Raw genomic sequence first — 115343 nt, forward strand, 5'->3', positions numbered from 1 at the left:
AAGGAAGTAATTTTTTTAGCTAAGAGAAACCCCTCAACATGCCAGGATCAACTCTCTCTAAAAAGCTTAAAATGGATAGGAATGAAAACCTATCAGGGACTTCCCTCTTTCGGTGAGGGAATGCCCCTAGCTCGAAAAAATCGGCTTTTTTCCATGCTATACTGAGAAAAAATCAGAGAGGATGAAGCAAAATGTCTGGACCGTCGTTACGTCAACTGCATGCCCATCATGCAATCCATGAAGGTGCTTTATCGGGGGCAATCGCTAAAACAGAAGAAATGGAAGATCTATTGAGAGCAAAAGAATTCGAAGTGGCCCGACAAGCGGCAGATCATTTAGTGGAATACTGGGAAACCCGCATTATCAGCCATGCTGATGCAGAAGAGGAAGGGTTTTACCAAGAGATGCTCGAAAAGGACCCCGGGCTTGAGGAAGTGGTCGAAAAATTAAGCCGTGACCACGATTTGCTGCGCATCATCGCGAAGGATATAAAGGAGATGCTCACAGAGAAAGGCTTAACTTATGAAGTCATGCAACAATTCCATGCGCTTCTGGTAGTAAACGCCATACATAGCCGTGACGAAGAGCGTCTATTGCTCGAGGAACCGAGCCAATGACACAGAGCCCAAGCGAAACAAGGAATATAATCGGCCGAAATGACCCTTGCCCTTGCGAAAGCGGAAAGAAATACAAAAAATGCTGCGGTCAAGATGAGTCCGGAAAATATTTCGTGTTGGAGCAGAATCAAATCCTGCAGTCGATCCTGCGGGAGTTTTTCGAGAACCATCCCCGCCCTTCCCAACAGAAAGGCTTACTGGACTGGAAAAACAAAACCGAAGATCTCCTCGTCCCGCTATACGGGGAAGAGAAGTCGGGAAGCATAATCGGAGATGTATATTTCTTTTCGGAACAGGTCGCGATATGGAATGACTTTATTCAGCAGCATATGAAAAAAGAACAGCGTCCAACCATCCGAAAAGTTCTCGCCGATTGGCTGGATCCTGCTTTTATAGTCGGGGAAGTTCTTTCTATCACAGAGTACCGCGCACAGATGAAAGATGTTTTGACCGGTAGACAATACGAAATAGATGTTAATGAATCCTTTCCGGTTGAATCCGGAAACTTTGCGATCGGCTTCTTTTTGCCAGACAATCGTGTAGCTTCCCATTTTCTGATGGTGCTCAATAGTGTAACGATTTCAGCAGAAGTCAAACCAGAGACTGTTGAAAAATTAAAGCAGATGCAGCGTTCTTCTGAAGCGGAGACAGCAGAGAATTTCTATCGCCAAAATATGATTGCCATTTACCAAATGTTCAGTAGCGGGCTTCTCGCCAATCAGGAATTCGATACTGAAGTCATAGAGACCGTGAAGAAACTAGAGCTATTCCTGATTGAAGAAGATGAAAAAAGCGAAGTGCTGATGGAAACATTCTTCCACTATTTGGCCAAACTCCCTCAAGTGCCTCCCTATGCGCTTGCAGGTGCAGTGCATTTCGGAGTCAAGCAGCAATTGTTGAAACTTTCTTGGCCACTTGAAAAAATAGCGGATTCATTCGATGCAATTCAAGGTGAAATCGATACCTTTGCAGAAGAGTTACAGCTTTTCTATAAAACTGCGGATGGACATGAAGAAAAAGAGGCAGCGTATGCGTTTGAAGTCGGCACCAATCCAAAGGCCACCGAAGCTCAAAACTGGCAAATCTTCATGCATTTGAAAAACGACAGCATTGCTAGCGAAGCTGCATTAAAGCGCAAGATGGAATTCTATCGGACACAAGCTTATGAACCGAAGTCTGCGGCTGAACAAGCGCAACTTCTTGCTTACGAGCTTTATGCAGAAAATAACTTTAAGTTGCCCATCGAAAAAATAAAACAAATCCAACAGCTTGACCCCCGTTTGGCGGATGGTTTGCTGCTTGCAGCAGAAGCACAAAACGATCCTGTGGCGAAAGAGAGATTATTAAAAGAAGCTGTCGAGAATGGGCAATCAGCATACGAACCTGAAATGGAAATCTCATGGTTATACATTCCTAACCGGCCGTTTTTGCGGGCAGTCTTTTCGCGGGGTGTCTATTACTTCGAACAACAGAAGCTGGAAAAGGCCTTTACGGAATTCGAGAAATTACTGCATTTGAATTCAGGGGACCATCAAGGTGCTCGTTATTTGGCTATTGCCTCCTTGATCGGGTTAAACAGGTTTGAACAAGCAGAAAGCTTGATCAAGCATTATGAAAAAGATTACTCCGATAATGCTTTTTATGCTTGGTTCAAGTGGTCCATACAGCGCCGCAAAAATTTGCACGCCCCATCCACGCAAGAGCTGTATATGAAAGCTTTGGACCAAAATCCTTACGTAAAAAAATATATCGACAAACGCCCTGCCGCGGAAGCTTATCCGAAAAAAATGGCCATAACGCCCCGCTCACCCGAAGAAGCGCGCTTGATATGGACATTTTTAGCCCCGACATTGTGAGGGGTTAAAAAGCCCAAATGGAAAGACCCGGATCTCTCGAGAGATCCGGGTCTTTCCATTTGGGACTTAACTATTGATGGAATTGCTTTGCCGATCGTCTTTGGCTGTTTCAAAATTACCTTCCCCGACGCGACGGCGTATCTCTTCTTCCGACAGCTTTTCTCCCACAGCACCTGTTGGAAGATCGTTGGCACCTTCATCCACTTCCACCCGTTCGACCCTGGCAAAACCTGCATTTGTCCGGCGTCCGATTTCTTCGCGTTCACTCCGGCTCGTGTATCTTTCTTCTGGTTTGTTGTCAATTCCCATTTCAAGCCCTCCTACAACTGTTTTATAAAGAATTCCCTTTCCATCGATTTTGAAACTAATCCACCATTCGGTCGCTTCCGAAGAAGTTGCGGAACATCTGGATGGTGGTATCCCGATTCATGGATGAAATTGAGGTCGTCAATGGAATGCCTTTAGGGCAAGATTCCACACAGTTTTGTGCCATGCCGCATTCCTGTATCCCTCCAGGGCCCATCAGCAGGTTCAGTCTTTCATCTCTATTCATGGCCCCAGTCGGATGGGCATTCATTAATCGCACCTGGGAAATCGGGGCTGCCCCGATATAGTCAGTTTTGTCGTTGACGTTCGGGCATACTTCCAAACAAACACCGCAGGTCATGCATTTGGATAATTCGTATGCCCATTGCCGTTTCCTTTCGGGCATGCGGGGCCCTTCCCCTAAATCATGGGTCCCATCGATAGGAATCCAGGCTTTTAGTTTCTTTAAGGTATCGAACATGGAACTGCGGTCGATAACCAGATCCCGGACGACAGGAAAGCTCTTCATCGGCTGTAGGCGAATGGGTTGCTCCAGTTGATCGACCAGGGCTGTGCAAGCTTGACGCGCCTTTCCGTTGATGACCATGGAACAAGCGCCGCATACTTCTTCTAGGCAATTCATATCCCATGAAACCGGGGTGGTTCTTTCTCCATCTATATTGATCGGGTTACGCCGGACTTCCATTAATGCAGAAATTACGTTCATGTTCATGCGGTAAGGTAATTCAAATTTTTCCCAATAAGAATCTTCCTCTGGTCGATCTCGCCGCTCAATTTCAAAAACAACGGTTTTTGCAGGTTCCCCCATTACATCCATCCTTTCTTGACCATTCATGTTTTGACCGAAATTGCGTGTTATAATACTATCATTAATTATCAGAAATTTCAATTTAATTAACTGTTTACTGGTTGTCTACTTTCATATCGCTTTTCCAGGAATTGCCGCTTCCTGCCGCTTTTCCGGCCAATTCACCAGGAAGATGCCTGTAAAGATCAATGCACCGCCAATGATGAGCGATACCCCGACCTGCTCCCCTAAGATCAGCCAGCCCGAGATGACACCGAAAAATGGCGCCAGGAATAAAAACGCGCTCACTTTCCCGGGATTGCCGTTTTGCAGCAGGAAAAACCAAATCGCAAACTGAATGATCGATGCCGGAATCGCCAGCCAGAAAATGATGAACAGCGATTCGGGATTGATGGCCAGCCGCTGGGTTTCCAACAAGCTGCTCGCCATCAGCAAAATCAAGCCGCCAAACAGCATTTGATACGCCGTCAGCACCCACGTATCGAGCCGGATGCCCCAATGCTTGATCAATAAGGTACCAATTGCCCAGGACACGGCGCTGCCGAAGCCGAACAACGTGCCGACTTCCAAGTTCACTTGGCTGCCCATCGTGATGAAGACACCGAAAAACCCGAGCAGCACCCCTCCCCATTGAACGATGCGGTAGCGAATGCCGAGTGCAACTGTGCCGAAAATCACCACCAATAAAGGATTGGTGAACGTCAAAATGGCGGATTCCCCGGCTGTGATCGTCCGAAGGCTCAGGAAAATGCAGCCCATGACGCCAGCGGTCTGGAAAAAGCCGATGATGAGAATATGAAGCCATTCGGAACGCTGCCGTGGGTGCTTGCGCCGGAACAGCTTGACGAATATGGCCATCAAGATGCCCGCAATCGTGAAACGGATCCCGACCAACAGCAGCGGCGAGACGTGTTCGAGGCCGATTTTGCCGACCGCAAATGAAGAACCCATCAAACTGGTGGTGACGATGACGAGAAACGCGAAAAGGAATTTATGGTTCACAGTGCATCAGCTCCTAGCTGCATGAAAGAACTCATCCAAAAATATTCTAAAAGTTTTGTCTATTGTTCTATCGTATCGCAATTCCGCTCCGTTTTCCTTAACTTCTTTGAAATTGGCCACATTTCATGCATTGCTGGAGGTTAATTTCCCTGCAAAAAAACCGGAAGCATCTTTTCGAATGCCGCTCCGGTTTTTTGCATTGCAAATTCTATTAGTCATCGATCACAAGGAAGTTCCAGCGATGCCCGTCCACATCCGAAAACCCTGCTCCGTACATGCCGTTTCGCTCACCCGGTGGCGCAAAGATGGTGCCGCCTGCCTGTTCGATACGGAAAATGAAGTTATCCACTTCTTCAGCGGTTTTTGCCGATAGCGAAAACAATACCTCAGAGCCGATCGATGTATCGGCGATAGCTTGCTGCGTAAAGGCTTTAAAGCTTTCTTCCGGAAACAGCATCACATACAGATGTTGGCCTTCCAAATAAAACGCTGCTTGCTGGCCATTGCTGGAATCCGCTTTTGGCGTCAAAAATCCAGCTTGTTCATAAAAAGCTGTGGCCGCCTGCAAATCCTTCACCGGCAAATTGATCCACATTCTGCTATCCATTAAGCTTCACCTCGTTTCCATCCCTAAGACGAATGCGGAGAGGATTGTTGAAAATCCTATATGGCCTTTTTCCTTCCTGCCCCCCTTCTGATTGCTCAGCTTCCGTGATTGTTATGTTCCTATTCCCGGCGTGCTTGTTTGCAAACTTCTCATACAGGCCGCTAAACACGTGAATATTCCTCTTCCGCAAGCAAGAGCCGCTCCGTTGACTTTCCTTAAATGCTGCTTTAATGTAATATTTTATTCCCTACTATATCACTCAGAAAAGGATGTTTTACATGACGACTAGCACACGGGTCCAACCCGTCAATGAAGTAAACGATCCCGTCTACCGGGACACGATCGCCTTGAACGCACCGCAGAAATCCTTGATTGTCGGTGGCATCTCGGTGGCGGCATTGTTGACCGTCTATCTATTGGCTACGCAGCATATCGCACAAACCGTGCTACTTGGCATCGGGCTGTTACTGGGCTATACCTTATTCCATGCACGGTTCGGCTTTACGTCCGCGTTCCGCCGCTTCATGTCGGTCGGAAACGGACAGGCGATGCGCTCGCATATGCTCATGTTGGCGGTGGCCGTGACCTTGTTCGCGCCGATTCTGGCGTATGGCTATTCGTTCTTTGGCACCGAAGTGTCAGGCTATGTTTCCCCGGTCGGCGTGAGCCTGGTCGTCGGGGCGTTCATCTTCGGCATCGGCATGCAGCTCGGCGGCGGCTGCGCTTCCGGTACGCTGTATGCAATCGGCGGGGGGCGTTCGGTCATGTTCATCACGCTATTGTTCTTCATTATCGGAACGACGATCGGCGCATATCATCTGCCGTTTTGGACAGAAGATTTGCCGGCTTTTGAACCGGTGTCACTGGCAACGTCTACAGGGCTTGGCTACGGCGGCGCATGGCTCGTGTCAATTGCGTTGTTTGGGCTCGTTGCCTGGATTACCTTGATCATCGAGAAAAAGAAACGCGCACCGAAAATGGCGCCGCTTCCGACCACGACGGGATGGCAACGCATTTTCCGCGGGTCATGGCCGTTGTTTGCCGCAGCGATCGCACTTGCTGTGTTGAACGCGTTAACCTTGCTGACACGTGGAACGCCTTGGGGCATCACCTCCGCATTCGCGTTATGGGGCTCGAAAATCGCTGAATTCTTCGGCGTGGACGTCGCGAGCTGGGGCTACTGGGAAGGGGCAAACGCAGCGATGCTCGAATCGTCGATTTTCGCTGATTCCACCACGGTGTTGAACTTCGGGGTCATCCTGGGCGCCTTTCTCGCTTCAGCAGCGGGCGGTTTGTTCAAGTTCACCAAAATCACGATGGGGAATTTCTGGGCATCCATTGTCGGCGGCTTGCTGATGGGCTACGGGGCCCGCCTTGCGTTCGGCTGCAACATCGGGGCCTATTTCGGCGGCATCGCTTCATTTAGCTTGCACGGTTACATCTGGGGCATTCTGGCACTCGCCGGTACGTTCTTCGCTCTGTACTTGCGGCCTTTGTTCGGCCTGTCTGTCCCGAAATCCAACGATTCGGTGTGCTGATCATAATAAACCATGCAAAAGGTGCACCCATTTGGATGCACCTTTTTTGTTTGGCCGCTGACCGGCTAAATTCCGATCGGTACTGCCTGCTTGACGAAGCGGTGGCCCGGATGTGCCGGGTTCAGCCGGTCCCCTTTTTGGAACAAGTTGTCACGCAATGTCGCCCCTTTGTATTCGGCCTGCACAAGCCCCCGCTCCTGCAGAATCGGCACCACCAATTCGATGAAGTCGCGGAAGGTGCCCGGGGTGACGGCATAGGCGATATTGAAGCCATCCACGCCAGCTTCCGATACCCAGCGTTCGAGCTCATCTGCCACTTGTTCAGGGGACCCGACCGTTACCGGTCCAAGGCCACCGACGCCGACAAAATCCCGGATGTCCTGGACGGTCGGCTGTTTGCCGGGAATGATTTTCGTGAAATTCTCTAACGCCGACTGGATGGCGTCATTTTCGATATACTCGAGCTTTTGGTCCGGGGCGTAGCTCGATAAATCGATGCCTGTCCAGCCGCCAAACAAGGCCAGGGCGCCTTCATGGCTGATGTGCTTTTTGTATTCTTCGTATTTCGCCTGGGCTTGTTCCGCCGTGGGCGCGACGATCGGCGTGATCAAGGTCAAAACGAGTACATCCTCGGGCGCCCGGCCTGCATTGATTGCCGAATGGCGGATGTTGTCGACCGAGCGTTTGGCGATTTCAATAGTGGGTGCGCCGATAAAGACGCATTCGGCATGCTTCCCGGCAAAGGCAGCTCCTTTTTTCGAAGCGCCGGCCTGGAACAAGACGGGCGTGCGCTGCGGCGACGGTTCGGATAAATGTGCGCCCGGCACTTGGAAGTATGTCCCCTTGTGCTCGATGTCGTGAACTTTAGCGGGATCTGCGTAAATGCCCGTTTCTTTATCCACGATGACCGCATCGTCTTCCCAACTGCCTTCCCAGAGCTTATAGCACACGTCCGCATATTCATCGGCGATGTCATAGCGTACGTCGTGCTTCACTTGTTCGGCGCCGATATTCTCCGCGGCGCTTTTCAGGTAGGAGGTGACGATGTTCCAGCCGACACGCCCGTCCGTCAAGTGATCGAGCGTCGACATGCGCCGGGCGAACGTGTAAGGATGTTCATGCGTCGTCGAGGCGGTGACCCCGAAGCCGAGATGCTTGGTGACGGCGGACATCAATGGCACGACAAGAGCCGGGTCATTGACGGGGGACTGGGCGCCTTGGCGCACGGCTGCATCCCTCGAGCCCTGGTAGACATCATACGTGCCGAGTACATCGGCGAGAAACAAGGCATCGAATTTGCCTCGTTCCAATAATTGTGCGAGTTCAATCCAGTACCGGCTCCCTTTGTATTCGTGCGAGCGGTCTTCCGGGTGTGTCCAAAGCCCGGGCGACTGGTGCCCTGCGCAGTTCATGTCAAAAGCATTCAAAACGATCCGTTTGTTCGTCATCGTCATTCCTCCTTTTTGTGGGTTACAGCAGGACTTTCCGTGAAGCGATGGCCGCAGTCAGTTCCGACAGCTGCCGATCGAGCCGGGCAGAGAGTTCTTCGTCTGTGATCGGGGCATGGGGCTGTGTTTTATCGATTTTGTCGTCGATGATATAAACGCCTTGCAAGGTTTGCCCTTTCAAGGCCGCGAGCAGCGGCTTGAAGGAATATTCAAGGGCGAGCAAATGATTGGCGCTGCCGCCGGTCATCAGCGGCAGCACCGGCTTGTCACGGAAGGCATCGCTCGGCAGCAAGTCCAGCAAGGCTTTCAACACCCCGCTGTAGGCTGCTTTGTATACCGGCGAAGCGATGATGATGCCATCCGCTTCTTGGATTTGGCGCTGGATGTGCTGGATTTCCGTACTGTTGAAATTGGCACCCGCCAAGTCCGCAGCCGGCACGTCCTGGACGGATACGTAGGCGGTGTCATGGGACAGGCGATTTCCGGCGGCGCGCAAGACGAGGTCTGACCTTGAATGGGCCGAAGGGCTTCCAGATATCAATAGGATGTTGCTCATGTTCATCTCTCCTTATAGAGGCTTGAATGATGGTTCCGGTGAATGGTTCTTTAGTAAATCCATTTTTTTACTTGGGAATGGCCGTAGACAAAGCCGAGTCGCTGGCGTTTATGACGGGTTCTTCATCGGCATTCCATGTTTTCAGCTGGCGCCGCAAAATTTTGCCGCTGATTTTCGTTTTCGGCAACTCGGCAAGCACTTCAATCTCACGGGGGGCTGCATGGGCCGATAGCTGCGAACGGACAAACAGCCGGATCTCTTGAAGCAGCTCAGGGGTATTCTGATATCCGGGCTTTAGCACGATGAACGCCTTGACGATCTCACCGCGCAGCGGATCCGGTTTGCCGACGACACCTGCTTCTGCGACCGCCCCGTGTTCCAATAGTTTGCTTTCCACTTCAAACGGCCCGATGCGTTCGCCGGAGGAATTGATCATGTCGTCGCTGCGCCCCTGGAAAAAGACGTAACCATCGGCGTCCTGATAGGCGAGATCTCCCGACAGATACCAGCCGTCGAACTGGAAATAGGACCGGTATTTCTCTTCGTTTTGCCACACTTCGCGCATCAGTCCTGGCCACGGGGCGCGGATCGCCAAATGGCCGATGTCGCCTGGCGCCTGTTCGATTCCGTCATCATCGAGAATGCGGATGTCGATGCCCGGGAATGGCCGGCCCATCGACCCCGGCTTAATCGGTTCGGACGGCAAATTGACGATGAGCTGTGCGCCTGTTTCCGTCATCCACCACGTGTCGTGGATGCGCAGGCCGAGCTGTTCGACGCCCCAATAGATCACTTCTGGATTCAATGGCTCCCCGACACTGAGCACATGGCGCAGCGTACTGAGGTCGTATCGTCCCACCAGTTCATCCCCTGCCGCTTTTAACATGCGAAATGCGGTCGGGGCGCTGTACCATACCGTGACACCCGCTTTTTCTATCGCTGCATACCAGGAGTCGGCGTCAAAGCGCCCGCCGTTCACGACGATGGTCGCGCGGTTCAGCCATGGCGCGAAAATGGCGTAGACGGTACCCGTCACCCAGCCTGGATGCGCCGTGCACCAATAGATGTCGTCGTCCTTGATGTCCAAGACCCAATGGCCGGTTTGATACTGATGGATCATCGCCCGGTGTGCATGGACGATTCCTTTTGGCTTGCCGGTGGACCCGCTCGTGTAATGGATATTGAGCGGGGCGTCCAAGTCCACCCATTCGGTCGGCGACCCGGAAACGAAGGTATCCGCCAAGATATCGGTCCAGGAAATTTCATTGTCCCGGCATGATTCCGGCCCGGCTGTCACGAATACTTTCTCGAGAGACGGCAAGTCTTTGCGCGGAACACGCGCAGCAAGGTCTGGATCGGTGATGAGAAAGCGTCCCTTGCAATCATCGATACGGTCACGCACCGCTTCTTCCATGAATGCTTCAAAGAGCGGCCCGGCGACAGCCCCGATTTTCACTGTTGCGAGCATCGCAATATAGCAATCGGCGTTTTTCGGCAGGAAGATGAAAACGATATCGCCCCGCTTGACTCCTTCATTGCGGAAGGCGGTTGCCCAGCGATCGGTCTCCTGTTTCAGCTCGGCGAATGTCCACACCCGCTGATGCGCGCCCTCAATGTAATGCAGTGCCGGCTTGTGTCCATAGCCATCCTCTACGTGCCGGTCGATGCATTCATGGGCCATGTTGACGCGCTGGGTCTTGCTCCAGCTGAATTGCCGTTCGGCTTGTTCCCATGAAAACGTGCGGCATGCCTCTTCGTAGTCTGTTAAGTTCGGTGTATTGCCGGCATCCAATGCCGGCGCCAATACAGTTTGTCTCATCAGTGCCCCTCCTTTTATGACCCATACAAAAATCCCCCACTTCCAAGAAGAGGGGGATGTCCTCTTCTCATCTTCCAGCCACTATAGGCTGCAGGAAGTAGCACCTGTGCAAGTAATACTTGCCGGTTGCCGGGTTTCATCGGGCCTGGTCCCTCCACCACTCTTGATAAGAAGTGCTGCTATGTAATTGTTGAGCTTCGCGCGAATCATGCAGTCAATAAAAAAACAGACCTTCCAAGAAGGTCTGTTAGCCCTCTCTTATCTGCCAAACGGAAAATCCGTTTGTTGGAAGTAGCACCTTGGCAAGTTGCCTTGCCGGTTGCCGGGCTTCATCGGGCCAATTCCCTCCGCCTCTCTGGATAAGATATGAACGTGTCGTTGACGAATGTTTCAAATTCGCTATGTCGACCATATTAAATCAAGATTTTCGGTCTGTCAACGCCATTTTTCCAAAAAACTTGAAAAATTCCGATTTTTCTTATAGGGATTAAAAAATGGCCGTCCCCTTACCGCTTATCGCCCTGCCTCCTGCTTCTTCGTTCTTGCGCACCCTTCAGCTTGTTCAAGATATTTCCCCGAAATTATTCCAAACTTTTTCTTCATTATTGCTATAATGGAAAGACATCCTTACAGAAAAGAGTGCTGTTATGCAGGAAGTCACAGTTTGTTCCATCGCATCGGGCGCAGCCGCTCCAGCCGCCCAAGCAATGCATCGCCATTCGCTGGCCACCGAGATCTGGTGGGTGAGCGAAGGCTTATTGGACATCGAAGCGGGAACGCAGCGCATTGCGCTCCAGCCCGGCGAGTTGCTGTTATTGCCTACAGGCGTCTGGCATCGGCTATGTTCCGAGCCTTCTGTCCCGTGCAGCTGGCATCGAGCGGTCGTGGCGGTGCCAGACGTTGGTTGCGGGGAAGTTTTCCGGCTGCAACCGAAAAATCCACGCTATATCAGCTCGCTTTTCATGGAACTGGAGCGGCTGTATCCGGAAGATCCAGGGAAATCCGCTTTGATCGCCTCACTCTTGCTGAAAGAAGCCGATCAAGTGATGAGACATGTACCGGAAGCGCTCTTTATGGCGCCCCTGCAGCATGAGCTTGAAGAAACTTGCCATTTGCCGTTTTCATTGGAAGCTGCCGCTCAGTTCGCGGGCATGAGCAAATACCATTTCAGCCGGAAGTTCAAGGAAGCCTGCGGGCTATCGCCGCTTCAATTCGTTATCCATTGCCGGGTGGCGCGGGCGGAGAAACTGTTGAAAGAAACAAGCCAGCCGCTTTCTTCGATTGCCTCTGCTTGCGGCTACCATAGCGCGACCCAGTTCCACGCAGTGTTTACCCGGATTATCGGTGAAACGCCGATGCGCTACCGCAAGGCCCATCAAGCGCACTTTGGAAACGGAGGGGTTACCATTGAATGACTGGACAACCGCTCTCGAATTCCTCATTTTATTGCTCGTGAATATCGCCATCGGGGCCGTCGGGTTCGTGCCGAGTGTATTCCTCACGCCCGTCAATCTCGACCGCTTCGGTCTGGCGGGGGGAAGCGTCTTGACGTTTTCCGGAGAGATTTTTGGGGCATTGGCCGGATTTTGGCTTTACCGCTTCGGGGCTAATCGGATTCCCCTCAAGTTCCGGGAGCATCGCCTGTTCCGCTATTTTAGCTCCTTGACCAGCCGCAATGTCTTTTGGTCCGTGCTGCTCTGCCGGCTTTTGCCATTCATGCCTTCAGGTCTTATAACAGCCGCGGCAGCCATCACGAAAATTCGGGCGGGTTGGTTCTTTACAGCCAGCACATTCGGGAAATTGCCCGCAGTGGCTATTGAAATTGCTTTGGTCTTCGGCTTGACGCTATGGCTTTCGCGTCCGGCGCTGTACGGCTTATTGCTTGCGACGATTGCCGTATTCGCTATTTCGGCTTATTGGCGGAAACGGCGGCCGTTGGCTTTCCGGAAAACATAAAAAGGGCCTCTCCCGGGAGAGGCCCTTTTCTTCGTTAATTGACTTTTTTGCCACCGCCCCAATACATTTCACGCAATTGGAACTTCTGCAATTTACCGGTCGCCGTCTTCGGCAAGGCTTCCACGAAGTCGACCGATTTCGGTACTTTGAAGCGCGACATGTTCTCACGCGTATAATCAAGGATTTCCTGTTCGGTCACTTCTGCGCCTTTGTGCAAGACGATGATTGCTTTTGGCACTTCGCCCCATTTCTCGTCCGGAACCGCGATGACCGCAACTTCCGCGATCGCCGGGTGTTTATAGAGCACGCCTTCGATCTCGGTCGAGGAAATGTTCTCGCCGCCGGAGATGATCATGTCCTTGATGCGGTCCTGGATTTCGATAAAGCCGTCCGGATGCGTCACCGCAAGGTCGCCTGTATAGAACCAGCCGTCGCGGATCGCTTCTGCGGTTTTTTCCGGGTCTTTGTAATAACCGGCCATGACGACGTTCCCGCGGGTGATAATTTCCCCCAGTTCCTTGCCGTTCCAGGCAACTTCTCTTCCATCGTCCTGGTTGACGACTTTCGTTTCGCCGTTGAAGGCCAGTTCGATGCCTTGGCGTGCCTTGATGCTCGCTTGGGCATCGGAATCAAGATCGTTGAATTCGTTTTTCCATTCGCAGTACAGGATGAACGGAGACGTCTCGGTCAAGCCGTAGACGTGCATCATATTCAAGCCCAAAATTTCCTGGGCTTTGGCGATGAGTGCCGCAGCAGGCGGTGCGCCGGCTGTGCCCATTCGGATTTCCGTTTTCAAGTCGATCTCCTTCGCTTTCGGCTCGTTGACGAGCATATTGACGACCGTCGGCGCGCCGCATAGCGAGGTGATGCCATGGTTTTCGAACAAATCGAGGATGAGCGGCGGATCGACCTTGCGCAAGCACACGTGCGTCGCGCCAGCCGCTGTGATCGCCCACACCCCGCCCCAGCCGTTCGTATGGAACATCGGCAAGGTATGCAAATAGACATCATCGAACTTGATCTCCAAATGATGCAGGAAGTTGGCGCCGTTCAGGTAATTCGTCCGGTGCGTCTGCATGACGCCTTTCGGATTGGAGGTCGTGCCGCTTGTGTAATTAAGCGACAGCATCTGGTTTTCATCCAGTTCGACAGCAGGCAATTGCTCCCCTTCTGAAACACTGCCGATGAATTCCTCGTAATCGACGCCTTTAAGGTTCGTCTCATGGCCTTCTGCCGGCACGATGATGTATTTTTCGATCGGCAAGTCATCTTGGATATCCTCGATGATCTTGGCATACTCTGCATCGACAATCAGCATCTTCGCATCGCTATGTTTGATGATATAACCCAAGTCTTTGGCGGACAGCCGGTAATTGAGCGGTACGATGACCGCGCCGAGCGGCGTGATGCCGTAAAAGGCTTCAAGCATATAATGTGTATTCGGCAGCATCACTGCGACATGGTCTTTTTCGTTGATGCCTGCATTATGTAAGGCGATCCCCAACTGGTCGGAGCGGCGTGCAAACTCCTTGTACGTGAAACGCTTGTCCCCGTCGATGACGGCCACTTTCTCCGGGTAATACTTTACCGCGCGTCGTTTCCAGTCCAGCGGTGTCAATGGTACGATCATTTCAAAAACCCCTCTCGTGTCTCTTGTGTTCAGCTGTTATATATCAAGTATAGAAAGGCGAATACGGGCTGTCAACGGAAGTTTCGGAATTGGCGGAAAAATGAAACAATGGAGTTTTTGTGTTATAGCACAATTCATCCCGGCCAAGCCACGAACTGCTTCTTTTATTTTCGCTAAATGATGCGACTTGGAATGAAGGCATTGAAGTGGCCAATTAGTCCCTGGACACCGCGTATTCGCTTTTTAGAATCGCCAAATAATCGACATCTTCGAAGGCTCCATCCATGAAAAATTCCTGTTTGAAACGGCCTTCGAATACCATGCCCGCCTTCTCCAGCACACGCCGGGATGCGGGGTTGCGTACGAGGCAGCGGCCGAACAACCGATTCAAGCCGTGTTCGGCGAAAGCTATGTCGATCACTTTGCGGCACGCTTCCGTGGCATAGCCCTGTCCCCATTCTCCGGGATCGATGAAATAGCCGATCTCGCCTGAACGGTGGGCCTTTGATAGGCTCACCAATCCGCAATTGCCGATATAGCGAGCAGGCTGTTCCTTCGTGAAGACGGCATATTCGAAAGCATGCCCGACCTCAAAGCTTTTCTGTACATAATCCAGCCAGCCCTCGAGTTGTTTTCTCGGATACGGGTGCGGAATCATTAGCATCGTGTCTGCAATTTCCTGTTTTCGGACCACTTCATAAACCCCGTCTGCCATATTCATTCGGTATGGCTTCAACCATAGCCGTTCAGTTTCCGCTATTGTGGGCATTCATGGGTCACCTCCTGTTTGATGTCAAGAATATCCCGACCAGACACGTAAAAAGATTTGGCTATAGCGCTGGCCGGTTATTCTAAATGGCGTCCGGCCGCCGGAAAGCATGCGATTATTCATTTATTCACCTAACCATTCCACTGAAAAAAATAAATGAATAGGCGTGTTTAGAAAAAAGGCGTCGAATGAATGAATCATTCGACGCCTTTTAAGGTTATTCGGTCGCGGGCATTAGGTAAGCTGCCGTGACGGCGCCGTCTGTCGCTTCGTCCACGATAAACGAACCGTTGGAATAGCGGTCAACCGCTTTCAGGCGGCCTGGCGCAATCGGGATGCGCAGGCCTTTCGCCGTTTCGAGCAGGATCTCCTCTTTGCCGGTCGTGCCGATGACGGCCACGACGCGGTGGGGATTGGATTTCAATTCCCGCAGCATGATGACGCCGCGTTTGGCACGGCTGCCGCTTTCGAATTCCGTCAGTTTCATCTTTTTGGCAGCCCCGCGCTGCGTCGCGAGCACGAGATCTGGCTGCTGGTTCGGGTCGATCATGACCGCAGACACCGCTTCGTCGCCTTCTTTTAAGTTCAAGCCTTTGACGCCCGCAGTGCGAAGCCCTGTCACCGGCACTTCGTCGAGCGGGAAGCGAACGCCATATGCCATTTTCGTGGCCAGGAACAATTCGGTTTCACCCGTCGCGAGCCCCGCGAAGATCATGTTATCGCCTTTTTTCAGGTTCATCGTCTTGATGGCGCGTGAATAGCGCTGCACCTGGTAGTCTTTCAGCGCGGATCGCTTCACTTGGCCGAATTTCGATACAGTGACGATCGACGCTTCTTGTTCGAAATCTTCGAATGGGAACACCGCAAGCACCGATTCGTTGGAATCGAGCGTGACGATGCTCGACAAATGCTGGCCGAGGTCTTTCCATTTGATGTCCGGCAGTTCATTGACGGGCTGGAACACGAAATTCCCGCCGGTCGTGAAGATCAACACGGTATGCTGCGTATTGAGTGTGCCTTCGAACAACAGGTGGTCGCTGTCTTTCATGGCAAAATCCTTGCCGTTCGAAGCCGCATGGGAGCGGGTGCTCGTCCGTTTGACATAGCCTTCTTTGGTGACGGTGACAATCACTTCTTCACTTGGGATCATGATTTCACGCGTAATGGTCAGCTCTTCGATCTTTTCTTCGATTTCAGAACGCCGTGGTTCCGCGAATTTCTTGCGGATCGCCTGCAATTCCTTCTTGATGACGTTTTTCAATTTCGTCGCGCTCGTCAAGATGCCGGTCAGCTCGGCAATTAATTTGCGCAAGCTTTCCTCTTCTTTCTTGAGTTCGGTGATATCGGTATTCGTCAGCCGGTAGAGCTGTAAGGAGACAATCGCTTCTGCCTGCGCTTCCGAAAACTCGAATTTCGCGATCAAATTGTTTTTCGCGTCGCGTTTGTCTTTTGAAGCGCGGATGGTCTTGATCACTTTATCGAGAATTGACAGGGCTTTAATCAAGCCTTCGACGATGTGCATGCGGTCGCTTGCTTTTTGCAAGTCGAATTCCGAGCGTTTCGTCACGACTTCTTTTTGGTGCTCAATATAGGCATCAAGCATCGTCGGCAAGGTCATCATCGTCGGGCGGCGGTGATGGATTGCCACCATATTGAAGTTATAGCTGATTTGCAGGTCGGTATTTTTATACAAATAGTTCAAGATGCCGGCCGCCTGCACTTCTTTTTTCAACTCGATGACAATGCGGAGGCCCGTGCGGTCGGATTCATCGCGCACTTCAGAAATGCCGTCGAGTTTGCGGTCGAAGCGGTGATCATCGATTTTCTTGATGAGGCTCGCTTTGTTCACTTCGAACGGGATTTCCGTAATGACGATCTGTTCCTTGCCGCCTTTTAACGGTTCAATGGCCGCTTTCGAACGGATGACGATTTTACCGCGTCCCGTTTCGTACGCCTTTTTGATGCCTTCGACACCTTGGATGATGCCGCCGGTCGGGAAATCGGGTCCTTTAATGACGGTCATCAATTCATCGATTGTCGCATCTGGCTTGTCGATGCGCATGAGGACCGCATCGAGTGCTTCATGCAGCGCATGCGGCGGGATGTCGGTCGCATACCCAGCGGAAATCCCCGTCGATCCGTTGACGAGCAGGTTCGGGAAACGCGCCGGGAGGACGGTGGGTTCGACGTCTACGTCGTCGAAATTCGGAATGAATTCAACGGTGCGTTTTTCGATGTCTCTTAACAGTTCACCGGAAATCGCGGATAGCCGGGCTTCCGTATAACGCATCGCGGCCGGGGAATCCCCGTCCATCGAGCCGTTATTGCCGTGCATTTCCACGAGCATGTGGCGGATTTTCCAGTCCTGGCTGAGCCGCACCATCGCTTCGTAAACGGAGCTATCGCCGTGCGGGTGATAGTTCCCGATCACGTTCCCGACCGTTTTGGCGGATTTCCGGAACGCTTTGTCGTTAGTATTGCCTTCGTGGTGCATGGCATAAAGAATGCGGCGCTGTACCGGCTTGAGCCCATCGCGGGCATCCGGCAGCGCACGGTCCTGGATGATGTATTTACTGTAGCGGCCAAACCGATCGCCGATGACTTCTTCTAAGGGCAGATCTTGGAAACGTTCGGTTTGTGTCATACGAGTTCCTCCTCAGCGTGAATCAAATCATTTTCTAGAATGTTGCTGTCGTCTTCAAGTCCGAAGTCGACATTGCTTTCGATCCATTTGCGGCGCGGTTCGACTTTGTCGCCCATCAATGTCGTGATGCGGCGTTCGGCGCGCGCCCCGTCTTCGATCGTGACGCGGATCAAGGTGCGCGATTCCGGGTTCATCGTCGTTTCCCACAATTGGTCGGCGTTCATTTCCCCGAGGCCTTTATAGCGCTGGAGCATGTAGCCTTTGCCGATTTTCTTGATCGACTCGTCGAGATCCGCTTCGGTCCAGGCGTAATCGACGACTTCCTTTTTGCCGACGCCTTTGGACACTTTATAGAGCGGAGGCAAGGCGATGAACACTTTGCCCGCTTCGATGAGCGGCTTCATGTAACGGTAGAAGAACGTCAACAGCAGCACTTGGATATGCGCACCGTCAGTATCGGCATCGGTCATGATGATGACTTTGTTGTAGGCGATGTCGTCCACGGAGAAGTCGGAAGATACGCCGCCGCCGATCGCATGGATGATGGTGGCGATTTCTTCATTTTTCATTATTTCTTCCAGTTTCGCTTTTTCGGTATTGACGACTTTCCCGCGCAGCGGCAAGATCGCCTGGAATGTCCGGTCGCGGCCTTGTTTAGCCGAACCGCCGGCCGAGTCGCCCTCGACTAGGTACAATTCGTTCTTTTTGGCGTTGCGCGACTGCGCTGGCGTCAATTTTCCGGACAATAAGGTATCGGATTTCTTGCGTTTCTTGCCATTTCGGGCATCTTCCCGCGCTTTTCGTGCGGCGAGACGCGCCTGAGACGCCCGTATTGCTTTGCGGACGAGTGATGCACTGTGTTCTGCGTTCTCCTCGAGGAAGTACATCAATTGCTGGGAAATGACCGCATCAACGGCACCGCGGGCTTCGCTTGTGCCGAGTTTGCTTTTCGTCTGGCCTTCAAATTGCAGCAAAGCTTCCGGGATGCGTACCGAGACGATGGCCGCCAAGCCTTCGCGGATGTCGGAGCCCTCTAGGTTTTTGTCTTTATCTTTCAATAAATTGATTTTGCGTGCGTAATCGTTGAATACGCGGGTCATGGCCGCTTTCGCGCCGGTTTCGTGCGTCCCGCCGTCGCGTGTGCGGACGTTGTTGACGAACGACAGGATCGTTTCGGAATAGCCGTCGTTGAACTGGAACGCGAATTCGACTTCGAGGCTGTCACTCTGCCCTTCCATATACGCCACTTTGTGGAGCACGTCTTTTTCTTCGTTCAAGTATTCGACGAAGGCTTTGATACCGGTTTCATAAAAGAAGCTCTCACCGGTTTGGCTGCGCTCATCGATCAACTCGATGTTCATGCCTTTCATGAGGAACGCGGATTCACGCAAGCGTTCGCTCAGCGTGTCGTAATTGTATTTGGATACGCTGAAGATGCTTTCATCGGGCAGGAAGTGAATCAAGGTGCCTGATTCTTTCGTTTTGCCGATCTCTTCCAAAGTCGTGACGGGTTTGCCGCCATTTTCAAAACGCTGGCGGTATTTGCGCCCGTCGCGGTGTATCGTCACTTCCAAAAAACTCGACAAGGCATTGACGACAGATGCGCCGACGCCGTGAAGCCCGCCGCTCGTCTTGTAGCCGCCCTGGCCGAATTTCCCGCCGGCGTGGAGCACTGTCAAAATGACTTCCGGTGTCGGTTTGCCGCTTCTGTGCATTCCGGTCGGCATGCCGCGGCCATAATCGCGCACGCTGATGCTGTTGTCTTCGTGAATGGTCACCGTTATGCGGTCGCCATATCCGGCAAGCGCTTCATCGACGGAATTATCGACGATCTCATAGACCAAGTGGTGAAGCCCGCGGGCATCGGTCGAACCGATATACATCCCTGGGCGTTTGCGTACCGCATCCAGCCCTTCTAGAACTTGGATCGCTTCTTCGTTATATGCATTGCTGTTCGTTTTAGCCATCTATTTCCCTCCAACAAACATTTGTTCGTATACTCTCTTCTTTTAATCGTATGCCATTCCGGGCGTTCCTGTCAATGTTCATAGAAAAAGAGCGCTAGGCGCCCTTCGTGAAAGCTGCTATTTCAGGATGGCATGTTCGACTTTGATGCAACGGTCCATGATGACCGTGTACCCGGCGCCGTGGAGGCGGTTAAACACCACTTCATCCACGACGTTTAGCTGCGTCCAGAACACCGGGGCATCGATCTTCAGGAAATCTTCCGCAATGCTCGGTAAAAATTCGCTGCGGCGGAACACATTGACGATGTCGACCGGCTCCGGAATATCCGTGAGCGTCGCGTAGCTTTTCTCCCCCAGCACTTCATCCGCCATCGGATTGACCGGGATGATGCGGTAGCCTGCGTCTTTCATGGCTTTGGATACCATATAGGAAGTTCTCATCGGATTCGGGCTCAGGCCAACTACGGCAATGGTCTTGGCATTGTCGAGCACTTCTTTGATTTCTTTGCGGTCTGGGTTTTTCAACAAAATCACCTGTCCTTTTAGTCTATCATACATGAAACCGGGGTGTTTGTTGAATAATCCGCCATCTATTGTTTCTGTGTCTTCGGTCATGGTAAACTGTAGAAAAGAAAACAGTGTACGTCAAAGGAGTCAATCATGGACATTTTGCTTCCGGTAATTATCGCTTATTTACTCGGATCCATCCCTTCAGCATTATGGATCGGAAAACTTTTCTACAATACCGACATCCGGACTAAGGGCAGCGGCAATTTAGGGGCGACCAACACATTCCGCGTGCTGGGCCCGAAAGCCGGATTTATCGTCACCGTCCTGGATATTCTAAAAGGCACGGCTGCGACACTGCTGCCGCTTGTCATGGCCACCGATGTCCACCCGCTTATCCTGGGTGTTATTGCGGTCATTGGCCATATGTTTCCGGTGTTTGCCCGTTTTAAAGGCGGCAAGGCCGTTGCTACTTCCGGCGGGATCCTGCTTGGCTATCAGTGGCCGTTGTTTTTACTCGCCGTAGCCGTTTTATTGATTGCGTTGAAGATCACGAAAATGGTCTCGTTGTCTTCCATCATTTTAGCGGTCGTGTCGGTCATCTATACGGTCATTTACACCATCAATACCGGCGATTACTTGTTTTTTGCCGTGATCTTAACACTCGCCACGTTCATCATTTACCGGCATCGCGCGAACATTGCGCGCATCCGCGCAGGCACCGAACCGAAGATCAAGTGGTAGAACCTGAAAGGACGTGTTGGCATGGAAATCCATTTGAGCAAAGATGCAAGAGATTGGTTCCATAACGAAATGGAAGTCGAGGCCGGCGAAGCGGTACGGTTTTTCGTCCGCTACGGAGGAGACGGGCTGCAGCCAGGCTTCTCTCTCGGCGTCACGAAAGACAGCCCGTATGAAGCGGTGGTCCGGCTGGAAGAGGATGAAGTGCTGTATTTCATAGAAGAAGCCGATCATTGGTATTTCGATGAACACGACCTGCATGTCACCGTGGATGACACTTTGGGGGAATTGAGTTATTCATATGAATCAAAAGAAGCATGACGCAACTCGGCGTCATGCTTCTTTTTTTATTCATTCGGATTTCCGTTGTTTTTGACTAACCTATTCAATTGATCGAGGCGGCCTTCCGCTTCAAGGATTTCCGCTTGCCTGTTCCCGAATAAATCGAAATGCGGGTAATCATTCCGCAGATCGAGCCACTCGCGCTGCAGGCCGTAGCGGCTCCCCCAGTCGACCAATTTGTCGATATCCGAGCAGCCTACCTTCGTCACCGTCGAACAGCCGGGAAAACGGTGGTCCACCCAGTAATGGGTCAAAAAAGAGATATGGCCGGCTTGTACATCCTGTTTCCAGCGTTCCAATTCAGGTCGTCGGATTCCGAACGCCATGTTCTCCCCCCCTCACCACTTCCTTGTATTTTGCATCCCATTCAGGTGCCACTTTCGCTAGCGGGACCGGACGGAAATTGTCTTTTTTCACCACGACATGCTCAGAGGTCGCTTTCGCGGCCAGCGTCCCGTCCTCGTGTAGCACCTCATAGCCGTATGTGGTCCTCAAGCGGCCGTGTGATTCCACCCAGGTCTTGACGCGCGCTTTTTGCCCGTAGCGCAGCGCCGCTTTGTATTGGATAGAGATATCGGTCACCGGGGACAAGAACCCTTGCGATTCCATCCCCGCGTACGTAAAGCCGAGATCCTCGATCAATTGGGTGCGCCCGAGCTCAAGCCAGACCAAATAATTCGCGTGATAGACGACACCCATCTGGTCCGTTTCCGCGTAGCGGATTTCAATTTCCTTTTCGCTTATGTACATTTCCTTCACCTCTCCTCTAGTATACAGGACATGTCTCGGGATCAAAAAGCACAAGCCTCTGGAATGCCTTGGTTTCAAAAGCTTTTTGTCCGCTTGCTGTTGCAGGTTCACGCACAAGTCTCCTTGTTCACTAGCTGCACTTGCTGGCTTTTCCCGAACGGCTCTCGGCATCATCGATAGCTAAATCTTAAATTTTTTCCTCAAAACAAAAAGGCCGCCCAGAGGCAGCCTTTTTGTTTTTTATGCTTCTAGCAATTTGTTGCGGAGCACCATTTGCAGGATGCCGCCGTGACGGAAGTAGTCGACTTCCACTTCTGAATCGAAGCGTGCGAGGACTTGGAATTCCGTTACTTTGCCATCTTCAGCAGTTGCTGTGACAGTCAGTACGTCGCGCGGTTTCACGTCGTCAGACAAGTTGACGCTGATTGTTTCGTGGCCTGTAAGACCAAGTGATTCAGCGTTTTCGCCGTTAACGAATTGAAGCGGCAAGACGCCCATCATGACAAGGTTTGAACGGTGAATACGCTCATAGCTTTCCGCGATGACTGTTTTGACGCCAAGAAGGAATGTTCCTTTGGCAGCCCAGTCACGGGAAGAGCCCATGCCGTAGTCTTTACCGGCTAGAACCACGAGGCCAGTGCCTTGCTCTTGGTACTTCATGCATGCATCGTAGATTGGCATAACTTCGCCAGTCGGCCAGAATGTCGTGAAGCCGCCAGTTGTGCCTGGTGCGACTTGGTTACGGATACGGATGTTCGCAAACGTACCACGCATCATGACTTCGTGGTTTCCGCGGCGGGAACCGTAGGAGTTGAAGTTGCGCGGCTCAACGCCGTGTTCACGCAAGTACAATCCAGCAGGTGTGTCTTTTCCGATCGCGCCAGCCGGTGAAATGTGGTCAGTCGTGATCGAATCAGCAAATTTCGCCATGACGCGTAGGCCTGAAAGCGGCTGGATCGGTGCCGGTTCTTTTGAAAGGCCAGTGAAGAATGGCGGGTTTTGGATATAAGTCGAAGATTCGTCAAATGCGTACAATGAATCGTCGTTTGTTTCGATTGCGTTCCAAGCATCGTTTTCTGTGAAGACGTGCTCGTATTCTTTACGGAACAATTCAGGCGTTACTGTGTTGTGTACGACATCTTTTACTTCTTCAGTAGAAGGCCAGATATCTTTGAAGAACACATCGTTGCCGTCTTTGTCCTGGCCGATCGGGTCTGTTGCGAAGTCGATATCCACTGTTCCTGCAAGTGCATAAGCTACAACGAGCATCGGGGATGCCAAGTAGTTTGCTTTTACCAATGGGTGGATACGCCCTTCAAAGTTACGGTTACCGGACAATACTGAAGAAACGAGCAAGTCGTTTTCAACGATCGCTTCTTCGATTTCCGGAAGAAGCGGGCCGGAGTTACCGATACATGTTGTACAGCCATAACCGACCAAGTTGAAGCCGATTTGGTTCATGTAGTCAAGAAGGCCGGAATCGTTCAAATAGCCAGTAACGACTTTTGAACCTGGAGCCAATGACGTTTTCACGTATGGCGGAGGCGTCAAGCCTAATTCAACAGCTTTTTTCGCAACTAGGCCAGCCCCGAGCATAACGTACGGGTTTGACGTGTTTGTGCAAGATGTAATGGCAGCAATCGCCAAAGCGCCTGTTTTCATTTCAGCAGTCTTGCCGTCATTGAATTTAACAGTTGCTGTTTTGTTGATTTCATTCTCATCCAACGCGAAACCGTGTGGTCCTTCAGCAGCCGTGATTGCAGTGTTGAACTCTTTCTTCATTTGAGAAAGCGGAATCAAATCCTGCGGGCGTTTAGGGCCGGATAGGTTCGGTTCGATTGTCGACAAGTCGATTTCCACAAGGTCTGTATAGATTGGATCTTCGTTGTCGACAGTGAAGAACATGTCATTCGCTTTCAAGTATTCTTTTGTGATCGCGATTTGCTCTTCAGTACGCGCTGTTAGACGCATGTAAGTAAGTGCTTCTTCGTCTACCGGGAAGAAACCGCAAGTTGCGCCGTATTCAGGTGCCATGTTGGCAATTGTCGCGCGGTCAGCAAGCGGCAATGTTGTAACGCCAGGCCCGAAGAACTCGACGAATTTGCCGACTACGCCTTTTTTACGCAATGTTTCAGTGACTTTAAGCGCCAAATCCGTCGCAGTTGCGCCGTTTGGCAGTTCGCCAGTCATTTTCACGCCGATAACTTCAGGAATCGGGAAGTATGAAGGTTGGCCGAGCATGCCCGCTTCCGCTTCGATACCGCCGACGCCCCAACCAAGAACGCCGATCCCGTTGATCATGGTCGTGTGGGAGTCTGTACCGACGAGCGTATCCGGGAAGGCTTCGAATGTGCCATCTTCGTTTGGTACAGCGTGGACAACATTCGCCAAGTACTCAAGGTTTACTTGGTGGACGATACCAGTAGCTGGTGGAACCGCACGGTAGTTGTCGTAAGCTTTTTGAGCCCAGTTCAAGAACTGGTAACGCTCTGCGTTGCGTTCAAACTCAAGCTCCATGTTCGCGCGCAGTGCATCTTCAGTGCCGTAACGGTCAACTTGCACCGAGTGGTCAATGACCAAGTCAACCGGGATTTCCGGGTTGATCTTGTCCGGGTCGCCGCCCATTTCAGCCATTGCTGAACGAAGTGCTGCCAAGTCAACGACAACCGGTACGCCGGTGAAATCTTGAAGGATGACACGTGAAGGTTTGAATGGAACTTCCGCTTCTTTGTTCGCGTCTTTGCCCCATTTTGCTAGTTCTTCTACATGTTCGTCTTTGATGACATATCCGTCGTGCTGGCGCAATACGGATTCCAATAGTACTTTTACAGAGTACGGAAGGCGAGATACTTTCGCGATCCCCGCTTCTTCGAGTGCTGCGAGACGATAATAGTTATACGTCTTGCCGTTTAGCTCGAACGATGTGCGGCTGTTGTGCAAACTGCTCTTTGCCATAATCGTGTTCCTCCTTTAAATCTTCTGAAAAGGCGTGTTACCGCGTCTTTTCTCCTCTTCCATCATACCGAAACAAAGTGCATAAGTAAATTACATTAAAATTATACTTTGTGATAAGTTTTCCGAATGACTATTTCTTATTCTCATCGATTTTTCTTAAGGTCTGTTCCAACTGCGACAAATGCCGTTTCTCGTGGTAACCGACAAATGGAAACCATTGCACAAGCGGCACATCGCCAAACACAGGGTGCGGCATCGAATTATTCTTCAGGATTTCCGCATCCGCCGAAGCGAAAACTTCATATAACCGGTTCCTGGATGAATTCAATTTCTTTTTCATTTCATCTAGCGTGAAATAATGTTCTTCCGGCACGGTGTGCTTCGGTGCATCCACTTTGACTTTGCGGCTGACCGATAATTGAATCGGTTTCTTCCAGGCTTTTTTCTGTTCATTTTTTTTCGCTGCTCTTGCGACGCCTTCTGCAATCGTCGTTTCGATTTTCTGGAGATGGTCCAGGATCTGCATGGCGGACCACTCGCTCTCAGACGGTTTTTGATTAAGGTCTTCATCGCTGAATGGTTCGACTTTTTTCAAGATGGTATGGCGGATTCTTGCGTTTTCTTCATTTTGCAAATACAGCACCCCATTTCTTTTCCCATTATCTTTCTTTATACCCTTTTTGTCGATAATCATTCGTTTTTTCGCCTTAGATGCCCCTCTTTGTTTGCGGGGTTTTTATTTTTTCATTTTTCCTTATGTAGTTCATTACTTATGAATGAATAAAACAGCTTTTTTCAGTCATTTCCACCCGGAACAAGGGAAAGCACGTTCTATTTCGACCCAAAACTGGTATAATGAATAAAACCTAGTAGAGAGGTGAATGCCCATGCCATACGGTTACGAAAAATACAGACTGGATAACGGCATCAGCCCGAACACGGTTATCCATGAAGTCCAATTGATCCGCGCCCTTTTTGCCTTTTTGCGGAAAACCTATAAAAAATCGGTCGAGCCCCATGAGATCCGCCCTTCCGATATCCAGAAATTCCTGTTGGAGCAAAAAGAAGCCGGCATCAAAGACAGCACCTTGAACCGCAAATTGATTTATATCCGCCGCTGGTTCGATTATATGTGGCAGATCGGCAAGATCCCGAATGATTTCATGCCGAAATTCAAATTGAACCATAAGCTTGATTTAAAACCGCACGATATCGAAGTCAATTACGAACATCTATTGGAAAAGAAACCGGATGTGCTGAAGTCCGCCAAGCTGCCGCTAAACGCCAAGCTGCTGTATGTCTTTTATCTAAGGGGCTTGCGCCTCCGTGATATGGTAAGGATCGATATCGATAACTTCCTGGATGACGCAGACGGCCTCCACCTGGATGTCGAAAAAAAAGACGGTTACCATTGTACGCTGCATTTCGATAAAGACGAAGAGGCCGTGATGGAACAAGGAATTGAACGCGCGAAAACACGCGGCACTTCCTACTTGCTGTCGTCGAAAGTGAAAGACCAATTCACTAGCTTTCAAATGGGGTCCCTGTCCGACTATACCGAGGCGCTTGCCGATTTCGTCGGCGCCCCGATGCGGTCGGGGGATATCCGATTTGCGTACGTCCATTACCTGTATGCGGTCGAACACAAGAATTTGGAGGAGATCCAGGAAATCCTTGGCGTCTCGCTCGAATCTGCTTCCCGCATGCTGAAAGACTCCCTTGTGCGCATGAAACGGCAAGCCCATCCGCCAAAGGCATGAAAAAGACACCCATTTCGCCAATGCAAATGGGTGTCTTTTTTGGGCTGTTCATTCAGGTCTTCCGGCTTCCTTCTGTCCCTCAGGCCAAAAAGCCGAAATCAAGCGCGAAGCTGAAGATGATGAGTGTGTGGATGACTGTAAACCATACTCCCTGTTTGTTGAGTTTTTCCAAATTTTCATATTGCATGGACACACCCCTTTTCTGTTTTGTCCATTATAATTAATTTTCAGAATATTTGCAATACATTCAACTTATATTATCCGCTCGTTTCTTGTTCGTTAACAGCCTGTATGTAAACGGGTATACTATAGAAAATGGGAGGCGATTGAAATGAAGAAAGCATTGCTTGTAGTGGATTACACGGTGGATTTTGTCGCGGAAGATGGCGCATTGACGTGCGGCGCACCCGGGCAGGAAATCGAGGAAACGGTTTGCTTCATTACGGAACAATTCATTGAAAACGGCGATTTTGTGGTCATGCCTGTCGATTTACACGAAGAAGATGACCCCTACCATCCCGAAACCAAGCTGTTCCCGCCCCATAACATCAAGGGGACGGATGGACGGAAATTATACGGACGGCTGCAGGACGTCTATGACCGCCATCAGGAAGACATCGTCTGGATGGACAAGACCCGCTATAGTGCGTTCGCCGGGACGCGCCTTGAGCTGCTGCTGCGCGAACGGGACATCGAGGAAGTCCATATTATCGGTGTCTGCACGGATATCTGTGTACTGCACACCGCCATCGATGCATACAATAAAGGATTCGGGATCGTCGTCCACGAACAAGCCGTGGCAAGCTTTGACGCCGCAGGCCACCGCTATGCCCTGCGGCACTTTGAGACCATTTTAGGCGCCCAAATTCGATAAATTTTACTGTTCCATGTTTTAAAAGTCCTGAATGTGGTTATACCTAAAGTGTAGCACTTATAACAATAAAACATTTAGAAGGAGCTGGAAAAAACATGGGAATCATTTTATATCTAATCATGGGTGGTATTATCGGTTGGCTAGCCGGCCTGATCCTCGGAAAAGACATTCCGGGCGGCATCATCGGTAACATCATCGCAGGTATCATCGGTGCATGGCTAGGCGGCCTGCTCCTTGGAGACTTGGGGCCTGTCATCTGGGACGTAGCAATCATCCCGGCATTGATCGGTGCATTGATCTTCGTCTTTGTCCTAAGTTTGATCCTTGGATCAATGAACAAAGGTCGCAAACGCGCATAACGAAAAAAGAGTGGACTCCGGTCCGCTCTTTTTTTTATGAATTATTATATTGTTCTTCAAAACGCCCGTAATAATGAAGGATGTCTTCCACGTATTCATCGCTATGGTTGTAGCGGTAAATCGCCCGCTCCAAATCCCCTTCTGCCGCACCGTTTTGCGCCAGATAATTGGCGGCGCTGTGGAGGGCATCTTCCAGGTCATACGGGTCGGCTACGCCGTCGCCGTCGGCATCTACCCCGTATCCCCCGTATTTCGCGATGACTTCCGGGTCGATCTTGTCCGCTTCCGGTATTTCGCCTTGCCCCTGTCCAGAACAGGTCGGGTGGCTCCAGCCCACGAACGTGCAGGGCATGAACTGCATATGCCCTTCTGCCCCGACCGGCGACAACAACGGATCCATCGTCGAGAATTTCGTTTCAATTCGGTGGTGTGCGGCCAATAATGTCCAAGGAATTCCGTAACGGTCTGCCGCTTCCTGGTAGAGCGTAATATTATCTTCCGGAAACGGCACTTCAAATACGCGGTCCTGCCCTTTTTGCACCGTTTCCTTCACTGTATCGCCGTAATAGGAATACGCCACCACCGCGACAAGCGTGAAAGCTACGATCGCCGCAGGAAATAGCATCAATAAAAAGAGGAACCTCAAAAGAAGCGAAGGTTTTTTTCGTTTTTTCTGTTTCATATGTTCACACCTATAGTTTCATTTGCCTCAGTTTACCATAGCCCGCAGGTCTTTGCCCATTTGCTGAAAGTTTTTAGAGGCCGGTGCAGGAGAAATTTTAGTTGAAGAGAATATGTATAATAACAACTGCAGAAAGGAGGAACAGCCTATGTGGGAAGACTTCAAGAAATTCGCCTTGAAAGGCAATGTGCTGGACTTGGCGATTGCGGTAGTCATCGGTGCGGCGTTCGGGAAGATTGTCACTTCGCTTGTCGAAGACATCATCATGCCGGCCGTGGGGATTCTGCTTGGCGGATTCAGTGTCGAGGATTGGACTTATACTTTTAATGGGGCAGAACTCCGCTATGGCGCATTCACGCAATCAGTCATCGACTTTTTCATCATTGCGTTCTCCATTTTCCTGGTGATCCGCTTGTTCACGCGCATGAAGCGCAAAAAAGATGTGCCGGCTGAGGAAGAACCGGAAGTGCTCGACAAGAAAGAAGAACTATTGATCGAAATCCGCGACCTTCTGTCAAAAGAAAAAGCCGGCCAATGACCGGTTCTCCCCTGAGCTGCCGAAGCGATTCGGCAGCTTTTCATTTTGTTCATTCTGGCTTCACTGCGCCAATTCCTGCATGTCTTCGATGATTTCCGCTGTCGGCACATTCTCAAAGCCGTCATAATTGCCGACGACTTCCCCTTGCTGATCGACCAGGTAAAAAGAAGTGCCATGGATGACCTGGTCGCTGTTCGGGTCGTTCTTGACCAGGGATTTGAAATTCTCCGTGGCAAACTCCGCAATCTCATCCTGTGAATAACCGGTCAGCAAATGCCATTTGCTTTCATCCGGAATCGGGTAATGCGACAAGTATTCCTGCATTTTTTCCGGCGTGTCCTCTTTCGGGTCTACGCTGAAAGCGATAATCTTGTAATCACTCAAGCCCTTTGCTTCCATTTCCTTCTGCAAATCGGCCATATTGAACGTCATCGGCGGGCACACCGTCTCACAATTCGTGAAGACAAATGTCGCCAGCCAAGGCGTCCCTTCCAATTGCTGCTTGCTAACCTGTTCGCCGCGGTGGTCGGTGTAATTGAACTCCTCGACCGTTTCCGCGCCGCATGCTGCGAGAAACAGCATCAGCGCCGACAGCAGCGCCGCCCATTTCCACTTCATATCATTGCCCCCACTCTCGTAACTGCCTATATCATAGCCGAACAAGGGCCTGAAAACAATCGGGGTGTGCGCTCCAGAAATCACAACTTTGTGAATTACGGCGTCTTCATCGTGATGAGCGCATCGTGGATCGCGACAAGCTTGCCTTCCACCCGGTGCATCAGGTAAAACGAAACGAATATCGGAAATCCGAGTTCCTGTATCCATTGCATCCACTCCTGCATCCAAGCGCCTCCTTTCTTTTTTTAAAAAAGCCCTCCCGCAGATGCGGGAAGGCCGTCTTGCTTATACGTCGTATTCGACGACAGTGCGCTCGACGACGCGTGCGCCTTTGGCGAGCGCAAACGGCGATCCGCCGACTTCAAAAATGTTCTGGTCGACGATGGTCTGCATGCCGGCGATGATTTCCTGTGCCGTCAAATCTTCACGCGGTTCATCGACCGTCAAGGTGACCGCTTTGTTTGCGGCCGTTTCAAAAATCAATTCCAGTGTTTTCGCCATGTGTTCTTCTCCCCCTCATTATTGATAGATGCTTGAACCGGAAATCTTCTCCAGTTCCATAAGCGGTTTCGTGCCGAATGTTTCCAACACTTGCGCCGCCTGGAAGATCCCATCGGCAGTAGCCGCTTCCGCCACGTTCTGATACGCCTTCACTTTACGCTTCAAACGCCCTTGTTCATCGAGCCCGTTATCGAACGTCAAGCGCATGCTTGCGTTCTTGAAATCGCTGAATGCCATATTGCTCACCCCCTTTCATTCGCTATATAGACATAAACACGAAAAAAGGATACATTTCAGGTGAATTTTTTTTCGCGGGCTTCTATAATGGTAGAGAGAATGATTGAGGTGAGACGAAGTGGAATTAGAAGGCTGGTTTTTATGGTTCATTTTATTCTGGGTCGTGGTATTGGTCGGGCTGTTCGCGATCGGCGGCTATTTCATGTTCCGGAAATTCCTGAAATCGATGCCGAAAGAAGACGGCTTGTCGGATCTGAACTGGGAAGAATACTATGTAGAGAAAACGATCCACCTTTGGGGAGCCGAGGAAAAAGAGCTCTTGAACGAATTGGTACAGCCGGTGCCGGACCTTTTCCGCCCGGTGGCGAAACAGAAAATCGCGGGGCGCATCGGCGAGATCCTGCTGGAGGAAAAAGCCAAGAAAATGGAATTGCAGCACATCATCCGCGGCTATATCCAAGCGACGCCGAAGCGTGACCACAAATTCTTGCGCAAAAAAATGGCCGAACTCGAAATCGATGTCACGCCATATGAGCAATATTTCGAATAATAACTATAAAAAAGCTGTCCCCTTATTCGGGGACAGCTTTTTTTCAAAGTATTTATGAATTCCGTGATTTGCTGTGAATAAAAGGAGATCACTTATTCTTTATTTAAAGCTCAATATTCTCTCCAAGTATTTGGAGAAGCGTTCGCTCGTAAACCCTTTTGCTCAATAATGCTGCGCATTATTTCCTCAAAGATAAGGTCTCCCGTAGGTCGACCTTATCTTTCCAGTGGAGCAGCGTAAGCGACGAGACGACCGGGACCCCGCAAGAAATGAATGAGCTAAGCTTAGCTGAGCGCATTCATTTGCGACGCATCTGCCCCGCAGATGTGGGAGCAAATTTTTTCTGCGATGCTTGAGCGAAGCGAAAGTTGAGCATGCGGGTTTTCTACGATGCTCGAACGTAGTGAGAGTTGAGCACAAGGGTTTCAAGGCGGCTGAGGAGGCTTGGGCGCGAGCCCACGGAGTCGTGCGATAAGCTTCGGAAAATACGAGTTCTTACCTTCCTCGACAAGCTAAAAAACGCTGCTCCCTATTCGGGAACAGCGTTTTTTTGCCCTGCAATCAATTGGTATTTGCGCAGCATCGCGAGACGCCATGGCACGATCATGCCAAAAGCGAGCAGCCAGAACATGCCGCCGAGCTCCCCGACATCAATCGACGAGCTCAGGATGACTTTCGCCAGCAAGCGCAGGAGCAATAACCCAAGCAATATGAAGACGAACGCTTTTGAACGCTTCAAATAGATTTCCCCATCACGCACTTCGAATTTCGATGTGCGGATCAAGATGATCGAAACCAAAGCCCCGACGAGCAGCGCTTCGGCAATTTGCAGCGGTGCCACCCGGAAAAACGGGAAAATGAACATCAAGGCACCCGTCGACATGAACAACGGCGGCAAGATGATCTTTTTGACCGACGCCGGCTTTTTCGCCGATTTCGACCGGACGATAATCGCCAGTGTGCCCATGATAAGCGCGCCGATGGTCGTTACGGCGAGAAAGACAGCGGGCGGGATACTATTGAATAATTCATCCATCCAATTCTGCCTCCAGTTCGCCGAGCCGGCTTTCCAACTCCTCCATGCGCACGAAACGGGCGAAGCGCAGCTGTTCTTTCCCTTGCTTGAAAAGAATGACCACAGGCGCCGTGAACAGCATCAACTGCCCGGCGATTTCCGGAACACGCGCCGCGTTCACCAGGTAGAACGGGATGGATGCATTCGGCTCCAAACCTTCGACTTGCGGCTTCAGCCCCTCGCATACCGAACAATGGTCGGTTTTGACGAACAGCAGAAACGATTCGCGGTTTTCTATTTTCTGTTTGAATTGATCCATTGAAGAAATGGTTTCCATCTCGTCACCTACTTTTTAGAATCCTTGGAAATCCCCGAAAATCGGGCTCAACATGCGGATAATGTATGTCATGCCATCAAAGAACAGCAAGACCCCTACCGCGATCATGACAAATCCGCCGACTTTCATGATCGTGCTGTGATGCTTGCGCAGCCAGCCGAGGCGGGTAACGAAAAACGACAAAACGAAAAATGGAATCGCAAAGCCGAGGACGTAGGCAAGCATATACCAAATGCCCGATCCCGGGTTGGTCGCAGCGAGCGCATAAATCGCCGCTGTGATCGGCCCGGTGCAAGGCGTCCAGCCAGCCGCAAACGCAAGGCCGATAACGAAAGTCCCCAAAAATCCGGAAGGGCGGTTCTTGAACGAGAACTTGCGGTCTTGCATCAAGAACTTCGGCGTGAAAACACCGATGATCATTAAACCGAAGATGACGATGAACAAGGCGCCCACTTGGCGGATCAATTCGTCGTAGCGCACGAACCATTCGTAAAAGAATGATGTGCTAAAGCCCAATGCGATAAAAATGGTGGAAAAGCCCAATAGGAAAAATAAGGTGTGGAACATTCCACGGCGCTGCATCACTTTCCGGTCATTTTTGATCTCATCCATGGTCATCCCCGTAATATAAGATAAAAAGGCAGGATACAAAGGCAATGTACATGGCGAGATGAAACTCAAGAATCCGGCACCGAAAGCCAAAAGTAAATTAATATCGGTTGCCATTCGAACACGCTCCTCTCTCTCACGAATTCTATCTTATCAGAGATGATGCGCAAAAACCGCCAAATTGCCTGTGAAATCTTTATGGACATTTCTTGTCCCCGCCTAATCCCCTACATAAAAAAAAGCCGGCTCTCTTTAGGGGGAAGAGAGCCGGGCGCAAGTGCCTGCCTGTTGTACCGAACAAGGCAAGCGCGCATATAAGTGGACTAAAGATCACCCGATGAGTTTCTTGGCTAGTCCCAATTGATGATGAACTTGGTCAAATCCCGTACCGCCGAGTGAATTGCGGCGTTTGACGGCCGTCTGCGGCAACAAGGTTTCATAAATATCGTCTTCAATGAGCGCACTTGCAGCCTGGAGGTCCTCAAGCGGCAGATCTTTCAAATAATAGCCGCGCTGGATGCATGTGAAGACCAGTTTGCCGGTGACATCATGCGCTTCGCGGAACGGCATGCCCTTCGCCGCCAAATAATCCGCTAGTTCTGTCGCATTCGAGAAGTCGGAGTTGACCGCTTTTTCCATGGATGCGGTGTTGACATTCATCGTCCGGATCATCCCTTCAAAAATCGGCAGCGAGCCCATCAAGGTATGGACTGTATCGAACATGCCTTCCTTATCTTCCTGCATATCCTTATTATAGGCGAGCGGCAGGCCTTTCAAGGTCGTCAGCAAACCGAACAGGTTGCCATAGACGCGACCGGTCTTGCCGCGCACAAGTTCCGCCATATCCGGATTCTTCTTTTGCGGCATGATGCTCGAACCGGTCGAGAAGGTATCATCGAGTTCGATAAAGCGGAACTCCTCGCTCGACCAGAGAATGATCTCCTCTGCAAAGCGCGATAAATGCATCATGAGCATCGAGGAGTTGCTGAGGAACTCCAGGATAAAGTCGCGGTCGCTGACGGCATCCAAACTGTTCTGGTAGACGCCTGAGAAGCCGAGCAGTTCCGCGGACAGTTCGCGGTCGATCGGAAAACTCGTCCCGGACATCGCCCCCGCTCCCAAAGGCGAGACATCGATGCGCTTCAGGGATTCCTGCATGCGCTCTTTGTCGCGCTGCAGCATCCAGAAATAGGTCATCAAATGATGGCCGAAGGAAATCGGCTGCGCCCGCTGCAGATGCGTATAGCCTGGGACGACCGTCTCGACATGCGCTTCCGCCTGTTCGACGATCGCCGACTGGAAGGCTTCGATCAATTCGACGATTTCCGTCACGCGATTCTTCAGATAGAGATGCATATCCGTCGCGACCTGGTCGTTGCGGCTTCTGCCGGTATGGAGTTTTCCGCCGACAGGGCCGATTTCATCGATCAGGAGCTTTTCCAGGTTCAAGTGGATGTCTTCGTTCGATACGCTGAATTCCAGTTCACCGTTCTCTGCCTTTCCTTTTAGGGTCTGGAGGCCCGAGAGAATCAGATCAGCATCTTGTTGCGGCAAGATCTCGCAGGAAGACAGCATTTTGACGTGCGCCATGCTGCCTTGAAGATCTTCTAACACCAATTTCTGGTCAAAGGAAATGGAAGCTCCGAACTCGTCGACCCACTGTTCAGCTGTCTTTTGGAAACGACCGCCCCACAGTTTGGTCATAGCTGTACCTCCTCTTTGACTTGAGCCGTTACGGCAACTTCTTTCTTGTTGATTTTAGAGTTGACCACTGTCGGCAAGCCCCATAGCTCGATAAAGCCGACCGCAGATTCATGGTTGAATGTATCGTCTGTTGAATATGTCGCCAGTTCTTCGCTGTATAGCGAGTTCGGGGACTTACGCCCTTCCGTGATGGCATGTCCTTTGAACAGTTTCACACGAACCGTGCCGTTGACGAATTCCTGTGTTTCTTTCAGGAAAGCTTCAAGTGCCACACGCAGCGGAGAGAACCAAAGCCCTTCATAGATCAATTCCGTCATTTTTTTCTCGATGACCGGCTTGAAATGGGCCATTTCTTTCACCAAAGTGATATCTTCAAGCTCTTTATGCGCAGCGATCAACGTCATCGCTGCCGGAGCTTCATAGATTTCACGGGATTTGATGCCGACCAGTCTGTTTTCCACATGGTCGATTCTGCCGACGCCGTGTTTGCCTGCAATGTGGTTCAATTCAAAAATCAGGTCCGTCAGTTTATAGTCGACACCGTTCAATTTTGTCGGAACGCCTTTGACGAATTCGATTTCCACGATATCCGGCGTATCCGGCGTGTCTTCCAGCGCATTGGTAATGTCATATGCATCGGCTGGCGGCGTCGCCCAAGGGTCTTCAAGGATGCCGCATTCGTTGGCACGGCCCCACAGGTTCATGTCGATCGAGAATGGCGAATCCAAGTTGACCGGAACCGGCACGTCATGCTGTTTGGCATAAGCGATTTCCTCATCACGCGACCAGCCCCACTGGCGGACAGGCGCTAAGACTTCAAGGTCGGGATTCAACGATTTGATGGAAACTTCAAAACGAACCTGGTCATTGCCTTTGCCTGTGCAGCCGTGTGCAACGGCCGTAGCGCCGCTTTGCACTGCGATCTCTACGAGTTTCTTCGAAATCAATGGACGCGATAGAGCAGACACGAGCGGGTATTTGCCTTCGTATAAAGTATGGGCTTGCAATGAAATGAGTGCATAATCTTCGGCAAATTCGTCTCTGGCGTCAATCATGTAGCTTTCGACCGCTCCGACTTGCAACGCTTTTTGCTTGATGAAATCCAAATCTTTGCCTTCTCCGATATCGAGGCAAACTGCGACGACGTCATAGCCTTGTGATTTAAGCCATGGAATGGCTACCGATGTATCTAGTCCACCTGAGTATGCGAGTACGATTTTCTTGTTCATATAATATGACCTCCTGTATTTTTATACGTTATATGCGATGAATATACACATAATAACACGGCATTTTTCATAACGCAAGAGAAGACGCGCATAAACTTTCATGTTTTTTAGGAAATATGCAAGAAACCGTGTTTCTTCTATAAGAGTGCACAAATGATGCACACGCAAAAACCCGGAAGGCTTATTGCCTTCCGGGTTTCGTCATATCGGGATCCGCCATCCGCTTACTCCTCGGTGTCTTCGGCTTCCCCGGTTTCTTCTTCGTTCTCGTCATTGCCCATTGTATATTCCAATGTATCCATATCGATGCGTACTTCCGTCAATTCGCCGGTTTCCATATTATTGAAGAGAAATCCGATTTCGTCCCCTCGCACGATCGGTTGCCCCAATATGATAAGTTTGGACAATTGTTCCCCATTGATGAAGGCCTGTAAAGCTTCCGATTGACGCTTGGACTCCTCGTCTTCCAAGATGGTGATCTTGTCCGCTTCGCCTTGCATCGGGTAGGACTCCTCTAGCGGGCCTGTATAATCCGTCGAGACTTTCATGCCGGTGCGCAAGTCGCTGATGACCGCTTCTGTCGTTTCCCCGCCTTCCGCAAACTGGACTTCGACGTCTTCCGGTACTGAAAAATAAATGCTGTTGATGAGGATGCGTCCGTCCCCGATTTGCGTAATAAACCCTTCTTCTGTCATGCCTTCTTGTTCAACTGCAATTTCCGGTTCTTCTTCAGTTGCTGAAGGTTCCGCCGGTGCGGCATCATCGGAGCAACCCGCCAAAAGCAGGAACCCAGCAAGAAATAAACTAGCTTTTTTCACTTTATCCCAATCCTTTACGCTTAGATTCTTGTTGCAACTCTTAATTTTCAGTTTACCTGCTGAAGCATTCGCATGCAACTCTGTGCATCAAGCCTGGCGGTAAACGAAAATGCCTTCCTCGTTCAAGCGCTCTTCGATCAAGCCGTCTTCGAGCAGGTAATCGACCTGGCCGATTGTCTCTGACAGCGTCAGGCCAAGTTCCTTTTCGTATGCATGCGGGAACAGCTGCTGCGTCAATTCGTAAACCGATTGTTCGTGTGAACGGTCGAGCATGTCCAGCACTTTCATCGCCCGCAAGTGCTGCTTTTCAAGCCGTGTGGAAACGAGTTCGTGGACATTGCGCACCTCTTTTCCGTGGCCGCTGTAGATGATGTCAATCGGCATTTTCAATAGCCGGCTGAGGGAGGCGTTGTATTGCAACAAGGATTTCGGGCGCCCTTCTTCCGGGTTATACGGCGGTTCGATAAGCGGATTCGATGACACTTTCGCGATGACGTGATCGCCGCCGATCATCATGCGCTCTTCCGGATTCCAGAACGATAGATGGCTCTGGGCATGTCCCAGTGTTTCCATCACATGCCAGTCCGGGTGCCCCGGAAGCGTGTCCCCTTCATTGATCGCCATATCGAGCGGGCGGTTGCCCATCAAATTGAGCGGCCGCTTCATCTTTTTCATCCAGAACATCAAATCGCCCGGCACTCCTTCTTCTTTCAGGCACTCCTGATAGAATGCGTCGTGATAATCGAAGAAAGCTTCGTCCCGGCGCAGCCATAAATCATTATATGGATGGCCGTACAGTTTTGCGGCATCGAAGCCGTCGACCCATCCTGCGTGATCCGGGTGGTGGTGCGTCAAGACCACTTGCTCGATGTCTTCTGGAGCGACATTCGCCGCTTTCAATCCGGCCTTGAGCGCTTCCCAAGCTTCCGGCGTTTTCGGCCCGGCATCAATCAACGTCAACGCGTCGCCTTTCAATAAATAAGAATTGACATCTCCGACCGCAAATGGCGTCGGGATGGTGATTTTGATCGGTTCCATCATTCCCACTCCCTTAAACTGAATGTCTATTCACTTATCATACCTTGAATGGCAGGCGCCGTCACGCAGACGGAGCAATTTGACAAATAAAATTTCATTCCTTATAATTTAATAACATATGTAAGCGTAGATGAAGATCAGTACGGAAGGTGATGGGTACTAGAGAGTGCCGCCAACGCTGAAACGCCGCACCCCCGCTCCCTTCCTGAACCTGCTTCTGAGCTGCCGTGCAAACACGGCCGTCTGTCCGCGATAAGGATATCGAGTTGTGCAATCGTGCAAACTTAGGTGGTACCGCGGAAACAAGCGTTTTCGTCCTTGGAATAACAGGGATGATTGCGCTTTTTATTTTGAGAAAAGGAAGTGGAATGTATGAAAATTGTATGCGTAGGGGCCGGATCGATGGCCGAATCCATGATCCACGGCTGGATCAATAAGCGAATCATGAAACCGGAAGAAATCTCTGTCATGAACCGGTCAGACCAGGACCGTTTGGAATTTTTGCATGATGAATACGGCGTCAATATCGTCTGTGACGATCAGACCGAGCTGGGAGATGCTGATTTCATCCTGCTCGCGATGAAACCGAAAGATGTCGAAGTGGCATTGAAAGGCATCCGCGAAAAATTGACGGGCGACACCGTCATCGTTTCGGTCGCGGCCGGCGTTTCGATTGACACCATCCAGAAACATGTCGGCGATTTCGCCGTGGCACGCGCGATGCCGAATACATCGGCACAGATCGGCAAGTCCGCAACAGGCGTGGCCTGGAGCAAATTCGTCACAAAAGAGCAGCAGCACTTGCTGAGAAAGCTCTTGTCGTCGATCGGCGGCGTGACGGTCGTGGAAGAAGACCAATTGCATGCGGTGACCGGCATTGCCGGAAGCGGCCCGGCGTATCTCTATTATTTCGCTGAATCCATGGTGCAGGCAGGAATCGACAATGGCTTGTCTTCTGCGGATGCGAAGAAGCTTGTGCGCCAAACATTCGATGGCGCAGCGGAAATGCTCCAGCAGGAGGATTTCGGCGAACTTCGTAAACGCGTCACGAGCCCGAACGGCACGACCGCTGCCGGACTCCAGGCCCTCTACGATAACGACTTCAAGCGTATCGTCGGCGATTGCGTCACATCCGCCGCCAACCGTTCCCGTGAGCTCGGCAAAGAATTCGAATAAGAAATCGATCAACAGCCCGTGGAAGCGACGACTCTCACGGGCTGTTTCCATTTTCACGGATGTTTTATACGCTAGAGAAGCATGCTAGGCAATGCTTTCGAATCGAAGCCATAGGGAATTTCCGGTATACTAATTCCTTGGATAGATACTGAAGGAGGAATTTCACGTGGCAAAACTTTTCGAAGAATTCGAGCTCAAGGGCGTCCATTTCAAAAACCGCATCGTCATGGCCCCGATGTGCATGTACCAAAGCGATAAAGAAGACGGGCACATCACCGATTGGCACCGCGTCCATTATCCGACGCGCGCGGTCGGCGGTGTCGGATTGATCATCACTGAGGCCACCGCCGTACAGCCGATCGGGCGCATTTCTTCCCGCGACCTTGGCATTTGGGATGATGCCCATATTGAAGGACAAGCAGAAATCGTCCGCTTGATGAAAGCGAACGGAGCGAAAACCGGCATCCAATTGGCGCATGCCGGCAGAAAAGCGACTGTCGACGGCGACATCCAGGCACCGAGTGCGATCGCTTTCAATGAAAAATACAAAACACCGAAAGCGATGACAATAGAAGAAATCGACGCTACCGTCCAAGCTTTCCGGGACGGCGCTGTACGGGCCAAGAAAGCCGGCTTCGATGTCATTGAGATCCACGCAGCCCATGGTTATTTGATCAACCAGTTCCTATCTCCTTTGACCAACCAACGGACCGATGAATATGGCGGCAGCAGCGGAAACCGCTACCGGCTGCTGCGCCGCATATTGGACGAGGTGAATTCGGTTTGGGACGGGCCCTTGTTCGTGCGCATTTCGGCAGAAGATTATACTGAAGGCGGCATGACGCCTGAACAATACGTCGAGATGACCAAATGGATGAAACAGCAGAACGTCGATTTGATCGATGTCAGTTCAGGGGCTGTCGTGCCGGCACAAATTCCGGTGTTCCCTGGCTATCAAGTGAATTTTGCGGAAACGATCAAAAAAGAGACACCGATCGCAACCGGCGCAGTCGGCTTGATCACCGAGCCGCGCCATGCGGAAGAAATTCTCCAGAACGGCCGCGCGGATTTCATCTTCCTGGCACGCGAATTGCTGCGCAACCCGTATTGGGCCTACAACGCCGCACGTGAGCTCGGAGCCGATATCGAAGCTCCTGTGCCTTATGAGCGGGGTTGGATATGAGACAGTTGCAAAATAGCTGTAATTTAGTATACTGAAAGTAACGAAAAAAACCGGATGCTGTGTGCATCCGGCCAGCTGCATGCCGCCTTTCGAGGGCGGTCGGCTGGACACTATAGGTTTATGAAATAACCGTCAGCCCACGCCAATGGGACGGTTATTTTTTTTTCGGAATGACCAGGATCAAGGATAGGACAAGCGTCAATGCGCTGATCGTCAACCCGACACTCGTGAACACAAGCGAAAATGCTTCTGCCATGGTCATGCTACCACCCCCTTTCCATAGGGAATGGCCAAACCGCCCTCATGCAGCTGTACCTTTATTTTACCACAAACAGAACACTTGTTCTATTGATAACTGTAAAAATAATCAGTAAAAATAACCCAATTTCTCGAGACGCATGGAAGGATCACCCCATTGCGGATAGGGTGTGCCTTTTGAACTGGTGGAATTATAAAGCCCTTTGCCATTCGAATTGGCAAAGGGCTTTGTGATTGAATTGGCGTTATTCTTTCAGAAACCAAACCTCTTTCATATCCACGAACAAATCGATCGGTTCTCCGACGGCAGTTTTTTCAGCTTGTGCAATCGTCAGCACACATTCCAACAACTGCTTTCGAACTTTTACTATCAGGCTGTATATGCCGCGCCCATACTTCATTTCCTGGACGACGCCCCTCACCCGGGCGTGGCCCGATTGACCGTTTTCCGACGCTTTGATCGCTTCTGGCCTGATGACCATGAAATAATCGCCGTCTGAAAGCGGCAGATGTACAGCGGCTTCCATTATTTTATCGGAAGAGGCGAAATGGCCGTTCTCGATCACACCGCCCAAGATATTTCGCAAGCCAAGGAACGACGCGACTGTTGTTGTTTCAGGGCGTTCGTATAATTCCCGCGCACTGCCGACTTGTTGCAATTTGCCTTCGCCCATGACCGCGATCCGGTCGGATAACGCGAATGCTTCATCGCGGTCATGCGTCACGAACAAAACGGTGACGCGAAATTCTTTTTGGATGCGGCTCAGCAGCTCGCGCATTTCTTGCCTAAGTCCTGGATCGAGCGCGCTGAACGGTTCATCCATCAACAAGACGCGGGGATTAGCCACCAACGCCCTGGCGAGTGCCACACGCTGCTGCTGCCCTCCGCTCAGTTCGTCGGGAAAGCGGCTGCCGAATCCACTGAGACCGACATGTTCGAGCATTTCACGCGCGGCTTTCAAGCGCTGCTGTTTGCCGACTTTCTGCATTTTCAAGCCGAACGCGACATTGTCTTCGATGGTTTTATGCGGAAACAGCAACGATTGCTGAAACACCATGGCGAATCGTCTCGATTCAGGGGGCACGTTCGTCAAGTTTTCATCCCCCACCCAAAGCTCTCCGCCATCCGCTTCCAATAAGCCCGCGACCAGTTTCAGCAAAGTCGTCTTGCCGCAGCCGGAAGGGCCAAGAAGCGAAAAGAACTCGCCTTCACGAATGGCCAGCCGGACCGGGTGAAGCATGAATGGATTTTCTTCTCTTGCCTGTGCGGATATGTAGCGCTTTTGTATATCGATGATGCGCAAATCGCTCACGGTTTCACTCCTTTCGCCTGCTCTTTCGTAGCTTTATTCCTCTGGTAATAGCGTCTTAACGCTGCATCCATGACGATCAAGGTCAAAATAGCGATCGCTGCATAAAGTAACGAATAAGCCGACGCTACGCCAGGATCTCCCCCACTGATGAACGGAAACAGCAAAATGGGCAGAGTGACCACTTGGCCGGCACCGATGATGAAGGTGATCAAGTATTGGCTCAGGGAAATCAAGACGCTCAAACTCGCGCCAGCCACTATGCCGGGGGCGAGATGCGGCAGCACAACATGAAAGAATCGCGGCATCGCGCCTGCCCCCAACATGCGCGCTTGGTCTTCCCAATCAGTTGATAAGGTTTGATAGCTGATCATGAGCGCCCGGAACATATACGGCAAGGTCGGCGCGATATGCGCCAACACAACTCCCAAAACGGTTTCCGTCAAGCCAAGCCGCAAAAAAGTTAAGTGGATTCCCATGACCGAGATAAACGGCGGAATGATGATCGGCGAAAAAATGATCGCTTCAAACAACCATTTGCCGCGGACCGGATAACGCATCAAGGCGTTGGCGGCCGGGATCGCAAGTGCGATATTGATGGCCGTTACGATCAGCGCAATCGATAAGCTGATGCCGACCGCTTGCCATGTGCGCCCGTCATTCACGACATACTCCCATGCACGAAGGCTCCAGGCTTGCGGAACCACATCCGGCCAGCGCCAGCCGAATGACAGGCTTGTGAAAATCAAGGGCACAAACGGAACGATGACAAAAATGAATACTCCAATGAATAAAAACAAGGACAGGAACCTCGGATGTTTTTTCATTATCCCCATCCCTTCAGCACATTCCAGCGCTTACTGAAGTAATACGTAACAAGGCCCAGCAAAATCGTCATCGCCGCGAGGATCATATTGATAGCGAGCGCTTCGGGACGGTCGGCAAGCGTACCGCTCGTATAAAGCTGATACGAATAAACCGGCAGCACACTCGGATAAGTGACGCCGAGCAGATACGGCACTTCAAAAGCGGAAAACGTAAAGACAAAGACGATGAATGTCGCAACCGTCCATGCCGGCATCATGACAGGCATTACCACTTCACGGATGAATGGCCAGTTGCCCGCTCCAAAAACACGTGACACTTCGCGCCAGGATCCGTGGATGCGTGACAGCACCGGATACAGCATGAGCGAAACAAAAGGCGCTTCTTTCCACGCATAAGTAAAAATGATCCCCCAGCCGAATGGGTCGTTGACGAGCACCGGAAAATCCGCGATGTCGTCGATCCAGCCAATTGCTGCGAGAATTCTCGACACAAAACCGCTTTGCATAAACAGCAGCACGATGATATAACCGGCGACCAGGTGCGGTATGGTCAAGGGCAATTGGAACAGGCGATGCCAGGCTTTCGGTGACTTGGTTCTCATGGCATCATTCAGGAAAAACAATGCTATTGCAACGAGCGCACCGATGAGAGCAGACAGGAGCGAAGACAGTGCCGCGACCCGCAGCGTGAGCCTCAAGGATTCCCAAAAAGCGCCGGAACTTAAAAGCCTTTCGTAGGCTGCCAAGTTCAAATCGGTCTGCCCAATCGCAGGGAAATAGCCGAAGCTTTTCAGCAAGCCATCAAAAATCCCCCCGAAAAACAGGAGGATGATTGCACCGGTAGCCGGCAGCAGCAAAAGATACGGCTTACTCTTTCGCCACATGTTCCGTCCACCCTTTTTCAATGATGTCGATATAATCGGAAGACAATTCAGGCAAGCGGTTTTGTTCCAATTCTTCTATTGAAAGAGTCGCTTCCCCAAGATCTACTTCATTCATCGCTTGTTGATCTTCAGGCGATAACTTCTCAAAATCGAGCGCCGTCATATCACCCCAGTTCTCAGGGGATAATTTGGCGGTTTGGGCGGCTGGGGACATCAGTTCATTGATCGCGACAAGCGCTCCCGCTTTATCCGAGGCATTGAACGGAATCGACAGGAAATGCGTATTCGCAAGTGTCCCTTCGTCCAATAGATAGGTGCGGGTCGACTCCGGGAACCGTCCTTTCAAAACTTCACTCGCAGCGAGTGCCGGGTCGTAGCTCATGGTCATGCCGATTTCACCGCTCGCAAACAATTGGTCTTGTTTGGCCAGGCTTTCGGGGTAGGTTTCGCCTTCGCGCCATAGATAGGGTTCGATGCTATTCAAGTATTGCCACATCGGCTCAAGGCGTTGTTCCAAATCTTCTATCTCTGCAGCAGGCTGCGCATATTGCTCATGGCCGCCGGTTGTTTCATACAACACGTGGCGGACAAAAGCGCTGCCTGTAAAATCAGGCGGTGCAGGGTATGTGAACTGGCCTGGATGTTCCTGTACCCAGCCGGCGAGTTCAGCTATCGATCTCGGCGGAGTTTCGTGCCGGTCTTCGTCATGCACAAAGACGAATTGCGCCTTGCCCCACGGTGCTTCCAAGCCTTCTACCGGTTCTCCGAAATCCTCGGAAATTTCCGGTGCTTCCGCATCGACGTAGTCATTGAAATTCGGCAATTGGCCGGTGAAATCGCCCCACAGCAAGCCATTGTCTTTTGCGGCTTTGAAATTTTCGCCATTGATCCAGACGATGTCCATGCTGCCATTGGTTTTGCCGGCCGTTTTTTCGTCGAGCAATTGGTTGATGATGTCTTGTGCGTCATTCATCGGCACTCTGGTCAACTCGATGCCATGCTGCTCTTTCATGCGCGGGGCGACCCATTCATCCAAATAATTATTGATGTTGTCGTTTCCGCCCCACATGTACAGATTGACTTCCTGGCCTTGTGCCGCTTCTTGAATAAGGTCCCAGTCATCTGTCAACAAGCTGTCTGTATTTGGAGCCTCGCTCGCGCCTTCAGATGAACAGGCCGATAAAGCGAGCGCCACAATGCTAAATGCCGTTATTGGATATATTTTCATTGGTCCCACGTCCTAATTTCTTTTATGCTGCATCTTTTTTGTCATTCAAGCATCCATGAAATGTCTCGTTTATTCCGATCCATTCAGTTTGTCGCCGTTTTGTGATTCCAGCGCTTGCGGATTACGATCGGAACGACCGTCAAGATGACGAACACAACGACCGCCGCTGCAATAATCTTCGGGTTTTTGCTTAGAAAACTGCTGCCGAGAAAATTATAGGCAAATGTTCCTGGAATAATGCCGATCAATGTTGCGAAGGCAAATGAGGTGAACCGCACTTTGGCGATCGCCGCCATATAGCTGATCAAGTCAAAGTTGATGACCGGGATTAACCGAAACAGCAGGACATACAGAAATCCGTTGTGTTCCATTTGCGCCTGGAATTTCGCGGCATTTCCTGTCCACTCTTTTGTCACGATGCTCTTTCCCACTGACTTGGCCACAAGAAAAGACAACATCGCCCCTAACGTTGCGCCCATGATGGTGTATAGCGTACCCATCCAGGCACCAAAAGCCAGGCCGCCGGCAATCGATAACACCGAGGCTGGGAAAAATAGGAGCGGCCGGATGGTGTAGACGATTATATACATGACCGGCGCCCACAGCCCGAACGATACAATCCAGCTGCGCAGATCTTCCGCCTCCACCTCAAAGACCGAGCGGCTGAGCCAAATGACTATGCCTATCGCTACAGCCAAAAGCAGCCATTTGATGACGCGCTTTTTATTCATGAATTACGCGTGTGGGTCGAGATACTGGAATAGCGTTTTTTCATTTCATCGTAACGTTTGCGGTTGACCCCTGCATCGGAATATCCAACGCGTGACGCCGAGCGGAATTCGATTAGCTGGGCTGCATCATTAAAGTAGAACTCGATGTCATCCTTGAATTTCATCCGTTTGCTCGTCGCGATAGCATGGATGTAATTGTCGTTCACTTGCGCGATGCGGACGCCTTCGTAGCCTTTTAGCATGCCGATCACGTTCGTTTTCGCCTGCTCTTTGCTGCCGTTGTATGGCCACGCTGGAACGAATTTATCGCGGTCAGTCGTCTGGGAGGAAACGGCATTCGGAGTCGAGGGCATTTCCTTGAGGCGGCCATTTTTTACGCCAAGTTTTGGCTTGGCGTTATTTTGGATGGCCATATTGGCTATTCCAATCCCAGCCACCGCTGCCGCTCCATACAAGCCGATTTTTCCGACAGGCAACTCGCCGTCTTTTGCTTTATTAAAAGTTTTCACCACTGGTTGATTCAGCAAATTATCGACATAGACTTTCTTGCCGATTTTCACTAGCACTTCGCTATACGTTGGATACGGGTGAATGACACTGGACAATTTCCCCATATTGATGCCGAGTGTTTTCAGTGTCTGAATTTGGCTGATGATTTCGCCAGCTCTGTCGCCGAGAATGCTCGCCCCAAGGATATAGCCTTTTTTATCGAGTACGATCTTCACTTTGCCGATCGAGCCTTGTTTCGTATTGGCACGGTCGATATCCGCATAATCGTGTTCGTAAACACGGATCGAGTCGCCGTATTGTTCGCGTGCCTGCGCTTCAGACAAACCAGAATGGCCGAGTTCCGGGTCGGTGTATGTACACCAGGTCACATGGTCGTAATTCATTTTGCGGTTGATCGGCAAAATGGCATTTTGTGTCGCGGTGATGCCTTGTGCGTTCGCCATATGCGATAGTTGATAAGGCCCGACGACATCTCCGATGGCATAGATGCCTTTGGCAGTCGTTTCCATATGTTCATCCACATGGATGCGTTTCTTATCGTACTCGACACCGGCCGTTTCCAGGTTATAGCCCGAGACGTTCGCTTGTCGGCCGAGTGCAACGAGAAGCCCTTCATTTGAAATGGCCATTTGTTTGCCGTCTTTCTCGACTGTCAATTCAATTTGACTGCCTTGTTGAGCAGCTTTTACCGCTACTGCGCCCACATGGATTGTCACGCCTTCCTTGATAAGGCGCTGCTGGACCATTAACGCGAGTTCCTCGTCGTCGTTTGACAGGATGCGCTCCGATTTTTCAACCAGCGTCACATTAACGCCGAGACGGTTGAGCGCTTGGCTCATCTCGACACCGATTGGGCCAGCGCCTAAAATGGTCATCGTTTTCGGGAAGGATTCCAGTTTGAAGATCGTTTCATTCGTCAGGTAATCGACTTCGCTCAAGCCATCAATCGGAGGCACCATCGGAGTGGAGCCCGTCGAGAGGATGATCTTTTTCGCTTCAATCGTTTCCCCTTCCACGTCCAATGTATTCGGCCCCGTGAACGTGGCGTAGGCATTGAGAAAGTCGATGCCGGATTTTTTCAATACTTCCGGCGATTCACCGGCGTATACTTTTTGAATGACCTTTTGGATGTCTTTCAATACTTCCGAAGTATCGATTTTTAGCTCAGGTGAATACTTTTTGGCGTGATGGACTTCTTTCGCGATATTGATAAGCGATTTGCTCGGAATGCAGCCGGACCATGTACATTCCCCGCCTGGCAGATTCTTGTCGATGAGAACGGTCTTTTTTGAAAATCCAGCTGCTGTGAAGGCGGCTGTCAGGCCTGCTGCTCCTGCCCCGATAATTGCAATATCATATTTTTTGGCCATTTCTACCAAATCCTTTCTTAGTCGTGAATTAAATACATCTTAACAAAGACTTCTATACACTTACCCTTATTTGCCCTTGAATAGTCTGCTTATAAAAAATCCTCTCAGTTTAAAGAGTTCCGTCGGGGGTATAAACGATGATATGCTCTATACTTAGAATATCTTTTACATGAAAAGGTGAATCATATGCTTGATACATATGCTAGAAAACATGTACAACCAGCAGTCGATAAAACTGCCGATTATCTATTGAAAAAAGGCTGGACGGCTGACGGTGTGACCAAGACGGCATTTGCCATCGGCTTGTCGTCAGGTGTCTTCATCTACCTGGATCAGCCTGCCTTGGCGCTTATCGCGCTTTGGCTATCCGGTTTTTTGGATGTGGTCGACGGGACAATGGCGAGAAAAACAAAACCGTCACCATGGGGAACGCTCCTCGACATCAGTTTTGACCGGCTGGTGGAAATCAGCGTCATCTTAGGCCTTGCTTTCCGTTTTCCGGATTCGATGTGGGCTTTATTGTTACTGAGCGCATCGATTATCGTCGCCATGACCGTCTTCTTGACCGTCGGGGCACTGTCCGAAAAGCAAGGCATGAAATCATTCTATTATCAAGCCGGTCTTGCAGAACGGACAGAAGGGTTTATCTTATTTAGTTTGATGATCCTCTTGACAGATTATTTGACGGCGACCACCCTATTGTTTATCGCCGTCCAGATTTTCACCATTTTTCAGCGCATGGCCGAAGCCAAACGGATTTTGTCGTAAGGAGTGTTGAACATGAAAATTATCGTCTTGGCCGGCGGCGGCCACGCCCATTTACATTGCCTTGCCCAATTCGCAAAAAAGCCGCGGGAAGATGTGCAATTGGTGCTCATCTCGCCTGCTCCCTATCAATACTATTCAGGGATGTTCTCAGGCTTCACTGAAGGGGTTTACGGTTTGGATGACATTCGCATTGACTTGAATCAACTTGCCAAAAAAATCGGCGTAGCTTTTTATCAAGACACCATCTGTTCCATCGATCCAAAATCCCGCACACTAACAGGTCAGCAAGGCGTGACTTATTCTTATGATGCAGTGTCTTTCGACATCGGGTCACAGGCCGATATCCCCGAAGCGCTAAAAAAATACATCTCGCCAATCAAGCCCAACTACCATTTCCCGGAACAATTGCTGAAGTTCCGGGAATCCGCCAATCCGGTCATTGTGGGAGGCGGCGCATCGGGCGTGGAGTTGGCCTTTTCTACTCACGCCTGGCGCATGCCGCGCCAATTTTCTGCTGCTTTATTGTTCAGTTCCGGCGCGTTGCTGTCGGCTCACGGAGCGGCCGCTTCCAAAAAAGTGGAGGCAATCGCCCGTAAAAAAGCGCTGCCTTTTTTTACGGATATAACAATAGAACAGATTGATGAAATGTCCGTTACCGCGAGCAATGGCGACTCCTACCCCCAATCAGGCGTCCTTTGGCTGACTGGCCCGAAAAGCTCGGCGCTATTCGAGCACTCTGGTATGCCAGTAGACCGCGCCGGGTTTCTCGCTGTCAAAGAGACGCTGCAATCGACACGTTACCCGGAAGTTTTCGGAGCAGGCGACTGCGTCTCGATCGACCGCTATCCAGATCTTGCGAAAAACGGCGTCTATGCAGTCCGCCAAGGCCCTGTGCTATGGGACAACCTATTGCATTTTCTCGATGGAGAGCAATTGGCTTCCTTCATTCCGCAAAAACGTTATGTTGCGATTCTCTCCACAGGCGGCGGTGAAGCTTTATTGACTTACGGCAAATGGAGCATGCATGGCAAATCGGCCTGGAAACTCAAGCAATTGATTGATAGGAAATTCATGAAGCAATACCAGGATCTCTATCGATGAACGATGATTATTTTTCTATTCATATAGCGAAGCCTTTTCAAAAAGCATTGTGGCTTGAGCTTATTCTGCAATCAAATCTTGAAATTTTTTCCCATTCTCGCTATAATTCTTTATACAGTAGTTAAATCACATCCCGCGGCCATCCTGCGGGCCTCCATGACAGCTAGCTGAATGGAAGTTAAAAATGCAGCACAGGCTGCCATATTGGAATTGCGCAGAGTATATACCTGACAATAGAGCTGGGAATAACGCCAAAGAGAATGAATCATTCTTTTTGGCGTCTTTTTTTATGTTATAAGCAGCAAGCAAATGGATAGACGTTTAAATGCAATTCAACGACTGCCTCCACTAATCCCTCTTGCCCTTACAAGCCGAAAGCTCCCAGGGATTCGAAAAGCGCTTCCCAAAGGCCTTCTAAATGACTAGAAAAACACAGAGAAAGTATAACGAACTAGCCGGCAGCGATACGCCGGAAAGGAGCCAGTAATTATGCATGATGCAAGACCTGTTCAATCAGAAGTTTCGGGGTATATTTCAAATCTGCTGCGCCAACATTTTGGCAAAGGCCCGGCTTCTGTTTACGTCACAATGAAAAGGCCTTATATTACGATTCATTTCCGTGGATTTGTCAGCCCCATGGAAAAAATCCTGCTCGATCAAGAAGAAGGCAAACGAGTATTGGAAACACGCAATTTCATGTTCAATGCCTTGAAACCAGAAATTTTAAATGAGCTCTGGGCCATTACCCAGCTGGAATTCACCGAACTATACGCTGACTGGAACTTGACCTTAAAAAGCGGCATGTTCATTGGCGTAATGGGTGAAGAAGACATTAAAGATCCACTAGAATGGCCGGAAGAGGCAGACCGCGACATTTTCCATAAACAAGTGGAACGGGTCAACGAAGAAGCTGCGCGCATCCCGGATACGATTGAAACCATGTGGATGAGCAATCGAACTTTGCTGTTAAAGCGCAGCGGCGTTTTGGTGGGCATCGAAAAAGCATTAATTGAGGAAGGGTTTATTGAAATACTGAAATTGACGAAACGCCCTTTGGAACAAAAACTTCTGAAAGCCGCTCCGTTGAACCATTCCTTGCAGAGGGAGATTGATGAAATTTTCATGGATTGGAACTTTAGCCAAGACGTCGGATATATTGCGTTCATCCTTTCCGCTGAACCCCGGCTCTAAAAAACAGCGCCGTCACCCACCTTTATTCAATGAAGGCTCCAGCAAGCGAATTCCCTATCCACACAAGTAAAAGTATCGATAGACCTGAAGCTCCTTGCCACAGCGATTGGCCACTCTCCTAAGTTTTGTGTTAAAGATTGCCTAAAACGGGTATGGCTTACTACACAAACTAAAAAGGAGGAAGTTTATATGAATCCGATTATCTGGCTTTACATAGCACTTGGAATCATTGTCCTTGGCCTGATTGTCGCCGTCGTCGGTGTCGTCATGCTGCTATCCGGCATCAAGGAGCCGATGAAAGAAATGAAAGGGTCGGCAGACAACTTGAAAGACCGCATGGACAAACTGATGCTTGAGACGACTCATTTGCAGCACACGACAAATGAATTGAAAGAAGACATCCAGCAAAAATCCGAGAAAGTGGCCGTCTTGGTCGACGGGGCAAAAGGAACGATCAATTCATTCGTCGACATGAATTCGGTGGTCCGCAGCATTACGTCTGGCATTTCCAAAAAAGTCGAAGACGATCCCGCCAACCGTTTTCAAGTCAACCAGTACAGCAATAATGCAGCAGGCTTAATGAGATATCTGGACAAGAAAAAAAGCCAGGATCAAGCTTATAATCCAGAATCCACCGTCCGAAAAGAACAAATCAAAACGTATTAATTGTTTTGCAAACAGCTCACCCCCTTCCCGTCTCGATTACGGAAAGGGGGTTTTTAATGCTTTACGGATAAATGGGTATGTATTTATCAATACTTAATTTGACAACATAAATTAATAAAAAGATAATAAGAATATATTACCATTTAAATTGTACATATTTGCCACCACTCTATTGGCGGCATTGATGGATTTTTCACATTGACCTGGAGGTGCTTCTATTCACATGATCATGAAAACGAACAAATTATTCATTCTCTCCGCAACGCTTCTCTGGTTGGCTGGCTGCTCTGCAGCAGATGACAATGCACAGCAAAAAGAAGAAACGGCCGCCGACTCCCCTTCTGCTACGGAAGAATCGGCTGTAGAAATCAATGAAGTCGATACATCTTCGCTTCAATTTTCAACGGTTGAAGAGCGATTGCAGCTGGATTTGGCAAATGCGCCGTATAGCGGTGAACAGTATGAGAAAGACGCCGTGTTGGAACAAATGGCAGATCAGACTGAAAAGCAATCGGCAGAAGCTGTTTATTTGGAAATGCTGGCACTGGCCGGCGAAGATTACCGGGAATTTGAGGAATTTATCTCCAATGTCGATACGTCTTTTGAATCGGCAAGCGCACAGCCGGGCGAAGTGAATGGACAAGGATCGCCTGAACAACAAGTTAATATCGCTGTTCTTTTTGACTCCAGCGGCAGCATGGCAGCTGATGTCGGCGGCATCCCTAAAATTCAATCCGCAAAAGAGGCAGTCGATTCTTTCGTTAGTGGACTGCCTAACTCGGCAAACGTCTCCCTCACGGTATATGGCCATAAAGGGACAGATAAAGCCGCAGATAAAGAACAGTCCTGCGAAGCGATTGAAGAAGTGTACGAATTGGGCGAATTCGATGAAGAGCAGTTCACCGCTGCGCTCGATTCGTTCTCACCTGCGGGTTGGACTCCCCTTGCCTCTGCCTTGGCATCCGCACAGAATCATTTCGATGACCAAAGCGGGGAGTCTGAAAACCTGATCTATGTGGTGAGCGATGGCATGGAGACGTGCAATGGCAACCCGGTGAAACAGGCGGAGCAATTGAACCAGTCCGGCGCAAAAGCGATAGTCAACATCATCGGTTTCGACGTAGAAAATGATGGGCAGAAACAATTGAAAGATGTAGCTGATGCTGGCGACGGCACTTATTCTACCGTGCGCAATGACCAGGAGCTAAAAGCATTTTTTGAGAAGGAAACGACGAGAATCATTAACGAATGGTACCAATGGGAATCCGAGAATCTAAATAAAGTGTACAAGTCCGAAACCGAACGGATCAACGAATTATACGACCAGGAGACCGAATTCATCAATGCGACATATGACGAAGAAACCCGATTCAAGGAACTGAGTTATGAATTAGAAGAAGCTGCCGAAATCGACGGGGCGGCAGTCCGCAAGCTGATTAGCGCGACCGCGATCGATATGAGGCAATTTGCGCGAGAAACTTCCAATGATTTGCGCAAAGAACTTCGCAGCGGCGGCAACGATCATAGAGAAGAAACGCGCGATAAAGCGAAAGAGGAACGTGAAGAGTTGCGGGAAAACGGAGACTGAAACGCTGCGGATTTTCGACTGCGAACCTGTTGGCTTCTTTGACATTTTCGTTGCTTAGGAAGTATAAAAAAGACAGCCAAGGGGCTGTCTTTTTTTCGTGCGGGATTATAATCGGTAAAAAAAGAACTTGCGGGACATTATCAACCCGCTTGCGAATAGCAATAAAGCCACGTACGCTGGCAAGATATGGATAAAGCTCGTATAGCCGATGACGTAATGAATGATGATGGCTGCACCGAACGCCGGCAGGCCGCCAAACAGAAACGTGTACCAGACCCACCGCTGCCCTTCCTGGAATCCCCAAAGCGCGAGCATCAACACGAGCAATCCGACACTGATCAAGGCACTGCCAAGCCCCGCACGGTCATGTGCAATTACAGGGATGAGCCGTTCGTTTATGGAAGCAATTTGTTCAGGGCTCATGCAGATATAGGCGATGTCGGTTTGGACGAATACGCCGTTCACGCCGATCGTCGAAATGACAAGCCCGGCTGCTGCGAGCGCAAATCCGAGTGAGACAAACGCCAGCTGTCCCCACAAGCTTTGTTTCCAGGCTTGGTGGTTCGTGCGGTTGCGCGAAGACGAATGTCCGCTATGATTTTTCGATGCCTGGTAGCCTTTCCAAAAAAACGGCAATAGAATGAGCCAAAGAATGCCGTGGAGCCAATCGAAATAACCGAATCCGATGAACAGTAAAATGCCGAGGAATCCCAATACGCCTGCAAAGTGTATGGCGCGTTTCGCCCATTGCAGGCCGTGACGGACCCCGTGCCTCGCCAATTGCATATAGAGAATGCCGCCCGACACCATGGTCCCGGCAACGGTCATTCGGTCATGCTGCATGAAACGGTAAATATTCGGATTGATCGCCATGAGTTCTTCTCGCGATAAGTTCAAAAATGCCTCGTCATAAGGCATGAGGACGAGGGTCATGCTGACAAGCATGGCCGCGGCCCCGCCAAGGAACATGAACAATCCGAATAGCCAATGCCAAATCCAGCCATCGTACACTGGAGGCGAAGCTGTTCGTTGGTCGAGCAAGCCTTCATTGATGCGTTTCGGCAATCCGGGTCCGGTCCTGACATACCCGCTAGAGAGCATCATTAAATCCACTCCAGCCCCGTATAAAGCCAGCGCATCTTTCGGCTCAACGATACCGCCCGAGACGATGACCGGCACTTTGCTGTGCTGTCGGATGGCGGATACTTGTTCAGCCAGCAGTCCAGCTTGTTCGATCGGATATTCAATGCCTTCGCCCGTGTCTATTCCCAGTTCATCGATGACGATTCCATCTATGTATGACTCAGTAACCGCCAACTCCAAAATAGCCGCATCGATTCTACGCACGGAATAAGCGCATAATATCGGCTTGCCGTTAATCGCTTCTTTTAAAGACTTCCGCTGTTCCTCGCTGAACGGCTCTTCAATGATAAACGCTTCTCCATACGCGGACAGCTTGTTCAATAAAGAACACGTTTGTTCCAAAGAACCGCTTTTTTCTATCCGGATGAAAATCGGCTTACTGAACGGTTTCAGCTTCTCGAGCTTATCGATCGTTCGCTTGAGGCCCGGTGATTCTAGATGGTATGGAAAAACCAAATGATCTTTTGAGTCGCTGAATGATGGCGAACCCGCTTCCACTGGTTCCCACGACACCGGACCGACCTCGATAAAGCCCATTCCCAAATGGCTGAATGCCTTGGTTCCGGAAAGCAAAGGGTCGATTTTTCCGCTTAAGCCGACGGGGTTGGCGATCTTTAACCCAAAAATCTCCGTTTCCAGCTGCTTGGCTGGAGCCGTGTGCCCCAAATATTCAATCAACTTGCTGCCGCCAGGAATTGAGGCAATTCTGTGCATGCCCTTATGGATAAATTCTCTCCCGGCTTTTGCCGGCAAGCGGGAAAGTGCCGGTTCAAACATCGTATGATAAGTCCAATCCGGCAAGAAAATCACGTCCTAAATCAAAGTATGCTGTTATTCTATCGCATTTCACAAGGCGAAAGCGCAAATTTCATGAAAAAACCGTTTAGATCCACACATCATTTTCTGCCGTCTATCCACTTTGAATATCGCCTGTATTGACGACGCCTTTAGGTTCAACTAGCAAGATGCTCGCATGCGACTCGGCAAATGGCTTGTGCTCCGTATTTTTTTGAATGACAAACATTTCGCCTTCTAACACAATCTGCATGGACCGTTTTAAATCCCGGACCGGTTAATGCGCTTCGTAAAGGCCCTTAATCATTGATTTGCCTCCTGTCTCTTTATTATCGTTTCTATCTTTCTCAAGCTTTGTCCAATGTGCAATTGCCCATGGAGGCTTTGCACAGACGAGCGAAGTCGTTTTGTAAATATTGATCTTTATTCAATAGTTGAACCCATTTTTTTGTTCGCCACCGCTTCTTTTAATACTAACAACGCTATTTCATGGTCATTCATCACATATGGAACTTCTTCCGGCTCTACCCAAATGCGCGCGGTGGTCTCGTGTTGACGCAAAAACGGAAAACATTTCGTAATATCCACTCGGTAGAAAAGTTGATATCCGATTTTTGGGTATTTACCATTTTCCATAAATCTCTCGTTTTCCGAATGGTCCACTTTAATTGCACCGATATAAGCGAGATCTCCCTCTATGTATGCTTCTTCGTATATTTCCCGGCGCAATGCCTGTTCAGGAACTTCCCCTTTTTCTATGTGGCCGCCGGGAACATTAAACCCTCGCCCATTTACTTGAACAAGCACAAGTTTTCCATCGAAAAAGCAGTAGCCGTGAACACTTGTCACGAGGTCGCTTGCTTTGAGCTGTTCATAGGGCTGCCAGGTCAGGCTTATAATCTGTCCGTCCCAATCTACAAAAGTTTGATTTTCCATGCGGCACCTCTATTTCCTTTTGATTGCATTATCGGAAGGTGAGTTTATTCTTGCATATTAAGACAAGCTATTCTGCAACACAAGTTCACTACTGCAGCATCTCTTTCAATATCCGCAAATTGGCTTCATAGAACGTAAAATTCTTCTTTAGGCCCCGCCTTTGGCTCCAGCCGATGCTGTTAAAAGCATCAATGAAACGATAAAAAGGCAAGACGGCTCGCAAATCGATCATCGGCCGGATGCTATTATAGCCCTCCTCATAAGAGTCGAGCAAGACAGGGTCTGCTTTTAAAAAATCACGGTGAATTTTAGTGAAATCAATTTCTGTCGACCCGAAGCGCACACTTTCAAAATCGATCATGCCGGAAACCTGGCCTTCATCTACAATGATATTAGCTGGGCGGAAATCCATATGGACGAAACTCGGCCCGTCCGGTTCTGGAAGCTCGCCTTTCATCTCCTCAAACTTGCGCAAGCTGGCCATATACAAATCTTCATCCAATACTTCTTTTACATCTTCCGCAAAGCTATAAAACTGTTTCGCGATAAATTCATGCCAATTGGGGAATTCGTTTTGTATAGCGCCGAGTGCTGTCTTGTTAGAAGGTGTGATTTGATGCATAGATGCTTGCATGGCGCCGATTTGATACGCAATTTCCGGAGAAGCTGTTGCGGACAAAGGCTTCCCTTTTAGTTCGGACAGCAGAAAAGCCCGCGGACATTTATCGTCACCCGCCCAATGATCGAGCAGCTGTGGAATCGGGACATGCCCAGCGAGGATTTTATAAGCAGACAGCTCGCGCTCGTATTTTACGCGGGTATACGGGATTTTCACGAAGACGGATTCGCCATTTTGCAGGGTGCATTTGTAAACCATTGAACTGAAAGAATCTTCGACTTCGTTAATGGAAATTGCTTGCAGCTTGAATTGTTTTAACACCTGATTCAGCATAGGCCGCTCACCTCAGTTCTTAGTCATGTCTTGACTTCCTTTTGTCCAGATAGCTAACAGAATGGATAGCGATTTCTAAAAACATTAAGTATTTATTGACCATTTTGCCGACAGCTTGTGGGCCGAATAATAAAACGAGTTTCATACTGACTCTTAATGTGTATGCCAGCAATCTATCCAGCCCAGCATTGACCTGCACTTATAAATATTAGTTTATCAAAAGCTCTTTAACATTCATGTTGTTTTCAGAACCTTCCCGCAAAAGCTCCCTCGCCCATATAACAAATTAATCGGCAAATCAGAAAAACCCGAAGCCATTAGCTTCGGGTTTTGTCGTTATTTCATATGCTTGCGCTGGAAATCGGAAATGCTTTCGTATTCCTCTTTCAGTAAACGCGACAAACGGATATAGATCGGAAGCAGTTCACGGTAAATATTGCTCGCTTCCGTTTCTGGATGATGCGTATGGGTGCTGCCGATCATGTCAGAGACAATGCTGAAATCCTCAATCTCGCCCGTGGCATACATGCCGAGGACCACGGCGCCGAGACAGGAACTTTCAAAGCTTTCCGGGATGATGACCGGCTTGTCGAAGACGTCTGCTAATAGCTGGCGCCACAACTCTGAGCGGGCAAAACCGCCGGACGCTTGGATGCGTGCCGGCTCTCCCGTCAATTCCTCAACGGCCAATAGCACAGTATACAGATTGAAAACGATGCCTTCTAAAACGGCACGGATCATATGCTGCTTCTGGTGATGGATGCTGAGGCCAAAGAATGAACCTCTCGCGTTGGCATCCCAGAGCGGTGCCCGTTCCCCTGTCAAATAAGGATGGAACAGCAGCCCGTCAGCTCCCGGTTTTACGGTTGCTGCGATTTTCGTCAACACGTCGTACGTATCGATCCCGAGGCGTTTCGCCGTTTCCACTTCAGATGATGCGAATTCATCGCGCAGCCAGCGCAAAATGATGCCGCCGTTATTGACCGGCCCGCCAATGACCCAATGATTTTCCGTCAATACATAACAGAAGGTCCGCTCTTTTGGGTCGGTTTTCGGCACCGGCGATACCGTGCGGATGGCACCGCTCGTCCCGATGGTCACGGCAATGACGCCGGGATCGATGGCATCGACGCCGAGATTGGCCAATACGCCGTCGCTTGCCCCGATGATAAACGGAACGTCTTCCCGGATGCCCATGAACGCAGCGAATTCCGGGGCGACTCCTGTAAACTGCTCGGTCGTCGGCACAAGGCGCGGCAATTTCTCTTTCGTTACACAAGACACATCCAGTGCGCCTTGGTCCCAGTCGAGCTGTTCTAAATTAAACAAGCCGGTAGCGGAGGCGATGGAATGGTCTTCGACATATTCCCCAAAGAACTTATGGAAAATATAGCTCTTGATGCTGATGAACTTCGCGGTAGCTTGGCAGATTTCCGGTTTTTCATCCTGCAGCCACAACAGTTTCGACAGTGGCGACATCGCATGTATCGGCGTGCCGGTGCGCAAATAGATGTCATGGCCGTTCAAGTTTTCTTTGATGTGCTTCGCATGCTTCGAGCTTCTTGTATCTGCCCAAGTGATGCTATTGGTCAACAGCTCCCCTTCGGCGTCCACCGCAATCAGGCTGTGCATCGCCGAGCTGAACGACAAGAGCTTTAATGACTCTTTGCTGATGTCGCTTTTTCTCAAAGTTTCTCTGACTGCTGTCAGGACAGCGCGGAAAATTTCTTCCGGGTCCTGTTCGGCGGTCAATTGGTTCGGCGTATGCAAGGGATAGAAAACAGTATGGCTGTCTTTGGTTAGCCCCGCTTTATTGAATAGGACAGCTTTTGTGGAAGTGGTCCCTATATCGACCCCTAAATAATAGGATTGTGCAGCCATGTTCTTCTTCCTTCCTTATAACAGAAAAAGAAAAAGGAGAATCCCTTTTTCTTTTTCTGTACTCATGTGATAAAGAAACTTAAAACCAATACTACCACGAATCCGGTGAGGCCGATGATGGTTTCCATCACGGTCCAGGATTTCAAGGTGTCTTTGACGCTCATCCCGAAATAACGGTTAACAAGCCAGAAGCCGGAATCGTTTACGTGGGACAAAACCGTAGCGCCTGCAGCGATGGAAATAACAATCAAGCCAAGTGCTGGTCCAGTTGTTCCGGTAATTTCCAGAAGCGGTGCGATCAATCCTGCAGCCGTTACCATAGAAACGGTAGCGGAGCCTTGTGCCACACGGACCGCAGAAGCGATCATGAACGCCAAAACAATCGGCGGAAGCGCAGAATCGCCCATCATTTGGCCAAGCACATCACCTACACCTGAATCGATGAGCACTTGTTTGAACACGCCGCCAGCCCCTGTAACGAGGATGATGATCCCTGCAGGTTCAAGTGCTTTTGTTGCAATGTCTTGAACTTCTTGGCGTGAATAGCCGCGGCGTGTGCCGAGGAAGAAAAACGTCAGAATCGTAGCGATCGTCAAGGCGACGAATGGATGGCCAAGGAAAGTCAAGATCTCACGGATCTGGTTCCCTTCATCCAACACGACGGCTGACAAGGTGTTGAAGAGAATCAACACAAGCGGAATCAAGATCAAGGAAATGATCATGCCGAAGCTCGGCAATTCTTTATCGTATTCCTGTTCTTTGATATCCATGTAATCCGGAATCGTCAAGTGAATGCGCTTCCCTATGTAGCGTCCAAAAACAGGCCCCGCGAGAATCATGGAAGGAATCCCTGCGAGCACCCCGAACAGGATAACCCAGCCAAGTTCCGCCCCGACCAGTTCCGCAACCGCAATCGGCCCCGGAGTCGGCGGGATGAAGCTATGTGTAACAGCGAGGCCCGCCAATAGCGGAATCCCGTAATGCAAAAGCGATTTGCCGGTCTTTTTCGCCAAGCTGTAGACGATCGGCACCAAAATGATGAAACCGACATCGAAGAATACGGGAATGGCAACGATGAAACCTGTAACGCCAAGAGCCCATGGTGCTTTATCTTCCCCGAATTTGGCGATCATCGTTGCCGCTAAGCGCTCAGCGCCGCCGGAAACTTCAAGCATTTTCCCGAACATGGCACCTAGGCCGACGACGACTGCAACAAAGCCGAGTGTCCCGCCCATGCCGTTTTGAATCGATTGAATAACATCCCCAAGCGGCATGCCTGCCGCGATGCCGAGCAGTAAACTTACCAATAATAATGCGACGAATGCGTGCAATTTCGTGCGCATGACCAAAAATAGCAAAACGAAAATGCTTGCGACCGCGATCATGATCAATGTTGAACCAGCCATTTGATTTCCCCCTATCCGATAAACGATGGTTTATTTCTTGACGACTGCGTGCCCGCCGAATTCATTGCGAAGCGCTGCGACGACTTTTCCTGTAAACGTGTCGTCTTCGAGCGAACGGTAGCGCATCATCAGTGACATCGTGATGACCGGTGCCGGCACATTCAAATCAAGTGCCGTTTCCACTGTCCATTTCCCTTCTCCTGAAGAGTTCATGACCCCTTTGATGCCATCGAGTTTTTCGTCTTTCGAGAAAGCGTTTTGCGTCAAGCCCATCAAATAAGAGCTGATGATCGAGCCGTTGTTCCAGACGCCGGCCACTTTTTCATAGTCATAATCGAAATCACTTTTGTGGAGGATATCAAATCCTTCAGCAATCGATTGCATCATGCCGTACTCGATGCCGTTGTGGATCATTTTCATGAAATGCCCGCTGCCTGATTTGCCTGCATAGAGATAGCCGCCTTCGACTGAGATGTCGCGGAACAGCGGTTCGATGTCGTTGAACTTTTCTTCGTCCCCACCGATCATCGCGCAAATCCCGTGGCGCGCGCCTTCCGTTCCACCGCTTGTGCCACAGTCGAAGAAATAAATTCCGCTCGCTTTCAATTCCTCAGCGCGGCGCTCCGATTCCTTGTAGTTCGAGTTGCCTCCGTCAATAATGGCATCGCCTTTGTCCAAAAGCGGCACCAATTGAGCGATGACCGATTCCGTAATTTCTCCGGCCGGCACCATCAACCACATCGTGCGTGGCGCCTGAAGGTTCTGCACTAATTCCTCGAGCGACCCCGCAACTTTGAAACCGCTTACTTCCAAGGCATTTGCATCATGCCCTACCACTGTGTGGCCATGATCTGTTAAATTGAGTGCCAAGTTCTTCCCCATCTTGCCCAATCCGATGATTCCGATTTCCATCATATAACCTCCTGTAGAATAAAAGAATATTTTTCCTTAATGAACTCAGTATATCAAAAATTTTTCCATACACAAGCATGTTATGATAGAAATATAAAAAAACTTCAAGCAACAGAAAGAGGCGTGGCAGAATGAAACAACAACAATTCGCATTGGCAGCCATACGTGGCAATTACCGGAATTTCAGTGAAAAGGAAAAGAAAATCGCCGATTACATCTTGAATGACCCCCGCAACATCATCCATTTGACGATCAACCAAATTGCCGATGAGCTCGGGCTGGCAGAATCGACCGTCTTCCGCTTCTGCCAGCGCCTCGGCTTCAAAGGCTTCCAGGCGTTCAAAATCGCACTGGCCGCCGAAGTCGTGGCGCCACTAAAGGATATCCACGAACAGATCGAAGAAGGCGATGAAGTCAAAACGGTGGCTGAAAAAGTATTCCGTTCCAATATCAAGACGCTAGAAGATACTTTGCAGATCGTCGATGAAGAGGCCCTGAAACAAGCAGTCGCCGCAGTGCTATCCGCCCGCAAGATCGAATTTTTCGGTAACGGCGGGTCTGCGATGATTGCCATGGACGGCTATCATAAATTCGTCCGCCTCGGCCTTCACGTGGCGATGAACATGGATGCGCATCTGCAGCTCATGTCCGCATCGCAGCTCACCAAAGGCGATGTGGCCATTGTCATCTCCCACTCCGGCAGCACGCGCGACGTCCTCGAAGTGCTTCACGTCTTGAAGGAAAAAGAAGTGACGATCGTCTGTGTAACCAATTTCGCTAAATCACCTTTATCCAAAGAGGCGGATATTGTCCTGTACACGTTGTCGGAAGAAACGGATTTCCGCTCGGAAGCCCTCGCTTCCCGCATCGCGCAACTCAGCTTGATCGATGCGCTCTACACGAACGTCATGATCGCACGCGGAGACGAAGGCAAGACGGCACTCCGCCATATGCGTGAAGCCATGTCACAGAAACGCTTGTAGGCATTGGAATCCAGGCAAACAAAAAAGCTGGAACCGTTTCGGGTTCCAGCTTTTCTAGCAATCAAATCAAAGATATCCGTCTCTTCAGCTTTTCGGCTCACTTAGTTTTCTTCACGCGTTGTTTTCTTGAACAGCCAGCGAAATACCGCATACTGAGCCGCAAATAAAAAGAAGGCAGTCAAACATAGATTGATGTAATACCAGATGCCTTCCCCGAAAAAATCCAAGGGCGAAACGGTAGAAGGCCGCTGCGACAGGTAAAGATAATTCGAGCCTGTCTGTGGATTGACCCAAAACCCGATGAGTGCAGCATAGGCGAGCAGAAGGCCGTAAACCGAAAACACCGAGCGCCATGTGAGTGCGTTTGGCTTAGCCAAAGCCAAAAACAAACACGCCCAGGCAATCGCCGTATGATGGACGAAGAATTTCCAGAATCGGTAATGCTGGTAATCATACGGCATATCCGGCGTCACCAGTGCCAAAGCCGCGGGCACGATGCCGATGAAAAAAGATAGGCGGATCCAAAATGGGTGCAAAGTGACTAAGCCGATCATGGCGGTGATAGAAGCGACGCCGCATAGATGGAGCGGCATATAACGGTTGAAGCTCCAATACTCGTGGCTAATGGCCCAATATTGATAGGACACTTCAGAGATGAGCAGCACAAGAAAAAGCAGCCAGCGTAATTGCTGGAACAAGGCATTTTTAGCGGCTAAATTATCTCTCAAAAGGATCAGGCAAAGGAACCCTGTCAAAGCGATTGCCAGTACCACTAGATGGCTTACGGAAAAAAGCTCGAACGGATAATCGGATCTTGCACCAAACCACGTATCCATCGCTGCCCCTCCTTCTGTATCCAGTTCGAAAACCACTTCAATATGCGCTTAAAACCTTATTCCCCTGTCCCTTTCTTCAACACTTTATAAATGTCCTTCTTGTATTGCAGAAACTCTTCTGTCAAAGTGATGTCTTCTGCTCTCGGCCTCGCGAAACCCACTTTAAACTCAGCGAGGACACGCGCAGGTTTTTTTGATAACACCAGAATTCGGTCTGCGAGAAACAAAGCTTCTTCTATATTATGCGTGACGAAAAGAATCGAGCGTTTATTATGCTGCCAAATATCAAGCAGCCATTTCTGCATTTCCGAACGGGTGAATTCATCCAGCGCTGAAAACGGCTCGTCCAGCAAAATGAGCGGCTGTGGGCTCAATAGGCTGCGGATAAAGGCGGCGCGCTGCTTCATGCCGCCGGACAATTGGTGCGGATACGATTGCTCATAACCTGCCAGGCCTGCTTTTTCCATCATTTGAATGGCTGCTTGCTGGTCTTTGTGACCGGCGATCTCAGCCCCTAACAAAACATTGTCCAGCACGGTGCGCCACGGAAGCAGCGACGGGCTTTGCGGCATATAGCTGACGGAGCCTTTTTGGCCGTTGATGTTCTCGCCGCCCAATAGAATACTTCCTGCATCCGGCTCATAAAGCCCGCCAATTAAATGAAATAACGTGCTTTTACCGCTGCCGGAAGGGCCGAGCACGGCGACAAATTCATCGTCTCTTATATTCAATGATAACTCTTTCAGCACTTCGGTCCCATCAAAGCTTTTCGTCAATTGCTCAATCGCCAATTCAGCCATTCAAATTCCCTCCCCCGCTCGTTTTCCAGCGGATGATCCGCTTTTCGAGTAACACAATCGCCGCGAAAAACAGCATGCTCAAACTCATGATCAACAAGATCGCGACAAATACTTGCGTCGTCTGGAACGACGACGAGGCGAGCGTCATATAGACGCCAATGCCCTCCTGCGCACCGAGCCATTCGGAAATGACGGCACCCATGACGCTATAGGTCGCCGCAATTTTCAAGCCCGAGAAGATCGACGGCATCGCATGCGGCCATTCGAGCTTCCAAAAAATCTCGTGTCTGTCGGCTCCGGCCATTTTCATGTAATGAAGCAATTCGCCGCTCGTCTGCCTGAACCCGTCGAGTGCCGCGATGGTGATCGGGAAAAAGCACACGAGAATGATGATGATCAGTTTCGGCAGCAAGCCGAAGCCGAACCAAATGACCAATAGCGGTGCCAACACGATGATCGGGATGTTTTGCGATAATATCAGCAAAGGGTAAAAGGTCTCCCGCAGCTTCGGCACGAGATGGAGCATCATCGCGCCGCCAAGGCCGACCGACGATCCGATGAGAAAGCCGAGGATCGACAGATGGATCGTCGCAAACAAATGCCCGCTGTAGTTTGGCCAACTGTTTACCGCTTCCAGCCCGATTTGATAAGGGTTCGGCAATAACCACTCCGGCACTTCAAAAAGCGGCACCAGCACTTGCCAGATGATCAATAAAAGGATGAGGACCACAATCGGTCTCCATCCTTTTCGCACTAGCATCACGGCCGGTATTTCTCCGTCAAGTTGTCCATCGACGCCCCGCTCGGCTGATACAGCACTTTGATTTGCGAGATGACGTTCGGGCTGCCGCTCCCGATCATCTCCTCGTTCATTTCCTCGACAATCGAAAACAACTGAGCCAGATCCCCTTCCATCGTCGTCTCCAATGGATTGACTTGGTATTTGACGCCTGACTTTTCAATGACGGCAATCGCTTTGTCGACATATGGAATGACATCTTCCCCATTTTTCGTTTTCGGGATGATTTGAATACTTAGTAATGCATTGCCCATCAGTTTTCCACCTCCGGTAAAAATTCATTGGTGTATGCTTGCTCGACGTCCAGTTCCTCATCCAGCAACCCGTTGTCGAACATCCAGGCAGCGTAGTCCGCCCACACTTGCTCTTGCTGTTCGCCGAATCTTGCGGCATCGTCCTGATATTTCGGCGACAGCCATTCCTGGCTCGCTTTCACCAGTTCCGGCTCTAAATCCGGTACCGACTCGATCAAGATGTCCGCTGCTTGTTGCGGCTCATCGATGGCGAATTCATAGCCTGCCGACACAGCTTTAGTGAATGCCCGAACGGTTTTTGGATCTTCTGCGATCATGTTTTCGTTTGTCATCAGGATCGGGGTATAATAATCCAGTTTGTCCGAGTACTCCGTCAAATACTGCATATTCAATTCGTCGCCGCGCAGTTCGGCTTCAATGCCCGTCCAGCCATAATAGATCCACGCAAAATCGATGTCGCGTTCGACCGCCGTGAAAAAGTCGCTGTTGCCGATATTGACGATGTCGACGTTTTCCACATCAGCCGCTTCCTGTTCCATGATGGACCCAAGCACCGCTTTTTCGACTGGCGCTCCCCAGCCGCCGTAAGTCTTCCCTTCGTAATCACTCGGCGATTCGATGCCTTTTTCCTTCGGTGATGCGAACCCGGAAGTATTGTGCTGGATGAGCGCGGCGATCGAAACAATAGGGATGCCCTGCACTCTCGCTTCCGTCAGGCTTTCCTGTGCCCCGATGCCGAATTCCGCCTGGTTGGAAGCAACCAATTGATTGGCGCCCGCTTCACCCGGCAAGATAATCTCGACATCGAGCCCCTGCTCTTCAAAATAGCCCTTTTCCTGTGCCACATACAATCCGGTGTGGTTGGTGTTCGGCGTCCAGTCCAAGACCATCGTTACTTGTTGTAATCCCTGTTGTTCATTCGCCACATCGCTTCCCGGATTTTCCGCTTCTTCTGTGCATGCCGCCATCAGCACTACCGGTGCGATGGCAATCGTCCATTTTTTCATATTGTTTCCCCCTCTGAATGAATCCATAAAAGATGATTTCAGGAGCTGATTCAGGGGACATATCCAATTGCGGATACAAAAAAACGCCCAAGGTTATAGAAACCTTGGGCGCATATCATCGCAGAATAGACCGATTTGAATATGTTCCCTCCGCTGGTATTAGCCAGTTCAGGTTCCAAGGGTCAATATCTCACGGATATTCTCTCAATCGGCAACACCGATTCCCCCACATGTGTTTTATGAAATTAGCATTTGTCTTTCAAGGTCTATCTTGTCACAGTTCACCGAGATGTTCAAGCGCTGTCCGTTATTTTCGCCGTCCCGCACACCGTTTCGCGGAGATTCAATACATTTAAACAGTTTCACTATTAATCCTATACACAGCTTCAAGCAAGGGTATTGTGCATCATTCCGCTGCCTTTATCTTTTCAATCTGCACAAACATCAAAAAAAGCAGGCATTTATCGATTTCCATAAATGCCTGCTTCTTTAAAATCGCTAAGCGCCTTAGATTCATGATATCGACATAAGATTGGCCGCTTTTGGGGAATAATACTAATTCAGCGTCATCTTCATCAGTATCATTTTCCTCATTGCACCCAACTGCTTCAATTTATTCTGCTGCAGTAATCTTATAGATCATACCGCCATCGGTGCTTGCGATAAGCGCGCCATCCTCAGTGACAAGAATGTCACGGAAACGTTGGGATTCTTCAGTCAATAGGCGCTCTTCTCCAACAATGATGTCATCTTCAATAACGACACGCACAATATAATTCGGTGCTAAACCACCGATGAACAGGTTGTTCTCCCATTCAGGAATTGCATCGTTATCATAGAATGACATGCCACTCGGCGCACTTGTTGGGTCCCAATAATATCTTGGTTCTACAAAGCCTTGCGCATCATGTTCTGAGATACCCTCATTGATCAATTCACCAGTATACTCGATACCATAAGAAACAATCGGCCATCCATAGTTATTGGCTGGTTCAATGATATTCAGTTCATCCCCAGCTTGCGGGCCGAATTCCACAATCCATAAGTCTCCGGTTTCAGGGTTGTAGTCTATCCCTTGAATGTTACGGTGACCATAGCTGTAAATCCCGTCCAGTGCGTCTTCATCTTCGATAAATGGATTAGAATCCACTGGTTCTCCGTCCTGTGTAATGTGGATGACTTTACCTAAATAAGCATCCAAGTCTTGTGCACGTTCGCGAATCGGATCATCTGAACGCTCACCTGTCGTTAGGAATAGGTTGCCATCTTCATCAAAGATGATCCGCCCGCCATAGTGCAAGTCACCATCATATGCTGGCGTTGCTTGGAAGATGACTTCAAAATTTTCAAGCGAAGCTTCATCTTCTGATAAAGCACCTTTACCGACAGCCGTTACCGTACCGCCTTCAACATCTTGGGAAAACGTCAGAAATACCATTCTTGATTCGTCAAAATCAGGTGCAACGGTTACATCGAGCAAGCCACCCTGGCCTTCGTTATTTACTTCTGGTGTCCCTTCGATCGGTTCTGAGACAGAGTACTCGTTAAGGTCCACAATAAGGAGTTCTGCTGAATCTCTTTGCGTCACAAGTAAGCGGTTCGCATCAAATTCTTCCATGCCCCAAGACACGCCAAGACCGTCAACCACAACTTCCTCATCAAGTTCCGTTTCAGTCTCTACTGCAGGTGCTCTTGTTTGTTCCGGAAATGCTGGTTCAAACTCAGTGACTTTTGGTTCGGTTTCTGCACTTTCATTAGCGCTTTCATCAGCGCCTTCTTCAGCACTTTCTTCTGTTGTAGCATCCGAGTCAGTGCTTTCTTCTGTTGCAGCGTCCGAGTCATCAGTTGGTTCTTCTTCTGTAGTTTCATCATTGCCGCATGCCGCCAAAGCCAATACAGAGCTTAGCATTGTGAGGGACATTAATCTTGGCCACGAAAATTTGGTCAATGTTGTTCCTCCCCTTTTTTTCTATTTACCACACTATATATTCAGTTCCCCTAAAACCTAATATTAAAACTTGGTTAAGACTTCCAGGTTCTAGTTGAAATATGAAACAGCTTTGAGAACAATGTCATCCTAATTATTTGGAAAGAGAGCGTAAAATATCTTGTGTAAATGAATAAATAGAAAAAGGAAGACCTTTTCTTGTAGAATTAAGTCACCACAACCAATTCACAGAAAAGAGGCCTTCCCTATGACTCAGTTTACAACAGATATTATGCAAGCTCTAGTAAAAAAAGAAGACATCTCCGAAGTTTTCCGTGTGCACTTGGAGACAGCAGTCAATACGCTTCTCCAAACAGAACTCACGGCTTTCCTGGATTACGAAAAACACGATCGCATCGGCTTCAACTCGGGCAACTCCCGCAACGGTGCCTACACGCGGACACTCCATACGGAGTACGGGGATTTGGAGCTTTCGATGCCGCGGGACCGGAACGGCGAATTCAACCAACAGACGGTTGCACCATACAAGCGCTCGAACGATACGCTGGAGTCCTTCGTCATCCACATGTTCCAGAAAGGCGTCACGATGTCCGAAATCTCGGAACTGATCGAGAAGATGTACGGCCATCACTACACGCCGCAAACCATTTCCAATATGACAAAAGCGATGAGCGAACAGGTGGAGGCGTTCAAATCCCGCCCGCTGGACGCCCGCTACGTGTGCGTCTATTTGGATGCAACCTATATTTCACTCAAGCGCGATACCGTATCCAAGGAAGCCGTCTATATTGCCGTCGGCATTCGAGAGGACGGTTCGAAAGAGGTGCTGGCCTATACAGTAGCGCCCACGGAATCCGCATTCGTTTGGGAAGAAGTCCTATTGGACTTGAAGGAGCGTGGCGTCGAAGAGGTGCTTCTGTTTATCTCCGACGGCTTGAAAGGCATCACCGATCGCATCTTCGCGGTCTTTCCGGACGCAAAGTATCAGGCGTGTTGCGTGCACCTGTCGCGTGGCATTGCCCACAAAGTCCGCGTCACCGATCGAAAGGAGATTCTCGACGACTTCAAATCGGTCTACCGGGCAGAGAGCCGGGAACTGGGTGAATCGGCGCTGATAGCCTTTGTCGACAAGTGGAAAACGGCTTACCCCAAAGTGACAAAATCGGTGGAAGCGAATTCGTATATCTTCACCTTCTATGACTTCCCCAAATCCATTTGGCGAAGCATCTATTCAACGAATCTCATCGAGTCGTTCAGCAAGAAAGTGAAGAAATACAGCAAGCGCAAAGAGCAATTCCCGAACGAAGATTCCTTGGATCGTTTCCTGGTTTCCCAGTTCGAAATTTATAATCAGAACTTCTCCACCCGCTGCCATATCGGATTCGATCAAGCTCGTGCAGAGCTGTCTGAGATGTTTAAACAGGCTTAATCAGCATACATACAAGAAAAGGTTTTACTTATTTACACATAATTATTGACGATCTCTTTTCAAATCGTTTTTTATATATTTTTTTAACATACTGCAACTCCTACTCTCTAAAGGCAATAAACTATAGTTCAGCTGATTGTTTACAGTTCATCCAGGAACACCAAAACGGCTTCGTTAATTTGCTTTAGAATAGTAGTGTAATCCTCTGAATTTAAGCCTCCATCAAATATATTCGTCAGAATTGGGCTCACACGATGCATGTCGGTCAAGCCAATATGGCCGCTCCCCATAATATGGACATTTTTATATTGGCCGTTTTCAGCATTAAGGTATTTCCAATTTTGTTCATAAAGTGCCAGCTCATCTAGCACATTCCATATCGAGTCCGAATAAATGTTCAATAGTGGCACAGGATAAGGCTCGTTAGTAAAGTCGTAGGTATTGTTTTCGTTGATATTGGTTATATCCCCACTAAAAGGAGACTCTAAAGCCACTACAGCAGCGATATCTTCCCGCTCACGCCCGAGATTCAGGGCTGCTGTCCCGCCAAGTGAGTGTCCCATCAGGATAACTTCATCAGAATTTGCAGTTTGAAGAAACGGATTCTCGGTTTCCTCTCCTTGAATCTGTTCCAAAACCTGAATGATGTCATCCTCATGAAGCTGTGACCAATTTTCCAAATCAATCAAAGTCTTTTCTAAATCATCACTCCCTTGAGTTCCCAAAACATCCTTCATATAGGCCATGTCGATTCTAATGTTAGATTGATCCTCTAAGCTTGCTGTAAAGGAATGAAAAGGATGACTTAAGCTTGCTACTGCATAACCGTGTGAAGCTAATTCATTGAATAAAGAATCATTAGAATCAGCGACACCAAAAGAACCATGCGAGAACAGAATAAGTTTCCCATTCATGTCATCAATTTTTTCGGGATGCCATAACGAGACAGGTACTTCCCGGTTTCCATCGCTCGTTTCATATTGTTCATTGTTTACAGCATATGTGAAGTAATCTTCTGATTTTCCGACGGAATATTCACCCGTAACTGTTACCAGCGGGTGGACAGGAAATAAGACTTGAAAAGCAGCATATGCCATTAAAACTAAAACGGGAATTATGAATAGCCATTTCTTTCTCCATGGACGTATCTTACGAAGGATTATGAGAATTAAAACAACTCCAGCAATGACCAACAGAGTAAGCCATAAGCTTTCCATAAATTCGCCTCTCCTTCATAGTATTCTGATGTTCAAATAATACTAACTTACATTAAAAACTTTTGACTATAAGGCCTGTAAGGATTCTTCAGGTAAAATCATTATAAGAGTTCTCCTTGTTTATCGGATATCTGAACATACAATGCTTTACTGGCATGGGTGTTCACCATACAGGCCCTTCAGAAAAGATCATTTCTTCAACAGCAGTCCAGAATCGCTTGTTCTATATGTAAACTTCCCACCAGTTGAGAAATTATCAACTCAGTAAAAGTGATTAAGAATTCCTATTCTGTTAACCCAACCCTATACTTAAATTTAATTAAAGTAAATATTTTTTGATTATTGTTAATTTTAAGATTATTTAAGTTAGGGTAAAAACAAACCTCTGCCTTTTCGAATTAAAAATTTAATGTAAACTAAGATAGCTTGCTAATGAAAAAAGACCGTGAGTTAAATAAGTAAGCTGAAAGGAAACCCTATTAGGATAAACTTCAAAACAAGCCCCTCTAATTCGAAATACGAAATACTTTAAAATTTATCGTAAGATCACATTTTGCCAACACCAGAAAATCCCCCTATGACTTCTTAAAGAACGTTTGTAAAGCGGCAAAACACGTTACGAACGTTCGCTAGATCACACCAACTTTAAGGAATTCCTATGTTTAGAAAGAAATAGTTCTGTTCATAATGAAAACCGCTAGCCAGAGTGTCTAATCAGACACTTTGGCTAGCGGTTTCAATATTGTTATTCGTAAATGCCTACCTCGTCAAATCCTTTAGCTGTGGCTTTTTCTTCTGCGCTGCCTTCTCCGTAAATATCAGCCGCTGATTGGATAATGAGCTTGCGGGCTTCGCTGAAGTCGGAAGTTGGCGTCAAATAGACCGTCAATGCGCGGTAGAAGATCTGTCCCAGTTTTTCTTTGCCGATTTCTTCGCCGATCAAGTAAGCAGCGTGGTTGGTGATCGATGAATTGATATGGACGCCGCCATTATCCAAATGTATCGGCAGTTCATAGAATTCGTCCATATGGGAAGGATACATCCCCTCGCCATTTCCATACGGCACATAATCTTTATTGACAGGGTATTTGCTCGGGTCGCTTAGGCTGCGCAACGATTCCCTGCCGTCCGCTTTGGCGTCAGGGCCCATGATGTCTTCCCCGACTTCCCAATCGTCTTCATCAACCAGTGCCCCGAAAATGTCTGCGAAGGATTCGTTCAAGGCGCCTGATTCAAAACGGTACTGCAGATTGGCCGAGTTGGAGATCACGCCGTGCGTCATTTCATGTGCGGCCACGTCAAGCCCCGCAGATAGCGGCACCATGAACGATCCGTCACCATCGCCATAAGTCATATGGCGGCCATTCCAGAATGCATTATTGTAGCTGTCGCCGTAATGGACGTAGGAGATAATTGCCATTCCGTTGTCATCGAGAGAGTTGCGGTCATGCTCATCATGGAAATATTCAAAGACTTGTTCCGAATTGTAATGGGCATCAACACCGGCGTGCAAGTATTCTTCTTTCCATGATGCACTATGGTTCGTCATGATTTCCCCGTCGTTTGCATCGAAAGTATAGATTCCCTCCAAGCCTTCATGGGACTCATCGGATAAACTGAAAGTTGTGCCGCCATGGGCTTCTTTGCTCTTGGTCGTGTGAATTTTGCGCTGCTCGCCAAGTACGCCGGTTCCGACGGATTGATGGATGTCTTCGGCATGCATGATCGCGTTATACCGGTCGATGACGTCGCCGCTTTTCGCATCCACAAACACGAACCAGTTGCCGGGCTTGTCCCCAAGGAAGTTGACATTGACTTTATATGCCAGGTGGTTTTCGCCTTCGAATGGATAGACGACCACTTCCGACTCCGGTGCATATTCGAGTTGTTCCGGTGCGTCGACCGCTCCTTTAGCCGTTTGGATGGCCTTCATGACGCTTACAGCCGGTGTCGTGTCGATACTGCGTGAAGCGGCTTCAGGGAAATAGCCCCCGTTGACGGAAACCAATTCATCTTGGGCGTTGTAATGGACCACTACTTCCGCGCCTTCTACCGGCACGCCATTGACTGCCTGATTAAAGCGCACATGCGTCATGCCGAGCGCATCCTTCTCAATCGCTTTTTGTTTCAAGTTTTTCTTAGGGTTTTTCAAGCCGGTCTTATTTTCATTTTCCGCCAGATAATCCAGCGCATTCGACGCATTGCTGGCAGCCCGCTTCTCGGCGAATTTCTCCTTCACAAATACAGGGACATTGGCATTCTCATTCCATGTTTTCTCAGTGGCGCCGTTACCTTGCTGGCCGTTTGCCAACGCGTTGCTTGCCGTGAATGAACTTGCGACGAGTGCAGACGATAAAATCACAGGTACAATGTACTTTTTCTTCAATTTTTTTCCTCCTCGACGTTGATAAAATTTAGTATAACGAAATAAATTTATCCAATCAATAAGATTACAGACAATTTGATATATTTGAAAAATTGTACCTACTATTCAAAAACGGATTTCTATCTTTATCCTCAATGGAAAATGATGGGTTATCAAAAAGGCATCGCTGAACAAGAACAAAGTCCTAAAATCCCCCAGGAAGTTTTTAACTCTATGTTCCCCATCAGCCATTCCATCTGCTTCAGGCATGCCAGTTTCTTTGAATGGCCTTGCGGAAAAACAAAAACGGAACTGCAGTCTCACCTGCAATTCCGTTGCTGTTTTCTTATTTGGCCCGTCTTTTATCGCCCAGCTCGCCATGAACAGGCGGTATTTTCAAGATCCACTGTGAGAATGGCTTCGCTAAAAATCCCTCCACTATTCAATGTTCGAAGCTGCAGTTGGGATCGGCGAACCGGCTAACGCTTAAAGCACTTAGTTCAGGCCGTGGCTGATCATTGCGTCAGCAACTTTCTTGAACCCTGCGATATTGGCTCCGATGATCAAGTTGCCCGGCGCCCCATATTGTGACGCAGTGTCGCTGCACGTCTTGTAAATGTTCTTCATGACCTGCAGGAGTTTTTCATCCACTTCTTCGGCTGTCCACGAGTAACGCATGCTGTTTTGGGACATCTCCATAGCAGAGACCGCAACGCCGCCAGCATTGGCTGCTTTTGCCGGCGCAAACAATACGCGGTTGTTGACCAACACCCGGACAGCTTCTTCAGTACAAGGCATATTCGCGCCTTCCCCAACGGCTTTCGCACGGTTTTCGACAAGCGCCAGGGCACTTTCCCTGTCGATTTCGTTTTGTGTGGCACAAGGAAGGGCGATATCACACGGAATTTTCCAGATGTCCGATCGGTTCGTGCCATATTGGGCATTGGGGTGGCTTTCGAGGTAATGGTAAATCCGTTTTCTTTCAACTTCCTTCAATTGCCTGACCGTTTCGACATTGATGCCGTCCGGGTCATAGATATAGCCTTCCGAATCACTGCATGCAACCACCGTAGCGCCGAATTCAGCAGCTTTCTCCATTGCATAAATCGAAACATTGCCAGAGCCCGATACGATAACTTTGCTGCCCTTGAATGATAGGTTCCGGTCTTTCAGCATCTCCTCAACAAAATAGACTGTTCCGTATCCCGTCGCTTCCTTGCGGATCAGGCTTCCGCCGTTATCCGGATTTTTCCCGGTGAAGACCCCGGCCTCAGAAGCATTGCGAAGACGCTTATACTGGCCGACCATATAGCCGATTTCCCGTTTGCCGACTCCGATGTCCCCTGCTGGCACGTCGATATCCGGACCGATGTGGCGTGTCAGCTCCGTCATGAAACTTTGGCAGAAGCGCATGATTTCCCGGTCCGATTTTCCTTTCGGGTCAAAATCGGCGCCGCCTTTGCCGCCGCCGATCGGCAATCCAGTCAATGCATTCTTGAAAATTTGCTCAAATCCCAGGAATTTAACGACGCTGGCCGTCAAAGACGGATGGAAACGCAGGCCGCCCTTGAATGGCCCAAGCGTGCTATTGAATTGCACACGATAGCCCCGGTTGATATGGACATTCCCTGAATCATCTTCCCAGGTTACCCGGAAAGCGATCAGGCGTTCCGGTTCGGAAATACGTTCCAAGATGCCTTGTTCCACATATTCGGGATGCTGTTCAAATACCGGCTGCAGCGATTCGAAAACTTCCCAAGTCGCCTGCAGGAATTCCGCTTCTCCAGGATTGCGTTCTTCGAGTTTTTTATGTATAGCTTTTATGTATTCAGAAGACGAGTGCTTTTCGATGGTCTTATCCGTTAAAGTATGTGGCAACTTTCTTCAATCCTCTCTTGTATCAGCTGTAATGTAGTGCGTGAATAATAATCCAAATTTTTAAATATTTAAGGCTTATTATACAAACAGTTTCAATCGGGCGCAAACCCATTTTTTTCTAATGCCTTGTTATGGAACGGTCGTTCAAGGAATGTGACGTTAAAGAAAGCGCTGCCATCTGCACTAACTCGCTGTATTGGTTTTATAGCGAAAAATCTGATATATTCCGTAAAAAAACGCCCGCTTCTTGAAAAACGAAAGAGATTTTGATGTCCGTGACTCCGCTTCCGAATTTTCGCGAGTTTCCCATTTCCCGTATTGATGGGATGATTTTTCCCTGATGAAAACTGACAATTGTATTTAGAAGCGGCAGGCGGCATCTGCAAAGTCCATCCATAGTCAAAAAGGCTACCCGAGAACCGGATAGCCTTTGCAGTGTTTTCTATGGAATACGTTATTTTCATTTGACGTTTTCCAGTGCATCTTTCGACAGGCCTTCTTGTTTTTTAATGATGGACAAGGATCCGTCACCCTCAAGCACAATCGCTTCTACTTGCTCGAAAGAACTCAAGCCTTGCTGCCGGACTTTTCCCCGCAGGTCATCTTTTCGGATGCGATGTTTTTGTATGCTCTTTTCATCAAACTCACCGTTACGGTAAATGAAACTTGGGCTGGCTTTGATCATTTGGGTAAAGCCTTTGGAATTCACTGATAGTTTCGAAACAATATATTGCAGCAAAGTGAGCATGAACAAGACAACCGCCCCGTCTGCAAAAGATACTTTGTCGCTAGTAATGATACTGCCTAAAGTCGCCCCGTATGTCACCGTTATGATGAAGTCAAAGATATTCACATTGGTTAAACTGCGTTTTCCGGAACTCCTCAAAAGCAGGATGAGGAAAGGATATGCCAATAAGGACATGATCGCGATGCGCAGCACGCTTTTCCAGCCATCGAATAAAATCGTATCAAGCATTTCAAGCCCCCCTTCCTTGTAACCAGGGATTCTTCTTATGCTCCACAAATACCCGCCCCTTGCTTCGTTAAACGGTTGCAGAGTAAACAAGAAATGAAGAACCCTTCGACTTAAAATGAGCTTCCAGTCTTAAAAACTGATGGCCCCATTGAAGCCAGCTATCTTGGCAATTTGCCAACATCGGATGCTGATGGGCAAAGTTTGCGTTGCCACCCACTTGTGCCAAACGCCGGATGTCTCCGGGTGCGGCAAGGATATATTAAATCATGGCAGCCTGCTGATGATTGGGCGCCTAATCCGATTCAAGCCCAATCAATCTCAACGAATAGACCGCCGTTGTTTTATTCATAACGCAATTCATCTCGATCGGAAACAATTGGGTCACTTTCGATGCCGGATAATTCAACTGAATAACCTGCAGTTAATGCAGTATTCAGTGCATCAGGAACAAAGTCGAATGTTTCGTCTGCCCAACTCTCCTTCAAGTCATTTGTAATTAAGATGTCGGGAGAAGCACGGAAAACCTGTGCCTCATTCACCAGGAAACTAATGCCGTAAGTTGTGCTGGTGTTACCCTTCTGCTCGACCGGCTCTTTTGAATACATATGAATAATACTATTCACCGCAAAGGACGATCGCGTCCGGCGCTTAATGAATGTATTCATTCAAAAAGAAATCCAAGAAGCGCGGTCGCGTATGGCATTCCCTGTTAACGGTTCACTATCCACTTCTGTTTGCTTAGCTGAATTGATCATGGCTTTGGCCAACACTTCGGTTGGGAGTGGCTCATGGGAGCGGAATAACCCTGCTTTATTCATGAATTGGATGGCTTTTAAGCCCCACACTTCTAAGGTGCGGTCGCTTTCCTTCCGCATAAGAATAGGTGGCTTGATGATGGTTAATCGCGGGAAACCCAGTTCCTTTACCGCTACTTCAAGCTTCCCTTTCATCTTTGAATAGAAGCTGAGGGCTTTTGGCGAAGCGAACTCTGCAGATACCAAAACATATCGTTCCACCCCGTTTTCTTTCGCCGTTCTGGCAAATTCATATTGATAGCCATAATCCACTTTCCATTGCGCCTCTTTGCTTCCTGCCGCTTTGATCGTCGTGCCCAAACAGGAAAACAGCACATCCCCTTTCACCAAGTCGCACCATTCATCCGGCCGGCCAAAATCGATGACATGGACCATTAGTTTGTCATGCTGAATATCCAGTGAACGCCTCACGAATACATCAACTCTTTTGAATGTATCGTCTTTCATCAATTGCTCAACGAGGTCTTTTCCGGTCGATCCTGTTGCGCCGATCACTACTGCATCCATAATGGGCCCCCTTTCCTTTCTCTATCCGTGACAACATTCTACCATATAACACATTTTGGAAAAGCCAGTGATGAAAGAGAGTTTAGTCGCATCGTGCTTATATTAGGCACACCAAGCAACGGATTGTATAGAAAAAATCCCAAAGTGGCTATAACAAGCCTCTTCGGGATGTATTATGGGAAGCATGAATGGTTCTTACCATTTGCCGTTTTCTTCAAGAATTGATTTTAGGTCTCGAAACAAGTTATTATGTGTGCGGGCCATTTGCGTTCCCTCGTGCTTATCGGTATGTTCGATACTCGTGAGCCAAGCATCTTTACCGGCATGTGGGTTTTTGATAGACATATGAATCGTGTGTTCATCCTGTTTCCAGAAATTCAGATGAAGCCCAGCCAGTGTTTTGGTTTCATTTGCCATGATTCCGCTCTCCTTTAAATTATCTTGTAAGTCATATGTACCACATATAGACTCCATGCTCATTTCCATTAAATAATTCATTTAATGATCAACACCTAACGAATTTGCGCTTGAATCCAAGACGTCCCTTTTCTAAACCTTGTTGGATGCTGTCATAGGCATAGAGCTGTGTCGGTTTCTTGTTTTCCCGGTTGAGCTCGACTTTGCCGACAGCTTTCGCCGTCTCCAATGCCTTTTCACTCATGGGCTTATAGGAAATACCGACGGTGTAGAGGAAGTTATTCATCGATGCTTTTGCTCTTTCAGGGGATTGATGGATCGTTTCTTTCACTGTATCCAACATTGCGGAAATTTTATCTTCCGAGAATTCACTGTCCTTGCGATTCCCGAGCAGCCAGCAATAGCAGCTCCACCCAGCAGACATGCGGAGTTCATCTCCGCTTTCGATCCAATTGTCCGCGACTTGCTGCGCAATGTGGGATTCCGATAAGGTGACCGCCACGACATAATCCGATAGCATATAGAAATAAGCCCCGTCCATCCAGCGGTCGAAATCGTTTTCCGTCATCGCATTCGGATCTGCGATGATGCCCGCAAAATACATCGCGTCATAATTGCCGGTCGCGTACAATTCCTCTGCCAGCGGCTGGTTGATTTTAATTCGCTTGGCCAGCGGCTTCATCGCGCCAGTCGCCACACCGAATAGGGGCTCCTTCGCTCCGCTCGACAGGTACATTTTCTTTGTCCGTTCTTTCCCCAAGGCTTCCAGCTCTATCATGGCTGTATGAAAATCCATGTTTTAGCACTTCCTTCCCACTACTTAATAAACCAATAACAGGCGTTCTCCTGGTTGCATAATTCGATTCAATCGAAACAAACGGAACACGCCTCTTACATCAATTCTCGATCATCTTCATCATGCGGCGGTCTTTTTTATTCCATCCGTATTCATCGAAATCGTGGGCGATGTCGCTATTCTCGTGGATTTTCCGCATGCTTTTCAATAAGTCTTTTTCATGTTCCGGCAAGAAGCGCGCGCTCATATGGTTGACGATCAGTTTCCGCGCGCCGGCGCGGCTTGCCACTCTCGCCGCATCCAATATCGTCGAATGGCCGTATTCCTTGGCGAGTTTTTCCGTATCCCCGTCGAATGTCGCTTCGTGGACGACCAGGTCAGCATCCTGCGACAATTGCTCAGACATTGCGCAATACTGGGTATCGCCGAGGATGGCGACTGTGAAGCCGGGTTCTGCCGGTTCTGTCACGTCTCCGGATTCCACCTTGCGGCCATCTGAAAGTTCGACCGTTTCGCCTGCCTTTAACTTGGCAAGGAGCGGGCCTTTCGGAACACCGAGCTGTTTCGCTTTATCCATATCGAGTTTCGGCAGAAGCGGCTTTTGTTCGATCCGGTAGCCGTAGGTCGGGATGACATGCGCCAAGAGACCTGCTTCGACTGTCATCGTATCGTCTTCAAAAATAATGCCTTCCTTGACTTCATGGAAACGGATCGTATAGGTCAAATGGGTACGGCTCAAGCGCAGAGTCATTTCGACATATTCCTTCAGCTCTTTTGGCCCGTAAAGGTCGAGCGGTTCATCCCCGCCTTGGAACGAACGCGATCCCAAAAGTCCCGGCAAGCCGAAAATATGGTCGCCGTGCATATGGGTAATGAAAATTTTCTCGATCTTGCGCGGTTTGATCGTCGTTTCAAGGATCTGGTGCTGGATCGCTTCCCCGCAATCAAACAGCCACACGGCTCCGCGTTCCTCGTGTAATTTCAAGGCGAGTGCCGATGTATTGCGTTGTTTTGACGGCATGCCCGCCCCTGTTCCTAAAAATAATACTTGCATTAGCGTTTCTTCCTCTCATGGTCACTCAGAAAATCCTTGCTTAAACTGGTTTGTGCATCGTGTTTCGATTGATGGTAGCTTACGCCCCGCGAAACCGATCCTTTTCCGAAACGGCTTTCGAGCTTGGCGACCAGATCCAGGATCGGTTCATCTTTCGCATGCTCCTCGAAATTGAAGAGCGATAATTGCTCGGTCATGTCGCCTTTGTCGACGACGTTCGATACCGTGATGCCGACAAGACGCAATGGCTCCCCGTTCCAATGCGTTTCAAATAATTGCCACGCCTGCAGCATGATGTCTTGTTCTTTCCATACGGTGTTGTTCAAGGTGACGCTGCGGGTGCGGTTTTTCCAATCCGCGCTGCGCGTCTGTATGCTGACGGTAGGGCCTGCTAAATTTTTCGCATGCAGGCGGCCGGCGACTTTCGTGCTCAAGGTGCGGAATATTTTCTTTAAGTTTTCCAAATCGGTTTCGTCGAAAGCCAAGGTCGTCGAAGTACCGACGCTTTTCCGGTCGTAAATGGAATCCGGATCGACTTCACGGCTGTCTTCCCCTCTCGCACGCGCCTGCAGCCGGACACCGTTTTTCCCCATCTTTTCTTTAATCAAGCCATCCGGTGCTTTCGCCAAATCACCGATGGTATACAGCTTCAAGCCATTGAGCTTTTTCGCGGTACTTTCCCCGATGCCGTGCATTTCAATGACTTCACGCGGCCATAAAATGCGCTGGATATCGCGTTTCCGGAGAATCGTGATGCCAAGGGGCTTTTTCATGTCGGACGCTGTCTTGGCCAGGAATTTATTCGGTGCGATGCCGATCGAGCACGGCAAGTCGAGCTCTTTCAGGATGCGCTGCTGAAGCTCTTCGGCGATGTCCACCGCATGCCGGTCAGACGATAATTCCGTCACATCAATATACGCTTCATCGATCGACACTGGTTCCACCGCATCCGTATAGGTACGCAGGATCTCGAACATTGCCCTGGATGCTTCCCGGTAGCGGTCAAAGTTGGGCGGCATAAGCAGCAGCCCTGGATATTTCTTCTTCGCTTCATGCACTTGCATCGTCGTATAGATGCCATGCGCCCGCGCCTCGTACGAACAAGTGACGATGATGCCTTTGCGCTCTTTCGGATTGCCCGCAATCGCCAGCGCTTTTCCTTTGAGCGACGGATCATGCGCCTGTTCGACAGATGCATAAAAGCTATTCATATCAATATGGAAAATGACTCGCCCCGCCATAACAATCGCTTCGCTTTCCTTTTTCTTTCAGTGTATCAAAAAACAGGCGAACAGGCATCCTGTTCCCCTTTTAACGTCATGGGGCACTGCAGCATCAAGTATATCCGCTGGTGGCGACGCTTAGCTGGACTTGTGAGTGTGATGGCCGACGGTTGTTCGTTTCATCTATTAAGCACCCGCCTCCCGCTTTGGGCTGGCTTTTGGCAACAAGCCAAGAAGAGCGCTTGTCTTATTGCGTCGGCTCGCCCTTGTTCGCGGTTCGGCTTTTAGATTTCATTGGATATTGCGTGCGAAGACGTATCACTATTGATTGAATTCATCCACTGGTGGGGACGCTTAGCTAGACTTGATGGTTATGAAGTTGCCGTGGCTATTCAATTTGAACTTACAAAGCTGAACAAAACTATTTAAATTAATTCCATTGCTAGATGTATTTGATTTACTTTCTAAAACTAGAGATGAAGCGGAAAGGGGCCGACGCCTGAGGGACCGCGCGGGCTGGCGAGACAAATGTGCCGCGCTTTTACGGCATATTGGCTCAACACCCGCCCCTCGGCAAGCGTGCCCCTTGCAGCGTAATCTCCATCACCATCCATATACAAACAACTGCCCCCAAAAACCATATTGAATGGTCTTCGAGGGCAATTGTTATGGTTTGATTAACGTGTAGCTGCTTCTTTGACGATTTCGACCAATAGCTCGGTCAGTTTCTCAAGTTCCAGGACCGGCATGCGTTCGTTCGTCGTGTGGATTTCTTCATAGCCGACACATAGGTTGACCGTCGGGACACCATGGCCATTGATGATATTGGCGTCGCTTCCGCCTCCGCTTGTAAGGACAGGCGAAGGGCGCCCGATGCGTTCGGCTGCGGTTTTTGCGATATCCACGACAGGATCCATTTCATCAAAACGGAATCCTGGGTACATCAACTGGACGTCTGTCTCGGCACGCCCGCCCATTTCCTTGGCAACTTCCTCAAATACCGATTCCATATGCGCCGTCTGGTCTGCCAATTTGTCTTCGCTGATCGAACGGGCTTCGGACAGGATGTGGACTTCGTCGCAGACGATGTTGGTCGCTTTGCCGCCTTCGAAACGGCCGATATTCGCGGTCGTCTCTTCATCGATGCGGCCCAGTTTCATGCGTGCGATGGCTTTTGATGCGATGGTGATCGCGGAAACGCCCTTTTCCGGTGCAACGCCGGCGTGGGCCGTCTTGCCGTAAATCGTCGTCCAAAGCTTCGCTTGGTTCGGTGCCGCCGTTACGATTCCTCCAACTTGGCCATCGCTGTCGACTGCGTAGCCGAATTTCGCCTTCAGCAACGATGCATCGAATTCCTTCGCGCCGACCAATCCGCTTTCTTCGCCAGCTGTGATGAGGAATTGGATATCCCCGTGCTCGACGTTTTCTTCAGATAGGTGGCGTGCAAGTTCTAGCAGCGCTGCGACGCCTGCCTTGTCATCAGCCCCGAGAATGGTCGTGCCGTCTGAATACACATAGCCGTCGCGGACTTCCGGCTTGATGCCTTTCCCTGGAACGACTGTGTCCATATGTACGGTGAAATAAATCGGCGGCGCGTCTTTTTTCGTTCCCTCGAGTGTCGCTACCAAATTTCCGGCGCCATGGCCTGTGCGTTGTTTTGAATCATCTTCAACCACAGTAAAGCCGAGAGCTTCCAATTTGTTCGTCAACACTTCCGCGATGGCGGCTTCTTCTTTTGTTTCAGAGTCGATTTGCACAAGCTCCAGAAATTCTTCCATTAATCGATCGGTTTTCATTCAAAAAACTCCTCTTCTAGTCCATTTATTCCAATTCCTATTATAACCCCAGAAACATCCCTCTTCATGCATAACGCATCAATCTCTTCCCTTTAACAGGAAGAGATTGATCGCGGAAGCTTTTATAGCGGCATATTGCCGTGTTTTTTCTTCGGCCGTTCATCTTTTTTATTGCGCATCATTTCAAGTGCCTGGATCAGTTTCACGCGAGTTTCGCGCGGGTCGATGACGTCATCGGCCATGCCGCGTGAAGCTGCGACGTAAGGATTCGCGAATTTTTCGCGGTACTCTTCGATTTTGGCTGCACGCGTCGCTTCCGGATCATCGCTCGCGGCAATTTCACGCGCAAAGATGATATTCGCTGCGCCGTTCGGGCCCATGACCGCGATTTCGGCATTCGGCCACGAGAACACCAAGTCTGCGCCGATCGATTTCGAGTTGAGTGCGACATAGGCACCCCCGTATGCTTTGCGCAAGATGACAGTCATTTTTGGAACCGTCGCTTCCGAATAAGCATAGAGGATTTTCGCCCCGTGGCGGATGATGCCCCCATGTTCTTGCTTGATGCCCGGGAAGAAACCGGTGACATCTTCGAACGTGATGAGCGGGATATTGAAGCTGTCGCAGAAACGGATGAAACGCGCTGCTTTATCGGAAGAATCGATATCGAGCCCGCCTGCCATCACTTTCGGCTGGTTGCACACGAGACCGACCGTTTCCCCTTTAATGCGGGCAAGGCCGACGACAATATTGCGTGCAAATTCCGGCTGCACTTCCATGAAACTGTCTTTGTCGACGACTTGCTCAACGACTTTCCGGACATCGTAAGGGCGGATCGCTTCGTAAGGGACGATGTCTGCCAAATCCGGGCGGTAATCGTCTTCATTGTCAGCTTCGAGGCGCGGCGGCATTTCCTGGTTATTCTGCGGCAGGTAGCTGACCAATTGGCGCACCATTTCCAATACTTCCTGTTCTGAACTTGAACGGAAATGGGCATTTCCGCTGATAGCGGTATGTACACGTGACCCTCCGAGATCCTCGGACGAGATTTTTTCTCCTGTGACCGTTTCGATGACTTTCGGTCCTGTAATGAACATCTGGCTCGTTTTGTCGACCATGAAGACAAAATCGGTAATGGCCGGTGAATAAACCGCCCCGCCTGCAGATGGCCCCATAATTACGGAGATTTGCGGGATGACTCCCGAATAAATCGAATTGCGGTAGAAAATGTGGCCATAACCGTCAAGCGACAATACGCCTTCCTGGATGCGTGCGCCGCCAGAATCGTTTAAGCCAATGAACGGAGCGCCATTTTTAGCAGCCATGTCCATGACGTTGGCGATCTTTTTCGCATGCATTTCACCAAGTGCGCCGCCGAAAACGGTGAAATCCTGCGAAAACAGGTAGATTGGGCGGCCGTTGACTTTGCCGTAGCCGGTGACGACGCCTTCTCCCGGACCTTCGCCCATGCCGAAGTCAGTCGTGCGGTGTTCGACGAATGGGCTCAACTCGACAAAGCTTCCTTCATCGAGCAATAAGTCGATGCGCTCCCGTGCCGTCAGTTTGCCTTTTTCATGCTGCTTGTCGATGCGGGCTTCCCCGCCCCCAAGTTCGATTTTTCTTTTTCTGTCATATAATTCGTTGATGCGTTCATAAATATCCATGTCCCCACTCCTCCATTACTTCTTTTCGCAAAGTTCGTATAAGACACCGTTCGAAGATTTCGGGTGCAAGAAAGCGACCATCGCCCCGCCCGCTCCCGGTTTTGGCTCTTCGCTCAATAACTTGACGCCGTTTTCGCGCAGTTCCGCCATTCGCTCTTCAATGCCTTCGACACCGAATGCGATATGGTGGATGCCTTCCCCTTTTTTCTCGATAAACTTATGGATCGGGCTGTCCTCACTCATCGGTTCCAGCAATTCGAGCTTGATGTTGCCGGCATCGATAAATGCCACTTTCACTTTCTGCCCTTCCACTTCCTCGATCTTCATCAGCGGACACCCGAGTGTCTCTGTGTAATAAGGCAGGACCTGCTCTAAGTCTTTTACAGCGATTCCGATATGATCAACTTTCTTCATCCTTATTCACTTCCTTTTTTGGCTTCCCCTTTATTGTACCCATTCAAGGGCAAAAACTCTAGTTGTTATCGAATATTATGAAAATGAAGGACAAGCCAGTTTATATTGGCGTTGAAATATGATATGATGGGTTCACAGTACAGGAATAAAGGAGCTATGCTATCCATGAGAAACCAAGCTTTCCGTAAAGTCATTGTCTACGCAATGGTCGGATTGATGCTGCTGTCGAGCCTGATGATGGGCTTAAGCTTTGTCATTTAATTTGAATTTTCCCGAAGGGCGGCTTCAAACGCATGCATTTTGTGTTGGAGATGCTCTTTTTTCATGCACGCAATCAAGTAAAACGCCCAGAGAAGCAGTGTTCTCTGGGCGTTTTTTTATGATGGGCTGGGGTTCAGACCTTTTTTATTGTGGAAGCCTTTATAGCTCTGCTTGATTTCCAGATAGCTCTCCATTTCCTGGATGATGGCGTTAAGATCAGCCATCGCGAGAAATTTCTCATGCGAGTCCGGCAGTGGCATCTCGGCGAAGTTAGCTTTCAGCCGGTCCAATTTAGTGATGTACCGGTCGGCTGTGTTCCCCGAATGTACATGCTCCGACAGGTCTTCAAGAAAGTCGGCAACGAGCTGCGTCTGGCCGACGATCACTGGAAGTGCCGTGATTTTCGGCAGAATGCGTTCGATGATTTCGAGCTGCTGCTCACGCATGTCGAAATAATGGTAATATTTATTTTCATGGCGCAGTAAATGGTTCTCGACGTCCTGATAGGCGAGCGCTTTGGCTTTCCCGATGAGCTTTTCCGATTCCACCAATTCCTTGCCGGTCCAGTCTGACTCACCGCGGCGCAAATATATCGTCGTTTCACGGAAAATCGTCGCATACAAGCGTTCGACTTCTTCCCTGTAGCGATCCAGCTTCTTCTCAATACTCGGCATATACATATTGACGATCAATGCCGTCCCGAAACCGATCACCATCAACATCACTTCATTGAGAAATAATCCCCCGGTCAAGTTTTTTGCGTCATATAAGTGCAGCAAGATGACCGCGCTGGAGACGAACCCATCCGAGAAGCCGAGGCTGACAAGAACCGGAATGAACAGCAAGATCATGACGCCGAGCACAATAGGGTGATAGGTGCCCAGTTCAAAGAACACGAAGGCGAACCCGATGGCGATCATGCTCGCGACAAAGCGGGAGAACGCCGCACGGACTGATTTCTTCTTCGTGGGCTGGATGCACAGGATCGTCAAGATGCCGGCCGATACGTAATAATCGAGTCCGATCAACTGGGCCAAATAAATGGCGATGGCGGCCCCAAGCGCTGTTTTCATGGTCCGGTAACCGATGCGGTAGGGTTTCAGTTTCATAGGCATCTCTCCTCAACATACAAAAATGCCCCCGCTGCCGGGGGCATTTTTTCTTACATTTCTTCGCAATGCTCTTCGAAAATTGACTGGATATGTGTAATGACCGACATCGGATCGTGCCCTTCGATTTCATGGCGGCCGATTTCATCCACCAATTTGCCGTCTTTCAGGAAAGCGAACGATGGCGAGGATGGCAAATGGTCGTCGCCGAACAATGCGCGCGCTTGCGCAGTTGCTTCTTTATCCTGTCCGGCAAACACCGTGTACAAGTGGTCTGGTCGTTTATCATAATGGATCGAATGAAGAGCAGCTGGGCGTGCGATGCCGCCTGCGCATCCGCACACCGAGTTGATCATGACAAGGCTCGTGCCGGGTTTAGCGAAGGCCTCGTTCACGTCTTCAGCCGTTTCAAGTTGTGTATAGCCACCGTCTGTCAGTTCTTGACGGGCTTGTGTAACGATATCATTCATCAGGAAATTAAAATCCATGCTCATCAGTACCACTCCTTCATTATTGCTGTTCTTATCATATCAGGACGGGGGCATAGTTGCAAAAAAGCTTACTTGAACAGTTCAGCGACCGCCTGCGAGACCGTCAATTGGTCTTTGAGGATGCGCTGTTCCATCTCTTTCACTTGATGCTTGCGCTCCGGGTCCCCGTAGAAACGCCCGTGCAATTCATCGGTGATCATCGAATGGAACCAATCACGCGTCTGTTCCTGTCGCCTTTGACTCCAGTAGCCGCTTTCTTTGACCGTCTGCTCGAATTCCTTGACCATATCCCAAATTTCCTGCATGCCCGTTCCTTCCAGGGAAGATGCTGCCAATGGCCTCGTTTTCCAGCCTTCTGTCGCCGGCTGCAGGAAATGGAGCATCTGCTTGTACTCACGCACGGTTTTTGTCGCCAGCGGCAAATTGTCGCTGTCCGCTTTATGGACAATCATTGCATCCGCCAATTCCAAAATGCCTTTTTTCATGCCTTGAAGTTCATCCCCTGCCCCTGTCAATACCAGCAAGAGGAACATATCGACCATTCCGCGCACAAGCGTTTCGCTCTGTCCGACACCGACCGTTTCGACGAGGATGACATCATATCCGGCCGCTTCGCACAAAAGCATCGTCTCGCGAGTCTTTTTATGGACGCCGCCGAGTGTGCCAGCGGTCGGCGATGGGCGGATAAAGGCGTGCGGATTTCTCGCGAGCTCTTCCATTCGCGTTTTATCTCCGAGGATGCTGCCTCCTGTACGGGAGGAACTCGGATCGATGGCGAGAACCGCCACACGATAGCCGAGCTCTGTCAGCATGGTCCCGAAAGTTTCGATGAACGTACTTTTGCCCGCTCCCGGCACCCCGGTGATGCCAATCCGTATACTATTGCCGGTTTTCGGCAGCAGTGCATTCAATAATTCCTGGCCGCGCTTTTTATGCTCGGGGTTGGTGCTTTCGAGCAAGGTGATCGCCTTCCCTAAGTGCAAGCGCGAACCGCTTTCGACGCCGCGTGCAAGTTCATCCAAATCAAACTGGTTCCCAGTGGGCTTTTTGAATCTTTTTCTCGGCAAAGCCTTCATGCCGTCATGAGCATCCGAAACACCCGACATGACCTGTCTGGACTGCTTCTCGCGATCCATCAGTCCGTCTCTTCCTCATACCCGAGGCGCGCATAGATTTCCTCGATGACTTTTTGGGCGGCAACCGGAATGACCGTTCCCGGCCCAAAGATCGCACTTGCGCCGTTAGTGCGCAGGAATTCATAGTCCTGTGCCGGGATAACGCCCCCTACGACGATCAGGATATCTTCACGCCCGACTTTTTTCAGTTCTGCCGCAAGGTCCGGCACAAGGGTCATATGGCCAGCTGCGAGTGAGCTGACGCCGATGACATGGACGTCATTCTCCGCTGCCTGCTGGGCTGTTTCCGCAGGTGTTTGGAACAATGGCCCGATGTCGACATCAAAGCCGAGGTCTGCGAATGCGGTCGAAATGACTTTCGCACCGCGGTCGTGCCCGTCCTGGCCCATCTTGGCGATCAGGATGCGCGGGCGGCGGCCTTCGTTTTCGATGAATTCTTCGGTCATTTGTTTGACGATCTGCATTTCTTCCTGGTTAGAGAAGTTCGAACTGTATACCCCGCTCACGGAACGGATCACCGCCTTGTGCCTGCCGGAAGCTTTTTCGATGGCATCCGAGATTTCGCCGAGTGATGCCCGGTGGCGTGCTGCTTCAATCGCGCAGGCAAGAATATTGTCTTCGCCGCTTTCTGCCGCTTTTGTCAGTTCCAGCAGCGCTTTCTCTACTTTTTCCTGGTCTCGCGTGTCGCGCATCCGATCAAGTCGCTCAATCTGCTTTTTGCGGACCATTGTGTTGTCGATGTTCAAAATATCGATTGGGTCTTCCTCATCAAGCCGGTAGCGGTTGACGCCGATGATCGTTTCTTCATTCGAATCGATTTGCGCTTGCTTTTTCGCCGCCGCTTCTTCGATGCGCATTTTCGGAAGACCGGTTTCAATTGCTTTGGCCATGCCGCCAAGTTCTTCCACTTCCTCGATCAATGCCCATGCTTTTTCCACCAGTTCTTCCGTCAATTTTTCGACATAATACGAACCGCCCCACGGGTCGATCGTATTGTTCATCATCGTTTCTTCCTGAAGGAACAATTGCGTATTGCGCGCGATGCGGGCGGAGAAGTCCGTTGGCAAGGCAATCGCTTCATCGAGCGCGTTCGTGTGCAAGGATTGCGTATGACCCATCGCCGCTGCGTTGGCTTCGAGAAGCGTGCGTGTCACGTTATTGAACGGGTCCTGCTCCGTCAGGCTCCAGCCTGAAGTTTGGGAGTGTGTGCGGAGCGCCAGCGATTTGGCGTTCTGCGGATCGAAGCTCTTCATCATTTTCGCCCAGATTTCACGGCCGGCACGCATTTTCGCCACTTCCATGAAGTAGTTCATGCCGATGCCCCAGAAGAACGACAAGCGCGGTGCGAATTGATCGATGCCAATGCCTGCATCTAGTCCGGTGCGGACGTATTCCAATCCATCCGCCAGCGTATAGGCCAGTTCGATATCCGCCGTCGCTCCCGCTTCCTGGATATGGTAGCCGGAGATGGAAATCGAGTTGAACTTCGGCATATGGCTGGATGTATATTTAAAGATATCCGCGATGATCTGCATCGACATCGCCGGAGGGTAGATATAGGTGTTGCGCACCATGTATTCTTTCAGGATGTCATTTTGGATCGTCCCCGCCAATTGTTCCGGCGATACGCCCTGCTCTTCTGCAGCCACGATAAAGAACGCCATGATCGGCACGACCGCGCCATTCATCGTCATCGAGACGGACATTTGATCAAGCGGGATACCATCGAAGAGGATTTTCATATCTTCGACACTGTCGATCGCAACACCTGCTTTGCCGACATCACCGACAACGCGCGGGTGATCGGAATCGTATCCGCGGTGTGTGGCGAGGTCAAATGCCACCGACAAGCCTTTTTGGCCCATCGCCAAATTGCGGCGGTAGAATGCGTTGCTTTCTTCAGCCGTAGAGAAACCGGCATACTGGCGCACTGTCCATGGCCGCGACACATACATGGTCGGGTAAGGGCCGCGGACGTTCGGCGCGAAGCCAGGCAAACTTGTCTGTTCTTTATTCAAGTCTTTCGAAGTATAAAACGGTTTTACGGCAATGCCTTCATTCGTCATAAAAGCGGTATCGTCCCGTTCGCCCAATTTGGCGGTATCCAGTTTGGTAACATCGATCTTCGTAAAATCAGGTGCCGTCATTTACAGCGCCTCCTTTCCAAGTGACAAAACAGCTTCCAACTTCTCAATCAAGGGCTTCCCTGCATAAAGGGAATCGCGGACACCGTTTGCTTTCCAGGTTTTCAGGGTTTCAGCATCGATTTTCCCAGCGACGTCTACAGCCGCTTTCGTTTCCAGTTGCGGAATGATTTTCTCGAGTGTTTCGCGGCTCCCGCAAAGAACGGCATAATCAAGTTCTTCCGAACGGATATAGCGGTTCACTTCATCAGCAGATGAGAGATATGGGCTGACGTCTGGTTCGATTCCGGCGACAGAAAGGAAACCTTGCACGAAATCTGCCTGCGGTTTCACCGCTTTTAGTGGTTCCAGGAGGATTACAGCCGATTTCACGCTCGTATCCCGGCTTTTTGCACGTAATTTCTCGAATGGCGTCGCCAGTCGTTTCGCTGTCATATACTCCAAATGGGCCGTATCGATTTTTGCGTCTTTCACTGGCTCTTGCGGATTAGCGTAAATATTCGTCCCGATCAGGGAAGCTTTGCGATTGGCCACTTGCTGTTCGCGTTCGAGCCATTTAGCTTGAATGTCATCTGTTAGCCAGCCGGTCCGCTTCACTTCTGAATAGCCGCCCGCTTCCTGGATTTCCAAGAAATACTTCCATGCCGCATCCACATATTCACGCGTCAGGTTTTCAATATAATATGATCCCGCCGCGGCATCCATGACATGCGAAACATGGGACTCTTCTTTGATGACCAATTGGACATTGCGTGCGATGCGTCGGCTGGAGCCGGTCGGCACCGTCAGGAAATCATGCGGGTGCACGGTATGGCCATCGGTACCCGCCAACACTGCAGAGAATGTCGCATTGCCGGCACGCAGCAAATTGACGTAAGGGTCCAATTTGGAATATGAACGCACCGAAGTTTCCGTGAACACCGGGATGCGCGGTGCTTGTTTTCCGTACGCCGAACAGAATGCCTGCCATAATACACGGAAAGCGCGTATTTTGGAGATCTCCTGGAAGAAATGTGTATCAACAGCAAAACGGATCCAGAACTTCTTCGCAGCCGATTCGAAGTCTTCTTGCTTCAGGGCTTCTGCCATCATGCTAAGCGCCACACCGAGTTCGTGGATAATCGTGCCGCCGGCGTTATGCGTCGGCAGCGTATCGATCAAGCCTGTGCGGACATTCTCCGGGGCCTGGATAGGTTCTTCCGTAAAAATCACGCCTTGGACATTTGCCTGCTGCTCGGATGACAGCTTGTCGAACACGCGCAAAATCGGATCCTCATCCTCGGTTACTTTAAAATAGATCGGATAACGGACGATCAATTCCGCAAGCCGTTCAAGTTGCGCTTCTGTCCAGTCGAAAGGCTGTGCGCCTGAATAAACGACCGCTTCATTGCCGCGGGACAGGTCATCTTCCGTCACGGCCAGGAATTGCTCGGCATCATGTGCCGTGATTTCCTGTGCAACGATCCAGGAAGGGCCGAACTTTCCGCCTTGGACTGCTGCTACTTGCGCATCTATGTCGGATACAGTACGCTCCAGCATCTCTTTTGTATAGAGGGGTTCGAGGGTAATGTCCTCAATGGTATGGGTTTTCATCACCTTATCAAAATCTTTGCCTTTCAGTGCAGCTTCTGCTGCTTGTTTCCATTCCTCGTATGTACGCTCAGGAAACTGAATGTTCTTCATCGATTCAATCGTCAAACTATTCCCTCCTCAAAGCTTTCTGTTTCCATTTTACCTGACGCAGCAAGTAACTGAAAGGAAAAAAAGTTTGAAGTCCGAAGACTCCAAACTTTTCGTCAATAAACTGATGTATTATCTTTGTTCATTTTCTCTAGGATTTCTTTAACACGCGCCAGGAATTGGCCGCATACGAGGCCATCGAGCACACGATGGTCGAGCGACAGGCATAAGTTGACCATATCACGCGCAGCGATCATTCCGCCCTCCATGATAACTGGTCGCTTGACGATTGACTCGACTTGGATGATGGCAGCCTGAGGGTGGTTGATGATGCCCATGGACTGGACAGACCCGAACGAGCCGGTGTTGTTGACGGTGAATGTGCCGCCTTGCATATCTGCCGATTTCAATTTGCCTGTGCGCGCTTTTTGCGCCAGTTCATTGATTTCTCGTCCGATGCCTTTGACGGATTTCTCATCGGCATTTTTGATGACCGGCACGAACAAAGCATTATCAGAAGCTACCGCGATCGAGATGTTGATGTCTTTTTTCTGGATGATCTTGTCCCCTGCCCACATCGAGTTCATCATCGGGAACTCTTTCAATGCCTGGGAGATCGCTTTGACGAAGAATGCAAAATACGTGATGTTGAACCCTTCTTTTTTCTTGAAGTCGCCTTTGATGGAATCGCGGAATTGCGCAAGGTCCGTCACGTCGACTTCGATCATCATCCATGCATGAGGTGCTTCATGCTTGCTCTTGAGCATATTCGCTGCAATTGCTTTGCGCACGCCAGTAACAGGGATTTCAATATCGCCAGGTGCCGATTCGATCGGCTCTTCCTTGGCTGCCGGCGCTTTCGGCGCTTGTTGCGGTGCAGCTTGTTGAACAGGCTCTGCTGCTTCAGTTGCTTGAGACGCTTGTGCCGTCTCCCCGCCAGCTTGCGGGATATTGCCGCTTTCGATCAATTGCATCAAATCCTTGCGGGTGATGCGGCCTTCGTTTCCGGATCCTTCAACTTGGTTCAGGTCGATATCGTGTTCTTGTGCGAGGCGTAGAACGGCTGGTGAATAACGCGCTTTTCCGCCTTGTGGCTTAGCTGGTTTCGAAGAGCCTTTTTCCCCTTCGAGCTTTTTGGTCGGTGCGGCGCCTGCAGCCGGCATTTCATTGGCTTTCTCGCCTTCCACCGGTTTTGCCTCTTCGACTGGGGCAAAATCTCCGCCTTCAGTTTCGATTGTGCAGACCACTTCGCCGACTTCCAATGTATCCCCTTCAGAAGCGATCAATTCCTTGATCGTCCCCGTGAAGGATGAAGGGACTTCTGCGGTTACTTTATCAGTATTGACTTCTGCCAGCGGGTCATACTTGTTGACATGATCGCCTGGCTGGACAAGCCATTTTTCGATTGTGCCTTCTGTTACACTTTCGCCAAGTTGGGGCATCGTGATTTTTTCAATAGCCAAAGGGATTCCTCCTTTTCAATCTGTAATGCATATTCATCTATAAGGTTTATGCGTTAACGGCCAGCTTCTCGGGTCATAAGCCATCCCGGTGTCTAGTTCAGTGCCTAGCTCTTCGGGTCATAAGCCATCCCGGCTATCTGGCAAAGAACGCCACATTGCCAGTTCGTCTTATGCCTGTCAGAGCTGAACAGGCACTTCCACTTTTCGTGGCTGTGCGGCAAAGAGCGCCGCTTCGCCGGTTCGTCTTATGCCTGTCGAAGCTAGACGGCCATTTCCGCTTTTCTTCTTAAAATTCAGCTAGTTCTCTCATGGCTTTTTCGACTTTGTCCGGGTTGATCATGAAGAATTTCTCCATGGTCGGTGCGTATGGCATAGCTGGAACATCCGGGCCTGCTAAGCGCTTGATTGGAGCATCGAGGTCGAATAGGCAGTTCTCAGCGATGATTGCCGCCACTTCGCCGATAATGCTTCCTTCTTTATTGTCTTCTGTGACAAGAAGGACTTTGCCGGTCTTTTTCGCCGCTTCAATGATGCCTTCCTTATCCAATGGATAGATCGTGCGCAAGTCGAGGATATGTGCCGAGTAGCCGTCTTCTGCCAGGCGTTCGGCCGCTTGCAACGCAAAGTTGACAGCCAATCCGTAGGTGATGACGGTGATGTCTTCGCCTTCGCGTTTGACGTCGGCTTTGCCGATTTCGATTGTGTAATCGTCTTCAGGCACTTCGCCTTTGATCAGGCGGTACGCGCGTTTGTGCTCGAAGAACATGACCGGGTCTTCATCGCGTATCGCGGCTTTAAGCAGCCCCTTGGCGTCGTATGGAGTGGACGGGATGACGATTTTCAATCCAGGCTGGTTGGCGAATACCGCTTCGACTGATTGCGAATGATAAAGTGCGCCGTGGACGCCCCCGCCGAATGGAGCACGGAAGACGATCGGGCAAGACCAGTCATTGTTTGAGCGGTAACGGATGCGCGAGGCTTCTGAAATGATTTGGTTGACCGCCGGCATGATGAAATCCGCGAACTGGAATTCAGCGATTGGGCGCAATCCGTACATGGCCGCGCCGATCCCAACGCCTGCGATAGCCGATTCAGCTAGTGGCGTGTCGATTACCCGGTCTTCGCCGAATTCATCGTAAAGGCCTTGGGTCGCTTTGAAAACGCCGCCTTTTTTACCGACATCTTCACCGAGTACGAAAACGTTTTCGTCACGTGCCATTTCTTCTTTCATGGCAAGCGTGATGGCATCAATATAGCTCATAACTGCCATTATTCGTTTCCTCCTTCTTCTGCATAGACGTATTTCAATGCATCTTCCGCTTTTGCGTATGGTGCATTTTCCGCATAATCTGTCGCTTCGTTGACAAGCGCCATGATGCGGTCGTTAATTTCTTTTTCAAGTTCGTCGTCCATGATGCCATTTTCTTTCAAATAAGCACCGAACAATAGAATCGGGTCTTTTTCTTTTTGCGCAGCGAGTTCGTCCGCTGAACGGTATTGGCGATGGTCATCATCTGACGAGTGGGCCGTCATGCGCTCTGAAACTGTCTCGATCAAGCTCGGGCCTTCGCCGTTGCGTGCGCGGTCTGCCGCTTCTTTCACGTGTTTGTAGACTTCGATCGGGTCGTTTCCGTCGATCGTTACGCCCGGCATGCCGTAGCTTGCCGCACGGTCTGAGACATTTTTGCTTGCCACTTGGCGATCGAATGGCACCGAAATGGCGTAGCGGTTGTTTTCGACCATCGTGATGACCGGCAATTTATGTACGCCGGCAAAGTTCAAGCCCTCGTGGAAATCGCCTTGGTTGGAGGACCCTTCACCAAGTGTATTGAATGTGATGAAATCCTTTTTCTTCATTTTTCCTGCAAGCGCAACACCCACTGCGTGAGGAAGCTGCGTTGTTACAGGAGAAGAACCTGTCAGGATGCGATTCTTCTTCTGGCCGAAATGCCCAGGCATCTGGCGGCCGCCGGAGTTCGGGTCTTCTGCTTTGGCAAATGCCGACAGCATCAACTCTTTCGGTGTCATGCCGAAATGAAGGACGACACCAAGGTCGCGGTAATACGGCGCGACGTAATCTTTCGTGTTGTCGAGCGCATAAGCCGCCCCGACTTGCGCCGCTTCCTGCCCTTGGCAAGAGATGACGAATGGGATTTTCCCTGCACGGTTCAGGAGCCACATGCGTTCATCCACACGGCGCGCCGTCAACATCGTTTCGTATATTTTCAAGACATCTTCGTTCGTCAAACCTACTTCTTCGTGTTTTGTAGCCATTGAATTTCCTCCTTTAACTATGGATCGCTTTGCCGTCTACCGCTAAAGCTGCTTCGCCCATGACCTCTGAAAGTGTCGGGTGCGGGTGGATCGTATCTGCAATTTCCCAAGGGGTTGCGTCGAGTACCATGGCAAGTCCGGCTTCTGAGATCATGTCCGTCACATGCGGCCCGATCATATGGACGCCGAGGATATCGTTCGTTTCTTTGTCCGCAATGATTTTCACGAAACCATCCGATTCTCCGTAAACCAGCGCTTTGCCAATTGCCTTGAATGAGAATTTCCCTGTTTTCACATCATAGCCTTGCTCTTTCGCTTGGTCTTCCGTAATCCCGACACTTGCCGCTTCCGGATTGGAGTAGATGCAGCGGGAGACCAAATCGTAATTGATGGCATGCGGGGCGTTGCCTTTAATATGCTCCACGGCTGTAATGCCTTCATGTGAAGCCACGTGAGCCAGCTGCATGCCCCCGATAACATCACCGATTGCGTAAATATGGGATTCTTTTGTCTGGAACGTATTCTTGACCTGGATAAAGCCATTCTCCACAAGGATGTCCGTGTTTTCGATCCCGATATTTTCGACATTCGCTTGGCGCCCGACTGAAACCAGCATCTTTTCTGCAGTGAAGGTTTCGTTGCTGCCGTTGATCTCTGCTTGGATCGCCACTTGGCCATCGCCCTTTTCGATTGTTTCCGGCAGGACTTTCGCGCTTGTCGCGAATTTAACGCCTTTTTTCTTTAATAATTTTTGCATTTCTTTGGAAATGTCTTTGTCTTCGGTCGGGATGATGCGGTCTGCGTATTCAAGGACCGTCACCTCGACGCCAAAATCGTTGAGCATAGAGGCCCACTCGATTCCGATGACGCCGCCTCCGACAATCAGAATGGATTTCGGCAGTTCGCTCATGGCGAGCGCTTCATCCGAGCTCATGACGAATTCCCCGTCGATTTCAAGCCCCGGCAATGTCCGCGGGCGTGAACCGGTGGCGATGATGACGTTGTTCGGGATAAGCATTTCATTTTCTTCCCCGTTGTTCATCTCGACGGAAATCGTTCCAGGGTTCGGCGAGAAGATCGACGGCCCGAGAATGCGGCCGATACCTTCATAGACATCGATCTTGCCTTTTTTCATCAAACCTTGCACACCAGCATGCAATTGGTCGACAATCCCTTGTTTGCGCTGTTGGACGCGCGAGAAATCGAGTGATACTTCGCCGGTGTTGACCCCAAAATCAGCGGCATGGTTTTTTGTCGTTGCGTATACTTCCGCACTGCGGAGCAGTGCTTTACTCGGGATGCAGCCTTGATGCAGGCATGTGCCGCCCAGGTTGCCTTTTTCGACAATCGCAGTTTTGAGTCCGAGCTGGGCAGAGCGGATTGCCGCTACATAGCCGCCCGTACCGCCGCCTAGAATGACGACATCGTAATTTTGAGCCATTGGGTATTCCTCCTTTGGAATGATTAACCGTTTGGATAGATTCGAGCTTGTTCTTCGCCGTCGAGGACCCGGCTGGCGCCTTCTGCGAGCGCTTGCAATTCATTTTCACCGGGTTGGACCACGACATCGGCAATCCAGGAAATCCGGTCTGAAATCGATTTAACGAAATCTTTGCCATAAGCCAAGCCGCCCGTCAAGATGATGGCATCGACTTGCCCTTTTAATACGGCACTAGCAGAACCGATTTCCTTGGCGACTTGATAAGCCATCGCATCGTATATCAAGGATGCTTCCTTATCGCCTTTTTGGATGCGTTTTTCGACGGTCACGGCGTCATTTGTCCCGAGATAACCGACCAAACCGCCTTGCCCGACTAATTTTTTCATGATTTCGTGGCGGTAATATTGGCCGGAAAAGCACAGTTCGACCAAATCACCTGCAGGCACGGTGCCTGCCCGCTCCGGGCTGAAAGGGCCATCGCCGTGCAAGCCATTATTGACGTCGACGACTTTGCCGCCTTCATGGACGCCGACCGTGATGCCGCCGCCCATATGTGTGACAATGAGGCGAAGGTCTTGATAAGCGCGCCCTGTTTCTTTGGCATAGCGTCTCGCGACTGCCTTTTGGTTCAGGGCATGGAAAATCGATTTTCGTTCAATCAATGAAAATCCCGAAACGCGCGCCACAGGCGACAATTCATCGACAACCACAGGATCGACGATAAATGCCGGGATGTTCAGCCCTTCGGCAATTTCATGGGCGATGATGCCGCCGAGATTGGAGGCGTGCTGGCCTGAATAGCCCTCACGCAAATCCTCCAGCATCGCTTCATTGACAGCGTAAGTGCCGCCTTCGATCGGCCGCAACAAGCCGCCCCTTCCGCATACGGCAGAAAGTTTCGAGACGTTCATGCCTTCTTCATCCAGCGCTTCCAATATGTTTTGTTTCCTGAATTGGAACTGGTCAATAATGGCAGGGAAATCCGCCAGCTCTTCTGTTGAGTGGCGGATTGTTTTTTCAAGGATCTGGACATCGTTGTCAAAAACGCCGATCTTTGTCGAAGTTGAGCCGGGGTTAATGACCAGAATTCGATTCAGCTGTTTTTGCACATCGATTCCTCCATTTCTTCCTTCTGGTTAGCGTCTGCTCAAGATATCGTGGCCGTGGCCGCTGCGCAGGAATTGGCTTCTGGAATTACGGACGCGTTCGATGCGCTCTTCAGCCATGCGCTCAGCAGCGATATAGCTTGGGATTCCGTCGCGTTTAGCGATTTCGAAGATGCGCGTGATGCTGTCGTAGATCGTTTCAACGCGTTTCATGGCGCGTTCGTTGTTGTAGCCGTAAAGCTCATCCGCTACGTTGATGACGCCGCCTGAGTTGATAACGAAATCCGGTGCGTAAACGATGCCGCGTGCTTCAAGCTCATCGCCGTGGCGTTCTTCTTTCAATTGGTTGTTGGCAGATCCTGCGACCACTTTCACCTTCAATTGAGGAATCGTCTCATCGTTGATGATTGCCCCCATTGCGCAAGGTGCAAAGATGTCCGCATCTTGCGAGTAGATTTCGCCCGGCTCGACAGCAGTTGCGCCGAATGCATCCACTGCACGCTGTACGGCTTCTTTGTTGATGTCCGTGACGATCAATTTCGCGCCTTCTTTGTGCAAATACTCGCACAGCGGGTAAGCGACGTTACCGACGCCTTGCACTGCCACTGTTTTGCCTTCAAGTGAATCGTCGCCGTAAGCTTCCATCGCAGCAGCTTTCATGCCGATGTATGCGCCGTAAGCAGTGACAGGCGATGGATTGCCTGATGAACCGAATGCCGGCGAGATGCCCGTGACGAAATCTGTTTCTTCGTGGATCATATCCATATCGGCTACAGTCGTACCCACATCTTCAGCCGTGATGTAACGGCCGTTCAAGCCTTGGATGAAACGGCCGAAAGCGCGGAACATTTCTTCATTTTTGTCTTTCAGCGGATCGCCGATGATAACGGTTTTACCGCCGCCGAGGTTAAGGCCGGCTGCTGCGTTTTTGTAAGTCATGCCGCGCCCTAGGCGGATCGCGTCTTCAATCGCTTCTTCTTCAGTTTCATAGTTCCACATGCGTGTGCCGCCAAGAGCTGGCCCAAGAGTCGTATCGTGGATGCAGATGATGGCTTTAAGCCCAGAGTTTTTATCTTGGCAAAATACCAATTGCTCGTAATCGTGTTCTTCCATCTTTTTGAAAATTTCCATCGTAAATTCCTCCTAGTGGTTTATGGTTTCTATTGCTTACTAAGTTAGAGGCCGCCATCCTTCAAGGATTCCCTTGAATTGAAGCTGCTCTTTATAAAGTCGCTGAGCGCAAGGCTAAAGCGAGAGAGAATAATTTGCTTTCTGCACTGTCGGCGCGCGATGTCAAGACGATCGGCGCTTTTGCGCCTGCAATGATGCCGCCGACTTTGGCTCTGGAAAAGTAGACAAGTGATTTATAGAGGATATTGCCGGCTTCGATGTTCGGTACCAGCAAGATGTCTGCATGCCCCGCTGTGTCCCCTTCAATGCGTTTATGCTTTGCCGCTTCCACGGAGATGGCGTTGTCCAGGGCCAGTGGGCCATCAACGATACAATCCGTAATCTGCCCGCGCTTGTTCATGGCGGCCAGCGCTGCAGCATCCAAAGTTGCCTGCATGGCGGGATTGACGACCTCGACCGCCGCAAGCGCCGCTACAATCGGTAAATTGACGCCGCTCGACTGCGCAACCTGGACGGCATTGCGGATGATCTGTGCCTTTTCCTGAAGCGATGGTTGGATGTTCATGCCGGCATCGGTAACGAATATGAGCCGGTCATAGCCTTCGACTTCAAAAGCCGCCACATGGGATAACACCGATCCTGTGCGGAGCCCGTAATCTGCGTTGAGTGCCGCTTTCATCAGTGTTGCGGTGGGGATATGCCCTTTCATCAAGACGCTGGCGTCATTCATGAAGACAGCCCGCACTGCTTCTTTTGCCGCTTGCTGAGGCCCGTTCACGTGATGGATCGAAAGTTTCGGATGGCCCTTCAAATGGGGGAAATCATCTGCGATCAATTGCTTCAATGTCGCTTCGTCATCGTATAGATGAAAGCTTGCCAGATTTTGATCGAGCGCCAATGAAACGGCTTCCAAAACCGCGTGGTCAGCAGCTGCTGCCACCGCGACTGCGTGCTCATCCTGCAAGTCGATTCCATCGACGATGTTCTGCAAAGTGGTCATCTCTATCACCTCATTCCTTTTTATTAAAACAGAAGAAAGCTTGAGATATAAGGGATGTAAGCGTTTTATTTGCAAAATACGGCAGTTCTCTTTGCAAATTATTGCAAAACCTTGCAGAGAGTTGCAAAACCTTATAGTAGTCCGAATTTTTCCAATTTATAGTATAAAGTACGCAAGGAAATCTGGAGCTGTTTTGCCGTTTTCGACTTATTTCCTTTCGCCTCTTCCAGTGCACGGTGTAAAATCCCACGTTCGACCGTTTCGAGCTGTTCCTGCAATGGCGCCGATGCCGGGATGACCACTTCATTCTTCGCTTCTGCCGCTTTCAGCATATTCAAGGGGATATGGTCTTCTGTCATGACTTTGTCGTTCATCTGCATGAAAATCATTGAACGGCTTAAGATATTTTCCAGTTCACGCACATTGCCAGGCCAATCGTACATCTTCAAAAATTGCAGTGCTTTTTCCGATACACTTTCCACATTCCGGCCGTATTCCTGGTTGAGCTTCAGCAACAAGCGATCCACGATGCGCGGAATGTCCTGTTTCCTGCTGCGCAGCGGGGGGATCAAGATCGGCATGCGGTTCAACCGGTAATACAGGTCTTCACGGAAGGTCCCGTCAAGCAGCGCCTTTTCCATATTGGCATTGGTCGAAGCGATGACACGGACATTGACCGGGATCGGTTTGGTCCCGCCGATCCGCATCGTTTCATGTTCCTGCAAGACGCGCAGCAATTTGCTTTGGATCTGGGGAGACAATTCCCCGATTTCATCCAGGAAAATGCTGCCGTTGTTCGCTTCCTCCAGCAAGCCCCGTTTTGCACCTGTCCGGCTCTCAAGCGTCGCACCTTCTTCGTAACCGAACAATTCGGCATCCAATTGCTCACTCGATACGGCCGCACAATTGACGCGGACGAACTTATTGAACTGGCGTTCGCTGGCACTGTGGATGGCGTGCGCGAACAATTCCTTGCCCGTGCCCGACTCTCCGCGTAGCAGCACGGTCACAAGCGTTTGTGCGGCAAGTTTTGCTTGCTGCAGCGACAATTGCATCTCAGGTGACAAACCGATGATGTCATCGAAAGTGTATTTCGACTCAAGCGTGCGGATGATGCTTCTCGCACGGTCCAGTTCCTTCATGAGCGAACGGATTTCGGTGGTGTCATGGATGACCCCGACACTTCCCTTTAACTGGTTATCGACGATGATCGGCGCAACATTGACGATGACTTCCCGTTTGGCTGGGCCGACTTTTAAATTGACGCCACGCACAGGCTTTCGGGTCTGCAAGGCTTTGAAATGCATGCTCTCTCCTTCTGAGATGTCCGCAGATGCCGGGCGGCCGATGACTTGCTCCATTTCAAGGCCGGTGATTCTTGTATAGGCCGGATTGACAAGCAAGCCGATGCCTTTTTCGTCCACAACTGAAATGGCATCGTCGCTGGATTGGATGATCGCTTGGAGCATCGTCTGGATTTCTTTCAGGTCAGTGATTTCCTCGGCGAGTGAAACCACTTCCGTAATATCCTTGAACACCGCGAAGGCACCGATCAATTCGCCGGTTTCATCGATCATCGGGAAACGGCTCGTGACGATTTTCGATCCGTCTTTCAGTTCAAGCTCCCGGTTCAATTCCGTCCTGCCTGTCTCGATGATCCTCGGCAATTCACTCATCGAAATCAATTCATGGATATGCCGGCCGATCGCTTCATCCTGCTTGACCGAAAGCATGCGTGCAGCGCTGCGATTGATGAAATTAATATGGTTGTCGAGATCGATGCCGACCATGCCTTCGTCGATTGAATTGAAAATGATCGATCCCTTATGGCTCTCGTTGCTCAGCCGGTTGATATAATGCTCTTTCTCATCCATCAGGCGTACAAAAACATTGGCGACGCTCCCTGGGATAATGACGGTGCGGGGCGGATAGAAACGGCGCAAGCGCTGCGTCAATTCGTCGTCGCCTGTCACGTTGAAGACGATATCGACCGCTTTCGGCAATTCCCGGTAATCCGTAGCAGTGGAAATATTGAATTTTCCAGCTTCCTGTAGAGCCGGAGCTGCCCCGTCGATGTCAGCAACTCCTTCTACATGGAACCATCCGGATTCGACGAGCAGCTTCAAAATTGCAGATCCGCCGATCCCGCCGCCGATAATGATTACATTTTGCAATTTTCTTCAAACCTTTCTGTCACGATTCATGCAATGTACTGCACATATATTTCTAGCCTACCGCAGGGGACAATTCTTGACAACTTTAAGCGGATTGGAAACAATGGAACATGAAGGATGTGGAATAGATGGGACGATTGATTGCATTTATCATTTTGCTCATTCCCGGCGTCATGGCCGCTTATGGCATCAAATTAATGCGGGATACCCTTTTCAATAAATTGCTCGAACCGTATCCCGCTCTGTGGATGCAGTTTACACTCGGGACGCTCTTTACAGTGATCGGCATCGGCTTCTTCGCTGGATTCCTGTTGAATCGTGACCGGAAAAAAGGCAATGTGTCTGAACGGTTCCAGAAGCGATAAATGGGCCTTTGCAATGAACACAAAAAAACCAGCCAGGAACAATCGTTCCTGGCTGGTTTTTTGTCTTTAGCGCTGCAATTCCATTGTACCCTGCGGCCGCATAACTTTTGCGCGTGCAGGATAATCGGTGATGATGCCTTTGACCGAAGGATGGAGTGTGCGGAGAAAACGTTCATTCCCCGATACCCCATAAAGCCGAACCGCCTTGCCCATCTCCGCAATCGGTTCTAGCCATTTGGGTTTATGGAACCTTTTGTGGAAATGGAAACTGTCGAGCCAATGGTAATCCTCGAGCCCGTTCCACTGGGAGGCCCGTTTCAATATCCACGCTATTTCAATACTCGGCAGCAAGCGTTTCATCCTCGCAAGAAGCTCAGCATCGAATGATGAGAGATGGATATTGTCTACCCCTTCAAGCAAAGCCGCGATAATTTCAGGGCCGTCGGGATGCTTTGCGACAGAGGACTTCAATTCGATATTCAATGGAATGTTTTTCTTTTTCGCCCAGTCAATCACTTCATATGCCAGTGGAATTGAATGGCGCCCGAAGCGCCTGAACCTTTTCCGGATCGACAGCGACTTCAGGGATTCATACGGCATACTATAAATATCCTCCTGCGTCCTCGCCAGGCGTTTTAATTGATCGTCATGGTAGACGATTGCTATGCCGTCCCGCGTCATCTGGACATCCAACTCGATGCCCACTTGTATTTGATGCGCCAATTCGAATGCTTGCCATGTATTTTCAAGGGCATGCCCAGATGCACCGCGATGCGCATAGATTTCGATTTCAGACATAGTTTCCTCCCCTTTTTTTGGATAGGACCCAACTTTAATCATTTATTTTATCACTTCATTAATTGGCTGCAAGTGTTGGGCTTGCTTGTGGGCGATTTTTTATTTTTTATATTCCCTTATGTAGTTTAATACATTTCTTTAAGGGGCACTGCCGCGCAAAAAAAAACCGGCCCCCTCACAGGAGCCGGTCCATGCGTATTATGGTTCAGTGGTGCCGAGGCTGTCGACGATCATGGCGATGAATTCTGAATTGGACGGCTTTGATTGCAGATGCGATTCGCTATAGCCGAACACGGTGGCGATATGCGCGACAGATTCACTGCGCACCCACACTTGTTCGATGGCATGGCGGATCGACCTTTCGACCCGTGCCGCCGTCGTATCGAACTTCAAAGCGATCTTCGGATACAGCTCTTTCGTCACTTTTCCAAGTGCAGAAGGTTCATCCACGACGATCGATACAGCCGCTTTCAAATACATATAGCCTTTTAAATGCGGCGGCACGCCGATATCTTTCAGCCTCGATGTGATGGCTTCGTCTTTTGTCACCATGCCGCTTTTCGCCGGCTGGTCCCCATTTTTCATGATATGGTTGATCTGGACGACCAGCCGCTCGGTCTCGAACGGTTTCATGATGAAATACGAAGCTCCGTAGTCAGCAGCTTGGCTCATGATCGACTCCTGGCCGAATGCAGACAGCATGATGACATGGATTTTACTCAAGCGCTCATCGGATCGCAGCACATCGAGCACCGCAATGCCATCGAGATACGGCATGATGATGTCGAGCAGCAAGATGTCCGCATCGGTCTGTTCCAGAATGCCGATGCATTCCCTGCCATCGTAGGCAACGCCCACCACTTCCATGTTCGGCTGTGAATCAAGGAATTCGGTCATCAATTCGACAAGCTCACGGTTATCATCGGCAATGGCGATTTTTATTTTCTCCATATTTTTCTCTCCTAAAATACAAGCTCCGGACCTTTATTTCATCAACAGCTTCCGGTCCCTCGCCAAAGTCAGCAATTCATCGGCATGCTGTAAGGTCAACTCGGTGATTTCCGCCCCCGACAGCATGCGGCTCATTTCTTCAGTGCGCTTGCGCCCAGCCAATTCCTTCACCGATGTGGTCGTGCGGTCTTTCGATACTTTTTTCTCGATGAACAGATGCTGGTCCGCCATCGCAGCGACTTGCGGCAGATGGGAAATGCACAGCACCTGGGAATGGCGTGCGATGGCGGCGATTTTTTCTGCGATCGCCTGTGCCACGCGCCCGCTGACTCCTGTATCGACTTCATCGAAAATGATCGATGTGATGCCCTGGTGCTTGGAAAAGATGGTCTTGAGCGCGAGCATCATGCGTGACAATTCACCGCCTGAGGCGACTTTCGTCAGCGGCTTCAAAGGCTCCCCGACATTCGTCGAAATATGGAATGCGATGCTGTCCTGCCCGAAACGGTCGAATTTGCCTTTCGGCAGCAGATTGAATTGGACTTCAAATGAAGCTTTGCCCATGTGGAGCTCCTTCAACTGCTCCATGATCGCTTTCGCCAATTTGGCTGCCGCCTGCTTTCTGAGCATGGTCAGTTCTTCCGCCTCGATGCGCAAGTCCTCGGTCAATTCCTTCAGTTTCTCCTGGTCTAGCCGCAGGCGCTGGTCGCGGTTGAGCAATTTGTCGAGTTCGTCCGCTTGCTCTTCCTGGTACAATAGGATGTCTTCGACCGAGGCGCCGTATTTGCGCTTCAAGGACTGCAATAACGCCAAGCGCTGTTCGATTTCATTGAGCCGTTCCGGGTCGAATTCCAGCTGGTCCAGTATGCGCTTGATTTCGGTTGACGTGTCCTGGAGCTGATAGAATGCCCCTGCGACCGACTCCGAGGCTTCCTGGAACTGCTCATCGACCGCTGCGGCATGTTCAAGTTCGCTCATCGCGTTGCCGACCCAATCCAGCCCTTTCGACTCCCCTTGAATCGCTTCATGGGCTTGTGAAATCGACTCGAAGATTTTGGTGAAATTCTGCAGCCGTTTGCGTTCTTCCAGTAAAGTTTCTTCTTCTCCCGGCACGAGCTGGGCATCTTCGATTTCACGTAATTGGAATGTCAGTAAGTCGATGCGCTGTGCAATCTGCTGCTCGTTTTCGTTATAGCTGGCGAATTCACGTTTCAATTTCGTGTATTTTTCGAATGTGTGGCTATAGCTTTCTTTCGCTTTTGTCAGAAGTTTCCCCGCAAATTGATCCAATAGATGGAGGTGCTGCTTTTCATCCATCAATTCCTGCGTTTCGTGCTGTCCGTGGATGTCGATCAATGCGGCCCCCACTTCGCGCAAAATGGAAATGGTCACAAGTTTGCCGTTGATGCGGCAAACGTTCTTGCCTTTGCCGTTCAGCTCGCGGCGCAAAAGAACATCGCCATCGCTCGCCTGGATGCCGAAATCCTCCAGTTTTTTATGGACCGGATGCTTTTCGCTTTCGATGTGGAACAAGCCTTCGATTTCAGCCTTTTGGGCCCCGTGACGAATGAACTCCTGGCTTCCGCGCCCTCCGGCCAGTAAATGCACGGCATCGATGATGATCGATTTACCGGCACCGGTCTCTCCTGTCAGAACTGTCATGCCTTCTGTAAAACTGACCGATAATGTATCGATAATCGCAAAATTGCGTATATCCAATTCTCGCAGCATATACATCCACCTCTTTATTAAAGCATTTCGATCAAGCGCTGTTTCAGCACTTCGCGATGTTCCACATCCCGGCAGATGATCAAACATGTATCATCCCCGCAGATCGTCCCCAGAATTTCCTCCCAATCCAAATGGTCGATCAAGGAACCGATGGCATGGGCATTGCCCGGCAAGGTTTTCATGACCAAGAAATGGCTGGCCCCATCGATGCTGACGAATGCGTCAGTGAGCGCACGGTGCAGTTTCTGCATCGGGTTGAAGCGCTGGTCTGCCGGCAAACTGTATTTGTAGCGGCCGTCCTGCAAAGGGACTTTCACTAAATGAAGTTCCTTTATATCACGGGATACGGTCGCTTGCGTCACTTCATAGCCCGCAGCTTTCAATAAGTCGACCAAATCATCTTGCGTTTCGATTTCGCGATTTGAGATCAAGTCGCGGATTTTGATATGACGTTGTCCTTTATTCATGGTGCTCCCCCTTGAGTGAATAATTATTCCATATACTTTATATCGTAACTCTAAACCGCTTTGAAGACAAGAAAACATCCTGCCCGTGCCAGAACTATTTACCCCTTATCGCCAAGCTTCACTCATTTTCAGCGGCAAAGCAGAAAAAAGGACAGGGAAGGAACTCCCCTGTCCTTTTAATTAAGATGGCGACGTGTTTTTTTCCTTGAATGCGGAATGGGCATTCTCGACCACTTGTGCAATCGAATGCGCATCCGGCAAATCACTTTTCCCCGCCTGCTCGTTGGAGACAAGATGGAACAAAAACTCGATATTGCCTTCGCCCCCGGTGATCGGCGAATGGGTCATCGCCTTTACTTCAAAACCGCAATCGACGGCATAGGCTGCCACTTTTTGCAGCACTTCCTGATGCACTTTCGGATCGCGGACAATGCCTTTTTTGCCGACTTTCTCGCGCCCCGCTTCAAACTGCGGCTTAACGAGAGCTATACAGTCGCCGCCTGGCACCAGAATGGTCTTCAGTACCGGCAGGATGATGCGCAGCGAGATGAAGGAGACGTCGATCGTCGCCACTTCCGGCAAGCCTTCCCCGAAATCTTCAGGCTTTGAATGCCGGAAATTGGTGCGTTCCATGACGGTGACGCGCGGGTCCTGGCGGATTTTCCAGGCCAGTTGGTTATAGCCGACATCGAGTGCGTAGCCATGGCGCGCGCCGTTTTGCAATGCGCAATCGGTAAAGCCGCCGGTCGATGAGCCGATGTCGAGCATCATTTTGCCTTCCACCGTAACATCGAATTCAGCAAGCGCTTTTTCCAGTTTCAAGCCGCCGCGGCTGACATAGCGCAAATCATTGCCCTTTTTTTCAAGCGGCGCATCTTCAGGGATTTTTTCGCCGGGTTTCTCGAGGCGTTCGCTGCCCGAGAAAATCACTCCCGCCATGATGGCACGCTTGGCTTTTTCCCTTGTTTCGCAAATGCCCCGCTCAACCAGCAGGACATCCACCCGTTCTTTTTTCACTTTATTCATAGAGCGTTCGACCGCTCCTGCTGCTGCGAATTCTGGCGGACACGCGATTTGACTTTCTTGACCACTTCGTCGCTATTGAGATGGATTTCATCCATCAACTCGGCGACATCACCGTGTTCAACAAAGAGATCCGGTATGCCCATACGGTCGATGACAGCGCCTTCGTGGCCGTTGTCATGCGCATACTCAAGCACCGCACTGCCGAAGCCGCCTTGAAGGACCGCTTCCTCGATCGTCAAGACCGGTACATTGCGGCCGAAAATCGATGCAAGCATCTCTTCATCCATCGGTTTGATGAAGCGCGCGTTGACGACTTCCGCCTGGATTCCTTCTTCACGCAATTGCTCAGCTGCATGAAGTGCCATCGGGATGGTCGTGCCGAATGTCAGGATGATGGCATCCGCCCCTTTTTCCATCACTTCCCAGCTGCCGATCGGGATCGCTTTCAGTTCATCGTCCATTGGGACACCGAGGCCATTGCCGCGCGGATAGCGCAATGCAATCGGGCCATCATCGTAATCGATCGCCGTCTTGACCATGTGCTGCCCTTCGTTCTCGTCTTTTGGCATCATCAGGACCATGTTCGGGAGATGGCGCAGGAAGGCGATATCGAAAACGCCTTGATGCGTTTCGCCGTCCGCCCCGACGAGGCCGGAACGGTCGATGCCGATGAAGACATTCAAGTTCTGCCGGCAAATATCATGGACCACTTGGTCGTAGGCACGCTGCAGGAATGTCGAGTAGATCGCAAGGAACGGCTTCATGCCTTGCGTTGCAAGCCCTGCGGCCATGGTGGTCGCATGCTGTTCGGCGATCCCTACATCGAACATGCGCTCAGGGAACTCAGAGGCAAAGCCTTCCAGTTTCGACCCGACAGGCATGGCCGGTGTTATAGCGACGATGCGCTCATCGGTACGGGCAAGTTTGCGTGCGGTCTCGGCGATCAGCCCGCTCCATGAAGGGGCCGTGGATGAAGATTTCACCAAATCGCCGGTTTCCATCTTATAGGGCCCAATTCCATGCCACGTGCCGATTCTATCCTGTTCAGCCGGCAAATAGCCTTTGCCTTTTTTCGTGATGACGTGAAGCAGGACAGGGCCTTTCGTTTTCTTCGCATATTCCAGGTTGTCTTCAAGTTCCTCGAGGTCATGCCCGTCGATCGGGCCGAGGTACGTGAATCCGAGCTCTTCGAAGAACATGCCGGAGACGACCAGATATTTCAGGCTGTCCTTGACGCGCTCTGCCGTTGAAGCGAGCTTGCCGCCGACGGCCGGTACTTTTTTCAGCAAGTATTCCAGGTCGTCTTTGACTTTGTTGTATTTTCCGGCCGTCCGCATGCGCCCAAGTACGCTATGGAGCGCCCCGACATTCGGTGCGATCGACATTTCATTATCATTGAGGATGACGGTCATGTCGGTCTGGGCATGACCGATATGGTTCAGCGCTTCAAACGCCATGCCGCCGGTCAACGCGCCGTCGCCGATGATCGGGATGACGTAATTTTTATCTTTTTTGATATCCCGAGCGGCCGCCATGCCCATGGCAGCGGACAAGGAAGTCGAACTATGGCCGGTTTCCCAGACATCGTGATCGCTTTCATTGCGTTTCGGGAAGCCGCACAGCCCTTTGAATTTCCGCAATGTCTCGAATTGATCCGCACGCCCCGTCAAGATTTTATGGACATAGGACTGATGCCCGACATCCCAAATCAATTTATCGTCCGGGCTATCGAATACACGGTGAAGCGCGATCGTCAATTCCACCACGCCGAGGTTCGGGCCGATATGGCCACCGGTTTTCGAGAGATTTTCTATGAGAAATCGACGGATATCTTCACTTAAGAGCTCCAATTGCTCTGGATTCAGCTCTTTAAGGAAAGATGGACCAGTTATCGAATGAAGATCCATTTGCCATCACACACCTTTTTCTATATTTTCCTGTATTGTTGTCTCCCCATATTATAGCAAGACAGGGCAAATGTACAAACAAGAGCCCTATTTTCAGCTTTTTCGCTGGACGATCAGCTCAGTCAATTCCTTCAATAATTGCTGCTCTCCAGGAAGTTCCGCAAGCGCGGCAAGCGCCTGTTGTGCGTGATGATCCAGTTTTTCTTTGGCTTTCGGCAAAGTCAGGATACCGGGATACGTGCTTTTATCGCTCGTCTCGTCTTTTCCGGCTGTTTTCCCGAGTTCTTCGGAAGTGCCGGTGACATCCAGGATATCATCCTGGATCTGGAAGGCCAGCCCCAAATGGCGGCCGAATGTAGAAAGCGCCATCAATTGCCCAGGACTTGCGCCGGCAAGGATCGCCCCGGAAATGATGCTATACGTCAACAAAGCGCCGGTCTTCAATACATGGACTTGCTCCAATTCTTCCAGGCTCAGCTGTTTTTCTTCCCCTTCGATATCGAGGACTTGGCCCCCGACCATGCCTTCTGCGCCGGCCGCTGTCGACAGTAAGTCGATGAGACGCACTTTGTCTTCTGCTGAAACATCTTCCAAGCGCGACAAGATGCCGAAGCTCAAGGTCAACAAGGCATCTCCCGCTAAAATGGCGACAGCTTCCCCGAACACTTTATGGTTGGTCGGCATGCCGCGGCGCAAATCATCATTGTCCATGCTCGGCAAATCATCATGGATCAAGGAATATGTATGGATCATTTCAATTGCAGCCGCCACTTTCAAGGAATCCGGATGGGCGGCGCCTTGTTCATGCATTGTTGCGAGCACGAGCATCGGCCGGATGCGCTTGCCGCCCGCTTGCAGCGAATAATGCATCGATTCCTTCAGGGATTCGGGAATCGCCAACCCTCTGATCAGCATTGCCATTTCCTGTTGGATAACCGGTTCATAATGGGTTCTGAATTGTTTTAAGTTCATTGCGCATTTCCTTCCCCTTCGATTTCAGCAGGGACTTCTTTGCCATCCTTCATCATCGTCACCAGCTGGTTCTCGGCATTTTTCAATTTATCGTGGCACAGCTTCGATAACTCCATGCCTTTCTGGTAAAGCGTCAATGCTTCTTCGAGCGGCACATCGCCTTGTTCGAGCAATTTGACGATTTCCTCCAACTGCTCCATTGCGTCATTGAACATCAAGTTATTTTCTGCCATTTAGTCGCGCTCCTTATCTTTTGGGTTGATCGCTTCGATGACGGTCTCGACTTCTCCGTCCTTCATTGAAAGGCTCAGCCTATCGCCAAGCTCCAACTGATCCACGGATTTCACCACTCCGCCTTCCTTGAACGGAATCGCATAGCCCCTGTCCATGATCTTCAATGGACTGAGCGCATCCAGCGTCCGGATCGCTGATTTCAATTGCTGTTCCCGTTGCCGGAAGACATGGGTGATGCGCTGGTCGAGACGTTCTCCAAGAACCGCGAGATCGCGCTCGGCCTGGCGGATTCGGTCAGCCGGGCTGCGGTTTTCCAATTGGCGGGAAAGCATGGCCAGGCGGTCTCCTGAACGCCTTACCGACATCACGGTCTCGCGCTGCAGGGCATCCGTCGCCCGTTCGATGCGTTCGATGAATGGCCGGTAGAGCCGGTCCGGGTATGCCATCGGATAGGAATTTTGCAGCTGCGTCAGGCGGATGCGGCGCTGCTCCAAATCGTTCGACATGAACCGGAACATCACTTGGCGTTGCCCCATGATGCGCTCAAGCAATTCGATGCGGCTCGGTACTGCGAGTTCTGCAGCGGCCGTCGGGGTAGCTGCGCGCAAATCGGCCACAAAATCAGCGATCGTCGTATCAGTTTCATGGCCGACCGCTGAGATGACCGGAATCTCCGATGCATAAATCGCTCGTGCCACCGCTTCTTCGTTGAATGCCCACAGATCTTCGATCGATCCGCCCCCGCGCCCGACGATCAAGACATCGCTGTCTGTGCGGTTGGCCTGCTGGATGGACTGGACAATCGACTGGACGGCTCCTTGGCCTTGCACCAATGTAGGAAACAGCACAATCTGCGCAAGCGGGTAACGGCGCTTGAGCGTCGTGAGGATATCCCGAACCGCTGCACCGGTCTGCGCCGTGATGACTGCCACTTTTTCAGGATATTCAGGCAGCTGCTGTTTATGCGCAGCATTGAATAAGCCTTCTTTGCTGAGCTTTTCCTTTAATTGCTCGAAAGCCAAATAATAATCGCCGATGCCGTCAGGCTGCATCGACTGGGCATATAATTGGTATTGTCCCGATGCTTCATATACAGAGATATCCCCACGGATCAAGACGGTCATGCCGCTTTCCGGTCGGAATTTCATCGATTTCGCCTTCGCTGAGAACATGACAGCCGGCATGCGTGCTTTCTGGTCTTTCAAGGTAAAGTAGATGTGCCCGCTTGTATGGATTTTTACGTTCGACAGCTCCCCTTTTACGTAGACATCACGCAAATGAGGGTCGGCATCGAATTTCTTTTTTATGTATTTCGTTAACGCTGCAACACTTAAGTACGGGTCGGTCGCCAAAATGTCAACCCCTGTCTATGGAAAGTAAAAAGCTGTCTTTCTTTCGAAAAACAGCCCTATTTGCTATTCATTTTACACGCTTTCGCTAGCTTTGTCTTTCGATAATCCTTTTTCAGCCGATAGCAATGTGTTTTCCATCAGCATTGCAATGGTCATCGGCCCTACGCCGCCCGGCACAGGCGTGATGTAACTGGCACGCTCGCGCACCGCGTCGAAATCGACGTCGCCGCATAATTTCCCGTTTTCATCCCGGTTCATGCCGACATCGATGACGACTGCGCCTTCCTTGATGTGGTCGAGCCCGATGAATTTCGCACGGCCGATCGCGGCGATGATGATATCCGCCTGCCGGGTCATCGCTTTCAAGTCCGGTGTTTTCGAGTGGCAATAGGTCACGGTCGCATCTTTTTGCAGCAGCAGTTGGCCGACCGGCTTGCCGACGATATTGCTGCGGCCGATGACAACCGCATGCTTGCCTGCGGGATCGATGCCGTAATGCTCAAGGAGCACCATCACCCCGTGTGGCGTACACGGCAAAAAGGTGTCCTTGCCGATCATCAGATTGCCGACGGAAATCGGGTGGAAGCCATCGACGTCCTTTTCGGGAGCGATTGCCGTGATGATCTTGAACTCATCGATCTGGGCAGGAAGCGGCAATTGCACCAAAATGCCGTGGATGTCCGGGTCGTTATTCAATTCATCGATTTTTTCAAGCAGTTCCTGCTCGGTCAGTGAAGCAGGGTATAAATGAAGATCCGAACGCATGCCCAATGATTCACATGTCTTCTTCTTGTTTTTGACATAGGTTTGCGAAGCGGAATCATCGCCCACTAAAATGACCGATAGGCCCGGGGTGATTCCGTCTGTTTTCAGTTTCTCTACACGTTGTTGCACTCGCTCTTTAATTTTCCGGCTTACGGCTTTTCCATCAATCAATTCAGCAGTCACGTAGATTCCTCCAATGGTTAGTTCGCAGTTTGGTCAGTGAATTTTGAAAGCACGCCGTTGACGAAACGGCTGGATTTATCGTCCCCGAAGGTTTTGCTCAATTCGATCGCCTCGTTCAAGACGACCCGGCTTGGTGCATCATCCATATATTCAAGTTCGAAAACAGCCATGCGCAGAATGGTGCGTTCGACTTTCGGCAGGCGCTCGAGCGACCAGTTTTGAAGATGGCCTTTCAATTTTCCGTCGATTTCCTGCTGCTTGCTGTTCGTGCCTTCGACAAGCAATTTATAGAACTGGTCGGTTTCGCCTTCCATGACATGTTCCATCGCCTCTTCGATTGTCAGTTCGGTTCCATCGAGCTGGAATAGCGTCTGAAGCGCCTTTTCCCGTGCTTCGTGTCGTTTCATCATAATTCCGGTCTCCTTTTTCAAGCTGATTATCCCCCCATTATACAGGTAATCCCGCAGAACTTCCAAGTTTGAAATGTTCCAACAAATCAGCGCAGGCGCACTGCAAGCATAAAAAAGAAGGCTGGCCGGAACATGCATGAGCATGTCCGGCCAGCCTGCTTATCAGTCCACTTGGGGATTGTCGAAATGTATACCGGTGATGTGCACATTCACTTCCTGCGTCTGCAAAGAAGTCATTGTCTCCAAGGTCTGGCGGACTTGTTCCTGGATTTTCTTGGCGGTGTTCGGGATCGACACGCCGTAGTCGATGACGCAATAGACATCGATTGCCAGCCCTTCGTCCGACAGCTCGGTTTTGATGCCTTTGCCATGGACTTTTTTGCCCAAGCGCTCAACGACACCTGAAGCGAAATTGCCGCGCATGCTGGCAACGCCTTCAATATCCGTCGCAGCGATGCTGGCGATTATTTCCAGCACTTCTGAGGCGACTTCGATGTTCCCGAGGTCCTGTGCACCGGGTGATTTCATTTTTACATAGGGGATTACTTTTTCTGCCATTAGATAGTTCCTCCTCAGGAGCCCATTACATCGTATTTTTCTAGGAATTTCGTATTGAAGTCCCCGGATTTGAACACCTCGTGATCCATGAGGCGAAGATGGAATGGAATGGTCGTGAAGACGCCCTCGACGACAAATTCATCAAGTGCACGTTTCATCTTGGCCACTGCTTCTTCGCGCGTATCCGCGAACGTGATGAGCTTGGCCACCATTGAATCGTAATAAGGCGGGATCGTATAGCCTGAATACATCGCTGAATCGACCCGTACGCCCAGGCCGCCCGGCGGCAAGTACATATCCACACGGCCCGCAGAAGGCATGAAGTTCTTCAACGGATTCTCCGCGTTGATGCGGCATTCGATCGACCAGCCTTTGAACGTCACGTCTTCCTGCTTAAAGGCGAGCGTCTCACCCGAAGCGACTTTCAATTGCTGCTGGATCAAATCGATGCCCGTGATCATTTCAGTGACCGGATGTTCGACTTGGATGCGCGTATTCATTTCCATGAAGTAGAATTTCTGGTTTTCTACATCAAAGATGAATTCTACTGTCCCGGCACCGCGGTAATTGACCGCTTGTGCCGCTTTTACGGCCGCTTCACCCATTTCAGCACGCAGTTCCTCCGACAATGCCGGAGATGGGGCTTCTTCAACGAGTTTTTGCATGCGGCGCTGGATCGAACAATCGCGTTCGCCGAGGTGGATGGCATTGCCATGCGAATCGGCAAGCACCTGGATCTCGATGTGGCGGAAATCCTCGATGAATTTCTCGATATATACGCCCGGATTGCCGAATGCTGCTGCCGCTTCTTTTTGTGTCATATTCAAGCCTTTAACAAAATCTTCGCGCGTTCTCGCGACGCGGATGCCTTTGCCGCCGCCCCCTGCCGTCGCTTTGATGATGACCGGGAAACCGATTTCCTCGGCGATCTTCAATCCTTCCTCTTCGCTTCCGACGATTCCGGTAGAGCCGGGAACGACTGGCACGCCTGCTTCGCGCATCGTTTCGCGGGCCACGTCTTTTGTGCCCATTTTCGAGATTGCCGCTGCTGTCGGCCCGATGAACATGATATCGCACGCTTCGCATAGTTCGGCAAAGCTGGCATTTTCAGCCAGGAAACCATATCCCGGATGGATGCCGTCGCAATTTGTCAGTTTTGCGACGCTGATGATATTGGAGAAGTTCAAGTAGCTGTCTTTCGATAATTTCGGCCCGATGCAATATGCCTCATCGGCCAGTTCAACATGCAACGCTTCTTTGTCCGCTTCTGAATAAACCGCTACGGTCTTGATATCGAGCTCTTTGCAAGCACGGATGATCCGGACGGCGATCTCCCCGCGGTTGGCAATCAATACTTTTTTCATCATCGTCAGCCCCCCTTAGTTTGCTTTTACGAGGAACAAAGGCTGACCGTATTCGACCAACTGGCCATCTTTGACTAGGATCTCAGCGATTTCCCCATCCACTTCTGCTTCGATTTCGTTAAAGAGCTTCATTGCTTCAACGATACAAACGACTTGGTCTGCAGAAACTTTCGTCCCGACAGCCACATATGAATCCTCTTCCGGGGACGGCGATTGATAGAACGTGCCAACCATCGGAGATAGGATTTTGTGCAAGTCTTCGTTCGACGCGTTGTCTGTCTCAGGCGCTTCCGTTTGGACCGGCTGTTCTGTCGGCGCAACTTCAACTGTTTCAGCTTGTTTTGGAGCTGCTGGCGCAGGTGCCTGTGCAGGTTCTTCAACCGATTTTGGTTGGACCGCTGCTGCCGGTTGTGAAGAACCGGATGCATTTTTCTTCATCTTGACTTTGACGCCGTCGAATTCATAACTGAACTCGTTGATGGAGGAATTATCCACCAATTTGATGATTTCGCGAATTTCCTGGATTTTCATATTATACCTACTCCCCTGTTATGTATTATTTTTAGCTACTTCCCTATTTTAGACTTTTTTGAATCATTTTGAAATAGCAAGACTGCTTTTTTAAAAAAGGCCTCTTAAAAGAGGCCTTTTCTACTTATTGGGCACGGGATACATACGAAGAATCGGTGGTATTGATGATTAGTTTATCCCCTTGGTTGATAAAGAACGGCACCTGTACTGACAGGCCTGTAGTCAGGATCGCCGGTTTTGAACCGCCGCTTGCCGTGTCTCCCTTGATGCCTGGGTCTGTTTCAGCCACTTCGAGGACGACTGTATTCGGCAATTCGACGCCAAGCACTTCGCCGTGGTATTGGATAACTTGCACTTCCATGTTTTCCTGCAGGAATTTCAACTCATATTCGATGCTTTTTTCCGGCAATTCGATTTGGTCGTATGTTTCCGAATCCATGAATGCATGCATATCGCCATTCGCGTACAAATATTGCATCTTGCGGTTGTCGATCTGCGCTTTCGCCACTTTCTCGCCGGCACGGAATGTTTTTTCATTGACCGCGCCTGTTCTCAAGTTGCGGAGCTTCGAGCGGACGAATGCTGCGCCCTTGCCCGGTTTGACGTGCTGGAATTCC

The 115343-nt window shown here is 50.1% G+C and carries 110 protein-coding genes, 1 pseudogene and 3 riboswitches (1 of these 114 only partly in view); of the genes and pseudogenes, 23 read left to right on the plus strand and 88 right to left on the minus strand.

Features of this window, described 5'->3' with window-relative positions:
• Positions 1 to 191 precede the first annotated feature (191 nt).
• Both DP119_RS06640 and DP119_RS06645 read left to right on the plus strand, forming a co-directional pair.
• Positions 192 to 617, plus strand: coding sequence for a hemerythrin domain-containing protein (locus DP119_RS06640; RefSeq protein ID WP_112232084.1), 426 nt, complete (start codon positions 192 to 194; stop codon positions 615 to 617).
• Positions 614 to 2473, plus strand: coding sequence for a tetratricopeptide repeat protein (locus tag DP119_RS06645; RefSeq protein WP_112232086.1), 1860 nt, complete (start codon positions 614 to 616; stop codon positions 2471 to 2473). Before DP119_RS06640 ends, DP119_RS06645 begins: the two co-directional genes overlap by 4 nt.
• 66 nt (positions 2474 to 2539) lie before the next feature.
• Here the strand turns inward: DP119_RS06645 and DP119_RS06650 are convergent, their stop codons facing one another.
• The 4 genes from DP119_RS06650 to DP119_RS06665 all read right to left on the minus strand — a co-directional run bounded on the left by DP119_RS06650 (position 2540) and on the right by DP119_RS06665 (position 5217).
• A complete protein-coding gene (locus DP119_RS06650) occupies positions 2540 to 2782 on the minus strand; it encodes a hypothetical protein (protein ID WP_112232088.1) in 243 nt (80 codons plus the stop codon).
• 55 nt (positions 2783 to 2837) lie between these two features.
• The gene (gene sdhB, locus DP119_RS06655) at positions 2838 to 3608 is read right to left on the minus strand and encodes a succinate dehydrogenase iron-sulfur subunit (protein WP_112232090.1); all 771 of its coding nucleotides are present in this window, start codon (positions 3606 to 3608) and stop codon (positions 2838 to 2840) included.
• A gap of 111 nt (positions 3609 to 3719) precedes the next feature.
• Positions 3720 to 4610: a DMT family transporter gene (locus DP119_RS06660; RefSeq protein ID WP_112232092.1), complete on the minus strand. Its 891-nt coding sequence runs from the start codon at positions 4608 to 4610 to the stop codon at positions 3720 to 3722.
• Positions 4611 to 4821: 211 nt separating this feature from the next.
• A complete protein-coding gene (locus tag DP119_RS06665; protein ID WP_112232094.1) occupies positions 4822 to 5217 on the minus strand; it encodes a VOC family protein in 396 nt (131 codons plus the stop codon).
• A 278-nt stretch (positions 5218 to 5495) separates the two neighbouring features.
• Here DP119_RS06665 and DP119_RS06670 point away from each other — a divergent pair, with 278 nt between their 5' ends.
• The gene (locus tag DP119_RS06670; RefSeq protein WP_112232096.1) at positions 5496 to 6755 is read left to right on the plus strand and encodes a YeeE/YedE family protein; all 1260 of its coding nucleotides are present in this window, start codon (positions 5496 to 5498) and stop codon (positions 6753 to 6755) included.
• A gap of 65 nt (positions 6756 to 6820) precedes the next feature.
• On the opposite strand, the gene DP119_RS06675 is transcribed toward DP119_RS06670, so the two are convergent.
• The 3 genes from DP119_RS06675 to acsA form a co-directional block, all read right to left on the minus strand.
• Positions 6821 to 8203, minus strand: a complete 1383-nt coding sequence (locus DP119_RS06675; RefSeq protein ID WP_112232098.1) for an LLM class flavin-dependent oxidoreductase — start codon at positions 8201 to 8203, stop codon at positions 6821 to 6823.
• Between the two features lie 22 nt (positions 8204 to 8225).
• A complete protein-coding gene (gene ssuE / locus DP119_RS06680) occupies positions 8226 to 8759 on the minus strand; it encodes an NADPH-dependent FMN reductase (RefSeq protein WP_112232100.1) in 534 nt (177 codons plus the stop codon).
• A gap of 67 nt (positions 8760 to 8826) precedes the next feature.
• Positions 8827 to 10578 (minus strand): acetate--CoA ligase, encoded by a 1752-nt coding sequence (acsA, locus tag DP119_RS06685; protein WP_112232101.1) that lies wholly within the window; start codon positions 10576 to 10578, stop codon positions 8827 to 8829.
• 64 nt (positions 10579 to 10642) lie between these two features.
• A riboswitch (SAM riboswitch) is annotated at positions 10643 to 10751 on the minus strand.
• 82 nt (positions 10752 to 10833) lie between these two features.
• Positions 10834 to 10944: riboswitch (SAM riboswitch) on the minus strand.
• 281 nt (positions 10945 to 11225) lie between these two features.
• Here acsA and DP119_RS06690 point away from each other — a divergent pair.
• The gene (locus DP119_RS06690) at positions 11226 to 11993 is read left to right on the plus strand and encodes an AraC family transcriptional regulator (protein ID WP_112232103.1); all 768 of its coding nucleotides are present in this window, start codon (positions 11226 to 11228) and stop codon (positions 11991 to 11993) included.
• Complete coding sequence (locus DP119_RS06695) at positions 11986 to 12534, plus strand: TVP38/TMEM64 family protein (protein ID WP_167399202.1); 549 nt, start codon at positions 11986 to 11988, stop codon at positions 12532 to 12534. The genes DP119_RS06690 and DP119_RS06695 overlap by 8 nt, the downstream gene beginning before the upstream one ends.
• Positions 12535 to 12568: 34 nt before the next feature.
• Here DP119_RS06695 and DP119_RS06700 read toward each other — a convergent pair whose 3' ends face one another.
• From DP119_RS06700 to DP119_RS06720, 5 genes are all read right to left on the minus strand, one after another.
• Positions 12569 to 14164, minus strand: coding sequence for a long-chain-fatty-acid--CoA ligase (locus DP119_RS06700; RefSeq protein WP_112232105.1), 1596 nt, complete (start codon positions 14162 to 14164; stop codon positions 12569 to 12571).
• Between the two features lie 214 nt (positions 14165 to 14378).
• Positions 14379 to 14933, minus strand: a complete 555-nt coding sequence (locus DP119_RS06705) for a GNAT family N-acetyltransferase (RefSeq protein WP_112232108.1) — start codon at positions 14931 to 14933, stop codon at positions 14379 to 14381.
• A 217-nt stretch (positions 14934 to 15150) separates the two neighbouring features.
• The gene (gene parC, locus DP119_RS06710; RefSeq protein WP_112232110.1) at positions 15151 to 17577 is read right to left on the minus strand and encodes a DNA topoisomerase IV subunit A; all 2427 of its coding nucleotides are present in this window, start codon (positions 17575 to 17577) and stop codon (positions 15151 to 15153) included.
• A complete protein-coding gene (parE, locus tag DP119_RS06715; protein ID WP_112232112.1) occupies positions 17574 to 19544 on the minus strand; it encodes a DNA topoisomerase IV subunit B in 1971 nt (656 codons plus the stop codon). Before parE ends, parC begins: the two co-directional genes overlap by 4 nt.
• 117 nt (positions 19545 to 19661) lie before the next feature.
• A complete protein-coding gene (locus DP119_RS06720) occupies positions 19662 to 20075 on the minus strand; it encodes a CoA-binding protein (RefSeq protein ID WP_112232658.1) in 414 nt (137 codons plus the stop codon).
• A 129-nt stretch (positions 20076 to 20204) separates the two neighbouring features.
• On the opposite strand from DP119_RS06720, the gene plsY reads away from it, so the two are divergent.
• Entirely contained in the window at positions 20205 to 20795 is a 591-nt protein-coding gene (plsY, locus tag DP119_RS06725) for a glycerol-3-phosphate 1-O-acyltransferase PlsY (RefSeq protein WP_112232114.1), read from the plus strand.
• A 21-nt stretch (positions 20796 to 20816) separates the two neighbouring features.
• Positions 20817 to 21113, plus strand: coding sequence for a HesB/YadR/YfhF family protein (locus tag DP119_RS06730; protein WP_112232116.1), 297 nt, complete (start codon positions 20817 to 20819; stop codon positions 21111 to 21113).
• A 26-nt stretch (positions 21114 to 21139) separates the two neighbouring features.
• On the opposite strand, the gene DP119_RS06735 is transcribed toward DP119_RS06730, so the two are convergent.
• The 4 genes from DP119_RS06735 to DP119_RS06750 form a co-directional block, all read right to left on the minus strand.
• The gene (locus DP119_RS06735; protein WP_112232118.1) at positions 21140 to 21460 is read right to left on the minus strand and encodes a hypothetical protein; all 321 of its coding nucleotides are present in this window, start codon (positions 21458 to 21460) and stop codon (positions 21140 to 21142) included.
• Positions 21435 to 21884, minus strand: a complete 450-nt coding sequence (locus DP119_RS06740; protein WP_112232120.1) for an acyl-CoA thioesterase — start codon at positions 21882 to 21884, stop codon at positions 21435 to 21437. Before DP119_RS06740 ends, DP119_RS06735 begins: the two co-directional genes overlap by 26 nt.
• 240 nt (positions 21885 to 22124) lie before the next feature.
• Positions 22125 to 24839 carry an aconitate hydratase AcnA gene (gene acnA / locus DP119_RS06745; protein WP_112232122.1) on the minus strand — a complete coding sequence of 905 codons (2715 nt, stop codon included), beginning with the start codon at positions 24837 to 24839 and terminating at the stop codon, positions 22125 to 22127.
• 130 nt (positions 24840 to 24969) lie between these two features.
• Positions 24970 to 25533, minus strand: a complete 564-nt coding sequence (locus DP119_RS06750) for a DinB family protein (protein WP_240616392.1) — start codon at positions 25531 to 25533, stop codon at positions 24970 to 24972.
• 193 nt (positions 25534 to 25726) lie between these two features.
• On the opposite strand from DP119_RS06750, the gene DP119_RS06755 reads away from it, so the two are divergent.
• The 3 genes from DP119_RS06755 (at position 25727) to DP119_RS06765 (ending at position 27832) form a co-directional block, all read left to right on the plus strand.
• Positions 25727 to 26599, plus strand: a complete 873-nt coding sequence (locus DP119_RS06755) for a site-specific integrase (protein ID WP_112232124.1) — start codon at positions 25727 to 25729, stop codon at positions 26597 to 26599.
• A gap of 331 nt (positions 26600 to 26930) precedes the next feature.
• Positions 26931 to 27473: a cysteine hydrolase family protein gene (locus DP119_RS06760; protein ID WP_112232126.1), complete on the plus strand. Its 543-nt coding sequence runs from the start codon at positions 26931 to 26933 to the stop codon at positions 27471 to 27473.
• 95 nt (positions 27474 to 27568) lie between these two features.
• Positions 27569 to 27832, plus strand: a complete 264-nt coding sequence (locus tag DP119_RS06765; protein WP_112232128.1) for a GlsB/YeaQ/YmgE family stress response membrane protein — start codon at positions 27569 to 27571, stop codon at positions 27830 to 27832.
• Positions 27833 to 27866: 34 nt separating this feature from the next.
• On the opposite strand, the gene DP119_RS06770 is transcribed toward DP119_RS06765, so the two are convergent.
• Positions 27867 to 28514: a lytic transglycosylase domain-containing protein gene (locus DP119_RS06770; protein WP_112232130.1), complete on the minus strand. Its 648-nt coding sequence runs from the start codon at positions 28512 to 28514 to the stop codon at positions 27867 to 27869.
• A 148-nt stretch (positions 28515 to 28662) separates the two neighbouring features.
• On the opposite strand from DP119_RS06770, the gene mscL reads away from it, so the two are divergent.
• Entirely contained in the window at positions 28663 to 29052 is a 390-nt protein-coding gene (gene mscL / locus DP119_RS06775) for a large conductance mechanosensitive channel protein MscL (protein WP_112232132.1), read from the plus strand.
• Positions 29053 to 29112: 60 nt separating this feature from the next.
• On the opposite strand, the gene DP119_RS06780 is transcribed toward mscL, so the two are convergent.
• The 4 genes from DP119_RS06780 to DP119_RS06795 form a co-directional block, all read right to left on the minus strand.
• The gene (locus DP119_RS06780; RefSeq protein WP_112232134.1) at positions 29113 to 29670 is read right to left on the minus strand and encodes an SCO family protein; all 558 of its coding nucleotides are present in this window, start codon (positions 29668 to 29670) and stop codon (positions 29113 to 29115) included.
• 95 nt (positions 29671 to 29765) lie between these two features.
• Complete coding sequence (locus DP119_RS06785) at positions 29766 to 29894, minus strand: YvrJ family protein (RefSeq protein WP_083509135.1); 129 nt, start codon at positions 29892 to 29894, stop codon at positions 29766 to 29768.
• A 61-nt stretch (positions 29895 to 29955) separates the two neighbouring features.
• Complete coding sequence (locus DP119_RS06790; protein WP_112232136.1) at positions 29956 to 30171, minus strand: DUF2922 domain-containing protein; 216 nt, start codon at positions 30169 to 30171, stop codon at positions 29956 to 29958.
• 18 nt (positions 30172 to 30189) lie between these two features.
• Positions 30190 to 30408, minus strand: a complete 219-nt coding sequence (locus DP119_RS06795) for a DUF1659 domain-containing protein (protein ID WP_058380731.1) — start codon at positions 30406 to 30408, stop codon at positions 30190 to 30192.
• A gap of 118 nt (positions 30409 to 30526) precedes the next feature.
• On the opposite strand from DP119_RS06795, the gene DP119_RS06800 reads away from it, so the two are divergent.
• Entirely contained in the window at positions 30527 to 30958 is a 432-nt protein-coding gene (locus DP119_RS06800) for a DUF2621 domain-containing protein (protein WP_101805461.1), read from the plus strand.
• Between the two features lie 529 nt (positions 30959 to 31487).
• Here the strand turns inward: DP119_RS06800 and DP119_RS06805 are convergent.
• The 7 genes from DP119_RS06805 to DP119_RS06835 form a co-directional block, all read right to left on the minus strand.
• Positions 31488 to 31994 (minus strand): CcdC family protein, encoded by a 507-nt coding sequence (locus DP119_RS06805; RefSeq protein ID WP_112232138.1) that lies wholly within the window; start codon positions 31992 to 31994, stop codon positions 31488 to 31490.
• Positions 31987 to 32310, minus strand: coding sequence for a thioredoxin family protein (locus DP119_RS06810; RefSeq protein WP_112232140.1), 324 nt, complete (start codon positions 32308 to 32310; stop codon positions 31987 to 31989). Before DP119_RS06810 ends, DP119_RS06805 begins: the two co-directional genes overlap by 8 nt.
• A gap of 15 nt (positions 32311 to 32325) precedes the next feature.
• Positions 32326 to 33036 (minus strand): cytochrome c biogenesis CcdA family protein, encoded by a 711-nt coding sequence (locus tag DP119_RS06815; protein WP_112232142.1) that lies wholly within the window; start codon positions 33034 to 33036, stop codon positions 32326 to 32328.
• Positions 33037 to 33249: 213 nt separating this feature from the next.
• Positions 33250 to 34623: an argininosuccinate lyase gene (gene argH / locus DP119_RS06820; RefSeq protein WP_112232144.1), complete on the minus strand. Its 1374-nt coding sequence runs from the start codon at positions 34621 to 34623 to the stop codon at positions 33250 to 33252.
• Positions 34620 to 35852, minus strand: a complete 1233-nt coding sequence (locus tag DP119_RS06825) for an argininosuccinate synthase (protein WP_112232148.1) — start codon at positions 35850 to 35852, stop codon at positions 34620 to 34622. The genes argH and DP119_RS06825 overlap by 4 nt, the downstream gene beginning before the upstream one ends.
• 224 nt (positions 35853 to 36076) lie before the next feature.
• The gene (locus DP119_RS06830) at positions 36077 to 36670 is read right to left on the minus strand and encodes a DUF3221 domain-containing protein (RefSeq protein ID WP_112232150.1); all 594 of its coding nucleotides are present in this window, start codon (positions 36668 to 36670) and stop codon (positions 36077 to 36079) included.
• An 87-nt stretch (positions 36671 to 36757) separates the two neighbouring features.
• Entirely contained in the window at positions 36758 to 37708 is a 951-nt protein-coding gene (locus DP119_RS06835) for an MBL fold metallo-hydrolase (RefSeq protein ID WP_112232152.1), read from the minus strand.
• A 372-nt stretch (positions 37709 to 38080) separates the two neighbouring features.
• Between DP119_RS06835 and proC the strand changes: the two genes are divergently transcribed.
• Positions 38081 to 38884, plus strand: coding sequence for a pyrroline-5-carboxylate reductase (gene proC / locus DP119_RS06840; protein WP_112232154.1), 804 nt, complete (start codon positions 38081 to 38083; stop codon positions 38882 to 38884).
• 166 nt (positions 38885 to 39050) lie between these two features.
• Positions 39051 to 40067 (plus strand): NADPH dehydrogenase NamA, encoded by a 1017-nt coding sequence (namA, locus tag DP119_RS06845; protein ID WP_112232156.1) that lies wholly within the window; start codon positions 39051 to 39053, stop codon positions 40065 to 40067.
• Between the two features lie 503 nt (positions 40068 to 40570).
• Here namA and DP119_RS06850 read toward each other — a convergent pair.
• The 6 genes from DP119_RS06850 to DP119_RS06875 form a co-directional block, all read right to left on the minus strand.
• Entirely contained in the window at positions 40571 to 41638 is a 1068-nt protein-coding gene (locus tag DP119_RS06850) for an ABC transporter ATP-binding protein (RefSeq protein WP_112232158.1), read from the minus strand.
• Positions 41635 to 42462, minus strand: a complete 828-nt coding sequence (locus DP119_RS06855) for an ABC transporter permease (protein WP_112232160.1) — start codon at positions 42460 to 42462, stop codon at positions 41635 to 41637. The genes DP119_RS06850 and DP119_RS06855 overlap by 4 nt, the downstream gene beginning before the upstream one ends.
• Positions 42462 to 43346: an ABC transporter permease gene (locus DP119_RS06860; RefSeq protein WP_112232162.1), complete on the minus strand. Its 885-nt coding sequence runs from the start codon at positions 43344 to 43346 to the stop codon at positions 42462 to 42464. The genes DP119_RS06855 and DP119_RS06860 overlap by 1 nt, the downstream gene beginning before the upstream one ends.
• Positions 43330 to 44574, minus strand: a complete 1245-nt coding sequence (locus DP119_RS06865) for an ABC transporter substrate-binding protein (protein ID WP_112232164.1) — start codon at positions 44572 to 44574, stop codon at positions 43330 to 43332. Before DP119_RS06865 ends, DP119_RS06860 begins: the two co-directional genes overlap by 17 nt.
• 83 nt (positions 44575 to 44657) lie before the next feature.
• Entirely contained in the window at positions 44658 to 45305 is a 648-nt protein-coding gene (locus tag DP119_RS06870) for a TVP38/TMEM64 family protein (protein ID WP_112232166.1), read from the minus strand.
• Entirely contained in the window at positions 45302 to 47185 is a 1884-nt protein-coding gene (locus DP119_RS06875) for an FAD-dependent oxidoreductase (RefSeq protein WP_112232168.1), read from the minus strand. Before DP119_RS06875 ends, DP119_RS06870 begins: the two co-directional genes overlap by 4 nt.
• A gap of 186 nt (positions 47186 to 47371) precedes the next feature.
• Here DP119_RS06875 and DP119_RS06880 point away from each other — a divergent pair, with 186 nt between their 5' ends.
• The 5 genes from DP119_RS06880 (at position 47372) to DP119_RS06900 (ending at position 52499) form a co-directional block, all read left to right on the plus strand.
• Complete coding sequence (locus tag DP119_RS06880) at positions 47372 to 47953, plus strand: CDP-alcohol phosphatidyltransferase family protein (RefSeq protein WP_068869141.1); 582 nt, start codon at positions 47372 to 47374, stop codon at positions 47951 to 47953.
• 12 nt (positions 47954 to 47965) lie between these two features.
• On the plus strand, positions 47966 to 49054 hold the full coding sequence (locus DP119_RS06885; protein WP_112232170.1) for an FAD-dependent oxidoreductase: 1089 nt from the start codon (positions 47966 to 47968) through the stop codon (positions 49052 to 49054).
• 489 nt (positions 49055 to 49543) lie between these two features.
• Positions 49544 to 50245, plus strand: coding sequence for a Na-translocating system protein MpsC family protein (locus DP119_RS06890; protein ID WP_068869139.1), 702 nt, complete (start codon positions 49544 to 49546; stop codon positions 50243 to 50245).
• 189 nt (positions 50246 to 50434) lie between these two features.
• On the plus strand, positions 50435 to 50911 hold the full coding sequence (locus tag DP119_RS06895) for a DUF948 domain-containing protein (protein WP_112232172.1): 477 nt from the start codon (positions 50435 to 50437) through the stop codon (positions 50909 to 50911).
• 223 nt (positions 50912 to 51134) lie between these two features.
• Positions 51135 to 52499, plus strand: a complete 1365-nt coding sequence (locus tag DP119_RS06900) for a vWA domain-containing protein (RefSeq protein WP_068869137.1) — start codon at positions 51135 to 51137, stop codon at positions 52497 to 52499.
• Between the two features lie 105 nt (positions 52500 to 52604).
• Here DP119_RS06900 and DP119_RS06905 read toward each other — a convergent pair whose 3' ends face one another.
• The 7 genes and pseudogenes from DP119_RS06905 to gnd all read right to left on the minus strand — a co-directional run bounded on the left by DP119_RS06905 (position 52605) and on the right by gnd (position 60524).
• Positions 52605 to 54452 carry a beta/alpha barrel domain-containing protein gene (locus DP119_RS06905; RefSeq protein WP_338066447.1) on the minus strand — a complete coding sequence of 616 codons (1848 nt, stop codon included), beginning with the start codon at positions 54450 to 54452 and terminating at the stop codon, positions 52605 to 52607.
• 100 nt (positions 54453 to 54552) lie between these two features.
• Positions 54553 to 54675: pseudogene (locus tag DP119_RS15980) on the minus strand (cupin domain-containing protein); the annotation flags it as partial.
• Between the two features lie 185 nt (positions 54676 to 54860).
• Positions 54861 to 55373 carry an NUDIX domain-containing protein gene (locus tag DP119_RS06910; RefSeq protein WP_112232176.1) on the minus strand — a complete coding sequence of 171 codons (513 nt, stop codon included), beginning with the start codon at positions 55371 to 55373 and terminating at the stop codon, positions 54861 to 54863.
• An 88-nt stretch (positions 55374 to 55461) separates the two neighbouring features.
• Positions 55462 to 56325: a phosphotransferase family protein gene (locus DP119_RS06915; RefSeq protein WP_068869134.1), complete on the minus strand. Its 864-nt coding sequence runs from the start codon at positions 56323 to 56325 to the stop codon at positions 55462 to 55464.
• 336 nt (positions 56326 to 56661) lie between these two features.
• The gene (gene gntK, locus DP119_RS06920; protein ID WP_112232178.1) at positions 56662 to 58206 is read right to left on the minus strand and encodes a gluconokinase; all 1545 of its coding nucleotides are present in this window, start codon (positions 58204 to 58206) and stop codon (positions 56662 to 56664) included.
• 62 nt (positions 58207 to 58268) lie between these two features.
• A complete protein-coding gene (locus DP119_RS06925) occupies positions 58269 to 59612 on the minus strand; it encodes a GntT/GntP/DsdX family permease (protein WP_112232180.1) in 1344 nt (447 codons plus the stop codon).
• A 30-nt stretch (positions 59613 to 59642) separates the two neighbouring features.
• Positions 59643 to 60524: a phosphogluconate dehydrogenase (NAD(+)-dependent, decarboxylating) gene (gene gnd / locus DP119_RS06930; protein ID WP_112232182.1), complete on the minus strand. Its 882-nt coding sequence runs from the start codon at positions 60522 to 60524 to the stop codon at positions 59643 to 59645.
• Positions 60525 to 60655: 131 nt separating this feature from the next.
• Here gnd and DP119_RS06935 point away from each other — a divergent pair, with 131 nt between their 5' ends.
• Complete coding sequence (locus tag DP119_RS06935; RefSeq protein ID WP_112232183.1) at positions 60656 to 61507, plus strand: MurR/RpiR family transcriptional regulator; 852 nt, start codon at positions 60656 to 60658, stop codon at positions 61505 to 61507.
• A gap of 101 nt (positions 61508 to 61608) precedes the next feature.
• Here the strand turns inward: DP119_RS06935 and DP119_RS06940 are convergent, their stop codons facing one another.
• The 6 genes from DP119_RS06940 to DP119_RS06965 all read right to left on the minus strand — a co-directional run bounded on the left by DP119_RS06940 (position 61609) and on the right by DP119_RS06965 (position 67151).
• Positions 61609 to 62343, minus strand: coding sequence for a YwaF family protein (locus tag DP119_RS06940; RefSeq protein WP_112232185.1), 735 nt, complete (start codon positions 62341 to 62343; stop codon positions 61609 to 61611).
• Between the two features lie 56 nt (positions 62344 to 62399).
• A complete protein-coding gene (locus DP119_RS06945) occupies positions 62400 to 63143 on the minus strand; it encodes an ABC transporter ATP-binding protein (RefSeq protein ID WP_112232187.1) in 744 nt (247 codons plus the stop codon).
• The gene (locus DP119_RS06950) at positions 63136 to 63903 is read right to left on the minus strand and encodes an ABC transporter permease (protein WP_112232661.1); all 768 of its coding nucleotides are present in this window, start codon (positions 63901 to 63903) and stop codon (positions 63136 to 63138) included. Before DP119_RS06950 ends, DP119_RS06945 begins: the two co-directional genes overlap by 8 nt.
• The gene (locus DP119_RS06955; protein ID WP_112232188.1) at positions 63903 to 64196 is read right to left on the minus strand and encodes a thiamine-binding protein; all 294 of its coding nucleotides are present in this window, start codon (positions 64194 to 64196) and stop codon (positions 63903 to 63905) included. The genes DP119_RS06950 and DP119_RS06955 overlap by 1 nt, the downstream gene beginning before the upstream one ends.
• Positions 64196 to 65203 carry an ABC transporter substrate-binding protein gene (locus DP119_RS06960; protein WP_112232190.1) on the minus strand — a complete coding sequence of 336 codons (1008 nt, stop codon included), beginning with the start codon at positions 65201 to 65203 and terminating at the stop codon, positions 64196 to 64198. Before DP119_RS06960 ends, DP119_RS06955 begins: the two co-directional genes overlap by 1 nt.
• A 128-nt stretch (positions 65204 to 65331) precedes the next feature.
• Positions 65332 to 65441: riboswitch (TPP riboswitch) on the minus strand.
• Between the two features lie 375 nt (positions 65442 to 65816).
• Positions 65817 to 67151, minus strand: a complete 1335-nt coding sequence (locus tag DP119_RS06965; RefSeq protein WP_112232192.1) for a PQQ-dependent sugar dehydrogenase — start codon at positions 67149 to 67151, stop codon at positions 65817 to 65819.
• 247 nt (positions 67152 to 67398) lie between these two features.
• Between DP119_RS06965 and DP119_RS06970 the strand changes: the two genes are divergently transcribed.
• Positions 67399 to 68580 (plus strand): IS256 family transposase, encoded by a 1182-nt coding sequence (locus DP119_RS06970; RefSeq protein WP_112232194.1) that lies wholly within the window; start codon positions 67399 to 67401, stop codon positions 68578 to 68580.
• Between the two features lie 140 nt (positions 68581 to 68720).
• Here the strand turns inward: DP119_RS06970 and DP119_RS06975 are convergent, their stop codons facing one another.
• From DP119_RS06975 to mce, 13 genes are all read right to left on the minus strand, one after another.
• Positions 68721 to 69797: an alpha/beta hydrolase family protein gene (locus DP119_RS06975; RefSeq protein WP_112232196.1), complete on the minus strand. Its 1077-nt coding sequence runs from the start codon at positions 69795 to 69797 to the stop codon at positions 68721 to 68723.
• Between the two features lie 745 nt (positions 69798 to 70542).
• The gene (locus tag DP119_RS06980; RefSeq protein ID WP_112232198.1) at positions 70543 to 72183 is read right to left on the minus strand and encodes a M4 family metallopeptidase; all 1641 of its coding nucleotides are present in this window, start codon (positions 72181 to 72183) and stop codon (positions 70543 to 70545) included.
• A 474-nt stretch (positions 72184 to 72657) separates the two neighbouring features.
• A complete protein-coding gene (gene gdhA / locus DP119_RS06990; RefSeq protein ID WP_420812296.1) occupies positions 72658 to 74013 on the minus strand; it encodes an NADP-specific glutamate dehydrogenase in 1356 nt (451 codons plus the stop codon).
• 487 nt (positions 74014 to 74500) lie between these two features.
• On the minus strand, positions 74501 to 75016 hold the full coding sequence (locus DP119_RS07000; RefSeq protein ID WP_112232206.1) for a DUF421 domain-containing protein: 516 nt from the start codon (positions 75014 to 75016) through the stop codon (positions 74501 to 74503).
• 341 nt (positions 75017 to 75357) lie between these two features.
• The gene (locus DP119_RS07005; RefSeq protein WP_112232208.1) at positions 75358 to 75681 is read right to left on the minus strand and encodes a hypothetical protein; all 324 of its coding nucleotides are present in this window, start codon (positions 75679 to 75681) and stop codon (positions 75358 to 75360) included.
• Positions 75682 to 76338: an NAD(P)H-binding protein gene (locus DP119_RS07010; protein ID WP_112232210.1), complete on the minus strand. Its 657-nt coding sequence runs from the start codon at positions 76336 to 76338 to the stop codon at positions 75682 to 75684.
• A 195-nt stretch (positions 76339 to 76533) separates the two neighbouring features.
• Positions 76534 to 76755 (minus strand): hypothetical protein, encoded by a 222-nt coding sequence (locus DP119_RS07015; protein WP_112232212.1) that lies wholly within the window; start codon positions 76753 to 76755, stop codon positions 76534 to 76536.
• Positions 76756 to 76843: 88 nt separating this feature from the next.
• The gene (locus tag DP119_RS07020; RefSeq protein WP_112232214.1) at positions 76844 to 77551 is read right to left on the minus strand and encodes a DNA alkylation repair protein; all 708 of its coding nucleotides are present in this window, start codon (positions 77549 to 77551) and stop codon (positions 76844 to 76846) included.
• Between the two features lie 100 nt (positions 77552 to 77651).
• Positions 77652 to 78605 carry a ribonuclease Z gene (gene rnz, locus DP119_RS07025; protein ID WP_112232216.1) on the minus strand — a complete coding sequence of 318 codons (954 nt, stop codon included), beginning with the start codon at positions 78603 to 78605 and terminating at the stop codon, positions 77652 to 77654.
• Positions 78605 to 79846: a DNA polymerase IV gene (locus DP119_RS07030; protein ID WP_112232218.1), complete on the minus strand. Its 1242-nt coding sequence runs from the start codon at positions 79844 to 79846 to the stop codon at positions 78605 to 78607. Before DP119_RS07030 ends, rnz begins: the two co-directional genes overlap by 1 nt.
• A 659-nt stretch (positions 79847 to 80505) precedes the next feature.
• Positions 80506 to 81624, minus strand: a complete 1119-nt coding sequence (locus DP119_RS07035) for a M20/M25/M40 family metallo-hydrolase (RefSeq protein ID WP_112232220.1) — start codon at positions 81622 to 81624, stop codon at positions 80506 to 80508.
• A gap of 122 nt (positions 81625 to 81746) precedes the next feature.
• Positions 81747 to 83288 carry an acyl-CoA carboxylase subunit beta gene (locus tag DP119_RS07040; protein WP_112232222.1) on the minus strand — a complete coding sequence of 514 codons (1542 nt, stop codon included), beginning with the start codon at positions 83286 to 83288 and terminating at the stop codon, positions 81747 to 81749.
• A gap of 15 nt (positions 83289 to 83303) precedes the next feature.
• Positions 83304 to 83702: a methylmalonyl-CoA epimerase gene (gene mce / locus DP119_RS07045; RefSeq protein WP_112232224.1), complete on the minus strand. Its 399-nt coding sequence runs from the start codon at positions 83700 to 83702 to the stop codon at positions 83304 to 83306.
• A 165-nt stretch (positions 83703 to 83867) separates the two neighbouring features.
• On the opposite strand from mce, the gene prli42 reads away from it, so the two are divergent.
• Entirely contained in the window at positions 83868 to 83963 is a 96-nt protein-coding gene (gene prli42, locus DP119_RS15820; protein WP_156889046.1) for a stressosome-associated protein Prli42, read from the plus strand.
• 116 nt (positions 83964 to 84079) lie between these two features.
• Here the strand turns inward: prli42 and DP119_RS07050 are convergent, their stop codons facing one another.
• The 13 genes from DP119_RS07050 to DP119_RS07110 all read right to left on the minus strand — a co-directional run bounded on the left by DP119_RS07050 (position 84080) and on the right by DP119_RS07110 (position 101112).
• A complete protein-coding gene (locus DP119_RS07050) occupies positions 84080 to 85078 on the minus strand; it encodes an aromatic acid exporter family protein (protein ID WP_112232226.1) in 999 nt (332 codons plus the stop codon).
• A gap of 47 nt (positions 85079 to 85125) precedes the next feature.
• A complete protein-coding gene (locus DP119_RS07055; protein ID WP_112232228.1) occupies positions 85126 to 85566 on the minus strand; it encodes a BrxA/BrxB family bacilliredoxin in 441 nt (146 codons plus the stop codon).
• Positions 85567 to 85631: 65 nt separating this feature from the next.
• Positions 85632 to 86699, minus strand: a complete 1068-nt coding sequence (gene meaB / locus DP119_RS07060) for a methylmalonyl Co-A mutase-associated GTPase MeaB (protein ID WP_112232230.1) — start codon at positions 86697 to 86699, stop codon at positions 85632 to 85634.
• Positions 86699 to 88846 carry a methylmalonyl-CoA mutase gene (gene scpA / locus DP119_RS07065; RefSeq protein WP_112232232.1) on the minus strand — a complete coding sequence of 716 codons (2148 nt, stop codon included), beginning with the start codon at positions 88844 to 88846 and terminating at the stop codon, positions 86699 to 86701. The genes meaB and scpA overlap by 1 nt, the downstream gene beginning before the upstream one ends.
• Positions 88847 to 90541 carry a methylmalonyl-CoA mutase family protein gene (locus DP119_RS07070; protein WP_112232234.1) on the minus strand — a complete coding sequence of 565 codons (1695 nt, stop codon included), beginning with the start codon at positions 90539 to 90541 and terminating at the stop codon, positions 88847 to 88849. It abuts the gene before it with no gap.
• A gap of 98 nt (positions 90542 to 90639) precedes the next feature.
• Positions 90640 to 91986 carry a dihydrolipoamide acetyltransferase family protein gene (locus DP119_RS07075; protein ID WP_112232236.1) on the minus strand — a complete coding sequence of 449 codons (1347 nt, stop codon included), beginning with the start codon at positions 91984 to 91986 and terminating at the stop codon, positions 90640 to 90642.
• Between the two features lie 286 nt (positions 91987 to 92272).
• Positions 92273 to 93256: an alpha-ketoacid dehydrogenase subunit beta gene (locus DP119_RS07080; protein ID WP_112232238.1), complete on the minus strand. Its 984-nt coding sequence runs from the start codon at positions 93254 to 93256 to the stop codon at positions 92273 to 92275.
• Positions 93256 to 94260: a thiamine pyrophosphate-dependent dehydrogenase E1 component subunit alpha gene (locus DP119_RS07085; protein WP_112232240.1), complete on the minus strand. Its 1005-nt coding sequence runs from the start codon at positions 94258 to 94260 to the stop codon at positions 93256 to 93258. The genes DP119_RS07080 and DP119_RS07085 overlap by 1 nt, the downstream gene beginning before the upstream one ends.
• Positions 94261 to 94273: 13 nt before the next feature.
• The gene (lpdA, locus tag DP119_RS07090) at positions 94274 to 95701 is read right to left on the minus strand and encodes a dihydrolipoyl dehydrogenase (RefSeq protein WP_112232242.1); all 1428 of its coding nucleotides are present in this window, start codon (positions 95699 to 95701) and stop codon (positions 94274 to 94276) included.
• Positions 95702 to 95724: 23 nt separating this feature from the next.
• The gene (gene buk / locus DP119_RS07095; protein WP_112232244.1) at positions 95725 to 96810 is read right to left on the minus strand and encodes a butyrate kinase; all 1086 of its coding nucleotides are present in this window, start codon (positions 96808 to 96810) and stop codon (positions 95725 to 95727) included.
• 27 nt (positions 96811 to 96837) lie between these two features.
• A complete protein-coding gene (locus tag DP119_RS07100) occupies positions 96838 to 97938 on the minus strand; it encodes a Leu/Phe/Val dehydrogenase (RefSeq protein WP_112232246.1) in 1101 nt (366 codons plus the stop codon).
• A 91-nt stretch (positions 97939 to 98029) separates the two neighbouring features.
• Entirely contained in the window at positions 98030 to 98938 is a 909-nt protein-coding gene (yqiS, locus tag DP119_RS07105; RefSeq protein WP_112232248.1) for a phosphate butyryltransferase, read from the minus strand.
• Between the two features lie 131 nt (positions 98939 to 99069).
• Positions 99070 to 101112, minus strand: coding sequence for a sigma-54 interaction domain-containing protein (locus tag DP119_RS07110; RefSeq protein WP_112232250.1), 2043 nt, complete (start codon positions 101110 to 101112; stop codon positions 99070 to 99072).
• Positions 101113 to 101240: 128 nt separating this feature from the next.
• On the opposite strand from DP119_RS07110, the gene DP119_RS07115 reads away from it, so the two are divergent.
• Positions 101241 to 101477: a DUF2627 domain-containing protein gene (locus DP119_RS07115; protein WP_101190263.1), complete on the plus strand. Its 237-nt coding sequence runs from the start codon at positions 101241 to 101243 to the stop codon at positions 101475 to 101477.
• Positions 101478 to 101543: 66 nt separating this feature from the next.
• Here DP119_RS07115 and DP119_RS07120 read toward each other — a convergent pair whose 3' ends face one another.
• The 15 genes from DP119_RS07120 to efp all read right to left on the minus strand — a co-directional run.
• Complete coding sequence (locus DP119_RS07120) at positions 101544 to 102275, minus strand: glycerophosphodiester phosphodiesterase (RefSeq protein WP_112232252.1); 732 nt, start codon at positions 102273 to 102275, stop codon at positions 101544 to 101546.
• 198 nt (positions 102276 to 102473) lie between these two features.
• Positions 102474 to 103226: a sporulation transcription factor Spo0A gene (gene spo0A, locus DP119_RS07125; RefSeq protein ID WP_112232254.1), complete on the minus strand. Its 753-nt coding sequence runs from the start codon at positions 103224 to 103226 to the stop codon at positions 102474 to 102476.
• Between the two features lie 33 nt (positions 103227 to 103259).
• Positions 103260 to 104957, minus strand: coding sequence for a DNA repair protein RecN (recN, locus tag DP119_RS07130; RefSeq protein ID WP_112232256.1), 1698 nt, complete (start codon positions 104955 to 104957; stop codon positions 103260 to 103262).
• Positions 104958 to 104974: 17 nt separating this feature from the next.
• Positions 104975 to 105424: a transcriptional regulator AhrC/ArgR gene (ahrC, locus tag DP119_RS07135; protein ID WP_058380870.1), complete on the minus strand. Its 450-nt coding sequence runs from the start codon at positions 105422 to 105424 to the stop codon at positions 104975 to 104977.
• 180 nt (positions 105425 to 105604) lie between these two features.
• Positions 105605 to 106450: a TlyA family RNA methyltransferase gene (locus tag DP119_RS07140; protein ID WP_112232258.1), complete on the minus strand. Its 846-nt coding sequence runs from the start codon at positions 106448 to 106450 to the stop codon at positions 105605 to 105607.
• Positions 106447 to 108357: a 1-deoxy-D-xylulose-5-phosphate synthase gene (gene dxs, locus DP119_RS07145; RefSeq protein ID WP_112232260.1), complete on the minus strand. Its 1911-nt coding sequence runs from the start codon at positions 108355 to 108357 to the stop codon at positions 106447 to 106449. Before dxs ends, DP119_RS07140 begins: the two co-directional genes overlap by 4 nt.
• Positions 108358 to 108450: 93 nt before the next feature.
• A complete protein-coding gene (locus DP119_RS07150) occupies positions 108451 to 109329 on the minus strand; it encodes a polyprenyl synthetase family protein (RefSeq protein ID WP_112232262.1) in 879 nt (292 codons plus the stop codon).
• Entirely contained in the window at positions 109326 to 109562 is a 237-nt protein-coding gene (gene xseB / locus DP119_RS07155; RefSeq protein ID WP_068869076.1) for an exodeoxyribonuclease VII small subunit, read from the minus strand. The genes DP119_RS07150 and xseB overlap by 4 nt, the downstream gene beginning before the upstream one ends.
• Entirely contained in the window at positions 109563 to 110915 is a 1353-nt protein-coding gene (gene xseA, locus DP119_RS07160) for an exodeoxyribonuclease VII large subunit (protein WP_112232264.1), read from the minus strand.
• Between the two features lie 72 nt (positions 110916 to 110987).
• The gene (gene folD / locus DP119_RS07165) at positions 110988 to 111863 is read right to left on the minus strand and encodes a bifunctional methylenetetrahydrofolate dehydrogenase/methenyltetrahydrofolate cyclohydrolase FolD (protein WP_112232266.1); all 876 of its coding nucleotides are present in this window, start codon (positions 111861 to 111863) and stop codon (positions 110988 to 110990) included.
• Between the two features lie 17 nt (positions 111864 to 111880).
• Complete coding sequence (nusB, locus tag DP119_RS07170) at positions 111881 to 112270, minus strand: transcription antitermination factor NusB (protein WP_112232663.1); 390 nt, start codon at positions 112268 to 112270, stop codon at positions 111881 to 111883.
• A 165-nt stretch (positions 112271 to 112435) separates the two neighbouring features.
• Positions 112436 to 112831 carry an Asp23/Gls24 family envelope stress response protein gene (locus DP119_RS07175; RefSeq protein ID WP_058380877.1) on the minus strand — a complete coding sequence of 132 codons (396 nt, stop codon included), beginning with the start codon at positions 112829 to 112831 and terminating at the stop codon, positions 112436 to 112438.
• A gap of 14 nt (positions 112832 to 112845) precedes the next feature.
• Positions 112846 to 114198 (minus strand): acetyl-CoA carboxylase biotin carboxylase subunit, encoded by a 1353-nt coding sequence (gene accC / locus DP119_RS07180; protein ID WP_112232268.1) that lies wholly within the window; start codon positions 114196 to 114198, stop codon positions 112846 to 112848.
• 12 nt (positions 114199 to 114210) lie between these two features.
• On the minus strand, positions 114211 to 114726 hold the full coding sequence (accB, locus tag DP119_RS07185; RefSeq protein WP_112232270.1) for an acetyl-CoA carboxylase biotin carboxyl carrier protein: 516 nt from the start codon (positions 114724 to 114726) through the stop codon (positions 114211 to 114213).
• A 124-nt stretch (positions 114727 to 114850) separates the two neighbouring features.
• Positions 114851 to 115343, minus strand: the 3' portion of a protein-coding gene (gene efp / locus DP119_RS07190; RefSeq protein ID WP_112232272.1) for an elongation factor P. The gene runs 68 nt beyond the window's last position; only the last 493 of its 561 coding nucleotides appear in the window; the start codon falls outside the window, past its right edge; the stop codon is at positions 114851 to 114853.

The sequence above is a fragment of the Planococcus maitriensis genome (assembly GCF_003289925.1).
Classification (GTDB): domain Bacteria; phylum Bacillota; class Bacilli; order Bacillales_A; family Planococcaceae; genus Planococcus; species Planococcus maitriensis.

What these genes read in the sequence shown, in the direction of transcription:
- acnA (WP_112232122.1), bottom strand. Translation starts at nt 24,839, where the DNA reads ATGGCAAAGAGCAGTTTGCACAACAGCCGCACATCGTTCGAGCTAAAC.
- DP119_RS06645 (WP_112232086.1), top strand. Translation starts at nt 614, where the DNA reads ATGACACAGAGCCCAAGCGAAACAAGGAATATAATCGGCCGAAATGAC.
- DP119_RS06705 (WP_112232108.1), bottom strand. Translation starts at nt 14,933, where the DNA reads ATGCCCACAATAGCGGAAACTGAACGGCTATGGTTGAAGCCATACCGA.
- DP119_RS06835 (WP_112232152.1), bottom strand. Translation starts at nt 37,708, where the DNA reads ATGGAACCGATCAAAATCACCATCCCGACGCCATTTGCGGTCGGAGAT.
- DP119_RS06875 (WP_112232168.1), bottom strand. Translation starts at nt 47,185, where the DNA reads ATGGCCAAAAAATATGATATTGCAATTATCGGGGCAGGAGCAGCAGGC.
- DP119_RS07080 (WP_112232238.1), bottom strand. Translation starts at nt 93,256, where the DNA reads ATGGCAGTTATGAGCTATATTGATGCCATCACGCTTGCCATGAAAGAA.
- lpdA (WP_112232242.1), bottom strand. Translation starts at nt 95,701, where the DNA reads ATGGCTCAAAATTACGATGTCGTCATTCTAGGCGGCGGTACGGGCGGC.
- DP119_RS06810 (WP_112232140.1), bottom strand. Translation starts at nt 32,310, where the DNA reads ATGGAAACCATTTCTTCAATGGATCAATTCAAACAGAAAATAGAAAAC.
- parC (WP_112232110.1), bottom strand. Translation starts at nt 17,577, where the DNA reads ATGACACAAACCGAACGTTTCCAAGATCTGCCCTTAGAAGAAGTCATC.
- DP119_RS06640 (WP_112232084.1), top strand. Translation starts at nt 192, where the DNA reads ATGTCTGGACCGTCGTTACGTCAACTGCATGCCCATCATGCAATCCAT.
- DP119_RS06735 (WP_112232118.1), bottom strand. Translation starts at nt 21,460, where the DNA reads ATGGCGTTCGGAATCCGACGACCTGAATTGGAACGCTGGAAACAGGAT.
- DP119_RS07115 (WP_101190263.1), top strand. Translation starts at nt 101,241, where the DNA reads ATGGGACGATTGATTGCATTTATCATTTTGCTCATTCCCGGCGTCATG.
- gntK (WP_112232178.1), bottom strand. Translation starts at nt 58,206, where the DNA reads ATGGCTGCACAATCCTATTATTTAGGGGTCGATATAGGGACCACTTCC.
- proC (WP_112232154.1), top strand. Translation starts at nt 38,081, where the DNA reads ATGAAAATTGTATGCGTAGGGGCCGGATCGATGGCCGAATCCATGATC.
- DP119_RS06880 (WP_068869141.1), top strand. Translation starts at nt 47,372, where the DNA reads ATGCTTGATACATATGCTAGAAAACATGTACAACCAGCAGTCGATAAA.
- DP119_RS06950 (WP_112232661.1), bottom strand. Translation starts at nt 63,903, where the DNA reads ATGCTAGTGCGAAAAGGATGGAGACCGATTGTGGTCCTCATCCTTTTA.
- DP119_RS06665 (WP_112232094.1), bottom strand. Translation starts at nt 5,217, where the DNA reads ATGGATAGCAGAATGTGGATCAATTTGCCGGTGAAGGATTTGCAGGCG.
- parE (WP_112232112.1), bottom strand. Translation starts at nt 19,544, where the DNA reads ATGGCTAAAACGAACAGCAATGCATATAACGAAGAAGCGATCCAAGTT.
- argH (WP_112232144.1), bottom strand. Translation starts at nt 34,623, where the DNA reads ATGACCAAACTGTGGGGCGGTCGTTTCCAAAAGACAGCTGAACAGTGG.
- DP119_RS06750 (WP_240616392.1), bottom strand. Translation starts at nt 25,533, where the DNA reads ATGATTATCGACAAAAAGGGTATAAAGAAAGATAATGGGAAAAGAAAT.
- spo0A (WP_112232254.1), bottom strand. Translation starts at nt 103,226, where the DNA reads ATGGAGAAAATAAAAATCGCCATTGCCGATGATAACCGTGAGCTTGTC.
- DP119_RS06770 (WP_112232130.1), bottom strand. Translation starts at nt 28,514, where the DNA reads ATGAAACAGAAAAAACGAAAAAAACCTTCGCTTCTTTTGAGGTTCCTC.
- DP119_RS07015 (WP_112232212.1), bottom strand. Translation starts at nt 76,755, where the DNA reads ATGGCAAATGAAACCAAAACACTGGCTGGGCTTCATCTGAATTTCTGG.
- DP119_RS07085 (WP_112232240.1), bottom strand. Translation starts at nt 94,260, where the DNA reads ATGGCTACAAAACACGAAGAAGTAGGTTTGACGAACGAAGATGTCTTG.
- accB (WP_112232270.1), bottom strand. Translation starts at nt 114,726, where the DNA reads ATGAAAATCCAGGAAATTCGCGAAATCATCAAATTGGTGGATAATTCC.
- DP119_RS06795 (WP_058380731.1), bottom strand. Translation starts at nt 30,408, where the DNA reads ATGGCATTCAGCGATTTCAAGAACGCAAGCATGCGCTTGACGTTCGAT.
- DP119_RS07050 (WP_112232226.1), bottom strand. Translation starts at nt 85,078, where the DNA reads ATGCCTATGAAACTGAAACCCTACCGCATCGGTTACCGGACCATGAAA.
- DP119_RS07100 (WP_112232246.1), bottom strand. Translation starts at nt 97,938, where the DNA reads ATGGAAATTTTCAAAAAGATGGAAGAACACGATTACGAGCAATTGGTA.
- DP119_RS06960 (WP_112232190.1), bottom strand. Translation starts at nt 65,203, where the DNA reads ATGAAAAAATGGACGATTGCCATCGCACCGGTAGTGCTGATGGCGGCA.
- DP119_RS06650 (WP_112232088.1), bottom strand. Translation starts at nt 2,782, where the DNA reads ATGGGAATTGACAACAAACCAGAAGAAAGATACACGAGCCGGAGTGAA.
- plsY (WP_112232114.1), top strand. Translation starts at nt 20,205, where the DNA reads ATGGACATTTTGCTTCCGGTAATTATCGCTTATTTACTCGGATCCATC.
- DP119_RS06780 (WP_112232134.1), bottom strand. Translation starts at nt 29,670, where the DNA reads ATGAAGTGGAAATGGGCGGCGCTGCTGTCGGCGCTGATGCTGTTTCTC.
- acsA (WP_112232101.1), bottom strand. Translation starts at nt 10,578, where the DNA reads ATGAGACAAACTGTATTGGCGCCGGCATTGGATGCCGGCAATACACCG.
- recN (WP_112232256.1), bottom strand. Translation starts at nt 104,957, where the DNA reads ATGCTGCGAGAATTGGATATACGCAATTTTGCGATTATCGATACATTA.
- DP119_RS06790 (WP_112232136.1), bottom strand. Translation starts at nt 30,171, where the DNA reads ATGGCGAAAACACTGGAATTGATTTTTGAAACGGCCGCAAACAAAGCG.
- DP119_RS06900 (WP_068869137.1), top strand. Translation starts at nt 51,135, where the DNA reads ATGATCATGAAAACGAACAAATTATTCATTCTCTCCGCAACGCTTCTC.
- DP119_RS06975 (WP_112232196.1), bottom strand. Translation starts at nt 69,797, where the DNA reads ATGGAAAGCTTATGGCTTACTCTGTTGGTCATTGCTGGAGTTGTTTTA.
- DP119_RS06945 (WP_112232187.1), bottom strand. Translation starts at nt 63,143, where the DNA reads ATGGCTGAATTGGCGATTGAGCAATTGACGAAAAGCTTTGATGGGACC.
- mscL (WP_112232132.1), top strand. Translation starts at nt 28,663, where the DNA reads ATGTGGGAAGACTTCAAGAAATTCGCCTTGAAAGGCAATGTGCTGGAC.
- DP119_RS06870 (WP_112232166.1), bottom strand. Translation starts at nt 45,305, where the DNA reads ATGAATAAAAAGCGCGTCATCAAATGGCTGCTTTTGGCTGTAGCGATA.
- DP119_RS06740 (WP_112232120.1), bottom strand. Translation starts at nt 21,884, where the DNA reads ATGTACATAAGCGAAAAGGAAATTGAAATCCGCTACGCGGAAACGGAC.
- DP119_RS06690 (WP_112232103.1), top strand. Translation starts at nt 11,226, where the DNA reads ATGCAGGAAGTCACAGTTTGTTCCATCGCATCGGGCGCAGCCGCTCCA.
- DP119_RS06865 (WP_112232164.1), bottom strand. Translation starts at nt 44,574, where the DNA reads ATGAAAATATATCCAATAACGGCATTTAGCATTGTGGCGCTCGCTTTA.
- DP119_RS06890 (WP_068869139.1), top strand. Translation starts at nt 49,544, where the DNA reads ATGCATGATGCAAGACCTGTTCAATCAGAAGTTTCGGGGTATATTTCA.
- prli42 (WP_156889046.1), top strand. Translation starts at nt 83,868, where the DNA reads ATGAGAAACCAAGCTTTCCGTAAAGTCATTGTCTACGCAATGGTCGGA.
- sdhB (WP_112232090.1), bottom strand. Translation starts at nt 3,608, where the DNA reads ATGGGGGAACCTGCAAAAACCGTTGTTTTTGAAATTGAGCGGCGAGAT.
- DP119_RS07030 (WP_112232218.1), bottom strand. Translation starts at nt 79,846, where the DNA reads ATGGCGGGGCGAGTCATTTTCCATATTGATATGAATAGCTTTTATGCA.
- ssuE (WP_112232100.1), bottom strand. Translation starts at nt 8,759, where the DNA reads ATGAGCAACATCCTATTGATATCTGGAAGCCCTTCGGCCCATTCAAGG.
- DP119_RS06675 (WP_112232098.1), bottom strand. Translation starts at nt 8,203, where the DNA reads ATGACGAACAAACGGATCGTTTTGAATGCTTTTGACATGAACTGCGCA.
- DP119_RS06760 (WP_112232126.1), top strand. Translation starts at nt 26,931, where the DNA reads ATGAAGAAAGCATTGCTTGTAGTGGATTACACGGTGGATTTTGTCGCG.
- DP119_RS06940 (WP_112232185.1), bottom strand. Translation starts at nt 62,343, where the DNA reads ATGGATACGTGGTTTGGTGCAAGATCCGATTATCCGTTCGAGCTTTTT.
- DP119_RS07000 (WP_112232206.1), bottom strand. Translation starts at nt 75,016, where the DNA reads ATGCTTGATACGATTTTATTCGATGGCTGGAAAAGCGTGCTGCGCATC.
- DP119_RS06925 (WP_112232180.1), bottom strand. Translation starts at nt 59,612, where the DNA reads ATGGCTGGTTCAACATTGATCATGATCGCGGTCGCAAGCATTTTCGTT.
- DP119_RS06755 (WP_112232124.1), top strand. Translation starts at nt 25,727, where the DNA reads ATGCCATACGGTTACGAAAAATACAGACTGGATAACGGCATCAGCCCG.
- DP119_RS06730 (WP_112232116.1), top strand. Translation starts at nt 20,817, where the DNA reads ATGGAAATCCATTTGAGCAAAGATGCAAGAGATTGGTTCCATAACGAA.
- DP119_RS06885 (WP_112232170.1), top strand. Translation starts at nt 47,966, where the DNA reads ATGAAAATTATCGTCTTGGCCGGCGGCGGCCACGCCCATTTACATTGC.
- DP119_RS07035 (WP_112232220.1), bottom strand. Translation starts at nt 81,624, where the DNA reads ATGAAAACCGATCGATTAATGGAAGAATTTCTGGAGCTTGTGCAAATC.
- rnz (WP_112232216.1), bottom strand. Translation starts at nt 78,605, where the DNA reads ATGCAAGTATTATTTTTAGGAACAGGGGCGGGCATGCCGTCAAAACAA.
- yqiS (WP_112232248.1), bottom strand. Translation starts at nt 98,938, where the DNA reads ATGACCACTTTGCAGAACATCGTCGATGGAATCGACTTGCAGGATGAG.
- gnd (WP_112232182.1), bottom strand. Translation starts at nt 60,524, where the DNA reads ATGGAAATCGGAATCATCGGATTGGGCAAGATGGGGAAGAACTTGGCA.
- DP119_RS07005 (WP_112232208.1), bottom strand. Translation starts at nt 75,681, where the DNA reads ATGAATACATTCATTAAGCGCCGGACGCGATCGTCCTTTGCGGTGAAT.
- DP119_RS06910 (WP_112232176.1), bottom strand. Translation starts at nt 55,373, where the DNA reads ATGGAAAATCAAACTTTTGTAGATTGGGACGGACAGATTATAAGCCTG.
- DP119_RS06765 (WP_112232128.1), top strand. Translation starts at nt 27,569, where the DNA reads ATGGGAATCATTTTATATCTAATCATGGGTGGTATTATCGGTTGGCTA.
- DP119_RS06855 (WP_112232160.1), bottom strand. Translation starts at nt 42,462, where the DNA reads ATGAAAAAACATCCGAGGTTCCTGTCCTTGTTTTTATTCATTGGAGTA.
- DP119_RS06895 (WP_112232172.1), top strand. Translation starts at nt 50,435, where the DNA reads ATGAATCCGATTATCTGGCTTTACATAGCACTTGGAATCATTGTCCTT.
- DP119_RS06970 (WP_112232194.1), top strand. Translation starts at nt 67,399, where the DNA reads ATGACTCAGTTTACAACAGATATTATGCAAGCTCTAGTAAAAAAAGAA.
- DP119_RS06815 (WP_112232142.1), bottom strand. Translation starts at nt 33,036, where the DNA reads ATGGCAACCGATATTAATTTACTTTTGGCTTTCGGTGCCGGATTCTTG.
- xseB (WP_068869076.1), bottom strand. Translation starts at nt 109,562, where the DNA reads ATGGCAGAAAATAACTTGATGTTCAATGACGCAATGGAGCAGTTGGAG.
- DP119_RS06700 (WP_112232105.1), bottom strand. Translation starts at nt 14,164, where the DNA reads ATGATCGTACCATTGACACCGCTGGACTGGAAACGACGCGCGGTAAAG.
- DP119_RS06805 (WP_112232138.1), bottom strand. Translation starts at nt 31,994, where the DNA reads ATGGATGAATTATTCAATAGTATCCCGCCCGCTGTCTTTCTCGCCGTA.
- scpA (WP_112232232.1), bottom strand. Translation starts at nt 88,846, where the DNA reads ATGACGGCACCTGATTTTACGAAGATCGATGTTACCAAACTGGATACC.
- DP119_RS06860 (WP_112232162.1), bottom strand. Translation starts at nt 43,346, where the DNA reads ATGTGGCGAAAGAGTAAGCCGTATCTTTTGCTGCTGCCGGCTACCGGT.
- nusB (WP_112232663.1), bottom strand. Translation starts at nt 112,270, where the DNA reads ATGAAACGACACGAAGCACGGGAAAAGGCGCTTCAGACGCTATTCCAG.
- DP119_RS06955 (WP_112232188.1), bottom strand. Translation starts at nt 64,196, where the DNA reads ATGGGCAATGCATTACTAAGTATTCAAATCATCCCGAAAACGAAAAAT.
- DP119_RS06825 (WP_112232148.1), bottom strand. Translation starts at nt 35,852, where the DNA reads ATGAACAAGAAAATCGTACTCGCATACTCAGGTGGACTAGATACATCG.
- dxs (WP_112232260.1), bottom strand. Translation starts at nt 108,357, where the DNA reads ATGGATCTTCATTCGATAACTGGTCCATCTTTCCTTAAAGAGCTGAAT.
- DP119_RS07140 (WP_112232258.1), bottom strand. Translation starts at nt 106,450, where the DNA reads ATGAATAAAGTGAAAAAAGAACGGGTGGATGTCCTGCTGGTTGAGCGG.
- DP119_RS06935 (WP_112232183.1), top strand. Translation starts at nt 60,656, where the DNA reads ATGAAACAACAACAATTCGCATTGGCAGCCATACGTGGCAATTACCGG.
- ahrC (WP_058380870.1), bottom strand. Translation starts at nt 105,424, where the DNA reads ATGAATAAAGGACAACGTCATATCAAAATCCGCGACTTGATCTCAAAT.
- accC (WP_112232268.1), bottom strand. Translation starts at nt 114,198, where the DNA reads ATGATGAAAAAAGTATTGATTGCCAACCGCGGGGAGATCGCCGTCCGG.
- DP119_RS07150 (WP_112232262.1), bottom strand. Translation starts at nt 109,329, where the DNA reads ATGAACTTAAAACAATTCAGAACCCATTATGAACCGGTTATCCAACAG.
- DP119_RS07020 (WP_112232214.1), bottom strand. Translation starts at nt 77,551, where the DNA reads ATGGATTTTCATACAGCCATGATAGAGCTGGAAGCCTTGGGGAAAGAA.
- DP119_RS07175 (WP_058380877.1), bottom strand. Translation starts at nt 112,831, where the DNA reads ATGGCAGAAAAAGTAATCCCCTATGTAAAAATGAAATCACCCGGTGCA.
- DP119_RS07040 (WP_112232222.1), bottom strand. Translation starts at nt 83,288, where the DNA reads ATGGATATTTATGAACGCATCAACGAATTATATGACAGAAAAAGAAAA.
- DP119_RS07055 (WP_112232228.1), bottom strand. Translation starts at nt 85,566, where the DNA reads ATGAGCATGGATTTTAATTTCCTGATGAATGATATCGTTACACAAGCC.
- meaB (WP_112232230.1), bottom strand. Translation starts at nt 86,699, where the DNA reads ATGGATCGCGAGAAGCAGTCCAGACAGGTCATGTCGGGTGTTTCGGAT.
- DP119_RS06670 (WP_112232096.1), top strand. Translation starts at nt 5,496, where the DNA reads ATGACGACTAGCACACGGGTCCAACCCGTCAATGAAGTAAACGATCCC.
- mce (WP_112232224.1), bottom strand. Translation starts at nt 83,702, where the DNA reads ATGAAGAAAGTTGATCATATCGGAATCGCTGTAAAAGACTTAGAGCAG.
- DP119_RS06785 (WP_083509135.1), bottom strand. Translation starts at nt 29,894, where the DNA reads ATGCAGGAGTGGATGCAATGGATACAGGAACTCGGATTTCCGATATTC.
- DP119_RS06915 (WP_068869134.1), bottom strand. Translation starts at nt 56,325, where the DNA reads ATGCTGAATCAGGTGTTAAAACAATTCAAGCTGCAAGCAATTTCCATT.
- DP119_RS07010 (WP_112232210.1), bottom strand. Translation starts at nt 76,338, where the DNA reads ATGGATGCAGTAGTGATCGGCGCAACAGGATCGACCGGAAAAGACCTC.
- DP119_RS07120 (WP_112232252.1), bottom strand. Translation starts at nt 102,275, where the DNA reads ATGTCTGAAATCGAAATCTATGCGCATCGCGGTGCATCTGGGCATGCC.